This window comes from uncultured Croceicoccus sp. (assembly GCF_947496385.1).
In the GTDB taxonomy this organism is placed as follows: Bacteria; Pseudomonadota; Alphaproteobacteria; order Sphingomonadales; family Sphingomonadaceae; genus Croceicoccus.
On sequence record NZ_CANMCP010000004.1, the window covers coordinates 110,798 to 222,478 of the forward strand.

General features: G+C 65.4%; 111 protein-coding genes (2 of these 111 only partly in view). 56 read left to right on the plus strand and 55 right to left on the minus strand.

Annotated features, from left to right (window positions below; translation table 11 throughout):
- The 16 genes from fliG to Q0897_RS08260 all read left to right on the plus strand — a co-directional run.
- Window positions 1-587: the 3' portion of a flagellar motor switch protein FliG gene (fliG, locus tag Q0897_RS08185; RefSeq protein ID WP_299308790.1), read on the plus strand. 421 nt of this gene lie to the left of the window's left edge; 587 of the gene's 1,008 nt are visible here — the last part of the coding sequence; its start codon lies off the left edge, out of view; its stop codon occupies window positions 585-587.
- Entirely contained in the window at window positions 580-1,185 is a 606-nt protein-coding gene (locus Q0897_RS08190; protein ID WP_299308791.1) for a FliH/SctL family protein, read from the plus strand. Before fliG ends, Q0897_RS08190 begins: the two co-directional genes overlap by 8 nt.
- Window positions 1,186-1,189: 4 nt before the next feature.
- Entirely contained in the window at window positions 1,190-2,539 is a 1,350-nt protein-coding gene (locus Q0897_RS08195; protein WP_299308792.1) for a FliI/YscN family ATPase, read from the plus strand.
- The gene (locus Q0897_RS08200) at window positions 2,526-2,972 is read left to right on the plus strand and encodes a hypothetical protein (RefSeq protein WP_202087088.1); all 447 of its coding nucleotides are present in this window, start codon (window positions 2,526-2,528) and stop codon (window positions 2,970-2,972) included. Before Q0897_RS08195 ends, Q0897_RS08200 begins: the two co-directional genes overlap by 14 nt.
- A gap of 4 nt (window positions 2,973-2,976) precedes the next feature.
- Window positions 2,977-4,584 carry a hypothetical protein gene (locus Q0897_RS08205; protein WP_299308796.1) on the plus strand — a complete coding sequence of 536 codons (1,608 nt, stop codon included), beginning with the start codon at window positions 2,977-2,979 and terminating at the stop codon, window positions 4,582-4,584.
- Between the two features lie 89 nt (window positions 4,585-4,673).
- Window positions 4,674-5,237, plus strand: a complete 564-nt coding sequence (locus Q0897_RS08210; protein ID WP_299308798.1) for a flagellar basal body-associated FliL family protein — start codon at window positions 4,674-4,676, stop codon at window positions 5,235-5,237.
- Complete coding sequence (locus tag Q0897_RS08215) at window positions 5,234-6,133, plus strand: flagellar motor switch protein FliM (RefSeq protein WP_299308800.1); 900 nt, start codon at window positions 5,234-5,236, stop codon at window positions 6,131-6,133. The genes Q0897_RS08210 and Q0897_RS08215 overlap by 4 nt, the downstream gene beginning before the upstream one ends.
- A gap of 15 nt (window positions 6,134-6,148) precedes the next feature.
- Window positions 6,149-6,493, plus strand: coding sequence for a flagellar motor switch protein FliN (fliN, locus tag Q0897_RS08220; RefSeq protein ID WP_202087080.1), 345 nt, complete (start codon window positions 6,149-6,151; stop codon window positions 6,491-6,493).
- Entirely contained in the window at window positions 6,493-6,864 is a 372-nt protein-coding gene (locus Q0897_RS08225) for a flagellar biosynthetic protein FliO (RefSeq protein ID WP_299308801.1), read from the plus strand. Before fliN ends, Q0897_RS08225 begins: the two co-directional genes overlap by 1 nt.
- A 38-nt stretch (window positions 6,865-6,902) precedes the next feature.
- Window positions 6,903-7,634, plus strand: coding sequence for a flagellar type III secretion system pore protein FliP (fliP, locus tag Q0897_RS08230; protein ID WP_366519919.1), 732 nt, complete (start codon window positions 6,903-6,905; stop codon window positions 7,632-7,634).
- Between the two features lie 11 nt (window positions 7,635-7,645).
- Window positions 7,646-7,921: a flagellar biosynthetic protein FliQ gene (locus Q0897_RS08235; protein WP_202087076.1), complete on the plus strand. Its 276-nt coding sequence runs from the start codon at window positions 7,646-7,648 to the stop codon at window positions 7,919-7,921.
- A gap of 7 nt (window positions 7,922-7,928) precedes the next feature.
- Window positions 7,929-8,714 (plus strand): flagellar biosynthetic protein FliR, encoded by a 786-nt coding sequence (fliR, locus tag Q0897_RS08240; protein ID WP_202087074.1) that lies wholly within the window; start codon window positions 7,929-7,931, stop codon window positions 8,712-8,714.
- Window positions 8,711-9,877: an EscU/YscU/HrcU family type III secretion system export apparatus switch protein gene (locus tag Q0897_RS08245; protein ID WP_299308802.1), complete on the plus strand. Its 1,167-nt coding sequence runs from the start codon at window positions 8,711-8,713 to the stop codon at window positions 9,875-9,877. Before fliR ends, Q0897_RS08245 begins: the two co-directional genes overlap by 4 nt.
- A gap of 41 nt (window positions 9,878-9,918) precedes the next feature.
- The gene (gene fliD, locus Q0897_RS08250) at window positions 9,919-11,349 is read left to right on the plus strand and encodes a flagellar filament capping protein FliD (RefSeq protein ID WP_299308803.1); all 1,431 of its coding nucleotides are present in this window, start codon (window positions 9,919-9,921) and stop codon (window positions 11,347-11,349) included.
- A 4-nt stretch (window positions 11,350-11,353) separates the two neighbouring features.
- A complete protein-coding gene (locus tag Q0897_RS08255; protein WP_299308805.1) occupies window positions 11,354-11,740 on the plus strand; it encodes a flagellar protein FliS in 387 nt (128 codons plus the stop codon).
- A 71-nt stretch (window positions 11,741-11,811) separates the two neighbouring features.
- Window positions 11,812-12,075, plus strand: coding sequence for a DksA/TraR family C4-type zinc finger protein (locus Q0897_RS08260; protein ID WP_299308807.1), 264 nt, complete (start codon window positions 11,812-11,814; stop codon window positions 12,073-12,075).
- Between the two features lie 72 nt (window positions 12,076-12,147).
- Here Q0897_RS08260 and Q0897_RS08265 read toward each other — a convergent pair whose 3' ends face one another.
- The 4 genes from Q0897_RS08265 to Q0897_RS08280 all read right to left on the minus strand — a co-directional run bounded on the left by Q0897_RS08265 (window position 12,148) and on the right by Q0897_RS08280 (window position 17,251).
- Window positions 12,148-12,930 carry an SDR family NAD(P)-dependent oxidoreductase gene (locus Q0897_RS08265; protein WP_299308808.1) on the minus strand — a complete coding sequence of 261 codons (783 nt, stop codon included), beginning with the start codon at window positions 12,928-12,930 and terminating at the stop codon, window positions 12,148-12,150.
- A gap of 85 nt (window positions 12,931-13,015) precedes the next feature.
- Window positions 13,016-13,531 (minus strand): YaiI/YqxD family protein, encoded by a 516-nt coding sequence (locus Q0897_RS08270; protein WP_299308810.1) that lies wholly within the window; start codon window positions 13,529-13,531, stop codon window positions 13,016-13,018.
- Window positions 13,531-15,372 (minus strand): DEAD/DEAH box helicase, encoded by a 1,842-nt coding sequence (locus Q0897_RS08275; RefSeq protein WP_299308811.1) that lies wholly within the window; start codon window positions 15,370-15,372, stop codon window positions 13,531-13,533. Before Q0897_RS08275 ends, Q0897_RS08270 begins: the two co-directional genes overlap by 1 nt.
- A gap of 178 nt (window positions 15,373-15,550) precedes the next feature.
- Complete coding sequence (locus tag Q0897_RS08280; protein WP_299308813.1) at window positions 15,551-17,251, minus strand: hypothetical protein; 1,701 nt, start codon at window positions 17,249-17,251, stop codon at window positions 15,551-15,553.
- Window positions 17,252-17,424: 173 nt separating this feature from the next.
- Between Q0897_RS08280 and Q0897_RS08285 the strand changes: the two genes are divergently transcribed.
- Window positions 17,425-20,631 (plus strand): helicase-related protein, encoded by a 3,207-nt coding sequence (locus Q0897_RS08285; RefSeq protein WP_366519914.1) that lies wholly within the window; start codon window positions 17,425-17,427, stop codon window positions 20,629-20,631.
- A 7-nt stretch (window positions 20,632-20,638) separates the two neighbouring features.
- On the opposite strand, the gene Q0897_RS08290 is transcribed toward Q0897_RS08285, so the two are convergent.
- From Q0897_RS08290 to Q0897_RS08310, 5 genes are all read right to left on the minus strand, one after another.
- Window positions 20,639-20,839 (minus strand): hypothetical protein, encoded by a 201-nt coding sequence (locus Q0897_RS08290; RefSeq protein WP_299308814.1) that lies wholly within the window; start codon window positions 20,837-20,839, stop codon window positions 20,639-20,641.
- A 125-nt stretch (window positions 20,840-20,964) separates the two neighbouring features.
- Window positions 20,965-21,291, minus strand: coding sequence for a hypothetical protein (locus tag Q0897_RS08295; protein ID WP_299308815.1), 327 nt, complete (start codon window positions 21,289-21,291; stop codon window positions 20,965-20,967).
- 209 nt (window positions 21,292-21,500) lie between these two features.
- A complete protein-coding gene (locus tag Q0897_RS08300; protein ID WP_299309097.1) occupies window positions 21,501-22,694 on the minus strand; it encodes an NAD(P)/FAD-dependent oxidoreductase in 1,194 nt (397 codons plus the stop codon).
- A gap of 5 nt (window positions 22,695-22,699) precedes the next feature.
- The gene (locus Q0897_RS08305) at window positions 22,700-23,896 is read right to left on the minus strand and encodes an acetyl-CoA C-acyltransferase (RefSeq protein ID WP_299308816.1); all 1,197 of its coding nucleotides are present in this window, start codon (window positions 23,894-23,896) and stop codon (window positions 22,700-22,702) included.
- A gap of 91 nt (window positions 23,897-23,987) precedes the next feature.
- The gene (locus tag Q0897_RS08310) at window positions 23,988-24,440 is read right to left on the minus strand and encodes an Lrp/AsnC family transcriptional regulator (protein ID WP_299308817.1); all 453 of its coding nucleotides are present in this window, start codon (window positions 24,438-24,440) and stop codon (window positions 23,988-23,990) included.
- Window positions 24,441-24,648: 208 nt separating this feature from the next.
- On the opposite strand from Q0897_RS08310, the gene Q0897_RS08315 reads away from it, so the two are divergent.
- The 11 genes from Q0897_RS08315 (at window position 24,649) to Q0897_RS08365 (ending at window position 36,001) form a co-directional block, all read left to right on the plus strand.
- Window positions 24,649-25,926: a thiamine pyrophosphate-dependent enzyme gene (locus Q0897_RS08315; protein ID WP_299308818.1), complete on the plus strand. Its 1,278-nt coding sequence runs from the start codon at window positions 24,649-24,651 to the stop codon at window positions 25,924-25,926.
- A gap of 17 nt (window positions 25,927-25,943) precedes the next feature.
- Entirely contained in the window at window positions 25,944-26,957 is a 1,014-nt protein-coding gene (locus Q0897_RS08320; RefSeq protein ID WP_299309098.1) for an alpha-ketoacid dehydrogenase subunit beta, read from the plus strand.
- Window positions 26,957-28,315 (plus strand): dihydrolipoamide acetyltransferase family protein, encoded by a 1,359-nt coding sequence (locus Q0897_RS08325; protein ID WP_299308819.1) that lies wholly within the window; start codon window positions 26,957-26,959, stop codon window positions 28,313-28,315. The genes Q0897_RS08320 and Q0897_RS08325 overlap by 1 nt, the downstream gene beginning before the upstream one ends.
- 89 nt (window positions 28,316-28,404) lie before the next feature.
- The gene (gpmA, locus tag Q0897_RS08330) at window positions 28,405-29,091 is read left to right on the plus strand and encodes a 2,3-diphosphoglycerate-dependent phosphoglycerate mutase (RefSeq protein WP_299308820.1); all 687 of its coding nucleotides are present in this window, start codon (window positions 28,405-28,407) and stop codon (window positions 29,089-29,091) included.
- A 10-nt stretch (window positions 29,092-29,101) separates the two neighbouring features.
- Window positions 29,102-29,590, plus strand: a complete 489-nt coding sequence (gene purE / locus Q0897_RS08335) for a 5-(carboxyamino)imidazole ribonucleotide mutase (protein ID WP_202087049.1) — start codon at window positions 29,102-29,104, stop codon at window positions 29,588-29,590.
- Entirely contained in the window at window positions 29,580-30,665 is a 1,086-nt protein-coding gene (locus tag Q0897_RS08340) for a 5-(carboxyamino)imidazole ribonucleotide synthase (RefSeq protein WP_299308823.1), read from the plus strand. The genes purE and Q0897_RS08340 overlap by 11 nt, the downstream gene beginning before the upstream one ends.
- Window positions 30,662-31,159, plus strand: coding sequence for a dihydrofolate reductase (locus Q0897_RS08345; protein WP_299308824.1), 498 nt, complete (start codon window positions 30,662-30,664; stop codon window positions 31,157-31,159). The genes Q0897_RS08340 and Q0897_RS08345 overlap by 4 nt, the downstream gene beginning before the upstream one ends.
- Window positions 31,160-31,190: 31 nt before the next feature.
- Entirely contained in the window at window positions 31,191-32,117 is a 927-nt protein-coding gene (locus tag Q0897_RS08350; RefSeq protein ID WP_299308825.1) for a bifunctional riboflavin kinase/FAD synthetase, read from the plus strand.
- 61 nt (window positions 32,118-32,178) lie between these two features.
- Window positions 32,179-35,010, plus strand: a complete 2,832-nt coding sequence (gene ileS, locus Q0897_RS08355) for an isoleucine--tRNA ligase (protein ID WP_299308827.1) — start codon at window positions 32,179-32,181, stop codon at window positions 35,008-35,010.
- A complete protein-coding gene (gene lspA, locus Q0897_RS08360) occupies window positions 35,007-35,531 on the plus strand; it encodes a signal peptidase II (protein ID WP_299308828.1) in 525 nt (174 codons plus the stop codon). The genes ileS and lspA overlap by 4 nt, the downstream gene beginning before the upstream one ends.
- A gap of 56 nt (window positions 35,532-35,587) precedes the next feature.
- Window positions 35,588-36,001 (plus strand): DUF3035 domain-containing protein, encoded by a 414-nt coding sequence (locus Q0897_RS08365; protein ID WP_202087042.1) that lies wholly within the window; start codon window positions 35,588-35,590, stop codon window positions 35,999-36,001.
- Window positions 36,002-36,043: 42 nt separating this feature from the next.
- On the opposite strand, the gene Q0897_RS08370 is transcribed toward Q0897_RS08365, so the two are convergent.
- The gene (locus Q0897_RS08370; RefSeq protein WP_299308829.1) at window positions 36,044-37,384 is read right to left on the minus strand and encodes a hemolysin family protein; all 1,341 of its coding nucleotides are present in this window, start codon (window positions 37,382-37,384) and stop codon (window positions 36,044-36,046) included.
- A 205-nt stretch (window positions 37,385-37,589) separates the two neighbouring features.
- Here Q0897_RS08370 and Q0897_RS08375 point away from each other — a divergent pair, with 205 nt between their 5' ends.
- Window positions 37,590-38,267, plus strand: a complete 678-nt coding sequence (locus Q0897_RS08375; protein ID WP_299308830.1) for an OmpA family protein — start codon at window positions 37,590-37,592, stop codon at window positions 38,265-38,267.
- A 15-nt stretch (window positions 38,268-38,282) separates the two neighbouring features.
- On the opposite strand, the gene Q0897_RS08380 is transcribed toward Q0897_RS08375, so the two are convergent.
- The gene (locus tag Q0897_RS08380) at window positions 38,283-39,077 is read right to left on the minus strand and encodes a 3'(2'),5'-bisphosphate nucleotidase CysQ (RefSeq protein ID WP_299308831.1); all 795 of its coding nucleotides are present in this window, start codon (window positions 39,075-39,077) and stop codon (window positions 38,283-38,285) included.
- Window positions 39,078-39,337: 260 nt separating this feature from the next.
- Here Q0897_RS08380 and sucC point away from each other — a divergent pair, with 260 nt between their 5' ends.
- The 4 genes from sucC (at window position 39,338) to Q0897_RS08400 (ending at window position 42,546) form a co-directional block, all read left to right on the plus strand.
- Window positions 39,338-40,537, plus strand: a complete 1,200-nt coding sequence (gene sucC / locus Q0897_RS08385; RefSeq protein WP_299308832.1) for an ADP-forming succinate--CoA ligase subunit beta — start codon at window positions 39,338-39,340, stop codon at window positions 40,535-40,537.
- Window positions 40,538-40,608: 71 nt separating this feature from the next.
- A complete protein-coding gene (locus tag Q0897_RS08390) occupies window positions 40,609-41,358 on the plus strand; it encodes an electron transfer flavoprotein subunit beta/FixA family protein (RefSeq protein WP_299308833.1) in 750 nt (249 codons plus the stop codon).
- Window positions 41,355-42,284, plus strand: a complete 930-nt coding sequence (locus Q0897_RS08395; RefSeq protein WP_299308835.1) for an electron transfer flavoprotein subunit alpha/FixB family protein — start codon at window positions 41,355-41,357, stop codon at window positions 42,282-42,284. Before Q0897_RS08390 ends, Q0897_RS08395 begins: the two co-directional genes overlap by 4 nt.
- Before the next feature lie 73 nt (window positions 42,285-42,357).
- Window positions 42,358-42,546: a DUF1289 domain-containing protein gene (locus Q0897_RS08400; protein ID WP_299308837.1), complete on the plus strand. Its 189-nt coding sequence runs from the start codon at window positions 42,358-42,360 to the stop codon at window positions 42,544-42,546.
- A 22-nt stretch (window positions 42,547-42,568) separates the two neighbouring features.
- Here the strand turns inward: Q0897_RS08400 and Q0897_RS08405 are convergent, their stop codons facing one another.
- The 6 genes from Q0897_RS08405 to Q0897_RS08430 all read right to left on the minus strand — a co-directional run bounded on the left by Q0897_RS08405 (window position 42,569) and on the right by Q0897_RS08430 (window position 50,269).
- Window positions 42,569-43,318, minus strand: a complete 750-nt coding sequence (locus tag Q0897_RS08405) for a sigma factor (RefSeq protein WP_299308838.1) — start codon at window positions 43,316-43,318, stop codon at window positions 42,569-42,571.
- A 107-nt stretch (window positions 43,319-43,425) separates the two neighbouring features.
- Window positions 43,426-44,667 (minus strand): DUF445 domain-containing protein, encoded by a 1,242-nt coding sequence (locus tag Q0897_RS08410; RefSeq protein WP_299308839.1) that lies wholly within the window; start codon window positions 44,665-44,667, stop codon window positions 43,426-43,428.
- 36 nt (window positions 44,668-44,703) lie between these two features.
- On the minus strand, window positions 44,704-48,126 hold the full coding sequence (locus Q0897_RS08415; protein ID WP_299308840.1) for an efflux RND transporter permease subunit: 3,423 nt from the start codon (window positions 48,124-48,126) through the stop codon (window positions 44,704-44,706).
- Between the two features lie 13 nt (window positions 48,127-48,139).
- Complete coding sequence (locus Q0897_RS08420) at window positions 48,140-49,396, minus strand: efflux RND transporter periplasmic adaptor subunit (protein ID WP_299308841.1); 1,257 nt, start codon at window positions 49,394-49,396, stop codon at window positions 48,140-48,142.
- A gap of 247 nt (window positions 49,397-49,643) precedes the next feature.
- Window positions 49,644-49,907 (minus strand): GlsB/YeaQ/YmgE family stress response membrane protein, encoded by a 264-nt coding sequence (locus tag Q0897_RS08425; protein ID WP_239805259.1) that lies wholly within the window; start codon window positions 49,905-49,907, stop codon window positions 49,644-49,646.
- Window positions 49,908-49,969: 62 nt separating this feature from the next.
- Window positions 49,970-50,269 (minus strand): DUF1153 domain-containing protein, encoded by a 300-nt coding sequence (locus Q0897_RS08430; protein ID WP_202087029.1) that lies wholly within the window; start codon window positions 50,267-50,269, stop codon window positions 49,970-49,972.
- A gap of 209 nt (window positions 50,270-50,478) precedes the next feature.
- Between Q0897_RS08430 and mnmA the strand changes: the two genes are divergently transcribed.
- On the plus strand, window positions 50,479-51,672 hold the full coding sequence (gene mnmA, locus Q0897_RS08435) for a tRNA 2-thiouridine(34) synthase MnmA (RefSeq protein WP_299308846.1): 1,194 nt from the start codon (window positions 50,479-50,481) through the stop codon (window positions 51,670-51,672).
- A gap of 110 nt (window positions 51,673-51,782) precedes the next feature.
- Window positions 51,783-52,568, plus strand: coding sequence for a hypothetical protein (locus Q0897_RS08440; protein WP_299308848.1), 786 nt, complete (start codon window positions 51,783-51,785; stop codon window positions 52,566-52,568).
- Here the strand turns inward: Q0897_RS08440 and Q0897_RS08445 are convergent.
- A complete protein-coding gene (locus tag Q0897_RS08445; protein ID WP_299308850.1) occupies window positions 52,556-52,957 on the minus strand; it encodes a hypothetical protein in 402 nt (133 codons plus the stop codon). The two genes, Q0897_RS08440 and Q0897_RS08445, sit on opposite strands and share 13 nt — an antisense overlap.
- A 59-nt stretch (window positions 52,958-53,016) precedes the next feature.
- Here Q0897_RS08445 and Q0897_RS08450 point away from each other — a divergent pair, with 59 nt between their 5' ends.
- Window positions 53,017-54,117, plus strand: a complete 1,101-nt coding sequence (locus Q0897_RS08450; RefSeq protein WP_299308852.1) for a serine hydrolase — start codon at window positions 53,017-53,019, stop codon at window positions 54,115-54,117.
- Here the strand turns inward: Q0897_RS08450 and Q0897_RS08455 are convergent.
- Genes Q0897_RS08455 through pdxH form a run of 3 tightly spaced genes read right to left on the minus strand, consistent with a single transcriptional unit; the run spans window position 54,111 to window position 56,553 of the window.
- Window positions 54,111-54,911, minus strand: a complete 801-nt coding sequence (locus Q0897_RS08455) for a PhzF family phenazine biosynthesis protein (RefSeq protein ID WP_299308854.1) — start codon at window positions 54,909-54,911, stop codon at window positions 54,111-54,113. The genes Q0897_RS08450 and Q0897_RS08455 overlap by 7 nt on opposite strands.
- 6 nt (window positions 54,912-54,917) lie before the next feature.
- Window positions 54,918-55,913 (minus strand): cation diffusion facilitator family transporter, encoded by a 996-nt coding sequence (locus Q0897_RS08460; protein ID WP_299308856.1) that lies wholly within the window; start codon window positions 55,911-55,913, stop codon window positions 54,918-54,920.
- 10 nt (window positions 55,914-55,923) lie between these two features.
- Entirely contained in the window at window positions 55,924-56,553 is a 630-nt protein-coding gene (pdxH, locus tag Q0897_RS08465) for a pyridoxamine 5'-phosphate oxidase (RefSeq protein WP_299308857.1), read from the minus strand.
- Between the two features lie 172 nt (window positions 56,554-56,725).
- Between pdxH and Q0897_RS08470 the strand changes: the two genes are divergently transcribed.
- The 4 genes from Q0897_RS08470 to Q0897_RS08485 are packed head-to-tail and all read left to right on the plus strand — an operon-like array spanning window position 56,726 to window position 60,493.
- A complete protein-coding gene (locus tag Q0897_RS08470; RefSeq protein WP_299308858.1) occupies window positions 56,726-57,685 on the plus strand; it encodes a DnaJ C-terminal domain-containing protein in 960 nt (319 codons plus the stop codon).
- Entirely contained in the window at window positions 57,682-58,719 is a 1,038-nt protein-coding gene (locus Q0897_RS08475) for a YihY/virulence factor BrkB family protein (protein ID WP_299308859.1), read from the plus strand. Before Q0897_RS08470 ends, Q0897_RS08475 begins: the two co-directional genes overlap by 4 nt.
- A 41-nt stretch (window positions 58,720-58,760) precedes the next feature.
- A complete protein-coding gene (gene fabI, locus Q0897_RS08480) occupies window positions 58,761-59,552 on the plus strand; it encodes an enoyl-ACP reductase FabI (protein ID WP_299309099.1) in 792 nt (263 codons plus the stop codon).
- Window positions 59,552-60,493 carry a M48 family metallopeptidase gene (locus Q0897_RS08485; protein ID WP_299308860.1) on the plus strand — a complete coding sequence of 314 codons (942 nt, stop codon included), beginning with the start codon at window positions 59,552-59,554 and terminating at the stop codon, window positions 60,491-60,493. Before fabI ends, Q0897_RS08485 begins: the two co-directional genes overlap by 1 nt.
- Window positions 60,494-60,501: 8 nt before the next feature.
- On the opposite strand, the gene Q0897_RS08490 is transcribed toward Q0897_RS08485, so the two are convergent.
- The 17 genes from Q0897_RS08490 to Q0897_RS08570 form a co-directional block, all read right to left on the minus strand.
- On the minus strand, window positions 60,502-61,077 hold the full coding sequence (locus tag Q0897_RS08490) for a hypothetical protein (protein ID WP_299308861.1): 576 nt from the start codon (window positions 61,075-61,077) through the stop codon (window positions 60,502-60,504).
- A gap of 83 nt (window positions 61,078-61,160) precedes the next feature.
- Complete coding sequence (locus Q0897_RS16095) at window positions 61,161-61,934, minus strand: cell wall hydrolase (protein WP_366519915.1); 774 nt, start codon at window positions 61,932-61,934, stop codon at window positions 61,161-61,163.
- Between the two features lie 489 nt (window positions 61,935-62,423).
- Complete coding sequence (locus tag Q0897_RS08500; RefSeq protein WP_299308862.1) at window positions 62,424-64,148, minus strand: hypothetical protein; 1,725 nt, start codon at window positions 64,146-64,148, stop codon at window positions 62,424-62,426.
- Between the two features lie 51 nt (window positions 64,149-64,199).
- The gene (locus tag Q0897_RS08505) at window positions 64,200-65,843 is read right to left on the minus strand and encodes a cadherin repeat domain-containing protein (RefSeq protein ID WP_299308863.1); all 1,644 of its coding nucleotides are present in this window, start codon (window positions 65,841-65,843) and stop codon (window positions 64,200-64,202) included.
- Window positions 65,844-66,051: 208 nt separating this feature from the next.
- Complete coding sequence (locus Q0897_RS08510; protein ID WP_299308864.1) at window positions 66,052-66,297, minus strand: hypothetical protein; 246 nt, start codon at window positions 66,295-66,297, stop codon at window positions 66,052-66,054.
- A gap of 97 nt (window positions 66,298-66,394) precedes the next feature.
- Window positions 66,395-67,534 carry an HlyD family efflux transporter periplasmic adaptor subunit gene (locus Q0897_RS08515; protein ID WP_299308865.1) on the minus strand — a complete coding sequence of 380 codons (1,140 nt, stop codon included), beginning with the start codon at window positions 67,532-67,534 and terminating at the stop codon, window positions 66,395-66,397.
- Window positions 67,535-67,552: 18 nt separating this feature from the next.
- The gene (locus tag Q0897_RS08520; RefSeq protein WP_299308867.1) at window positions 67,553-69,889 is read right to left on the minus strand and encodes an ATP-binding cassette domain-containing protein; all 2,337 of its coding nucleotides are present in this window, start codon (window positions 69,887-69,889) and stop codon (window positions 67,553-67,555) included.
- On the minus strand, window positions 69,879-71,183 hold the full coding sequence (locus tag Q0897_RS08525) for a TolC family protein (RefSeq protein ID WP_299309100.1): 1,305 nt from the start codon (window positions 71,181-71,183) through the stop codon (window positions 69,879-69,881). The genes Q0897_RS08520 and Q0897_RS08525 overlap by 11 nt, the downstream gene beginning before the upstream one ends.
- Window positions 71,184-71,639: 456 nt before the next feature.
- On the minus strand, window positions 71,640-72,218 hold the full coding sequence (locus tag Q0897_RS08530; RefSeq protein WP_299308869.1) for a hypothetical protein: 579 nt from the start codon (window positions 72,216-72,218) through the stop codon (window positions 71,640-71,642).
- A gap of 91 nt (window positions 72,219-72,309) precedes the next feature.
- A complete protein-coding gene (locus tag Q0897_RS08535; RefSeq protein ID WP_299308870.1) occupies window positions 72,310-72,843 on the minus strand; it encodes a demethoxyubiquinone hydroxylase family protein in 534 nt (177 codons plus the stop codon).
- Complete coding sequence (locus Q0897_RS08540; RefSeq protein WP_299308872.1) at window positions 72,840-73,340, minus strand: disulfide bond formation protein B; 501 nt, start codon at window positions 73,338-73,340, stop codon at window positions 72,840-72,842. The genes Q0897_RS08535 and Q0897_RS08540 overlap by 4 nt, the downstream gene beginning before the upstream one ends.
- 8 nt (window positions 73,341-73,348) lie before the next feature.
- Entirely contained in the window at window positions 73,349-74,701 is a 1,353-nt protein-coding gene (locus Q0897_RS08545; RefSeq protein ID WP_299308874.1) for a S41 family peptidase, read from the minus strand.
- Between the two features lie 76 nt (window positions 74,702-74,777).
- The gene (locus tag Q0897_RS08550; RefSeq protein WP_299308875.1) at window positions 74,778-75,272 is read right to left on the minus strand and encodes a peptidoglycan DD-metalloendopeptidase family protein; all 495 of its coding nucleotides are present in this window, start codon (window positions 75,270-75,272) and stop codon (window positions 74,778-74,780) included.
- 4 nt (window positions 75,273-75,276) lie between these two features.
- On the minus strand, window positions 75,277-75,699 hold the full coding sequence (locus Q0897_RS08555) for a 23S rRNA (pseudouridine(1915)-N(3))-methyltransferase RlmH (RefSeq protein ID WP_299308877.1): 423 nt from the start codon (window positions 75,697-75,699) through the stop codon (window positions 75,277-75,279).
- A 45-nt stretch (window positions 75,700-75,744) separates the two neighbouring features.
- Entirely contained in the window at window positions 75,745-76,161 is a 417-nt protein-coding gene (rsfS, locus tag Q0897_RS08560; RefSeq protein WP_299308878.1) for a ribosome silencing factor, read from the minus strand.
- A gap of 130 nt (window positions 76,162-76,291) precedes the next feature.
- Complete coding sequence (locus tag Q0897_RS08565; RefSeq protein ID WP_299308879.1) at window positions 76,292-76,960, minus strand: nicotinate-nucleotide adenylyltransferase; 669 nt, start codon at window positions 76,958-76,960, stop codon at window positions 76,292-76,294.
- 29 nt (window positions 76,961-76,989) lie between these two features.
- Window positions 76,990-78,279 (minus strand): glutamate-5-semialdehyde dehydrogenase, encoded by a 1,290-nt coding sequence (locus Q0897_RS08570; protein WP_299308881.1) that lies wholly within the window; start codon window positions 78,277-78,279, stop codon window positions 76,990-76,992.
- 73 nt (window positions 78,280-78,352) lie between these two features.
- Here Q0897_RS08570 and Q0897_RS08575 point away from each other — a divergent pair, with 73 nt between their 5' ends.
- Window positions 78,353-78,571, plus strand: a complete 219-nt coding sequence (locus Q0897_RS08575; protein ID WP_299308882.1) for a hypothetical protein — start codon at window positions 78,353-78,355, stop codon at window positions 78,569-78,571.
- A gap of 14 nt (window positions 78,572-78,585) precedes the next feature.
- Here the strand turns inward: Q0897_RS08575 and Q0897_RS08580 are convergent, their stop codons facing one another.
- From Q0897_RS08580 to Q0897_RS08590, 3 genes are all read right to left on the minus strand, one after another.
- Window positions 78,586-80,271 carry an AMP-binding protein gene (locus Q0897_RS08580; RefSeq protein ID WP_299308884.1) on the minus strand — a complete coding sequence of 562 codons (1,686 nt, stop codon included), beginning with the start codon at window positions 80,269-80,271 and terminating at the stop codon, window positions 78,586-78,588.
- A 174-nt stretch (window positions 80,272-80,445) separates the two neighbouring features.
- A complete protein-coding gene (locus tag Q0897_RS08585) occupies window positions 80,446-81,126 on the minus strand; it encodes a DUF1013 domain-containing protein (protein ID WP_299309101.1) in 681 nt (226 codons plus the stop codon).
- Between the two features lie 200 nt (window positions 81,127-81,326).
- Entirely contained in the window at window positions 81,327-82,325 is a 999-nt protein-coding gene (locus Q0897_RS08590) for an NAD(P)H-quinone oxidoreductase (RefSeq protein WP_299308886.1), read from the minus strand.
- A gap of 190 nt (window positions 82,326-82,515) precedes the next feature.
- Between Q0897_RS08590 and Q0897_RS08595 the strand changes: the two genes are divergently transcribed.
- Together Q0897_RS08595 and clpA are read left to right on the plus strand one after the other, a co-directional pair.
- Window positions 82,516-82,716: a DUF1192 domain-containing protein gene (locus tag Q0897_RS08595; protein WP_299308887.1), complete on the plus strand. Its 201-nt coding sequence runs from the start codon at window positions 82,516-82,518 to the stop codon at window positions 82,714-82,716.
- 193 nt (window positions 82,717-82,909) lie between these two features.
- Entirely contained in the window at window positions 82,910-85,294 is a 2,385-nt protein-coding gene (clpA, locus tag Q0897_RS08600) for an ATP-dependent Clp protease ATP-binding subunit ClpA (RefSeq protein ID WP_299308889.1), read from the plus strand.
- Window positions 85,295-85,324: 30 nt separating this feature from the next.
- Here the strand turns inward: clpA and coaE are convergent, their stop codons facing one another.
- The 4 genes from coaE to Q0897_RS08620 are packed head-to-tail and all read right to left on the minus strand — an operon-like array spanning window position 85,325 to window position 88,237.
- Window positions 85,325-85,915, minus strand: a complete 591-nt coding sequence (coaE, locus tag Q0897_RS08605) for a dephospho-CoA kinase (protein ID WP_299308890.1) — start codon at window positions 85,913-85,915, stop codon at window positions 85,325-85,327.
- Entirely contained in the window at window positions 85,912-86,766 is an 855-nt protein-coding gene (aroE, locus tag Q0897_RS08610) for a shikimate dehydrogenase (protein ID WP_299308892.1), read from the minus strand. The genes coaE and aroE overlap by 4 nt, the downstream gene beginning before the upstream one ends.
- Window positions 86,763-87,386, minus strand: a complete 624-nt coding sequence (locus Q0897_RS08615) for a nucleoside triphosphate pyrophosphatase (RefSeq protein ID WP_299308893.1) — start codon at window positions 87,384-87,386, stop codon at window positions 86,763-86,765. Before Q0897_RS08615 ends, aroE begins: the two co-directional genes overlap by 4 nt.
- Window positions 87,383-88,237, minus strand: a complete 855-nt coding sequence (locus Q0897_RS08620; protein ID WP_202086989.1) for a pyruvate, water dikinase regulatory protein — start codon at window positions 88,235-88,237, stop codon at window positions 87,383-87,385. Before Q0897_RS08620 ends, Q0897_RS08615 begins: the two co-directional genes overlap by 4 nt.
- A 366-nt stretch (window positions 88,238-88,603) precedes the next feature.
- Between Q0897_RS08620 and hemE the strand changes: the two genes are divergently transcribed.
- The 3 genes from hemE to rho all read left to right on the plus strand — a co-directional run bounded on the left by hemE (window position 88,604) and on the right by rho (window position 91,629).
- Window positions 88,604-89,629, plus strand: coding sequence for a uroporphyrinogen decarboxylase (gene hemE / locus Q0897_RS08625; RefSeq protein ID WP_299308894.1), 1,026 nt, complete (start codon window positions 88,604-88,606; stop codon window positions 89,627-89,629).
- Window positions 89,630-89,690: 61 nt separating this feature from the next.
- A complete protein-coding gene (locus Q0897_RS08630) occupies window positions 89,691-90,143 on the plus strand; it encodes a CopD family protein (RefSeq protein WP_299309102.1) in 453 nt (150 codons plus the stop codon).
- Window positions 90,144-90,372: 229 nt separating this feature from the next.
- A complete protein-coding gene (gene rho, locus Q0897_RS08635) occupies window positions 90,373-91,629 on the plus strand; it encodes a transcription termination factor Rho (RefSeq protein WP_299308895.1) in 1,257 nt (418 codons plus the stop codon).
- 58 nt (window positions 91,630-91,687) lie between these two features.
- On the opposite strand, the gene Q0897_RS08640 is transcribed toward rho, so the two are convergent.
- Both Q0897_RS08640 and Q0897_RS08645 read right to left on the minus strand, forming a co-directional pair.
- Window positions 91,688-93,307, minus strand: coding sequence for an FMN-binding glutamate synthase family protein (locus Q0897_RS08640; RefSeq protein WP_299308896.1), 1,620 nt, complete (start codon window positions 93,305-93,307; stop codon window positions 91,688-91,690).
- Window positions 93,308-93,318: 11 nt separating this feature from the next.
- Window positions 93,319-94,017 (minus strand): dienelactone hydrolase family protein, encoded by a 699-nt coding sequence (locus Q0897_RS08645; protein ID WP_299308897.1) that lies wholly within the window; start codon window positions 94,015-94,017, stop codon window positions 93,319-93,321.
- Between the two features lie 103 nt (window positions 94,018-94,120).
- Here Q0897_RS08645 and Q0897_RS08650 point away from each other — a divergent pair, with 103 nt between their 5' ends.
- From Q0897_RS08650 to Q0897_RS08675, 6 genes are read left to right on the plus strand one after another with little or no spacing between them, the layout of a single operon-like run.
- Window positions 94,121-94,378 carry a DUF6489 family protein gene (locus tag Q0897_RS08650; RefSeq protein WP_299308899.1) on the plus strand — a complete coding sequence of 86 codons (258 nt, stop codon included), beginning with the start codon at window positions 94,121-94,123 and terminating at the stop codon, window positions 94,376-94,378.
- 25 nt (window positions 94,379-94,403) lie between these two features.
- Window positions 94,404-95,684, plus strand: a complete 1,281-nt coding sequence (gene mnmE / locus Q0897_RS08655; RefSeq protein WP_299308900.1) for a tRNA uridine-5-carboxymethylaminomethyl(34) synthesis GTPase MnmE — start codon at window positions 94,404-94,406, stop codon at window positions 95,682-95,684.
- Window positions 95,685-95,739: 55 nt separating this feature from the next.
- Window positions 95,740-97,584, plus strand: a complete 1,845-nt coding sequence (gene mnmG, locus Q0897_RS08660; protein ID WP_299308901.1) for a tRNA uridine-5-carboxymethylaminomethyl(34) synthesis enzyme MnmG — start codon at window positions 95,740-95,742, stop codon at window positions 97,582-97,584.
- Window positions 97,581-98,240: a 16S rRNA (guanine(527)-N(7))-methyltransferase RsmG gene (rsmG, locus tag Q0897_RS08665; protein WP_299308902.1), complete on the plus strand. Its 660-nt coding sequence runs from the start codon at window positions 97,581-97,583 to the stop codon at window positions 98,238-98,240. Before mnmG ends, rsmG begins: the two co-directional genes overlap by 4 nt.
- Window positions 98,237-99,013 (plus strand): ParA family protein, encoded by a 777-nt coding sequence (locus Q0897_RS08670; RefSeq protein ID WP_299308903.1) that lies wholly within the window; start codon window positions 98,237-98,239, stop codon window positions 99,011-99,013. Before rsmG ends, Q0897_RS08670 begins: the two co-directional genes overlap by 4 nt.
- On the plus strand, window positions 99,010-99,942 hold the full coding sequence (locus Q0897_RS08675) for a ParB/RepB/Spo0J family partition protein (protein WP_299308904.1): 933 nt from the start codon (window positions 99,010-99,012) through the stop codon (window positions 99,940-99,942). Before Q0897_RS08670 ends, Q0897_RS08675 begins: the two co-directional genes overlap by 4 nt.
- On the opposite strand, the gene Q0897_RS08680 is transcribed toward Q0897_RS08675, so the two are convergent.
- The gene (locus Q0897_RS08680; RefSeq protein WP_299308906.1) at window positions 99,943-100,425 is read right to left on the minus strand and encodes a GAF domain-containing protein; all 483 of its coding nucleotides are present in this window, start codon (window positions 100,423-100,425) and stop codon (window positions 99,943-99,945) included. It abuts the gene before it with no gap.
- 83 nt (window positions 100,426-100,508) lie between these two features.
- Between Q0897_RS08680 and Q0897_RS08685 the strand changes: the two genes are divergently transcribed.
- Window positions 100,509-101,891, plus strand: coding sequence for a sorbosone dehydrogenase family protein (locus Q0897_RS08685; RefSeq protein ID WP_299308908.1), 1,383 nt, complete (start codon window positions 100,509-100,511; stop codon window positions 101,889-101,891).
- A 4-nt stretch (window positions 101,892-101,895) separates the two neighbouring features.
- On the opposite strand, the gene Q0897_RS08690 is transcribed toward Q0897_RS08685, so the two are convergent.
- Window positions 101,896-102,735 carry a DUF815 domain-containing protein gene (locus Q0897_RS08690; RefSeq protein WP_299308910.1) on the minus strand — a complete coding sequence of 280 codons (840 nt, stop codon included), beginning with the start codon at window positions 102,733-102,735 and terminating at the stop codon, window positions 101,896-101,898.
- Window positions 102,736-102,785: 50 nt separating this feature from the next.
- On the opposite strand from Q0897_RS08690, the gene Q0897_RS08695 reads away from it, so the two are divergent.
- The gene (locus tag Q0897_RS08695; RefSeq protein WP_299308911.1) at window positions 102,786-103,739 is read left to right on the plus strand and encodes an L-threonylcarbamoyladenylate synthase; all 954 of its coding nucleotides are present in this window, start codon (window positions 102,786-102,788) and stop codon (window positions 103,737-103,739) included.
- Between the two features lie 22 nt (window positions 103,740-103,761).
- On the opposite strand, the gene Q0897_RS08700 is transcribed toward Q0897_RS08695, so the two are convergent.
- The 6 genes from Q0897_RS08700 to Q0897_RS08725 all read right to left on the minus strand — a co-directional run bounded on the left by Q0897_RS08700 (window position 103,762) and on the right by Q0897_RS08725 (window position 109,228).
- On the minus strand, window positions 103,762-104,034 hold the full coding sequence (locus Q0897_RS08700; RefSeq protein WP_299309103.1) for a hypothetical protein: 273 nt from the start codon (window positions 104,032-104,034) through the stop codon (window positions 103,762-103,764).
- 128 nt (window positions 104,035-104,162) lie between these two features.
- Window positions 104,163-104,879, minus strand: coding sequence for a head GIN domain-containing protein (locus Q0897_RS08705; RefSeq protein WP_299308913.1), 717 nt, complete (start codon window positions 104,877-104,879; stop codon window positions 104,163-104,165).
- Between the two features lie 218 nt (window positions 104,880-105,097).
- Complete coding sequence (locus Q0897_RS08710; protein WP_202086966.1) at window positions 105,098-105,628, minus strand: CarD family transcriptional regulator; 531 nt, start codon at window positions 105,626-105,628, stop codon at window positions 105,098-105,100.
- Between the two features lie 279 nt (window positions 105,629-105,907).
- Window positions 105,908-106,246 carry a ferredoxin FdxA gene (gene fdxA, locus Q0897_RS08715; protein ID WP_239805311.1) on the minus strand — a complete coding sequence of 113 codons (339 nt, stop codon included), beginning with the start codon at window positions 106,244-106,246 and terminating at the stop codon, window positions 105,908-105,910.
- Window positions 106,247-106,320: 74 nt separating this feature from the next.
- Window positions 106,321-106,629 (minus strand): S4 domain-containing protein, encoded by a 309-nt coding sequence (locus Q0897_RS08720; RefSeq protein ID WP_299308917.1) that lies wholly within the window; start codon window positions 106,627-106,629, stop codon window positions 106,321-106,323.
- A gap of 13 nt (window positions 106,630-106,642) precedes the next feature.
- Window positions 106,643-109,228, minus strand: coding sequence for a helicase-related protein (locus tag Q0897_RS08725; protein WP_299308918.1), 2,586 nt, complete (start codon window positions 109,226-109,228; stop codon window positions 106,643-106,645).
- 230 nt (window positions 109,229-109,458) lie between these two features.
- Between Q0897_RS08725 and Q0897_RS08730 the strand changes: the two genes are divergently transcribed.
- On the plus strand, window positions 109,459-110,976 hold the full coding sequence (locus Q0897_RS08730; protein WP_299308919.1) for a M23 family metallopeptidase: 1,518 nt from the start codon (window positions 109,459-109,461) through the stop codon (window positions 110,974-110,976).
- 73 nt (window positions 110,977-111,049) lie between these two features.
- A protein-coding gene (hemB, locus tag Q0897_RS08735; protein WP_299308921.1) for a porphobilinogen synthase crosses the window boundary here: on the plus strand, window positions 111,050-111,681 show its 5' portion. It continues 412 nt past the right edge of the window; 632 of the gene's 1,044 nt are visible here — the first part of the coding sequence; its start codon is at window positions 111,050-111,052; its stop codon lies beyond the right edge, outside the window.

Genomic DNA, 111,681 nt, shown 5'->3' on the forward strand with positions numbered 1-111,681 from the left:
TCGATCCCGAACCGGCGGCGCATCTCCTCGCCGCCCTGCCCAAACGGCACCAGTCCGGCGTGGTCGAACGCGTCGCCCGCATCGGTCCGGTATCCTCGCATGCGGTCGCCATGCTCGACGAATTGCTGAACCGGCGGCTTGCCGAACGCTTCGGCAATCGCACGCTCGCGATTGGCGGCGTGCGCGAGGCGGCCGAATTGATGAACCGCGCCGCCGGGGTGGAGAAACACGTGATGCCAGCGATTGCGGAGCGCGACCGCAAGCTCGCCTCCGAGATCGAGGCGGAAATGTTCCGTTTCGATCAGCTCACCGCGCTCGAGCCGATGGCGATGGGCCGCCTGCTGCGCGAGATCGAGAACGAAGTGCTCATCGACGCGCTCAAGGGGTTGGACGAAGACGCGCGCGAACCGTTCTATGCCGCGATGTCGGCGCGCGCCGCCGACGGCGTGAAGGACGAGATCAAGACGCGCGGCCGCCTGCGCCGCGCCGATGTCGAGAAGGCGCAGGAATCCATTGTCGAGATCGCCCGACGCCTGTCGGAAAGCGGCGAAATCATGTTCGGCGCGGATGGTGGCGATTATGTTTAAGGAAAACGCCCTCAACATTTCCGACGCCGCCTGGATCGATCATACGCGGGCCACCGGCATGTTCGCGCCCGACAGCCGTTTTACCGACACGCCCCCCGAACCGCAGAACGAAAACGACGATACGGAGCAGGAACCCGCCGGCCCCGATCCGATCGAGCGCGCCTATGGCGACGGGCTGCAGAAAGGCCGGGACGAGGCCGAGGCCGAATTCGCCGAGCGCGAGGCCATCCGCACGCGCCTTGCCGGCGCGCTCACCCGGCTCGACGCCGACGAGCGTGGCCGCTTTGCCGAACGGCTGCGCGAAACGGTGACTCTGTTGTGCGAGGCCGTGCTGGGCGAGGCGGCGGGCGATCCCGGCTTGCTGAAGACACGGTGCGACCGCGCGATTGCCGCGCTCGCGGACGGTGAACCGCCCGTGCTGCGCATGCATCCCGCCGATATCGAAATGCTGGACGAGGAATATCGCCTCAGCCGCAGCATTATCGTCGACCCGGCGATGAAGCGCGGCGACCTGCGCGCGGAACAGGGCGGCGGCGGCGTGGTATGCGGGCCGTCCGACTGGATGGTGGCGGTCCGTGCCGCCGTCTATGGAACCTGATCCGATGCGCGCGGCGACGCTCGATGGCGATGTGCTGTGCTGGGACGAGGTGCTGGGCGACATCGCGCCGCGCCCGGTGCCGCCCAAACGGTTTGGCACGGTGGTATCGTGCGACGGGCCGCTCGTCGAAATGGCCGGATTGCCGGTGCCGGTCGGGACCATGTGCCGGATTGCGACGCCGGGCGGCGGGGAAACCTTTGCCGAAACGGTCGGATTTCGCGACGGGCGCGGCCTGCTGATGCTGCTCGGCGATTCGCTGTGCCTGGAACCGGGCGCGCTTGTCCGGGCGGAGGGGCAGCCGGGCTCGGTCCCTGTGGGCGAGGCGTTTCTTGGCCGCGCGGTCGACGGGACCGGCGCGCCGATCGACGGCGGACCGCCGGTGCGATCGCTCGAACGCTGGCCGCTGGCGGGAAGACGGGAAAGCGCGCTCGCGCGGAGCAGCGTCGCCGAAACCTTCGATTGCGGGGTTCGCGCGATCAATGCGCTGACCACGCTGGGCATTGGACAGCGCATGGGCATCGTCGCCGGGTCCGGCGTCGGCAAATCCGTGCTCATCGACATGATCGCGCGCCATGCGGACACCGACATCGCGGTCGTCGCCCTGATTGGCGAGCGCGCGCGCGAGGTGTCCGATTTCGTGAGCCGACACATGACGGGTGCCGCCGCCGCGCGCACCGTCGTCGTCGCCGTGCCCGCCGACCATGCCGCGAACCTGCGGCTGCGCGGTGCGGAAATGGCCATGTCCATCGCCGAATATTTTCGCGAAACGGGACGGCGCGTCACGCTCATCATGGACAGCCTGACCCGCGTCGCCCATGCGGGCCGCGAAATCGGCCTGCTGCTCGGCGAACCGGGCGCGGCGCGGGGCTATCCGCCGTCCGCATTGTCGCGCATCACGCGCATTGTCGAACGCGCGGGCAATTCGCGCATGTCGGGCGGGGCGATCACCGGGCTTTTCACCGTGCTGGCCGATGGCGACAATCACGACGATCCCGTCGTCGATACCGCCCGCGCGATCCTCGACGGGCATATCGTGCTTTCCCGCGATCTGGCGCAGCGGGGCCAATATCCCGCCATCGACGTGCCCGCCTCGCTCAGCCGGGTGATGCACGACATCGTCCCCCATGAACAGATCGTCGCCGCGCGGCAGGTCCGCTCCTGGATCGCGGATTACGAGGCGAACCGCGAACTCGTTCTCATGGGTGCTTACCGCGAAGGGGCCGATGCCGCGGTCGATCGCGCCATGGCGATGAACCCGGCGATCCGCGCCTTCGTTTCGCAGGCCGCCGAAGAAGACTGCACGATGGGCGACAGCCTGTCGGCCATGCTCGCGCTGGTCGATGAAGCAGGCTGAGGCGCGGGCAGGACGGCTGCGGCTTCTGGCCCGGTTGCGCGGGGCACAGCGGCTCACCGCGCTGCGCGACGCGGCGGAGGCGGAGGCCGGCTTTGCCCGCCATCACGGCCTGTCCCGGCGCACCGAATCGCTGTGCGCGGAATATTCGGCGCGGCGCGATTGCAGCGACGGCGACGAATTGCGCCGGATGCGCGGCTTTGCGAGCGAGATCGCCGCGCTTTCCGTCCGCGCCGCCACCGATGCGCAACGCGCCGCCGCGCAGGCGGAGCAGAAAGGTGCCGCCCTCGCCCAGGCGACCCGCCGGCGCGACATGGCCGACGACAGCGCAAAGGCCGCCATGCGCGACGTGCTTCGACAGCGGCAGGAAAACGGGACCGATCTGGCACGATCCTTGAAAGGTGCGGAGAAGAAGCGCCGCAAGCGGGATGGTTGAACGCATGATGATGAACACGATAGCGAGTGCCCTGGCCTTGAATGCGGGCACGGCAAGATCCGGGGCGATCGCGCCGACCCTTCCGGGTGAGAATGCGCCGGTTGCTGGCGGGGTCGGGGGCGATTTTGCCGCCATGATGCGCGCGGCGGGCGCCGATCCCGCAATCGCGCCCGGCGATATGCCGACCATGCCCGGCGTCGGCGCGATGCCCGATGGTGCGGGTGCTGCATTCCTCGACGCGCCGATCGCCCATGCGCCGCCGGGCAATGTTGCATTTGTCGCGCCCCTCATTGCAGGCGAGGAGCCGCACATGACCGCGCTGGACACGGCGGCAACGGACCGCATGAGCCCGGTCGCGCACCCGCAAACCGGCAAGATCCTGCCGCCCGGCAAACCCGGCTTGCCGGACTTGGCCGCAACGGACCCGATCGGCCTGACCGATACCATCGAAGAAGGCACGCGCCCCGCGGTCATCGCGAACCCGAAGACGGCGGCCAAGGCCGTGGAGAACCCTGCCGCATCAATGCAGCCCACCCCCCTGCCCTCTTCGCTCAGGAACGCGACCGCAGCCAGGGTCGGGGCCGAAATGCCCGCCACTTTGCCGGCAAACACCGCCGCGAGACCCATCATTGCGACCTCGGTGTTCAGCGTGTCAGGCAATGGCGCGAGCAAGGGCATTGGCACCGGCGCGATGGCGATCACGCCCGCGCTTCCGCCTGCCGTTTCCGCCCTTCTGAGCGAAGCGCAGATCGGCCGCGTGGGCGAAACGCAGCCCGCACCGGTCGTGCCCGTCCCGGCCGCCCTTGCGAATATCGCGCCGCCCCCTTCAACCGAGCTGCAAGCGCAAACGTTGACCCGGTCGCCAGCGCAGGCAACGGATCTTCTCGCTCCTCAAAACCCGGAAGCGGATATGAAAGCACCTGCCCGAACGGACACGGCGGCGCCCCAGGTCGAGGGGAAGGGACGCAGCGAAATCCCGCTCGTCCAGACCGGCGCCCCGGCGGGCACAGCGGCGCTGCCTGCGACCATGCCGCCATCCGGCGCGTCGCATTCGCCCGCGCCGATGATCGCGGCAGGCAGCGACGCGGCACGAATCGCCGCACATGACTTTGGCGCAGTCGTCGACAGGCTCGCCACCGCGCGCGAAACGGCACAGCCGGCCGCGGCGCGCATCGCCGTGACCCACGCCGAGTTCGGCCAGGTCGGCGTACGTTTCGACGGAGCGCATGCGGGCTCCGCCGGCAATGCGACGACGGCGGCGATGCTGAACGTGACGCTGACCAACGCGGACCCGGATTTTGCGCCGGCGGTCATGGCCGCATTGTCCGAACGCGCGGGGGAACGCCTGGGCGAGCGTGTCGCGGACCGGGGCACGGAACGATTCGCCGAGCAGGGGCAATCGGGCACGCGCCAGGACGGATCGACGCAGGATCAGCCGGCCCGACACGGCGACGCGCGCAATCTTGATCGCGGACATGGCCGGCAGAACGACCGGACCGACCGGGACAGCGTGTTCGACCGCGAATTTGCAAACCTTGCGGGCAGCGGCGAACGGAGCCGAAGCCCCGTCCCGACCCCGCGATCGGTGCGTTCGCGCGGGCTTTATATCTGAGTGAACCCCCAACTGGCGTTAACCAAATTTATAGTCGCCGCGCCGCATAATCGCGGATGTTCACAGTCGCACAGGGGAATCGACACGACATGGCCGAGGACAAGGACACCAAGACGAAAAAGGGCGGCGGCAAGCTGAAACTGATCCTCGCCGCCGTCGTGCTGATCGGTGCGGGCGCGGGTGGTGCCTTTGCCGCGGCGCAGATGGGCTATCTCGCTCCGGCGGGCCATTCCGCGCCGCAGGGGCCGCAACTCGTCCGCAAGGGTGAGGCCGATCCCTACATGCCCGAAGGCGAAAGCGAAGGCGACGCGGTCGAGGGCGAAGGCGGCAGCGAGTTCCGCACCAATTATTACAGCTTCGAACAGCCCTTCACCACCAATCTGCGCCAATCGCCCGCGCTGGTGCAGGTGAGCCTTGCGGCCAGCACGCGGCGCGACGGGCGCGTGCTGCTATGGCTGGCCAAGCACGAGTTGGCGGTGCGGTCCGCGCTGCTCGCTGAACTCGCCGATACGCCGGAAGAGGACGCCTATTCGCAGGAGGGCAAGGCGCGCCTGCAGAAGCGGATGACCGATGCGATCAACGAGGTTCTGGTCCGCACCGAAGGTTTCGGCGGCGTCGATGCCGTCTACTTCCGCGAATATATCGTCCAATGAAGGGCAACTTCACCTTCGTCGCCGAACGGGCGGTGGCGAACCATTCCCCCATTCTGATTTCCAAGAGCCCGGGCCGCGACGAATTTTCAACGCATCTGACACGCGCGGCGCGCGACATTGCGCGGGGTTTGCGGGGCCCGCTTGCCGGTCTGCTTGGTGACGAGATTCCGCGCGTCGAATGCGGATATGTCGAATACCTCACAGGGCGCGAGCTGATCGATCGCGTCGGCCCGCTCGCGGCCAATTGCCTGTTTCAACAGGCCGAAGGCGGACCGCGCATCATGACCAGCGTGGGGGCGCGGGCGGCGCTGTCGCTGACCGACCGGACGTTTGGCGGCAACGGCGACGTGGACGACGAATTGCCGGACCAGTTTCCGATGTCTTCGGAGCTTACGTTAAAGCGGCTCGAAAAGGCGATCGGCGGGGCAATGCGCGGAATTCTGCCGATGGCGGACGGGCCGGACGCAATCTGTCACCGCGCCGAGGATCTCGCCGCGATGTCGCCATTTGCCGAAGGTGACCCGTCACAGATGAGCTGTGGGGTCATCACGCTCCGGGTGGAGGAGCAGGGCCGCGACAGCTGGTCGATCCTGCTGGCCATCATGGAGGAGGATCTGAGCACGCTGTTCGCCGGGCATCCGCGGCTGCCCGCGCCGCGCCGCCGGGCGCGCAGTGCGACCGACGCGCCGTTTGCCGATCTTCCCCTCCCGATCGCGGCGCATCTTGCCGAGCTGACCGTGCCGCTCGCGCGCCTGTCCGCGCTGAAACCCGGCGACGTTCTCCCGCTGAGCGCGAGACGCGAAGTACCGATTTCCATCCGGGGCGTGACCATCGCCCTCGGCGCGGTGGGATCACAGGATGGTCGCGTCGCCATCCGTATCACCCGCAAGCTTTGATAAAGGACAAAACCCATGATCAACAATTCCAGGCGCGGGATGGATTTGCTGCGCAATGTCGGCGTGTGCCTGTCCGTGGAACTGGGCCGCACGGACATGCGGCTGAAGGATGTCCTCGAACTGGGTGAGGACAGCATCGTTCCGCTCGACCGGCTGACGGATGAACTGCTCGAAATCCATGTCAACGGGCGTTGTATCGCGCGGGGCGAAGTCGTGACCGAAGGCAATCGCTTTGCCGTCCGCATCGTCGAACTGGCCGAGGGCGAGGACGATGCTCACGATGCGATGGCCGACATGCTCAATGCCGGAAAGACCGATCGCCGGGCCGGCACTCCGGCGGGTGAGACGGATTTCGGCTGATGGGACTCTACCTCCTCAAGCTATTGATTCTCCTTCCCCTTCTGGGCGGGTTGATCTGGGGCAGTCTCTGGCTGACGAAGCGGATGCAGCAGCGGCTCAACGCGCAGAACGCCGCGGCGGGGCGACCCGAACGCGCCGCGCGGCTCGTGGAAACCACGATGGTTTCGCCCGGCATACGGCTTGCGGTGGTGGAATTTCGCGGGCGGGAAATCCTCATCGGCAGCACGCGCCACGGGCTCACCCGGCTGGCCGAGGTGGACGCCGCCCCGCGCGCGGATTTCGCCCGCGCGGTCGAGGAAGCATGCGTCGTGGACGCCGAAGCAAGAGATGAACGCGCAGACGGTCATGCCAACAAGGACGACCGCAGGTGACCGCGTTTAAGCCCTGGCTTGCGCTTTTTTGTGCAGGCCTGCTGCTCGCGTCGCCCGACCTTGCGCTCGCGCAGGATGGGACCGGGATCGGCGGCGCGATCGACCGCGCATTGGGCGCGGGCAGCGCGGCGGGAGAGGACGCCCCGCTCAGCCTGTCGCTGCAATTGCTACTCATCATGGGGCTGCTCACCATCCTGCCCGCTTTGGTGCTGATGATGACAAGCTTTACCCGGATCATCATCGTGCTTTCGATCCTGCGGCAGGCGATGGGCTTGCAGCAATCGCCGCCCAATCAGGTGCTGATCGGGCTGTCGCTGTTCCTCTCACTCTTCGTGATGGCGCCCACCTTGTCGGCGGTGAACGCCAGCGCTGTCGAACCCTATGCCGCGGGGCGCATCGACGCGGAGGTCGCCATTGCCGAAGCAGGCGACGAATTCCACGCCTTCATGATCCGTCAGACGCGGACCACCGACCTTTCCATGTTCGCCAATATCGCGGAGGCAGGCCAGTTCGCCAGCCCGCAGGACGTGCCCTTCTCGATCCTGCTCCCCGCCTTCGTCACGAGCGAGTTGAAAACCGCATTTCAGATCGGCTTCATGCTGTTCCTGCCGTTTCTCGTCATCGACCTCGTCGTGGCCAGCGTGCTGATGAGCCTTGGCATGATGATGCTGTCGCCCACGATCGTGTCGCTGCCGTTCAAGCTGCTGCTGTTCGTGCTGATCGACGGGTGGGCCTTGCTGATGGGGTCGCTGGCGATGAGCTTTAGCTGAGGGAGGCCGCGATGGACGAATCCTCCGCCCTTCTCGCCCTTACGGACAGGATGCTGTGGACGACCGCGCTGGTGGCCGCGCCGATCCTGCTCGCGGCGCTGGCCGTGGGTCTTATCGTCGGGGTGATCCAGGCCGCCACATCGGTCAACGAACAGACGCTGACCTTCGTGCCGAAACTGGCAATGATCGCGCTCGTGCTCGTGCTCATGGGGGCGGGCATGATGGGGCTGATCGGCGATTTCGCGAAGGATATCTTTGCGCAGATCGCCAATATCTCGCTGTTGTGACGGTGCGATGAGCCTCCCCGATTTCGGCTTCGGCAATATTGAGCAGGAGCTGTGGCGCCTGATCTTCACCATGGTGCGGATCGGGGCGGCGCTCATCGCGGCGCCCATCTTCGGCGCGGCGACCGTGCCGGTTCAGGTGCGCATCGTCTTTGCGGGCGCGATCGCGGTCTTCGTGCTGAACTGGACGCCGGCGGGCGCGGTCATGCCGTCCGACCTCCTCGCCATCGAAACGATGATCGCCTTATTGACAGAGGCGGTCGTCGGTTTTGCGTTCGGCTTCGTGCTGCACCTCTCCTTTGCAGCACCGGTGCTCGCGGCCGAGCAGATCGCGGGCGGCATGGGCATGGCTATCGCCACCGCCGTCGATCCGAACACCGGCGGCCAGTCGGGCGCACTGGGGCAATATTTCACCGTGGTGCTGACGCTCATTTTCCTGTCGGTGGGCGGCCACCTGTTGTGGCTGCGGCTGTTGATCGAAAGCTATCAGACCTTTCCCCCCGGCGCCGAATGGTTCGGGGCCGATCGCGCAATGATGATCGTGGGTTTCGCCGCGCAGATGTTCGCCACCGCGGTCGCCATCGCGCTTCCGGTGACGCTCGTGCTCCTGCTGGTACAGATGGCGACCGGCGTGCTGTCGCGCTCGGCGCCCTCGCTCAACCTCTTTTCGCTCGGCCTGCCCGCAGGGGTGCTGGCGGGGATTGCGGCGCTGATCGCGGCGATGCCGATGCTGACCGATCTGTTCGTCGCGCTGGCGCTCGATTCGGTCACCCATGTCGCGGAGATTTTCGGATGAGCGACAACAGCGGCGAAAAGTCGCAACAACCCACCGAAAAGCGCCGCAAGGACGCCACGAAAAAAGGCGACGTGCTGCGCAGCAAGGAGCTCGCAACGGCGGCGGCGGTGATGGCAGGCGCCTTGTGGCTGCGTTTCGGGGGTGGCTGGATGATGGGCCGGCTGGAGGATTCGGCCCAGGCGAGCCTTTCGTTCGAGCGAGCCGACATCGACGATTTCGATTCCGGCCGGCTCATGCTCGACCTGCTCGTCGCGATGTTGCCGCCGGTGCTGCTGCTCGGCACGGCGGTCATGATCGTCACCGTGATCAGCCAGCTGACCATTGGCGACGGGCGCTTCATGGCGGCCAATCTGCAACCCAAGCCGTCGCGGCTCAATCCCGCCTCCGGGTTCAAGCGCATGTTCGGCCCCAACGGGCTGATCGAGCTGGGCAAGAGCGTGCTGAAGCTCATCCTGCTCGGCGGGATGGCGGCATGGTGGGCGCGTGATGCGCTGCCAGACGTGCTGGCGCTGGGCCGGGGCGATCTGACCGGGCAGCTGACCGCCGCGTGGGAGGCAATTACCTCCCTGCTGATGCTGCTTGCCGTGGGGCTGGCGATGATCGCGATGATCGACTTCCCGATTCAGTGGGTCCGGCGCATGGGCCGGCTCAAGATGACGATGCAGCAGGTCCGCGACGAGTATAAGGAGACCGAGGGAAGCCCCGAGAAAAAGGCCGCCATCCGCAACAAGCAACGCCAATTGTCGCGCGGCGGGGTGGCCTCGGCAATGGCCGAGGCAGATTTCGTCCTCACCAACCCGGTGCAGTTCGCCGTCGCGCTGAAATACGATCCGGCACTGGCGGGCGCGCCGATCGTGCTGGCGCGCGGGCGGGCGGAAAAGGCGGCGGCCATGCGTGAGCTGGCGGCGGAGAACCGGGTTCCCGTGCTCGAATATCCGGCTCTGGCACGCTCGGTCTATTTCACCACGCGCGAGAATCAGGTGATCCGCGAGGAACTCTATGCCGCGGTCGCCAGCGTGCTGGCCTTCGTCTTTGCATTGAAACGCGGCGACCGGCCGGCACGACCGGATGTCACCGTTCCAGTCGAGGTGCAGTTCGACGCCGACGGGCGCGCCGCGGCCAAACCTGCGAAGCCTGCCCGCAAAACCGATACGGCCACGTGAGCCCCCCTTAAACACGGCATGACCGGGACGTTCTTGGCACCATGGATAACTCAACCACCTCAATCGTAAGCGCGCTGGGCGCAGGCAGCGGCGTCGACATGGCCAAGCTGGCGAGCGACCTTGCCGCCGCGCGCTTCGCCTCCAAGATTGCGCAGCTCGAAAACCGGGCCGAGACGCTGGACCTACGGATTTCCTCGGCTGCGACGCTCAAATCCTCGCTCAATGAACTTGCCTCGGCGCTGGGCGACCGTATCCGCACCGGCGACCTCGCGCCCAAGCCGACGAGCAGCAATCCTGCGGTGGCGACCGCCAAGGTCGCCTCCGGCGGCACCGCAAGCGGGAGCTATTCGCTTGAAGTCACGCAGCTTGCCAAGGCGCAGACGCTCGCACTCGCGCCCTATGGCGCCGCAACCGATCCGGTCGGCGAGGGCACGCTGACCATCCGTTTCGGCAGCACCGCGGGCGGCACCTTTGCCGAGGATACGGCACAGACCGCGATGTCCATCAATGTCGCGGCGGGCGATTCGCTCAATGACGTGGCCAATGCCATCAACCTGGCGGGCGGCAGTGTCACCGCCTATGTAATCGAGGGCGAGGCCGGCGCGCAGCTCGTGATGAAGGGCGCCGAGGGGCAGAACAACGGATTTGTCGTCGAGGGCACCGGGGCCAGCGCAGGCGGCGGCGCGCCCGGCTCGATCGACTATCTCAGCTGGTCGCCCGCCACCGATAGCGGGCAGCTCAAGCAAGCCTCCGCCGATGCGCTCTACAGCTTTGACGGCATTCAGATGCGTTCGCCCTCCAATACGGCGACCAACCTGCCCGGCGGGCTGTCGCTCACGCTGACGGGCGTGAATACGGGCAATCCGGCGACGATCACCTTTGCCGACAGAGCCACGCAGATCGAGAGCATGATGGTGGATTTCACCGCCGCGCTGAACGATATTGCCGGGCAGCTTGCGCAGACCGCCGCGCCGCTGGGTGGCGAGCTGGGCAATGATCCCGGTGCGCGCGCGCTCAAACGCGATCTTTCCGCCTTTGCCGGTCTCGTGGTGATGCCCAATGCGGCACCCGGCGAACCGTCCCGCCTCGCCGATCTTGGGCTGACACGCGACCGCGACGGCACGTTCCGCCTCGATGTAGCCCGGCTGAAAACCACGCTGACCGACGCGCCGGAGGCTGCGGCCGCCATGTTCACCACCGGGCTTTATGGGGTGTTTTCCACGCTCGACAATCTGGCCCGTCGCACCGGTTCCGCCACGGATCCCGGCCGCATCGGCGGTTCGATCAAGCGGTACACGCGGCAGCGCGAGGCCATTACCGAAAGCCTGAAGAAGATCGGCGAACAGCAGGACCGCTTGCGCGAGCAGATGACGAAAACCTTCGCCGCATCCGATTCGCGCGTGGCGCAATCGCAATCGACGCTGTCCTTCCTGAAGAGCCAGATCGCCGTGTGGAACGCGGCGCGGGATTGATGCGGTGCTGGTCTGCCGCGACCCTGCCGAAGCTTATCGCCGCGCGGCATTCGACCTTCGCGTTTCGGGCTCGGACGTTCACGCGCTGACGGCGCTGTGTTTCGAGGAGGCCATCGCGGCGGTCAATCGGGCCTGCTACGCGCATGTGCACGGGCATACGTTGCTGCGCGGGCGCGCGATGGCGCGGGCGCGATCCGCCCTCACCGCGTTGAAGGCGGGCGTCGACATCACTCATCCCATGGGCGAGCCGCTGCTCACCATCTATGACGCCGCCGATGCGGCGATCGTTCATTCGATGTCGCATTTCGATCGCGACGCGATGATCCGCGTGTCCGATGATCTTCAGGAGATTGCCGGCGCGCTGGCGCAGGCCGCGCGCAACATGGCGTGATCCCGCGCACTGGAAAAATCGCAGGCCGCCCCCATATCGAAACCATCACCCAGCAATGATGGAGGCCCGCCATGGCCGGAGGATGGACCCGCGACGGCGCGGTACAGGATCAGATCGACGACACGGTGGCCGACGCGGTTTCGGCCGCCCGTTCACGCATGCCGCGCGGCGAGAGCCTCGAATATTGCGCGGTGTGCGGGGAGGATATTCCCGAAAAACGGCGGCAGGCGCTCCCCGGCGTGCGCAATTGCATCGCGTGTCAGGCCACAGCGGACAAGCGCACAGCCCATGCCGGGATCAATCGGCGCGGCTCGAAGGACAGCCAGCTGCGCTGAACCCATTTCGCGACCATGCCGCGGATGCGGGGCGGCCCGCCGCGATGCGACACGCCGCCCCCCGCCGAAAGATCAGCGCGGCGCCATGCGGATCCCGCCGTCGAGCCGGATGCTGGTCCCGTTGACATAGGCATTCTCGATCAGCGTCATTGCGATGTCGGCATATTCCGACGGCTTGCCCAGGCGTTTGGGGAACGGCACCGACGCGGCGAGCGCGTCCTGCACCTTTTCGGGCATGCCTTCCATCATTGGCGTCTGAAAAATGCCGGGCAGGATCGTGTTGATGCGAATCCCCTCCCCCATGAGATCGCGCGCGACCGGGAGCGTCATGCCCAGCACGCCGGCCTTCGACGCGGTATAGGCGGCCTGGCCGATCTGCCCGTCCTCCGCCGCGACCGATGCGGTGGTGACGATCGCGCCGCGCTCGCCATCCTCGCCCGCGGGCAGCCCCATCATGCCCTGCGCGGCGAGGGCGATGCACCGGAACGTCCCGACCAGATTGATGTCGATCACCTTTTCGAAGGCCCCGAAATCGAAGGTCTTGATGCTGTCGTCCTCGCGGCTGCGCGATGCGGTCTTCTGCGCGACGACAATCCCGGCACAGCATACCAGGATCGTTTCCTGGCCCAGCTGTTCACGCGATTGGGCAAAGGCCGCCTCGATGCTGGCCTTGTCCGTGACGTCGGTTTCGCAGAACAGCCCGCCGATCTCGCCCGCAATCTGCGCGCCGCGTTCGGCATCCCGGTCGAAGAGCGCGACCTTCGCGCCCTTCGCGGCGAGGGCGCGGGCCGTCGCGGCGCCGAGGCCGGAAGCCCCGCCGGTGACGACGGCAACGGTATCCTTGGTAATCTTCATCGGGCATCTCCTGTCATTCGTGCGTCTAACGATCTTGCGGCTGGCCATGCCGAAAGGGCGCCGAGGTGACAAGCTGTACCATCCGTCAGGACGGCGTTGATCGCACCTGCCGCCCCAGCCGCACGATTTCGCGGTCCAGCACCTGAAGGAATTGCGAGCGGTCCGATTTGCATAACGGCGGCGGTCCGCCGATCTGTTCGCCGCCCTGACCGATACCGGCGCGCAGGTTCGCCATGATCGCGCGCGTGGCGATGGCGCTTCCGATCGAGGCGGTGGTGAACGGCTTGCCATTGGGCGCGATGACGGTGCCGCCCGCCTTCAACCCGCGGTCGGCCAGCAGGATGTCGGTCGTCACGATCAGCGCATCGCTATCGACCCGCGCCGCGATCCAGTCGTCCGCCGCATCGAAGCCATCGTCCACCACCACCTGCCGCACGAGCGGATGCGCGGGCACCCGAAAATGGCTGTTGCTGACGATGGCGACGGGGACCGCGTGGCGAAAGGCGACCTTGTAGATCTCCTCCTTCACCGGGCAGGCATCGGCATCGACCAGTATCCTGAGGCCGGTGCCGATGTCGCCGATGGTCGCCATGGGGGGCATTACTGCTCCTTGGGTGCGCCCTTGCGGTGGGGTTTACCCTTCGGCTTGCCCTTGAAACCGCCGGGTTTGCCGGGACCGCCGTCACGGTCGCCGAACGACTTGCGGCCACCCTTCGCGAACCGGCCCTTGCCGCCATTCCCGCCATAGGGCGGGCGCGGCTTGCCCCGGCGTTCGCCGTCATCGCCGCCGCCGCGCGGGTCGAAACCGCCGCGACGGTTTTCACGCGCCTGTTCGCGCGGGGCTTCGTCCGAACGGGTGATGGTCACGTCGCCGCCGTCGTCGGTGCCCGCGGTGCGCGCGACCGATGCCTCGAACTTGCCGGCGATCGCGGTCGGCACCTGCACGAAGGTTTCGTTGCCGGCGATGCGAATCGCGCCGACCTCGTTCTTGGTAATATGCCCGCGCCGGCACAAAAGCGGCAGGATCCAGCGCGCATCCGCGTTCTGACGCCGCCCGATGTCCAGCCGGAACCACACGACATCCTCGAATCCGGGGCGGTGGCGTTCCTTCTGCGCGGCCTTGCGTGCCTCGGGCGTGTTGGGGATCAATTCCTCGGGCTGCGGCATGGCGGCGCGATGGGCGCGGACCAGCGCGGCGGCAATATCCTCGGGCGATTTTTCGGCGATGAGGCGCTGCGCCAATGCGCGATCCTCGTCGTCGAATTCGACCGGTTCCATCAATGCGGAGAGCAGGCGTTCGCGGTCCTGCTTGCGAATGTCGTCGGGGGTCGGGGCGTCGATCCACTCCGCCTCGATCCGGGCGCCGCGCAACATGGATTCGACGCGGCGGCGGCGGGGATAGGGCACGACGATGACCGCGGTGCCCTTCTTGCCCGCGCGGCCGGTCCGGCCCGAGCGGTGCTGAAGCGTTTCGGCATCGCGCGGAATCTCGACATGCACGACGAGCGTCAGCGTCGGCAGATCGATCCCGCGCGCGGCGACATCGGTGGCGACGCACACGCGCGCACGGCGATCGCGCAGCGCCTGCAACGCATGGTTGCGTTCGTTCTGCGAATGCTCGCCCGACAGGGCAACGGCGGTAAATCCGCGCTCCTGCAGCGTGGCGTGCAGGCGGCGCACATTGTCGCGCGTCGCGCAGAACAGGATCGCCGTTTCCGCCTCGTGAAAGCGCAGCAGGTTGACCACGGCGGCATCGACATCGGCGGGCGACACGGTCATCGCCTGATACGCGATATCGCCATGGCCGCGATCGTCGCCGACGGTGGAAATGCGCAGGGCATCGTCCTGATACCGGCGGGCGAGCGCCACGATCGGTTTCGGCATGGTCGCGGAAAACAGCAGCGTGCGGCGACCTTCGGGCGTCGCGTCGAGGATCTCTTCCAGATCCTCCCGGAAGCCCATGTCGAGCATTTCGTCCGCCTCGTCGAGGACGACCGCCTTCAGTTCCGACAGGTCGAGCGCGCCGCGTTCGAGATGGTCGCGCAGCCGGCCCGGCGTGCCGACGACGATCTGCGCCCCGCGGCTAAGGTTACGGCGCTCCTTCGATGCGTCCATGCCGCCGACGCAGGTGGCAATGCGCGAGCCTGCCTTGCCATAGAGCCACATGAGCTCCCGGCTGACCTGCAGGGCGAGTTCGCGCGTCGGCGCGATGACGAGCGCGGCGGGCGCGGTGCCGAACACGGTCATGTCGTCGGCGATCAGCAGGTCGGCCATGGCCATGCCAAAGGCGACGGTCTTGCCCGAACCGGTCTGCGCCGACACGATGAGGTCGCGGCCTATCGCTTCGGGTTCCAGCACGGCGGCCTGCACGGCGGTGGGTTGTTCATAGCCGCGTTCGGCAAGGGCTTCGCCGAGAACCGGCGGGAGTTGGGAAAAAATCATGAGTCTCGCAATTCGGGCCGGGCCGCAATGCGGGTTCGGCCGGGGATGATGGTCGGCCTGAAAGCGGTTCGGCGCCTGTGGCGCGGACCGTCCGGGCGCGATGGCCCGTCTGCCGATGGGCGGGCCATACACGATTCCACGCGCTTTGGCTTGCGTTAATTGCGCATGCGTCGGCGCGCTACAGGCCGAACGCCTTCAACGCGGTGTCGAACGCCCCTTCGAGGCCGCCGCGCGCGCCGGTTCCGCGCCGTCCGGCCATGGGTGCCTCTTCCACGATGAGGATGCCTGTCCCGCGCTCGACCCTGTCCTTCAACAATTGTTCGCGGCCGAGGAAATAGGGCCAGAACGTCTCCGTCCGGGTCACGGAATAGGCGAGGTCGGCGCTGAACCCGACAAGCTGGTCCTGTCCGAAGATGCGCCCGTGTTCGGCCCGTTCGATGCGGACCCCGCGCCCGCCCTTGATCGCCAGCCGGGCCGGCCCGTGAAACACCAGATAGCGCAATTGCAGCGTGAGCCACGCATTGAGCGAGAACAAGCGCCAATGGCTCGTCACCCGCGTGGGCCGGTCCCGCGGATGCGCCACCGCGGCCAGCGCGCGCGGTTGCAGCACGCAGGAGCCGCCCTCGGGCAGGTCCAGCACGGCAATCTCGGCAAACGGATCGCGCGTGGCGGAAATGGTCGTCACCTCCCCGTCGCCGGTGATGCGCGTCAGGAACGTCATCCCCGCCGCGATGCTGGACAAGGGATGGCGCGCATCGAGCAGCCATTGCGTGCGCTTTGCCCCGATGCCGGAGCTTGTCTGCAAGTAATCCTGCCGCACCAGCAATTGCTCCCCGTCGCGCAGGCGAACCGCAACCGACGCGCGACTTTCCGGCGCGGTCGGGATCGTCGCCCCCGCCCCGCCCGGCACGCGAAGCCGGATCGCGGCCCGCCGCTGCGCCAGCGGGGCAAGCACGAACCAGAACAAGAGCCGGATCGCATAGGGCATCAGCACCACGGCCAGAAACGCCCAGCCCGCCGCGCGCAGGATGTCGAACACGTGCCAGCGTTCCGCCTGCCGCATGGTCCGCGCGCGCAGGGAGTTTTGCGCCGCGCTGCGTTCGGCGGCGAGCGCCGCGTCGAGATCGGCGCTCACATCGTCCAGCGTCCCGGCGGACCATTGGCGCGCCGCGTCATAGCGCGCATCCGCCGTGCGCCACGCATCGTAAAGGGCACGCTTGCGCTGCGCCGTGCGGGCGGTTTCGCACCGTGCATCGCGCCGCACGATCAGCGTGCTGCGTTCGGAGCGCAGCAGTTCGCGCACCGCCCCTTCGATCCACGGCTCGCTTTCGAACGCGGCCAGTTCGCGGCGGGCCTCATTGCACCGGCGCTGCGCCGCGGCGGCGGCGGCGCGGGTCGGGATGGGCCCTGCGGCCCGCACCCGCGCGGCGGCGGCGGCGCGCAGATCGCCGGCGCGCGCCGCGTCCTGCGCCGATTGCAGCGCGGCGATTTCCTGCCGGAGCACGGCGATGCGCAATTCCGCGCGCTTACGGGTCACGATGGCAGACGGGTTCACCCGGTCGAGCAGCGCCGGCTCGCCCAGCGCGGCCTCCGCCTCGGCAAGCGCGGCGCGCCGCGTGGCGATCTTTTGCGCCAGCCTTTGCGCCCCGTAATCGCCGAACCGGGCTGCGTCGCGGTTCAGCCGTGCCTGCGCCTCGGTCCGCATCGCATCCACCTCCGCGATGCTGCTTTCGAGCGCGGTGGCATTCGCCTCCGCCTCGCCCCCGCCGTTCCATTCGCGGATCAGCGTGGGCAGCACGAAGCTTGCAAACCCGATGGCGATCACCAGCCCCAGGTAAAGCAGCGCCCGCCGCCCGATCCAGCCGAGCAGCGGCCTCACCGCAACGGTCCCCCTGTATCGTCCCGCCGTGCTGATGTCGCAAATTCGTCCATTCCCGCCGCCATGCCAGCAAACCCGGCCCGCGCCAATCGCGAAGCATGCGCGGCCGGACGGGAACGCACGCCCCATGCGCCCGTTCTTGGCGGCATTGCCATGGTGAAAGAATTGCCTTCATGCCCGATGCTGGGCCCGACACGAAAACCGCCGCCGCGCGCCTGACCGCCGACGTGCCCGCCCCCGACCCCGCCCGCGATTTCGGCCTTTGCGAAACCGCCGCCATGCTCGCCGAACGCTTGGTGGAGGGCGATGTCTTCATGGCCGCGCGCGACGAACCGCGCGCCCGCGCCATTGCCGCGTGCCTCGATGCGCTGATGCCCGATGCGCTGGTCGCCTTCGTCCCGTCCAGCGATGCATTGCCCGGCGACGATGCCCCTGCCTCCCCCGCCAATGTGGGACAGCGGGTGTCGGCCCTGCGCGCGGTGCATGCCGCGCTTGGCCGCAAGGATCGCCCGGCCATCGCGCTGGTGACCACGGGCGAGGCGCTCGCCCGCGCCTATCCCGCGCCCGGTGCCTATGGCGCGATGCCGCCCGCGGTGGAGGTGGGCGAAACGCTCGATCTCGACGCGCTGGCGCAGCGATTGCAGGCGATCGGCTATTTCCACGACGAACGCGTCGACGAGCCGGGCGAGGTCGCGCTGCGCGGGCAGGTACTCGACGTGTTTCCCGCCGACGCGGCGCATCCCCTGCGGATCGAGGCGAAGGACGGCACGGTTGCGGCGATCCATGTCTATGACGCCGGCGACCAACGCACGATCGAGGATTGCGACACATGCGAAATCGGCCGCGCCGCCGAACCGGAGGGCGATGGCGATCTGGTGCCGCTGCTTGCCCACCTGCCCGATGCGCCCGTCATCCTGGCCGAGGGGGCGGACGAAAGGCGGCGGCGGTTCCTCGCACTGGCCGAGGATGCGGCGAGCCGGCGTTCGGCCCGCGCGCTGCGGATCGTGACGGGGGAAGAGGAGTGGGCCGCCGCGCTCGACCGGCGCGCGACGCAGGCCATCGCCCGCCACGGCGAACCGCCGCCGCGTTTCGTCGAGGCGAAGCGCACGCAGGCCGCCTTTGACAAGTTTGTAAGCGAACGGCGCAAGGCGGGGGACCGTATCGTCCTTCTGGGCAGCGCGCGCGACCTGCGCTTCCTCCGCCGCCGCGCGGCCAGGGCGCTCGGCAAGATTGGCGAGGCGCAGGGCTGGACCGCCGTACTCGATGCGGAGCCGGGCGCGGTTCTCGCGCTCCCCGCGCCGGCCGACCGCGGCTTCATGCGCGACGGCATCGCCGCGGTCGCCGCCGCCGACCTCCTCGGCAGCCGGGCCGACCGGGGGCAGGATGCCGCCACCCCGTCCCATCGCGAGGTTTTCGATTTCGGGGAGATTCGCGTCGGCGATGTCGTGGTGCACGAGGACCATGGCCTCGCGCAGGTCGCCGGATTGCGCGCCATGGAGGGGATCGAGGGTGCGTCTGGCGATGCCATTGCGCTGACCTATGCCGATGACAATACGCGGCTCGTCCCGGTGGACGAGGCCGATCTCGTCTGGCGTTACGGGGCGGAGGCGGATGCCGTCACGCTGGACCGGCTCGACGGGTCGAGCTGGCTCAAACGCCGCGCCGAAATCGACCGCGCCATCGCCGACAGCGCCCGCACACTCATCGACATGGCCAAGGCGCGCGAAAATGCGAATGCGCCGGTGCTCGACCCCGATCCCGACGCATACGAACGCTTTTCCGCCGGTTTCCCCTTTACCGAAACGCCGGATCAGGCCCGCGCGATCGAAGCCGTGCGCGACGATCTCGCCAGCGGGAAGCCGATGGACCGGCTCGTCGTCGGCGATGTGGGCTATGGCAAGACCGAGGTTGCCCTGCGCGCCGCGGCCATCGCCGCCCTGTCGGGAAAACAGGTCGCCATCGCCGCGCCGACGACGGTGCTCGCGCGGCAGCATCTGGAGGAATTTCGCGCCCGTTTCGCCGGCACCGGAATCGAGGTCGCCGGATTGTCCCGCCTGTCCACCGCCGCGGAGAAAAAAGCGGTCAAACAAGGGGTGCAGGACGGCCGCATTTCCATCGTCGTCGGCACCGGCGCGGTCGCAGGCAAAGGCGTCACCTATGCCGATCTCGCGCTTGTCATCATCGACGAGGAGCAGCGTTTCGGCACGAAGGATAAAAACGCCCTGCGCGCATTGAGCGCGGGCCACGCGCTTTCGCTGTCGGCGACGCCCATTCCTCGCACGCTGCAGACCGCGCTCGTCGGGCTACAGCAATTGTCGGTCATCGCGACGCCGCCCGCCCGGCGGCAGCCGATCCGCACCGCCGTCGGCGCCTTCGACGGCGAACGGGTGCGCAGCGCATTGCTCCGCGAAAAGGCGCGCGGCGGGCAAAGCTTCGTCGTGGTGCCCCGGATCGAGGACATGGAACCGCTCTCGGCAAAGCTGGAACGGCTGGTCCCCGAATTGTCCGTCGTCACCGCGCATGGCAGGATGAAGGCCAGCGCCATCGACGAGGCCATGGTCGGCTTTGCCCGCGGCGAGGGCGACGTGCTGCTCGCCACCAATATCATCGAGGCCGGGCTGGACGTGCCGCGCGCCAACACGATGATCATCTGGCGCGCCGACCGTTTCGGCCTGTCGCAATTGCACCAGCTTCGCGGCCGGGTCGGGCGGGCCAGCCGGCGGGGCAATGTCATGCTGTTGACCGATCCCGATGCCGAGATCGCGCCCGCGACATTGAAACGGCTCCGCACGCTGGAAGCGTTCGACAGGCTGGGCGCCGGGTTCGCCATTTCGGCCCGCGATCTCGACATGCGCGGGGCGGGCGACCTTCTGGGCGAGGCGCAGGCCGGGCACATGAAGCTGATCGGGATCGACCTCTATCAATTCCTGCTCGAATCGGCCTTGCGCACCGCGCGCGGCGAGGTCGTCGAACGCTGGGCGCCGGAACTCAATCTCGGCGTGGAGGGGCGCCTGCCCGCGGAATGGATCCCGGACGAGGAGATCCGCGTGACGCTCTATGCCCGGCTGGCGCGGATCGCCGACACGATCGGGCTGGATGCGTTTGTCGCGGAGCTGGAGGACCGGTTCGGCGCGCTGCCCGACGCGGCGGCGACGTTGATCGCGGTGGCGCGTATCCGGGTGGAGGCCCGCGCCGCCGCCATTGCGCGCATCGACGCCGGTCCTGCTGCCATCGCACTCACCCCGCGGGAGGGATTCGATGGCGATGCGAAGGCGGCGGGGCTGAAGCAAAAGGACGACCGCCTCATCCTTGCCGAGCGGATCGAGGACGAGATGGAACGGCTCGACCGCATCGCCGAGCTGGTCGGGGAGTTGACCTAGCCGGAGGTCAGAAGCCCAGCTTGCCCACGGCGCCACCGATCATGATGCCGGTGGCGAAAAGCATGACACCCACGGCAAACGCGATGAGAACAAGCTCGCCGTTGATGCGCGCTTTCAGGAACATCTCGACCGGATCGCGTTCCGAAGAGGCCGGTGACGATGTCTTGCGCCTGCCTTCGGGCTCGTTTGTGCTTCTTTCATCAGTCATGGGCCGCATCCTACCGGACGCTAGGACACATTGCAAAGGCACGCCGGGGATCGACCATCACCACATGGCCGGCACGGCCTTGCCAAAGGGGGCGGGCGTATGGCTCGGCCGCAAGAGCACCCCCCTCATGGCACAGCGGCGCAATTTTTAAGGCGGATGATCTTCGAAATCTTGTCTCCGACTTCATCCAGTGTCGCGTGAAGGCGGTTGATCTGCGAAACGGACGACGCCAGTTCCGGCCCGTACCGCGAAACCAGATATTCCCGCCTCGTCATAAGGTCGCACAAATGCGCGGCAGTCTTGGCCCGCAGCACCAGCCCGCATTGCGTGGCCAGCTCCTTTTTCATGGCGAGGTCATGCTGCGTGCCTCGTACATCCGCCGGGCTGTGCCCGCCACTCAGCAGGAGCGCGTTCAGATAGAGTTCGATCGCCTGAATCGCGAGCAGCCGCATGGGCGCAAAGGAAATGGGCTTCCCCTTCTTTCCCTCTGGCCGAAGGCTGGAGGCCGCCTTGCGATATTCGTCGGCGAGGGCCTGGATATCCGCAACGGAGGCCAGATCACCCGGGTAAAGAGCTTTGTTTACCATGACGGGACATTGGCAGGGCAAAAGCTAACAACCCGTTACTGCAAAAGGTGCTGGCGCGAGGATCGAAATTCGTTCTACACCGCCTGCGCCGCGGCCATGCCGCTGGCCCAGGCCCATTGGAAATTATACCCGCCGAGCCAGCCTGTGACGTCCACCGCCTCGCCGATCGCATAGAGGCCCGGAACGCGGCGCGATTCCATGGTTTTTGACGATAGTTCGCCGCAGGCGATGCCGCCCACCGTCACCTCCGCCTTCGCAAAACCCTCGGTCCCGTTGGGGGCAAAGCGCCAGTCGCGCAGCCGCGCCTCCGCACCGGCAAGCGCCTTGTCCGGCATGTTGCCCAGCTCGCGCGGCGCGTCGATCCGGTCGGCCAGCGTGTCGGCCAGCCGCGCGGGCAGATGTTCGCGCAGCATCGTGCGCAGCGTCGCACGCGGATGCCCCCGCTTGGCCGCAAGGAGCCACTCCGCCTCCGCATCGGGCAGGAAATCGACGCCGACCGTATCGCCGTGCCGCCAGTACGACGACACCTGCAGGATCGCCGGCCCGGACAGGCCGCGATGGGTAAAGAGCGCCGCCTCGCGAAAGCGCGCCTTGCCCGCAACCGCCGACACCTCGGTCGAAACGCCCGACAATTCCCGGAACAGCACCTGTTCCCCGCCGAGCGTGAGCGGCACCAGCGCCGGGCGCGGCTCCACGATCTTTATCCCGAATTGCCGCGCAAGGTCATAGGCGAAACCGCTCGCGCCGAGCTTCGGAATCGATGGCCCGCCCGTCGCGATCACCAGCGACGATGCGCGGAATGCGCCGCCCCCGGTCGCCACCGTGAAGCGCGCATCGGCATGCGACACGCCCGATACCGGCTCGCCGCAATGCACGTCGACCACGCCGCCGGCCGCGCCCGCCTTCGCACATTCGGCGAGGAGAAGATCCACGATCTGCTGTGCCGAACCATCGCAGAACAGCTGGCCCAGCGTCTTTTCATGCCAGGCGATCCCGTGGCTTTCGACCAGCGCGAGAAAATCGGCGGCGGTATAGCGCGACAGCGCGCTTTTCGCGAAATGCGGGTTGGACGAAATATAACGGTCGGGCGCGGTATGGATGTTGGTGAAATTGCACCGCCCACCGCCGGAGATAAGGATTTTCTTCCCCACCCGGTCGCCATGCTCGATCACCGCGACGCGCCGGCCGCGCTGCCCGGCGAAGGCGGCGCACATCAGCCCCGCCGCCCCGCCGCCCAGCACTATCGCATCGTAGTCCTGCGGCTCGATTGCGTTCACAACATCTCGAACGCCATGGCGGTTGCCTCGCCGCCGCCGATGCAGATGCTGGCGACGCCGCGCTTCAGCCCGCGGTTCTGCAACGCGCCGAGCAGGGTCGCGATAATGCGCGTGCCCGATGCGCCGATCGGATGGCCCAGCGCGCAGGCGCCGCCGTTCACGTTCAGCTTCTCCCGCGCAATGCCCAGCTCCTTCTCCGCGATCAGCGCGACCACGGCAAAGGCCTCGTTCACCTCGAACAGATCGACATCGTCCACGCTCCAGCCGATTGTCTCCATCAGCTTGCGCGTGGCGTGAACAGGCGCAGTCGTGAACGATTCCGGTTCGTGCGCATGGCTGGCATGGCCGACGACGCGCGCGACCTGCGTCATGCCCATCGCCTCGGCCGTGCTGGCCCGCGTCATCACGAGCGCCGCCGCACCGTCGGAAATGGAGGAGGCATTGGCCGCCGTCACCGTGCCGCCGTCGCGGAACGCGGCCTTGAGCTTGGAAATGCGGGAAATGTCCGCCTTGAACGGTTGCTCGTCGGTTTCGACGACGGTTTCGCCCTTGCGCGTCTTCACCGTGACGGGGGTGATTTCTCGGTCGAACGAACCATCCTCGCACGCCTTTTTCGCGCGGGTGAGCGAGGAAATCGCGTATTCGTCCTGCGCCTCGCGCGTGAACTGGTATTTTTCGGCGGCATCTTCGGCAAAGGTGCCCATCAGCCGGCCGGTGTCATACGCATCCTCCAGCCCGTCGAGGAACATGGAATCCTTCACCACGTCATGGCCGACGCGCGCGCCCCCGCGATGCTTGGGCAGGATATAGGGCGCGCCCGTCATGCTCTCCATCCCGCCGGCGACGATGACCTGCCCGGTCCCGGCCAGCAGCGCATCATGCGCCATGATCGCGGTCTGCATCCCCGAGCCGCACATCTTGTTGACCGTGCTCGCGGGGACATGGGTGCCGAGACCCGCATGGATCGCCGCCTGCCGCGCGGGCGCCTGTCCCAGCCCGGCGGGCAGGACGCAGCCCATGATGACCTGATCGACGTTTTCGCCCGAGATCCCGGCGCGTTCGACGGCGGCACGCACCGCCGCGGCGCCGAGGTCGGTTGCCTTCATCCCGCCGAGGCTGCCCTGCAATCCGCCCATCGGCGTGCGGGCATAGCTGGCGATGACGACGGGGTCGTTCCGGTCTTGGTCGGTCATGGTGTCAAACCTTGTATCTGGTGTCCGCTCGCAAGGGTGCGAGACGTTTTGGTGTTCGCTCACACGAGTGCGAGACGACGGGGTTGGCGCCTCAAATAGGAAGCCGGCTGGTCAGTTTAACCCGCCGCATCGCAAAGCTGGAATTTACCGACGAAACCCCCGGCAGATGAACCAGCGTCTTCTTGAGATATCGTTCATATTCCTCGATCGAGCCGGTAATCACGCGCAGAACGTAATCGCTTTCCCCGCCGACCAGAAAGCATTCGACGATATTGGGCAGGCTCTGCACGGCACTTTCGAACGCGTCGAGCGTTTCTGAATCATGCCGCGACAACCGTATATTGGCAAACACATCGACGCCCAGCCCGAGCTTGCGCTCGTTGAGGAGGAGGCTGCGTCCGCGAATGACGCCGTCCTCTTCCATGCGCTTCAACCGCCGCCAGCACGGCGTGTGCGACAGCCCGACGTGTTCGGACAGGGCATTGATGGACAGGTCGGGGTCGGCCTGCAGCGTTCGCAATATTTTCCAGTCAGTCTCATCCATAATGGCGCGCGCCTTGCATCATGTTGCGCTGCAGCGCAATGCGATTGATGTTTGGCGTCCCTTATTGGGATAGAATTCCTCTGCGATGCGATTATGGGGCAAAGAAAGGAAAGATATACCGCAGATTGCCGTGTAATTTTTTCGCAAAGCACGCGCCCCGCGGCCCGCACCGGGCGGGCGCGCGCACATAGCCGCAAGGATGCCGATTTTGCCCGATTCGAACCTGTCCAGATCCAACCTTCCCCCGCTCAGCCTCTATATCCCGGAACCGCCCGCGCGCCCCGGCGAGGAGGTCAGTTTCGAGCATGTCGACAGGGGCGAGCCGGGCGCGGTGCGCCGTCCCGACAGCGCCGAGACGGAAAAGGAGATGCGCGATCTTCCCTACAAGCTGATCCGCGTATTGGATGACGATGGCAATGCGGTGGGACCGTGGAACCCGATGCTGGGCGCCGACACCTTGATCAAGGGGTTGCGCGCGATGATGCTGACCCGCGTGTTCGACGATCGGCTGTTCCGCGCGCACCGGCAGGGCAAGACCAGCTTTTACATGAAGAGCACGGGCGAGGAGGCGATTTCCGCCGCCCAATCGCTGGCGCTGGACAAGGGGGACATGTTTTTCCCGACCTATCGTGCGCTCGCCTGGCTGCATGCGCGCAACTATCCGCTGACCACCTTGTGCAACCAGATCTTCTCCAATGCGGAGGATCCGCTCGCGGGTAAGCAATTGCCCATTTTGATGTCGGCGCGCGATTACGATTTCTACTCGATTTCGGGCAATCTGGGCGTGCGTTTCGCCCATGCGGTGGGTTGGGGCATGGCGTCGGCGTACAAGGGCGGGCGCAATATCTCATTGGGCTATGTCGGCGACGGCACCACGGCGGAGGGCGATTTCCACGAGGCGATGACCTTTGCCGGCGTGTTCAAGGCGCCGACGATCCTGTGCATCACCAACAACCAATGGGCGATTTCCAGCTTCGCCGGGTTTGCGCAGGCGGAACAGACGCCGTTCGCGGCCAAGGCGCTGGCCTATGGCATGCCGGGGCTGAAGGTGGACGGCAATGATTTCCTCGCCGTGTGGGGCGCGACGCAATGGGCCGCCGAACGCGCGCGGACCAACAATGGCCCGACGCTGATCGAATTCTACACCTACCGGGCGGAGGGGCATTCCACCTCCGACGATCCGACGAAATACCGGCCCAAGGACGAAGCGTCGAAATGGCCGCTGGGCGATCCGGTCGAACGGTTGAAGGACCACCTCATCGGCCTGGGCGAATGGGACGAGGACCGCCATGCGGCCCTCGTCGAGGAATTGAAGGAAAAGGTCCGCGTCGCGGTCAAGGAAGCCGAAAAGATCGGCACGCTGGGACAGTCGAAGCCGCCCATCGACGAAATGTTCGAGGATGTGTTCGAGGAAATGGACTGGCGCCTCAAGGAACAGAAGCGCGAATTGCTGCACCGGCGCGGCCTCGATGGAAAGAAAGGCTGACCATGGCTAGCAAACGCATGAACATGATCCAGGCGCTCAATTCCGCGCTGGATGTCACGATGAGCCGCGACGAGGACGTCCTCGTCTTTGGTGAGGATGTCGGCTATTTCGGCGGCGTGTTCCGCGTCACCGAGAAATTGCAGGAAAAGCACGGGCTGCAACGCTGCTTCGACGCGCCACTGACCGAGGGCGGCATCATCGGCGCGGCGATCGGCATGGGCGCCTATGGCCTGCGCCCGGTGCCGGAAATCCAGTTCGCCGATTACATCCTGCCCGCCTATGACCAGCTGGTGAGCGAGGCGGCGCGGCTGCGCTACCGCTCCAACGGCGAATTCTGGGCGCCGATCACCGTGCGCACCCCCTATGGCGGCGGCATTTTCGGCGGGCAGACGCACAGCCAGTCGCCCGAGGCGATCTTTGCCCATGTGACGGGCCTGAAAGTCGTGATCCCGTCGAACCCCTATGATGCGAAGGGGTTGCTCATCTCCTCCATCGAATGCGACGATCCGGTCGTGTTCCTGGAGCCGAAGCGCCTGTATAACGGTCCGTTCTACGGCCGCCCGGACGAGGAATTGAAGACCTGGGCCAATTCCGACCACGTCGGCGCCGACGTGCCGGAGGGGCATTACGACGTGCCATTGGGCCGGGCGTCGATCGTGCGCGAAGGGACCGAGGCGACCGTGCTGGCCTATGGCACCATGGTCCATGTGGCGGAGGCGGGCATCGCCGATTCGGGCGTGGATGCGGAGCTGATCGACCTGCGCTCCATCGTCCCGCTCGACATCGATGCGATCACGGCATCGGTGCGGAAAACCGGCCGCTGCATCATCCTGCACGAAGCGTCGCGTTATGCCGGGTTCGGGGGCGAATTGTCCGCGCTGGTGCAGGAACGCTGCTTTGACTATCTGCGCGCGCCGATCGCGCGGGTGTGCGGATACGACATGCCCTATCCCCATGCCTTCGAATGGGATTATTTCCCCGGACCGGTGCGCCTGTCCGAAGCCTTGAAATCCGCCGTGGAGTATCGCTGATGGGTCGTTACAAGTTCCGCCTGCCCGACATTGGCGAAGGCGTGGCCGAGGCCGAGATCGTCGAATGGCACGTGAAGCCCGGTGACGAGATCGCCGAGGACGACCCGCTGTGCGACGTGATGACCGACAAGGCGACGGTCGACATGACAACGCCGGTCGGCGGCAGGATCATCGCCATCAATGGCGAGGTCGGCGAGATGAAGGCGGTCGGCAGCGTGCTGGTCGAGATGGAGATCGAGGGCGCCGGCAATGCCGGCGACGACGCCCCGGCCGAGGCCGCATCGGAACCGGCGGACGGTGGCAGCGATTGCAAGGACAGCGATCGCGAGGACAGCGGCGAGGAGGACGGCGACCACGTGCCCCAGGCGGGCGACCCGGCTCCCGAACCTTCGCCCAAAGCCCCGGCCGACGCGCCGAAGCCCAACCCGGCCCCCGCCCCGGCACCAACGCCCGCGCCCCGTGCCAAGGTAACGCCCGCTCCGACGAGTTCCAGCGGAAAGCCGAACTTCGCCCTTGCCGCCCCGGCCACGCGCCGCCGCGCGGCAAAGCTCGGGCTCGACCTGGCCAAGGTGCCGGGCACGGGCCGCAACGGGCGCGTCACCCCAGAGGATATCGAGGCCTATCTCGGCAGCGGGGGCGACAGCCGCTATACCGTGCGCGACGCGGTCGAGGAAAAGAAGATCATCGGCCTGCGCCGCAAGATCGCCGACCGCATGGCGGAGGCGAAGCGCAACATCCCGCACATCACCTATGTCGAGGAATTCGACCTTACCGAGCTGGAAAAGCTGCGCGCCGCGATGAACGAGGACCGCGACGAGGGGCAGCCCAAGCTGACCATCCTGCCGTTCTTTGTCCGCGCGCTCGTCCGCGTGCTGCCCGATTTTCCGCAGGTGAACGCGCATTTCGACGATGCGAACGGCATGTTGCAGCAATTCGGCGCGGTGCATGTCGGCATCGCGACGGCGACCCCCAACGGGTTGATGGTGCCGGTCGTGCGCAATGCCGAAACGCTGACCGTGTGGGAAAGCGCGGACGAAATCGCGCGCCTTTCCACCGCCGCGCGCGACGGCACCGCCGGGCGGGAGGAGCTGTCGGGTTCCACCATCACCATCACCTCGCTCGGCCCGCTGGGCGGCATTACCACCACGCCGATCATCAACCGGCCCGAGGTCGCGATCATCGGCCCGAACAAGCTGGTCGACCGGCCCGTGGTCGACGGCAGCTTCATGTCGGTGCGCAAGATCATGAATGTGTCCTGCGGCTTCGATCACCGCATCATCGACGGATATGAGGCCGCCCTGTTCGTGCAGAAGATGAAGCGCCTGCTCGAACATCCCGCGCTGATCTTCATGGATTGAGCGCGATAAGCGCCGGGCGCACTTTTCAAACCGCGCCCGGCTCGCTAGGGCCACGGGTGCAACGAATTTTTTCAGGAGCACCGGTAGCCTTGTCCAGCCTGATCCTCGTCCGTCACGGCCAGTCGCAGTGGAACCTCGAGAACCGTTTCACCGGATGGTGGGACGTGGACCTCACCGACAAGGGCGAGGCGGAGGCCAAGGCCGCGGGCGAGCTGATGATGGCGAAGGACATGCGTCCGACCGTCGCCTTCACCTCGTTTCAGACGCGCGCGATCCGCACGCTTCACATCGCGCTGCAGGCGGCGGGGCGGCTGTGGATCCCGGAAACGAAGGACTGGCGCCTCAACGAACGCCATTATGGCGGGCTGACCGGGCTGGATAAAAAGGAAACGGCGGAGAAGCACGGCGAGGAACAGGTGCATCTCTGGCGCCGCAGTTTCGACACCCCGCCCCCGCCGATGGCGCGCGGCGGGCTGTTCGACCTGTCCGCCGACGATCGCTATGCCAACATCCCCGTGCCCGACGCCGAAAGCCTTAAGGACACGATCGAGCGCGTCGTCCCCTATTACCGCGAGGCGATCGTGCCGGTGATGGAGGCGGGCGAAACCGTCATCATCTCCGCCCACGGCAACAGCCTGCGCGCGCTGGTCAAGGAATTGTCGGGCATTCCCGACGACGAGATCACCGGCCTCGAAATTCCGACCGGAAAGCCGCTTGTCTACCCGGTGGAAAACGGGCGGGTGTCGGGCGAACGCTACTTTCTCTCCGACGGCTGAGGCAGGGGCAATGGCGGCACCGGTGGCAATCGTGATGGGCAGCCAGTCCGACTGGCCGACGATGAAACATGCCGCGGACGTGCTGCACGATCTCGCGGTGGATACCGACGTGCGCATCGTGTCGGCACATCGCACGCCCGAACGCATGTTCGATTTCGCGAAGGGCGCCGCCGATGCAGGGATCAAGGTCATCATCGCGGGCGCGGGCGGGGCGGCGCATCTTCCGGGCATGATCGCATCGATGACGCATCTCCCCGTGCTGGGCGTGCCGGTGCAGTCGCGCGCGCTGTCGGGGCAGGATTCGCTTCTCTCCATCGTGCAGATGCCCGGCGGCGTCCCCGTCGGCACGCTCGCCATCGGCGAAGCCGGCGCGAAGAACGCAGGGCTTCTCGCCGCCTCGATCCTGTCGCTTGGCGATGCGTATCTTGGCGATCGGCTCAAAGCCTGGCGCCAGATGCAGAGCGATGCCGTCGCGGAGCGTCCGACCGATGCCGGATAAGCGCGTGGCCATCGCGCCGGGCGCGACGATCGGCATGCTGGGCGGTGGGCAGCTTGGTCGGATGATGGGCGTCGCGGCGGCGCAGCTTGGCTATCGCTGTCACGTCTTCGCGCCGGACGATCCGTGCGTGGCGGCCGAAACCTGCGCCGCGTTCACGCCTGCCCCGTTCGAGGATGAGGACGCGCTCGCTCGCTTCATGAACGCGTGCGACGTCGTGACCTATGAATTCGAGAACGTGCCGGTCGGTCCGCTGGCCGCGGTGGAGGGTGCACCCTTGCGCGCGCCGATCCGTGCGCTCGAAATCGCGCAGGACCGCTTGGCGGAGAAGCGTTTCGTGGCCGATCTGGGCGGAACGCCCGCCCCCTTCATGGCCGTGGACGACGAGGCGGATTTCACCCGCGCGATCGAACGGATCGGCACGCCCGGCATCGTGAAGACCCGCCGCGACGGCTATGACGGCAAGGGGCAGTGGCGCATCATGTCGCCCCGCGATGCGGAGGATGCGGACCTGCCCGCCGATACGCCGCTCATCTACGAAGGTTTCGTCGATTTCCTCGCCGAATTCTCCGTCATCCTCGTGCGCGGGATGGATGGGGAGATCCGGTACTGGGACAGCGCCGAGAACGAGCATAGCAGCGGCGTCCTCGCGCGCTCCACCGTGCCGGCCCGCCCGGACATCGCCGCGCAGGTGCCGGCGGCGCGCGAATTGTCGGCAAAGGTGGCGGAGGCGCTGGGCTATATCGGCGTGCTCACGCTCGAATTCTTCGCGACGGCGCAGGGGCCGGTGTTCAACGAAATGGCGCCGCGCGTGCACAATTCCGGCCACTGGACCATCGAAGGCGCGCGCACGAGCCAGTTCGAAAATCACATCCGCGCGATCTGCGGCCTGCCGCTGGGCGATACGGCGACGATCGTGCCGGGCGTGGTGATGGACAACCTCATCGGCGAACAGGCCAATGGCTGGGCCGGGGTGCTGGCCGACCCTGCGAATCACCTGCATCTTTATGGCAAGGATGTGCGGGAGGGACGCAAGATGGGCCATGTGACGCGGCTGATCCTGGATGCGGCGGCGTGACCGGGCCGGAGCTTTTTCTCGTGGCTGCGCGGGCCGACAACGGGGTGATCGGCATCGACAATCGCCTGCCGTGGCATATCCCGGCGGATCTCGCCCGGTTCAAGCGGCTGACCATGGGATCGCCGATGATCATGGGGCGCACGACTTTCGATTCGCTGCCCGGCATATTGCCCGGCCGGCGGCATATCGTGCTCACCCGTCAGGACGGCTGGCAGGCGGAGGACGACGATGTGGAGGTGGTCCACGATCTCGACGCCGCGATCCACCGCGCCAATGCCGCGCGCATCGCGGTAATCGGCGGAGCAGACGTGTTCGCGCAGGTCATGCCCCGCGCGCGCCGGATCGAACTCACCGAAGTGCATGCCGATTTTGCCGGCAATACGCACATGGCCGCGCCCGATCCCGCCGTATGGGAGGAAACCGCGCGGGAGGATCACGCGGCCGAGGGAAAACGCCCGGCCTACAGCTTCGTCACGCTGAAACGCCGGGGTTGAGCGGCTCGCCCCGTTCCTGCACAGACGCGCGATGATCCGCCTCGACGCCCGTGAACCGATGCCCGACGCGCTTGCCGGCGCGACGATGGCGCTCGGCAATTTCGATGGGGTGCATTCGGGCCACCAGGCCGTGATCGGCACCGCCATCGCCGACGCGCGCGCAAATGGTCGCCCGGCGATCGTCGCCACCTTCGATCCGCACCCGGTCCGCTATTTTAAGCCCGACACGCCGCCCTTCCGCCTGACCACGCTGGATCAGCGGGAAGAGCTTTTCGCCGCGCTCGGCGCCGATGCGATGGTGGTGTTCGCGTTCGACCGGGCGCTGGCCACCACCACGGCCGAGGATTTCGTGGCCAACCTCCTCGCCAGCCGCCTCGCCGCCCGATGCGTCGTGACGGGAAGCGATTTCACCTTCGGCAGGGGGAGGCGCGGCGATGTCGCGGCGCTGCGCACGTTGGGCGCCACAGTGGGCATGGACGCGATCACGGTCGAACCCGTTACGAATGGCGAACAGATCGTATCGTCGAGCCGTATCCGCGAGGCTTTGACTGCCGGCGATCCCCGGCTCGCCGCCCGGCTGCTCACCCGTCCGTTCGCCGTGCGCGGCACGGTGCGGCACGGGGACAAGGTCGGGCGCACCATCGGCTATCCCACCGCCAATCTCGACCTCGGACAATATTTGCGTCCGCGATACGGCATTTACGCGGTGACCGGGCGGCTACCCGACGGGCGCGTTTTGCAGGGGGCGGCCAATGTCGGCATCCGCCCCAGCTTCGACCCGCCGAAGGAACTGCTCGAGCCTTTTTTCTTCGATTTCGCCGAAGACCTCTATGGTAAGGAGATCGAGGTCGCCTTTCACCATTTTCTCCGGCCGGAGGCGAAGTTCGACGATCTCGACGCGTTGGTCGCGCAAATGGCAAAGGATTGCGACCGGGCGCGCGCCTTGTTGAACGGGTGAAGCGGGGCGCGACGTCGAACCGGCTTTATCCGCGCGCCATTTCGGTTTAACGCGCCGGACGATGACCGAAAAGCGCGACTATAAAGACACGGTGTTCCTGCCGAAGACCGATTTCCCCATGAAGGCCGGCCTTCCACAAAAGGAGCCGGGCATTCTGGCCGGGTGGCAGGATGCGAATCTCTACGACACGTTGCGCGATGCGCGGCGCGGGCGGGAAAAATTCATCCTGCACGACGGCCCGCCCTATGCGAATGGGGACATGCATATCGGCCATGCGCTGAACCATGTGTTGAAGGACATGGTCGTGCGCACGCAGACACTGCTGGGCAAGGACGCGCCCTATGTGCCGGGCTGGGACTGTCACGGGCTCCCGATCGAGTGGAAGGTCGAAGAGCAGTATCGCAAGAAGAAGAAGAACAAGGACGACGTTCCGCGCAAGGAATTCCGCGCCGAATGCCGCGCCTATGCGCAACACTGGGTCGATGTGCAGCGCGATCAGCTGAAACGGCTGGGCACGATGGCGGATTGGGACAAGCCCTATCTCACCATGGATTACGAGGCCGAGGCGACGATCGTCACCGAGCTGCTGAAATTCGCCGAATCGGGGCAATTGTACCGCGGCGCGAAGCCGGTGATGTGGTCGCCGGTTGAAAAGACCGCGCTCGCCGAGGCGGAGGTGGAGTATGAGGACATCACCTCGACGCAGATCGACGTGGCGTTCGAGATCGTGGAATCGCCGGTTGCGGAGCTCGTCGGTGCGCATGCGGTGATCTGGACGACGACGCCCTGGACGATTCCGGTGAACCAGGCTTTGGCGTTCGATCCCGACAGCGAATATGTGGCATTTCCTCACGAGGGTAAGCGCTACGTTTTCGGACGACGTCTCTACAGTCACATGGCGAAGGCGCTTGGCATCGAAGAAAGCGTTATTGTCGATTGGCTTGATAAGACGGTCGGTGAAGCCAAGCCGGACGAATGGCTGACATCGGAAACGCTCGCCGGCACCAAGGTTCGCCACCCCATGTACCATCTCGGCGGGTTCTATGCCGAGCCGCGTCCGATGCTGCCCGGCGATTTCGTCACAATGGATTCCGGCACCGGCCTCGTCCACATGTCGCCCGACCATGGCGAGGACGATTTCGAGCTGTGCAAGGCCTATGGCATCAATCCGAAATTCGTGGTCGAGGCCGATGGCCGCTATCGCGAGGACTGGCTCTGGCTGCCGCGCACGGACGAACGCAGCGCATCGGTCATCAATCCGAAGTTCAACGCCCCCGACGGCCCGATCTGTTCGGATTTGCGCGATGCCGGTGCCCTTCTTTCGGTCGGAAGCTACGAACATTCCTACCCGCATAGCTGGCGCTCGAAAGCGAAGATCATCTATCGTTGCACGCCGCAATGGTTCGTGCCGATGGACAGGGAGCGCGCCGACGGCACCACGCTGCGCGCGACCGCTCTGACCGCATTGGACGACACCCGGTTCGTTCCGGCCAAGGGTCGTAACCGTATCGGTTCGATGGTGGCCAACCGGCCTGACTGGGTGCTGTCGCGTCAACGCGCATGGGGCGTGCCGATCACGCTGTTCGTGAATCGCGAAACCGGCGAATATCTCGTCGATCCGGCCGTCAACGCACGTATCGTGGCGGCCATTCGCGAAAACGGCGTCGATGGCTGGGACGAGGAAAACGCAGCCGCCCTGCTCGGTCCCGATTACGATCTCGACGATTACGAGCGGGTTGCCGATATTCTCGACGTGTGGTTCGACAGCGGGTGCACCCATTCCTTCGTCCTGGAATCGGGCAAATGGCCGGATCTCACCTGGCCCGCCGATCTCTATCTGGAGGGGAGCGACCAGCATCGTGGCTGGTTCCAGTCGTCCCTGCTCGAAAGCTGCGGCACGCGGGGCCGTGCGCCCTATGACGCGGTGCTGACCCATGGCTTTACCATGGATGGCAAGGGCGAAAAAATGTCCAAGTCGAAGGGCAACACGATCAGCCCGCTCGACCTGATGCGCGATTACGGCGCCGACATCATCCGCCTGTGGGCGCTTTCGGTCGATTATACCGAGGATCACCGCATCGGTCCCGAAATCCTGAAGGGTGTCGGGGATCAGTATCGCCGCCTGCGCAACACGTTCCGCTACCTGCTCGGCGCGTTGTCCGATTATGCGGAGGAAGAGGCGCTGCCCGTGTCCGAATTGCCGGAGCTGGAACGATACGTTCTCGCGCTGTTGGCGAAGCTGGATGCGAAAATGCGCCGGGCGGTCGATGATTTCGAGTTCAACGATTACAACCGGGCGCTCGTCGATTTCTGTAACGAGGATCTCTCCGCGTTCTTCTTCGATATTCGCAAGGACAGCCTGTATTGCGACGCGCCGACCGATACGCGCCGCCGCGCCTATCGCACCGTGCTGGACATGCTGTTCCACGCGCTGGTGCGCTATGCCGCGCCGGTGCTGGTCTTCACGGCGGAGGAGGTGTGGCAGACCCGCTTCCCCGACGAGGACAGCGTGCATCTGCTCGAATGGCCCGGAATCGATCCGGCATGGGACGATGCCGCGCTGTGCGAACGCTGGGCCGCGTTGCGTGAATTGCGCGAGGACGTGAACGAGGCGATCGAACCGCTCCGCCGGGAAAAGACCATCCGATCCAGCCTCGCCGCAGAGGTCCGCGTGCCCGCCGATGCGGTGCCCGCCGGATTTGACGATGGCGATCTTGCCGAATTGTTCATCACCGCGACAGTGGAACGCGGGCAGGACGACGCTGTGCAGATCACGCCCACCGACATGGCCAAGTGCGGCCGTTGCTGGCGCCATCTTCCCGATATGGCGGAAGACGGCGACCTTTGCGCGCGCTGTGACGACGTGGTCGGCGATACGGAGGATGCCGCGTGACGCAGGCGCCTGTGCAGTCTGTCTGGCGCCACCGGACCACCGGCCTTGCCATCGCAGCCGGGATCGCGCTCGTCGATCAGCTGGTGAAGCTCTGGCTGCTTGGCCCGATGCGGCTGCGCGAACGCGGGGTGATCGACATCGTGTCGTTCTTCGACCTGCGCTATGCCGAAAATCGCGGCATATCCTATGGTTTCCTGACCGCCGACAGCCTGGAGAGCCGGATCCTGCTGTTCGGGATGACCGGGTTGATCGCGCTGGGCGTGCTGATCTGGATGCTGCGGGAAAAGCGGTTCGGCGATATTGTCGCGCTGGCGCTCGTGCTCGGCGGGGCGGTCGGTAATATCATCGACCGACTGCGCTTTACCTTCGTGGTCGATTATGCCGATCTGCACTTCGGCACGTTTCGCCCCTTTGCCATTTTCAACCTTGCCGATGCGGCGATTACAGGCGGCGTGGTTTTGCTGCTCGCCCGCTCGCTGCTAATACGGGACAAGCCGGAGGACAGCGCGGCGGCCGCATGATGGCCTGCCGCGTCGCTTATTCACAACTGGCCGCCACGGCCCGGAGACGATACCCAATGCGCAAATTTTCCGCTCTCGCCGTTCTGGCCGCGCTGCCCATGCTGGGCGGTTGCGGTGCCGGACTGAACCTGTTCGACCGCGATGCCCCGGACGAGATGATCGTCGCGCGACAGGCGCCGCTGGCTCTCCCGCCAGATTTCACGCTCACCCCGCCCGAACCCGGCGCCCCCCGCCCGCAGGACCCGTCGAGCAGTCAGCAGGCGTTGGAAGCGATGTTCGGCGGCCCGGCGAGCCGGAGCGGCGTGGAAAGCACGGCGATCTCGCGCGCCGGCGCGTCCGATGCGGGCATCCGCTCCTCGGTCGGGGATACGGCCACGAACACGGTCGACAAGGGCGTCGTCACCCGCGACATCATCGCCGCGCCGCAGGGCGACGGCGGCGAGGCGCAGGCGGTCATTCCCGAAGGCTGATCGATGGCATGATGTCCGGCGGGCGGTTCCGCCGGACCTTGCTCACACCTCGCCCGGATCGCCGTCCGACATCGCGTCGGGCGGCGCGGGCACTTCGCAGCTGACCAGCAGCTTGTCGATGCGGCGCCCGTCCATGCCGACGATTTCGAAGCGCCAGCCCTGATCCGTGAAATGCTCACCCTCTGTCGGCAGGCGCTTCATCACCCAGAGCGTGAATCCCGCCAGCGTGGCGAATTCGCGATCCTCCGGCACCTCGATGCCGAGAAATTCGGGCAGGCGGTCCACCGGCAATGCGCCGGACAGCAGCAGCGACCCGTCCTCGCGCTCCACCACCATCGGATCGTCGCCCTCGTCCGCGTGGCTCACGAAATGCCCCACCAGCGCGGACAGCAGGTCGGCCGGCGTCACGATCCCCTCGAACTGCCCATATTCGTCGTGCACCAGCGCCATGGCGACGTCGCCGCGCTGCATGATGCGCAGCGCGTCGAGCGCATCGACCTGGTCCGGGATCACCTCCGCCTTGCGCATGATGCGGGAGATATTGGGACGGCGTCCTTTCATCAGCACGGCCATCGCCTCGCGCACCTTGATGACGCCGATGATGTTTTCAACCGACCCCTGCCCCACCGGGAGCAGCGAATGCGGCGATCTGTTGATGACGGCGCGCAGATCGTCGATGCTCGCCCGCCGGTCGACCCAGTCGATCTCGGTCCGCGGCGTCATCAGCTCGCGCACCGGACGGTCCGACAGGCGCAGCACCTCCGACATGATGGTGCGCTCGGCCTCCTCGATCGCGCCGGACCGCGTCGCCTCCGATATGATGAGGTGAAGCTCGTCTGCGGTGACACCCGATTCGCCGCTTCCCCGCAGGCCGAGCAGGCGCAGCAGCACATCCGTCGAGCGGTCGAGCAACCACACCAGCGGCAGCGCGATCCGCGCCAGCAACGCCATCAGCGGCGCGGTCAGCATCGCGATCCGCTCCCGCCCGCGCAGCGCGATCTGTTTCGGCACCAGCTCGCCCACGATCAGGCTGAGATAGGTGGTGAGCGCGATGACGAGGATGAAACCCGCCTCGTCCGCGATATTCGCCGGAATGCCGAGCAGGGCCAGCCGCTCCCCGACCGGATCGCCGAGACTCGCCCCGGAATAGGCACCCGCGACAATCCCGATCAGCGTGATGCCGATCTGCACCGTGGACAGGAACTTGCCCGAATCGCTGGCCAGCGAAAGCGCGACGCGCGCCGACTTGCTGCCCTCCTGCGCCATCCGACCGAGCCGGGCCGGGCGTGCCGACACGATTGCGAGTTCCGACATGGAGAACACACCGTTGAGCAGGATCAGCCCGACGATGATGAGAAGATCAGTCCAGGGGAAGGGGGACAAGCCGGGCGCCTTTGGCCAGAACGGGGGTGGAATTCGGAATTCGGGTGATAGCGCCCTTTCCCCCCGCGCGGCAAGCGCCGCGATGGCGGTCGCGATACGGAACCGGGCGCATGTTCCGCGCGTTATAATTGCCAATAGTCGCCCGAACCAATTTTTCGAAGATGTTGTCACTCAACCGCCCGGGCGCGTCAAAGAGGATATTTACATGGCCAAACGCTATTTCACCACCGCCGTTGCCGCTGTGTCGCTGATCGGTCTTGCCGGCTGCGTTACCGATCCCAACACCGGGGAGCAGAAGGTTTCCCGCACCGTTCTGGGCACTGCGGGCGGCGCGGCGGCGGGCTATTTGCTCGGTGGGATCATCGGCGGAAAGACCGCGCGCATCATCGGCGCGGGCGTGGGCGGCGTGGCCGGCGGCGCGGTGGGCTACACCATGGATCAGCAGATCAAGGAATTGCGCGAACAGACCGCCGGCACCGGTGTCGACGTGCGCGAGGACGGCGATTCGATCCTCGTGAACCTGCCGAACGGCGTGACCTTTCCCGTCGACAGCTACACGATTCAGCCGCAGTTCCGCAGTACGCTGGATTCGATCGCGCAATCGCTGCGCACCTATCCCAACAGCCTGATCGACGTGTACGGCTATACCGATTCGACCGGCTCCGACAGCTATAACCTGCAATTGTCGAAGCAGCGCGCCGAGGCCGTCGCGAACTACCTCATACAGCAGGGCGTACCTGCGGCCCGCATCGCGTCGCAGGGATTTGGTGAGACGAATTTCGTCGCATCGAACGACACCGAGGCTGGCCGCGCGCAGAACCGCCGCGTCGAGCTGAAGATCATTCCCATCAGCCAGGAAGAAGTCGACGCCGCGCGCAACTGATCGCGGGCATTTCCGTTACGAAGGGCGGGCCCCGGCAGACAGCCGGTCGGCCCGCTCCTTTATATGGGCGAGTGCGGGGGCATGGATACCGGGCGCAGTGACCAGCGCGCCGAACGCCCGCGGGTCGCGCTTGTTATAGGCAAAGGGCTGGCCAAAGGCGTCGGTGACGATGGCGCCCGCCTCTCTTGCAATAAGACCGGCGGCGCCGATGTCCCATTCATAGCCCCAGCGCAGCGTCGCGACGAGATCCGCCTCCCCCGCCGCGACCATCGCGATACGCAGCGCGATGCTGTTGGGCTTGTCGACCATGGTGAAGATCCGGTCGATCTTGGGCAGCGCATCGACGGGAACCCGCGCACCGACAAGCGATTCGCGCCGCCGCACGCGCAGGGCCGCCCCGTTGCGCGTCGCCCCCTTCCCCGCCTCCGCAGACCATGATTCGCCGCGTGCCGGGGCCTGCAATCGGGCGAGGAGCGAGCGGCCCGCGCTGACCAAGGCGACGGAAATGGCCCATCCGCTTCGCCCGCGCAGGAAATCGCGCGTGCCGTCGATCGGATCGACCAGCCAGATCAGACCATCGGCGATGCGATCGGGCGCATCGGCCGTTTCCTCCGAAAGCCAGCCCGCCGCGGGAAGCAGGCGCGCCAGTTCCTCCCGCAAGAAAGCGTTTACGGCGATATCGGCCGCGCAAACCGGTGTATTATCGTCCTTTTTCCAGCGTTCCGGCGCATGGCCGGCCCCCGGCCACATGGCCATGGCGATACCGCCTGCCTCCTCCATGATCCGGTCGAGGCGCGTCTGGTCGATCATAGGCGTTCTGCATTCGCTTTTGTCATCATTCGCCCCTTATCGTCCGGCGTTGAACATGGCGCCGCCAGCCTTCCACTCTTTGCAATCGCATCGCATTTGCGCATTGCGCCCTCACCAAAGCGGCAGCAGCCCTTTTCAAGCGTGCAATGCTATGCTTTACGCAAATGCAAAATGCGAGCCATGGCTGCAAAATGCGGGACATGGATGCAAAAAGCGGGCAACCGCGCCATCAGACTCACTCTAGACGATAGGGACCGTCCATGAATATCCATGAATACCAGGCTAAGGAACTGCTCGCGGACTTCGGCGTCGGCATCCCCGCCGGCCATGCCGCGCTTACCGTCGAGGAAGCGGTCGAGGCGGCCAAGAAGCTGCCCGGACCGCTCTATGTCGTGAAGGCGCAGATCCACGCCGGCGGCCGCGGCAAGGGCAAGTTCAAGGAACTCGATGCCGATGCGAAGGGCGGCGTCCGCCTCGCCAAGAGCATCGACGACGTGCGCGCCGATGCCGAAGACATGCTCGGCAACACGCTCGTCACCGTGCAGACCGGCGACGAGGGCAAGCAGGTCAACCGCCTCTACGTCACCGATGGCGTCGACATTGCCGAGGAATATTACCTCGCCCTGCTCGTCGACCGCGCCAGCGGCCAGGTCGCCATGGTCGTGTCGACCGAAGGAGGCATGGATATCGAGGACGTCGCGCATTCGACGCCGGAAAAGATCACGACGATCACCATCGACCCGGCGCAGGGTTTCATGCCGCACCACGGGCGCGCGGTGGCCTTCGCGCTGAAGCTGGACGGCGACCTCAACAAGCAGGCGCAGAAGCTGTCGAAGCAGCTTTACGAAGCGTTCATGGCGCTCGACGGCGAGATGCTGGAAATCAACCCGCTGGTGGAAACGAAGGACGGCAAGCTGCTGGTCCTCGACACCAAGATGAGCTTTGACGGCAACGCGCTCTATCGCCACCCCGAGGTGGAGGAACTGCGCGACGAGACCGAGGAAGACCCCGCCGAGGTCGAGGCGAGCAAGCACGATCTCGCCTATATCAAGCTCGACGGCAATATCGGCTGCATGGTGAACGGCGCCGGCCTCGCCATGGCGACGATGGACATCATCAAGCTAAACGGTGCGTTCCCGGCCAATTTCCTCGACGTCGGCGGCGGCGCCACGACCGAAAAGGTGACCGCGGCGTTCAAGATCATCCTGTCGGATCCGGCGGTCGAGGGCATTCTGGTCAATATCTTCGGCGGGATCATGAAGTGCGACATCATCGCCGACGGCATCGTCGCGGCGGCGAAGGAAGTGAACCTGTCGGTGCCGCTGGTCGTTCGCCTCGAAGGGACGAATGTCGAGAAGGGCAAGGAAATCCTTGAAAATTCGGGGCTTCCCATCGTGTCGGGCGACAATCTGGGCGACGCAGCGGAAAAGATCGTCGCGCAGGTCAAAAAGGCCGCGTGAACCATTTGCGGGGCGGTGTGTTATGACCATACCGCCCCTTTGAATTTCTATGAAACTTGGGAGACAAGCGCATGAAGGCTCTCGTACCCGTAAAGCGGGTGATCGATTATAACGTGAAACCGCGGGTGAAATCCGACGGTTCCGGCGTCGATCTCGCGAATGTGAAGATGAGCATGAACCCCTTCGACGAAATTGCCGTCGAAGAAGCAATCCGTTTGAAGGAAGGCGGCAAGATCGAAGAGATCGTCGCCGTATCCATCGGCCCGGCAAAGGCGCAGGAAACGCTCCGCACCGCGCTCGCCATGGGTGCCGACCGCGCGATCCTGGTCGAAACCGACGACGATGTCGAACCGCTGGCCGTGGCGAAGATCCTCAAGGCAATCGCCGCCGAGGAAGAGCCAGGCCTCATCCTGCTCGGCAAGCAAGCGATCGACGACGATTCCAACCAGACCGGGCAGATGCTCGCCGCGATGATGGAACGGCCGCAGGGCACCTTTGCCAGCAAGGTCGAGATCGACGGCGATGCCGTGACCGTCACGCGCGAAGTGGACGGTGGCCTCGAAACGGTGAAGCTCACGCTTCCCGCCATCGTCACCACCGACCTGCGCCTGAACGAGCCGCGCTACGCTTCGCTGCCCAATATCATGAAGGCGAAGAAGAAGCCGCTCGATACCAAGACGCCCGGCGATTACGGGGTCGACACCGCGCCGCGCCTCGCCGTGACCAACGTATCCGAACCGCCGGTGCGCCAGGCAGGTGAAAAGGTCGAGGACGTCGACGCGCTGGTTGCCAAGCTGAAGTCCATGGGAGTTGCGAAATGAACACGCTCGTCCTTGCCGATCATGACAATTCCGAACTGGGCGATGCGACGCTCGCCACCGTCACCGCCGCGGCGAAGCTGGGCGATGTGACCGTTCTGGTCGCGGGCGCCGGTTGCGGCGCGGTCGCCGATGCCGCCGCGCAGGTCGCCGGCGTGTCGAAGGTGCTCAAAGCCGATAATGCCGCATATGAGCATCAGCTGGCCGAAAACGTCGCGCCGCTGATCGCTGGTTTGATGGAAGGGTTCGACGCGTTTCTTGCCCCCGCCACCACCACGGGCAAGAACATCGCCCCGCGGGTCGCCGCGATGCTCGACGTGATGCAGATTTCCGACATTCTTTCGGTCGAGGGGGACAAGAGCTTCACCCGTCCGATCTATGCCGGCAATGCCATCGCCACCGTCGAATCGAGCGATCCGAAGCTGGTCATCACCGTGCGCGGCACCGCCTTTGAAAAGGCGGAAGCGACCGGCGGATCCGCCAGCGTCGAGGATGCGAGCGGTCCCGGTGACGCCGGCCTGTCGAGCTTTGTCGGGCAGCAGCTCGCCGAGAGCGACCGGCCCGAACTGACCAGTGCGAACATCATCGTGTCGGGCGGACGCGCGTTGAAGGATGGCGAAACCTTCGAGAAGATCATCATGCCGCTCGCCGACAAGCTGGGCGCTGGCGTCGGTGCCAGCCGCGCGGCCGTCGATGCGGGCTATGTCCCCAACGATTACCAAGTCGGCCAGACGGGCAAGATCGTCGCGCCCGAGGTGTATTTCGCGATCGGTATCTCCGGGGCGATTCAGCATCTTGCGGGCATGAAGGATTCCAAGGTCATCGTCGCCATCAACAAGGATGAGGATGCCCCGATCTTTCAGGTTGCCGACATCGGTCTCGTCGCCGATCTGTTCGATGCGGTGCCGGAACTGACCGGGAAGCTCTGAACCCTGTTCCAAGATAAGCGGGAAACCCCCGGCCGCGACATGCACGCCGGGGGTTTTTCATGAAGGCCCCTCGATGACGATCCCCTCGCCCTGCCGGAAGGTCTGTACGTTCGACGACGCGGGCGAATGGTGCACGGCTTGCGGACGCACGCTGGACGAAATCGCACGATGGGCGATCCTTGCACCGGGGGAGCGAAAGGCGATCATGGCGCAATTGCCAGCACGGCTCGATCGAGTGTCGGGAGAACGGCCGGGGCCTTGACGCGGACGCGTCGCCGCAAGGCTCAGATAGCAGGCGCCTTCGCGCTCAGATGGCGCAGGACCCGCCGGCTGATCTGGCGCTGCTGCTCCGCTGTAAACTCGTCATCGTTCTCGGCAAACTTGTCATCTTTCCCATCGGCAAAGACATAGCGCGCGACAATCTCGCGTTCCTTGCGCAGAACGCCCTTAATACCGTCGATGGCAGCGGCACGAACAGAACCCGGCCGTCCCCCGCGGGAGCCATCCGCCGTGGCAAGATCCCGGCACAGCCGGTCCATGATGCCGCGTTCGTATTCCGACAAAAGCCGGTCGAGCGCCCCTTGGGCCAGGCGGCGGGCGGCACCCTGCTCCACCCGCGTCAGCGCGGACACGTCGACGAGTTCGGCATATTCCCCCTCGCCATGATCGAGTGGCACGACACTGTATCGCATCGGCGCCTTCGTTTCGCGCAGCTCCGGGCGAACGCGATTGCGCAATACCTTCAACTCGCCCCGCAGCGGCCATGTCACGAAGGTCGTGAAGCGCGCGATGGTGGGATCATAGTCATCGATCGCCCGGTGAACCGCGATCGCGCAGGCCTGCTCCGCATCGTCGGCCCATGCGTTGAGGCCGTAGGCGCGCGTCAGATGGCGAATGCGCGGACCGAGCAGCGCCATGATCCGGTCGAAATGCCGGTTTTCCTGAGATTTGCAGCGGCGGTCGCGACGATCTTGCTGGCGAAGGGCGCGGGCGCAGCCTACCTCATGCTCGAGCGCGTCGGTGATGGCGGACATGACACTCTCCGTCTGCGGGCGGGTTGGTCGTATCGCCCAACGGAAAGCGTATCGATCGTGCGCTAATATCGGGAAACGCGCACCTAGAGGTTTTTACCTAGGCCCCATCAGGGCAGCCAGATTTCCAGCGTATGGATCGCCACCCCGACAAGCCCGCCGACTAGCGTGCCATTGATGCGGATGAACTGCAGATCGCGCCCGACCGCCCGTTCGACGCGGTCGGTGATCGTGGCCCCGTCCCACCCCTTGACCGTCTCGGAAACCAGCCGGACCAGCTGATCTCCGTAACGGCTCGTCACGCCGACCGCGCTGCGCCGGGCAAAGCGGTTGATCTGCAATTGCAGGCGTGCATCGGATTGCAACGCCCGGCCCAGGTCGGTCAGCGTCCCGCTCAGATAGCCCGACACCGCTTGCGGGTCGCGGGCCAGCGCGATGAGCTTGTGCCGCATCCGTTCCCACACCCCCTGCCACCAGGCGCCGACGGCCGGGTTATTCAGCAATTCGGTCTTGAACCCCTCGACCCTGGCCCGCATCGCCGGGTCGTGGACGAGGTCGTGGGCGAGGCTGTCGAGCCCCTCCTGCGCCTTCGCGCGGAGCGGGTGGTCCCGATCGACCAGCATCTCGGCCAGCATGCGGTAAAGCCCGTCGAGCACCGAATTGGCGAGTTTCGCATCGAGCCCGGTCCAGCGCAGCAGCGAATTGGCCCGGTCGCTGATCATCTGCCGGACGAGCGCCTCATTATCCTCCAGCGTCAACCCGGCCCAGCGGATCACCCCGTCCATCAACGGAAGATGGCGCCCGTCGGCGATCGCGCCTGCGAGGATCTCGCCCAGCACCGGCGCGATCTCGATCCCTTCGAGCTGGCGTTTGAGCCCGTCCTTCACCTGCGCGCCGAGGCGATCGGGGTCGAGCGATTCCAGCACCTCGGCAAAGAGCGCGGCCGCCCCCGCACCGACATTCGATTGGGCCAGCCGTTCCGGGTCCGCGAGGAAATCGCCCGCCGCCCGCGCGAGGTTCATCGGGCGCATGCGCCGCGCCACGACCTGCGGAATAAGGAAATTATGGCGTAGGAAGCTCGCCATATTGTCGGCAATGCGGTTCTTGTTCGTGGGGATGATCGCCGTATGCGGAATCTTCAGGCCCAGCGGATGGCGAAACAGCGCGGTCACCGCGAACCAGTCGGCCAGCGCACCGACCATCGCCGCCTCACTGAAGGCTGTGACGAACCCGATGGCGGGAATGTCGTCGTACCGGCGCGAGACGAAAAACACGACCGCCATGAGCACGAGCAGCCCGGTCGCGAACATGCGCATGGTCCGTCCCCGGTCCTGCACGTCGTCCGCAAGCATGGTCGAATTGAGCCGGGGTGCGGGCAAGACGGGCCGTTATGGTGCGGGCTGGACGGCGGGACGCGGCGTTTCGGCGGGGGCGGGCTCCCCCTCCCCCGGACGATAGGTGAGCAGCCAGCGGCGCAGGCGCGGGCCGATACGCTTTTCGAACCCGTCGGCAAGGCTGAAACCCGCCGGCACGATGACGAGCGTCAGGAGCGTCGACATGATCAGCCCCCCGATCACGACAATCCCCATCGGCTGCCGCCACGCGCCATCGCCCGAAAGCGAAATGGCCGTCGGCACCATGCCCGCCGCCATGGCCACGGTGGTCATGACGATCGGCTGCGCACGCTTGTGCCCCGCATCGATGATGGCCTCCCGTTTGGGAACACCGGCTTCCATCTCCTCCAGCGCGAAATCGATCAGCAGGATGGAATTCTTCGCCACGATGCCGAGCAGCATCAGCAGCCCGATATACACCGGCAGCGAGATCGGCATCGGCAGGCCGGTCATCGCCCCCACCAGCAGCAACGCCAGCAGCCCGCCCAGCGGCGCGAGCAGAAGAGAGGTCATGTTCACCAGAGGCGACACGACGCGCTTGTAAAGCAGGACCAGCACCGCGAACACCAGCAGGATCCCCGTGATCACCGCGGTGATCATGTTCTGGTTCAATTCCTCCTGCCATTGGGCGTCGCCGACGGGGCGGTTGGATATGCCGGTGGGCAGGTTCTGCATGATCGGCAGCTGGTCGATCTTCTCCCGCACGGGACCGGACACCGCGCCGGCGGCAAGGTCGGCACCGATGAGCACGCGGCGGGCCTGGTTGAAACGCTGAATCTGCGTGGGGCCTGCGCCGAAGCTGATCTCGGCGACGCGGTTGAGCGGGACGGACCCGCCCGTCGCGGTGGGCACCGGCAGATTGGCGATCGTGTCGATGTCGCGCCGTTCCGAACGGTCCAAGATCACGCGGATCGGCACCTGCCTGTCCGACAGCGAGAATTTCGCCGCGTTCTGGTCAATCTCGCCCAGTGTGGCGATACGGATCGCCTGGCTCAATGAGGCGGTCGTCACGCCCAGTTGCGCGGCAAGGTCGAGCCGCGGCGTTATGATGAGTTCCGGACGTTGGAGGTCCGCCTCGATCCTCGGGGCGACGACCTCGGGTATAGTACGCATCTGCTCGATCAGCGTCTGCGCCGCCTGATCGAGCTGTTCAGGGTTGGACCCGGTGAGCATGATCGACAGCGCGCGGCCCGAAAATCCGCCGCCCTGCGAGGCGAAGCTGACGCGGGCGTCGGCCACTTCCTGAAGCGCCGGGGTGAGCGCGCGCTCCAGTTCGAAACTCTTGGAATCGCGTTCGCTGGCCGGGACAAGCGTGATGAACAGCCGCGCGGAACCTTCGTTCACGCGTTCCATGACGCTGGCAACCTCGGGCTGCTCCTCTAGGAGGGCGGTGACCCGGTCGGCGACGATCTCGGTCTGCTCGATCGTGGTGCCGGGCGGCATAGAAATATCGACACGGCTGTCGTCCGCATCGGTCTGCGGCTGGAACTCCTGCGGCATGTTCATGAACAATGCGACCGTCGCGACAAGCGCGAACAGGCCGATGTAGAATGCCCAGAGCCGATGGTCCCGCGCCCGTGCCTGCGCCCGGTGGCCGAAATTGCGCGCGCGACCCATCATCGTGCCCGACCCGAAGAACGCCCCGATGAGTGAAAAGAGAAGCACGATGGCCAGCATCGCGCCAAACGCGGTGCCGCCTGCGATCGCGGATTGGAGCAGCGACCCGAAAAGCTCGGCAAACCCGCCCGATGCCAACATCAGCACGAGCGCGATCGCGAACACCGTAAGCCCGAACATGAGCCCGGGCACCAGAAAGGCGATCGGCGAGGGATGGCGCTGCTTGAACGCCTCCGCCTTGTCCGAATCCATCATGAAGCGCAGCACGCGCATGTAGATGTCCATGCCGCGGCCCTCGCCATGTTCGGCATGGCCGTGCGCCTTCAGGAAATAGGCCGCCGCCATCGGCGTGATCATGCGCGCGACGGCGAGGCTCATCAGCACCGCGGCCACCACCGTCCCGCCGAAATTCTTGAAGAACTGCCCCGTGAGCCCCGGCATCAGCGCCACGGGCAGGAACACCGCGACGATGCACATCGTCGTCGCCACCACGGCCAGCCCGATTTCGTCGGCGGCGTCGATGGAGGCCTGGAACGCGGTTTTGCCCATGCGCATGTGGCGCACGATATTCTCGATCTCGACAATGGCGTCATCGACGAGCACGCCCGCCACCAAGCTCAGCGCCAGAAGGGACAGCGTGTTGAGCGTGAAGCCCATCATGTCCATGAACCAGAACGTCGGGATCGCCGACAGCGGAATGGCCACCGCACTGATCAGCGTGGCGCGCCAGTCGCGCAGGAAGAAGAACACGACGACAACGGCGAGGATCGCCCCCTCGACCAGCGCCTCCATCGAGCTGTCATATTGCGATTTCGTATATTCCACGCTCGTGAACAGCTGGGTGAAATGAATGCCGGGATTTTCCTGCTCGATCGCGGCGAGTTCCTCCAGCGCGGCATCGTAGACGCTCACGTCCGAGGCGCCCTTGGCCCGCTCCATCCCGAAGGTCACGACCTGCCGGCCGTTGATCTTGGCGATCGAGGATTGTTCGGAATATCCGTCGTAGACATCGGCGATGTCGCGCAGGCGGATCGCGCGCCCGCCGGGGAGGTTGATCCGCGTTTCGCGCAGGTTGTACGCGCTTTCCGCATTGCCGAGCACGCGCACCGATTGCCGCGATCCGGCGATCTCGGTCTGGCCGCCGCCCGCGTCGGTGTTGATCTGACGCAGCGCCGCATTCACCTGCGCCGCGGTGACGCCATAGGCCTGCATCCGCGACGGATCCACGACCACGCGAATCTCGCGGTCGACACCGCCCGCGCGGCTGACCGAGGCCATGCCTTCGATCGACAGGAGGCGACGCGAAATCGTGTCGTCGATGAACCAGCTGAGCTGTTCCATCGTCATGTCGTCGGCGCTCACCGCGTAATAGGCGATCGGCCCGTTGCCGCCCGCGTTCACCTTGCTCACCCGCGGTTCCAGGATGCCGTCGGGCAAATCGCCGCGCACCTGATCGATGGCGTTCGACACCTCGTTGACGGCATCGTTCGGATCGACGCCGATCTCGAACTGCACGAAGGTGGAGCTGCTGCCCTCGCTCGCCGTCGACTGAATCTGGTCGACACCGTTGATCGAACGGACAGCGGCCTCGACGATCTGCGTGATCTGCGTGGTGATTTCCGTCGGGGCCGCACCGGGCTGCACGACGGTCACGGTGACGCCGGGAAAATCGATGTCCGGGTTGTTGTTCACGTCCATCCGGTTGAACGCGATGATGCCGGCGAACAGCAATGCGGCAAAGATGACGATCGGCACGATCGGGTTGCGGATCGACCATTCGGAAATGCGATTGACGTTCATGCGGCGGATCCCGTCATCGTGCGGCCTCGCGCTTGACCAGGCGGGGTTCGATTTCGTCGCCGTCGTTGAGGAAGCCGCCCGCGCGCAGGACGACGCGCTCGTTTCCCGAGAGCCCTTCGGTCACCGCGATGCCGCGCGGGGTGACGATCCCGGTCCGCACGGCCTTGCGCCGGACGCGATTGTTGTCGCCCAGAACGAAGACATAGCTGCCGTCCTGATCCGACAGAAGCGCCGATTCGGGAAGCACGGGCGCGCTCGACGTGCCGGCCTGGATGACCGCGCTTGCAAAGCCACCCGGCCGCAGGGCGCGGTCGTAGGGGAGCGCGATGCGCGCGGTGCCCTGCCGCGTGGCTTCGTCAATGGTCGGGGCAAGTTGCCAGACCTGACCGGCAAACGCCTGCTCGGTGCCGACGGGGGTGACCCGCGCCGGAACGCCGACGGAAAGCCGCGCCAGATCGCTTTCGCTGATCTGTGCGGCCATTTCCATTTCGCCGCCGCTGGCAATGGTGAACAATTCCGTCCCGCCGCCCACGACCTGCCCCGGCTCCACACTGCGCGTGAGGATCAACCCGGACGCAGGCGCCACGATATTGAGCCGCGCATTACGGGCGTTGAGCTCGCCGAGCTGCGCCTCCGCCACGCGGACGCGGGCGGCGGCGGCATCGCGCGTCGCGGTGAGCTGATCGATGTCGGCCTTGCTGATGAAGCCGCGCTCGACGAGTTGCGACGCGCGGTCGAGATTCGCCTGCGCGAGGCGCGCATCGGACCGCGCCACCTCGACCTGCGCGCGCTGCGCCTCGACCTGGCGGCTTTGCACCGAACGGTCGATCACGGCGAGGATCTGCCCCTGCCGGACCCAGTCGCCCTGATCGACGCGCACGCTGCGCACCTCGCCGCCCTCGCCGACGGAGCCGACGGGAACCGGGCGCCGCGCCGATAGCGTGCCGCTCGTGGTGATTGCGCCTTCGACATTGCTGCGTCCGGGCATCACCACCGACACGGCGGGCACCTCCGCCCCTGCGGCGATCTCTTCGTCGCCGACCGCCGGCGCCTCGTCCCGCGACAGGAAGAACGCCAGCGCGATCAGCGCCACCACCACCACCACGGCGGTGATGATGATCCGGCGCCGCCGGGTCGAATGGAGGCGTTCGTCCGCTTCGTACTCCGTCACGACGGAGCCGTCCGCATCGACGGATTGCGTGTCGGTGTCGCGCGCGAGTTCCCCCCCTGGCGCGGAACCGATCGAATGTTCGTATTGCATATGGCTCACTGCCCGAATCCGCCCCAGCCCCGGACGGGATTTGAAGAATAAGCTGTGTTACACAACTATATCACCCGAAACAAGCCGCACATGCGAAATCCGCGTGTCGCAGGATTCGGTGCCGCGGACCGGTGCGGGGCAATGGTGCCTATACGCAAATGGGCCCGCCATATGGCGAGCCCATTGCAAACCGGACCGGGACAGGCGCGCCGCAGGGCGCTCTATCGGGTCCGGTACCGGACTTTTCTTTATCGCCTTAGCGAACGCGGCCGCGCTGCACCATGTTCACGATGGCGAGCAGGACAACCGCACCGATGAACGAGAACAACAGCCCGACGAGATCGAAGCTGGTCAACGTCGAACCGGCACCGAACAGCCCGCCGATGAGCCGGCCGAGAAACGAACCGACGATGCCCACCACGATATTCCAGAAAATGCCCATCGAGGCATCCCGGCGCATCACGATGCTGGCGAGCCAACCGATGATACCGCCAACGATCAATGCAATAATAAAACCCATGTCATGCCTCCTTCGATATTGGGAGGGAAACGTGGGCCTGCGCGATATGTTCCGTTCGGGGATCAGTAATTCATCTGCCGCTTGTACTTGTCGCGATATTTCTGAATCCGCGTGACGCGAAGTCCTTTCATGCCGGAGCGTTCGACCGCGCGTTGCCACGACGCGATCTCCTCGAGGCTGAGCGCGTAACGGTCACATGCCTCGTCAATTGTGAGCAGGCCGCCGCTGACCGCGGCGACGACCTCGGCCTTGCGGCGGATGACCCAGCGGCGCGTCGTGGGCGGCGGCAGATCGTCCAGCGTCATCGGTTCGCCTTGCGGCCCGATCACCATGGCCGGGGTAATTTTCTGATTCTCGATCATCGGTTCCTCGTTACGCCTGCGGGTTCTGCCATCCCGCACGGAAGCTCTTGGGGGCGCGCCGCCATCGCCACGTGAACGACGGGCCGGTCCCGCTATCCGTTTATGGGGAGAAGCCTTATCATCGGGTAAACGCGCCGCCCGGTGCGTGGGGGCGGGCGCCTTTTGCGCGCATCTTTCGCGGCGGCGGGGAAACGTGTATCGCGTGCGCCATGTCAGATCCCGTTTCCGCCCCTACCACACAGGCCGCTCCCGCGCTTCCCGCCGGTCTCGATGCCGGCGCGCTCTTTCAACTCGGCGTCGCGCCCGGCGACAAACGTATCGTCGTCGCCATGTCGGGCGGCGTGGACAGCTCCGTCGTGGCCGCCCTCGCCGCCGCGAGCGGGGCTGAGGTCATTGGCGTCACCCTGCAACTCTACGACCATGGCAAGGCGGTAAAGCGCAAGGGCGCATGCTGCGCGGGGGACGACATTCGCGATGCGCGCGCGGTGGCCGACAGGCTCGGCATCGCGCATTACGTGTTCGATCATGAAAGCGCCTTTCGCGAAGAGGTGGTCGACCGCTTTGCCGACGAATATCTGGCCGGCCGCACGCCCGTTCCCTGCATCCGGTGCAATATCGGGCCCAAATTCACCGATCTGTTCGCGATGGCTCGCGATCTGGGCGCCGATTGCCTGGCAACGGGGCATTATGTCCGGCGGGCGATGGGCGCGCACGGCCCGGAACTCCACCGCGCCGCCGACCCGGCTCGGGATCAGAGCTATTTCCTCTACGCCACCACCGAGGCGCAGCTCGATTTCATTCGCTTTCCCCTGGGCGGATTGCCCAAGTCGCAGGTGCGCGAAATCGCCACCGCGCTCGGCCTCGGCGTCGCGGGGAAGCCGGACAGCCAGGACATCTGCTTCGTGCCCGACGGCAATTATGCCGCGCTGGTACGCAAATTGCGCCCGGAGGCCGAGGACAAGGGCGACATCGTCCATGCGCTCAGCGGTGAAGTGCTGGGCCGGCACAAGGGCATCATCCACTATACGGTCGGGCAGCGGCGCGGCCTCGAAATCGGGGGGCAGGACGAACCGCTCTATGTCGTGCGGATCGACGCCGATGCGGGGCGCGTGCTTGTGGGGCCAAAGCGGTTGCTCGCCGTGGATAGCGCGGTAATCGGTGAGACGAACCGGATCGGCCCTGTGCCGGATGCACCCATTACCGCAAAGGTTCGTTCGCTTGCGAAGCCGGTACCGGTCACGCTCGACGGGCCATTGGGCGACGGGGCGCGAACGCGCATTTTGTTTGACGCGCCTGAATATGGCGTGGCGCCGGGGCAGGCGGCGGTGCTCTATTGCGGGGACCGGGTGATCGGCGGCGGCTGGATCGAGGAGACGGGGGCGAGCGAGACCCTGCCCGGATGACACGCGCGGGCGTGCTGGTCGCGGCATGGACCGCGCTGGCGCTCGCGGCGCTCATCGATGTGTTTATTGGCGATTAGCCGGAATATGTCGGACCGCCCCTTGGATTGCACGTGGCGGAATTGCCGCCTGCCGAGGTTGCGCGACTGCCCGTGGGGGTCACGATGGACGATCCGCCGTTCGGGGCCGGAACCTTGCTGTCCGCGCCGCAGGCGGACCGGGTGCGGATCTTTGCGCCTGTGCGTCTGACGCCGGTGCCGGGCGATCTGTCCGCTCTCGTCAAGCTCTGGATCGTGAATACGCCGCCGCGTCACGTGGTCGCCGTCGACATGGACACCGATGAGAGTTTCGTGGACCTTTATGGTCGCCACCGCATCGTGCTCGCCCGTGGATGCTTCCGCCTCGATGACGCGGATGGGCCGCTGCTCGCGTTCTCGCGACAGGCGGGCCTGTTGCGCGACGATGCCAACCGGCTCGCGATCGGGGCCGGGCCGGAGCCGCAGAACATCCTGCGCGTCGGGGCGGAGGGGCTTGTCTATTTCGAGAGCATCGTCCGCGATGCGGCGGTCGAACGGCGCTGGCATGCGGAGTGCGGCGCGGGTGCCATTGCGGCGGTGTCGGAGGTTCGCAACATTCCCATCTGCCGCAATTCGCGGCAAGAGGATGCAAGGTTGCAAGCCGCCTACGACGCCGCACTGACCGCAGAGCAGCGGCGGGCCCGCACCATGCGGGACGAGGCCATCGACCACTGCGTGGCGCGGGGTGGCACGCTGAACCGGTGCCAGGCCACGGTTCCGCCGCCGCCCGCTCCATCGCCGCCGCCGCCGCCGCTTGCCGGAAACGAGGGATGGCCCGAACTGCCGTCGAACCGGCAGGAAGAATGCCGCTACCCCTCGTAAGGGTCGAGCACGCAACCGTACCCCTCGCGCCATGTCGCCGTGCTCGACGCGAGCAGGGGCACGCGCGCGGTCACGCTGCGTTCGTCGGCGTCCTCGCTCAACATCACGAGGTCCATGCCCGGTTCGAAATCCTTCCTGCAATCGGACAGGTCACGCCCGCCGATCTGGCGACAGGAGCAGGCCGTGCGCGCACCGAACGCCGTCCCCGCCTCCGCCTGCGCCGCAAGGCCGGGTTGGTAGCGATACCATGCCACGCCCGCGGCGATCAGGATGACGAGTACGATCATCGCGACGGTGCGCGGCGGTTGCCGGATGGGGTGGCGAGCCGGGGACTGCGGCGCGCCTTCGCGTTTGGGCGTGTTACTGGTGGGCATGTCGGTGTCGGCCATTGCCTTTGCCTGCGCTTCGCGGTTGAACGGGCGGCACGATGATGCGCCGCCTCCCTTCTATGCTCGCTCTGCTCTGCGTGCCAGCGCTCGCCGCCTGTTCGCCACAGGAAACCGGCCCGCAGCCGCCAAGTGCCGAATCGCGCGCCGCGATTCCGCGTGGTGCCGATGTGCCGCGCGAAAAGCTCGCCTATGCCATCGACGATGTGTTTGCCGAGGCCGCGGGCGAAACGCGCGCGCTGCTGATCCTGCACGATGGCAAGGTCGTCGCCGAACGTTACGGCGAAGGATATGATGCCGACACCGCCATGATCGGCTGGTCGATGAGCAAGACCGTCACCGGCGTTCTCATCGGCATGCTGATCGCGGACGGGGCGCTTTCGCTGGATCAACCGGCGCCGATCCCCGCGTGGCAGCGGCCCGGCGATCCGCGCGGCGACATCACGATCCGCCATCTGTTGCAGATGCGCTCGGGCCTGCGCCATGCCGAAACCGCGAACCCGGCACAGGATGCCGACACGGTCCGCATGCTCGCCGTGGATGGGCGCGACGACATGGCCGCCTATGCCGAGACGCAGCCGCTCGACCAGACGCCGGGCGAGCAGTTCAACTATGCCACGCCGACCAGCGTCATCCTTGCCGATATTGCGGCGCGGGCGCTCACCCGCTCCACCGACCCCGACCGGCGGCGCGATGCGATGCACCGCTATCTTCAGATGCGGCTTTTCGATCCCGTCGGCATGGATGCGACGATCGCGGAATATGACCGCGCCGGCACGATGATCGGGGGCAGCATGATCCACGCCCCGGCGCGCGACTGGGCGAAGTTCGGGGAGATGCTGCGCCATGGCGGCATGGCGAACGGGGCGCAGATCGTGCCGCGCGGCTGGGTGCGCTTCATGACGACGTCATCGCCCGGCGATCCGGCCTATGGCGGGCATGTCTGGCTCAACCATCCCCGGCCGGAGGGGCGCAATGCGGTGCTGTTTCCCGCCGATGCGCCGGACACGCTGTTCGCCGCGCTCGGCCATCGGGGGCAGTTCACGATCGTGTCGCCGGAACAGGGGCTGATCATCGTGCGGCTCGGCAATTCGGACCGGGCCCAGATGGACGCGCTCCATGCCGCATTGCGCGAAATCGTGACGCTGTTCCCGGATCAGTAGGCGAATTCGCCTGTCACCACCGTCACGCACGGCCCGCCCAGCCACGCCGTGTCACCATTGAGCCGGCAGGTCAGCCGCCCGCCCCGGCGCGAGGCTTGAAACGCGGTGAACTCCGCCTGCCCCAGCCGTTTTGCCCAGAACGGGGTGAGCGCGGCATGCGCGCTTCCGGTGACGCTGTCCTCCGCGACGCCGGCGCCGGGCACGAAGACGCGGCTGACCACGTCGGTCGCGGCGCCGGGCGCGGTGCAGATGAACTGCGTATCGCCCAGCGCGGCGAGCGCGGCCATGTCGGGACGCAGGGCGCGCACGGCCTCCTCGCTGTCGTAGAGAAAGATGTCGTAGCCATCGGGATGGCGGTGGATCGCCTCCGGCATCGCGCCCAACCCGGCGACGGCGGCAGGCCATTCGCCCGGCTGCGTCGGGATCGCGGGCAGCGCGAGTGTGTAACCCTCGCCCCCCTCACCCTGTCGCCGCACGCGGAGTATGCCCGCCCGCCGCGTGGCAAAGCGCAGTTCCGCGCCGCCATCGCGGGTCAGCAGCGCATGCCCCGCCGCCAGCGTCGCATGGCCGCACAGGCGAATCTCCGTCTCCGGCGTAAACCAGCGCAGGTGATAATCCGCCTCCTCCCCGTCATACGGCACGACGAAGGCGGTTTCGGCGAAATTGTTCTCCTCGCCAATACGCTGCATCGTGGCATCGTCGGGAAAGGCGTCGAACTGCATGACGGCGGCCTGGTTCCCCTCGAACGCGCGGGCGGCGAAGGCATCGACGTGCCAGTAGGCTATGCGGGGCATGGCGGCTTATCCCTGTGTCTGGGTTTCGGGGAAGTCGGCGTCGACCCCGGCGGTGAGGAGGTCGACCGGGCGCGGCGAGCCGGGTTCGGCATGGCCGTCGGGGTCGGGATGGATCAGGAATTCTGTCCCCGGAAATTCGCGGGCCAGCGCGGCCTCGATCTCGTCCATCACCTGATGCGCGGCGGCGACGGTCATCTGCCCGTCGACGTTCATGTGGAATTGCGCGAAATCATGGGTGCCGCTCGTCCGGGTGCGCAGATCGTGGACACCGCGCAGCGCCGGGTGATCCCGCATCAAGTCGAGCAGCCTTTCGCGCCGTTCCACCGGCCATTCCCGGTCCATCAAATTATCGACCGCGTCCCGGCTCGCGCCCCATGCATTCCACCCCAGCCAGACCGCGATGCCGAGCGCGAAGATCGGGTCGGCCCCGGTAATGCCGGCATACTGATCGAGCATCAGCGCCGCGATCACCGCGAGGTTGAGCAACAGGTCCGAACGGTAATGCACATGGTCGGTCTGTATCGCGAGGCTGCCCGTGCGGCGGATGACATGGCGTTGCCACAACAGCAGGCCCAGCGTCGCGACCATCGCAATGGCGGACACGGCAATGCCGCTCTCCGCCGCCTCCGGCCACGCGCCGCCCAGCCATTGTTCCACCGCGCGGGCCGCGATGCCGACCGCGGAAATAGAGATCAGCACGACCTGCACCAGCGCGGCGAGCGCCTCCGCCTTGCCATGGCCGAAGCGGTGGTCGTGATCGGCGGGCTGCGCCGCGACCCACACCCCGACAAGGGTGGCAAGGCTGGCCACGAGGTCGAGCGCGGTATCGGCAAGGCTGCCCAGCATCGCCGCCGACCCGGTCTGCCACACCGCCCATAGCTTGAGCACGAGCAGTAGCCCGGCCACCGCCATGCTGCCGAAGGCGGCGCTCCGAGTGAGCGAGGCGCGCGTCGCCGGGTCGGGCGCGGCGCGGGCGGGTGTGGCGGAGGGGGCGGTGTCCATGATACGTCGTCTAGGGGTAGAACATCGCGCTCGTCCAGCCGCCATCGGCGGCGCGAAACACGCGGCGTTCGTGCAGGCGATGGGGCCGGTCGCTCCAGAATTCGATGGCATCCGGGGTGAGCCGGAACCCGGACCAGAATTCGGGACGCGGCACGTCCTTCCCTTCGTAGCGGTCGCGCGCCTGTTCGAAACGGTCGACGAAATCCTGCCGGTCCGGCAGCGGCGAGGATTGGTCCGAGGCATGCGCGCCGAGCTGCGAATCGCGCGAACGGCTCGCGAAATAGGCATCGGCCTCGTCATCGGATACCTGCGCGACGCGGCCGGTAATGCGGATCTGCCGGCGCAGGCTTTTCCAGTGGAACAGCATCGCGGCCTGCGGATTGGCGAGCAGTTCGCCCGCCTTGCGGCTGGTCAGGTTGGTGTAGAACACGAAACCGCCCGGCCCGCCATCCGCCGTGCCGTCCTCGTGCCCCTTGAGCAGGACCATGCGCACGGACGGCGCGCCATCGGGCGTCGCCGTGGCCAGCGCCACCGCATTGCCGTCATTGGGTTCGGATGCGCGCGCCTCGGCCATCCATCGCGCGAACAATCCGTGCGGATCGTGGGCCTGGATGGTGGTCTCGTTCGAAATCTCGGTCATCTGCACGTCCTTTGCCGCGATGCGTGGCGCCTCGTAAATCAAGTGCGCCGGATGCGCAAAGCGTTCCCGTGCCCGAATGCGCCTTCCCGACACGCGCACGGGGCACTGGGTATTGCCGCGTATCGCGCATTGAAACATTGCCTATCGCCCTCCCGCACCCTAGCTATCGGGCATGGCTGATCCCTATTCCACCCTCGGCGTTGCGCGCGGCGCCACCGAAAAAGATATCAAGTCCGCCTATCGCAAGCTGGCGAAGGAATTGCACCCCGATCGCAACTCCGACAACCCGAAGGCGGCGGAACGGTTTTCGGACGTGACGAAGGCGTATGACCTCCTGTCCGACAAGGACAAGCGCGCCCGTTTCGACCGCGGCGAGATCGACATGAACGGCGATCCCACATCGCCCTTCGGCTATGGCCGGGGCGGATCGGGCGGCGGCGGCTTTCGCGGGGGCGATCCGCGCGGCGGCATGGGCGGCGGCGGCATGCACACCGAAGACGTCGACCTGTCCGACCTGTTCGAGGGGATTTTCGGCGGCGGTCGCTCGTCCGGGATGGGTGGCGGCATGGGCGGGGCCGGAATGGGCGGCGGACGCCGACGCGGCCCCGCAACGAAGGGGGCGAACGTGCAATATCGCCTCGCCGTGACGCTTCCCGATCTCGCCAATCTCGAAACGCAGCGGATCACCCTGGCCGATGGGAAGACCATCGACCTGAAACTGCCCGCCGGCGCCGAGGACGGCACGCAGATGCGCCTGTCCGGCAAGGGCGAGGCTGGCCCCGGCGGCCATGGCGATGCGATCGTGACCATCGTGGAAAAGCCGCACCCGATTTTTCGCCGCGACGACGATGCGGTGCGGATCGACCTTCCCGTCACACTGGACGAGGCAGTGAACGGTGCCAAGGTCAAGGTGCCCACGGTCGAGGGGCCGGTGATGCTGACCATTGCGCCGGGCAGTTCGTCGGGCCGGGTGCTGCGCCTCAAGGGCCGCGGCTTTACCCGCAAGGCCGGCGGGCGCGGTGATCAGCTGGTGACGCTCGTCATCGATCTTCCCGAAAACGATCCCGATCTGAAAGCCCGGCTCGACGGGTGGCAGGATTCCCGTTCGGTCAGGGCAAAGCTCGGCGTGTGAGGCCGCCCCCGCCCCGCGAAGAGGGCGAATCCGCCTCCGTCCACCCGGCCGAATTCACGCCCGAGGGGCGCCGCCGCCATGCGGCCCATCTGCGCGCCGAATTGCGCAAGGGCATCCGCCTTGCAAAACAGGAAGTCGGACCCGGCTCGCGCTTCTTCGCCATTGCGAAGCGCGTGTGGACCGGCGCCTATAATGACGGGTTCATCCACGCGGGCAATCTCGCCTATATGGCGATCCTGTCGCTGTTTCCGTTCTTCATAACGGGAGCGGCGATCTTCTCGCTGTTCGGCGATGCCAGCGACCGGACCGCGGCGATCAATGCCTTTCTCCTCGCCGTGCCTGCGGTGGTCGCCGACGTGATCGAACCCGTCGCCCGCGACGTGGTCAGCGCGCGCAATGGGTGGCTGTTATGGGCAGGCGCATTGTTCGGCTTCTGGACCGTGGGCAGCCTGATCGGGACCATTCGCGATATTCTGCACCGCGCCTATGGCACGCAGCCGACGATCGGTTTCCTTCGCCAGCGGCTCTTTTTCGCAGGGGTCGTGGTCGGCGCAGTCATGCTGTTGATGATGAGCCTTGCCGCGCAATTCTTCATTTCCGCCGCGCAGGAGGTGATCGGCGCCTGGTTTCCGGAGGCGAGCGGCATGATCGGCACGCTGGCGCTGTCGCGCTTCATTCCCGGTTTCGGGCTGTTGCTGTCACTGTGGCTGCTGTTCCTGTCGCTCACGCCGAAGAAATACCGGGGGCGCGACTATCCCAAATGGCCGGGCGCGGTGCTGGTGACCGCATGGTGGATCACGGTCAGCACCACCCTGCCCCCGGCGCTGCGGCTGATGTTCGCGTATAATCTCACCTATGGCAGCCTTGCCGGGGTGATGATCGCCCTTTTCTTTTTCTGGCTGGTGGGTCTAGGGCTGGTGGTGGGTGCGGAATTGAATGCCGCGCTTGCCGAAACGCCCGAAGAGCGTGAGGTCAGGCGCGAAACCGAGATTCCGAAATCACGAGCCAAGACAGACGCGGACACACATAAATGACAACTGAAACCGGACAGAACAACCCGGCAACCGGCAATCTGATGCAGGGCAAGCGCGGTCTCATCATGGGGCTGGCGAACGATAAGTCGCTGGCCTGGGGCATAGCCCGCGCCCTGCGCGCGCAGGGGGCGGAGCTCGCCTTTTCGTACCAAGGCGAGGCGCTGGCCAAGCGAGTGAAACCACTCGCCGAAAGCCTGGGCAGCGATTTCCTCATCGAATGCGACGTGTCCGACATGGAGCAGCTCGATACCGCTTTCGCAAAGCTGGAGCAGCGGTGGGACAGCCTCGATTTCATCGTCCATGCCATCGGTTTTTCGGACAAGACCGAATTGCGCGGGCAATATGTCGATACCAGCCTCGACAATTTCCTGAAAACGATGAACATTTCGGCCTACAGCCTCGTCGCCGTGACGAAGCGAGCGATGCCGCTCATGCGCGAGGGCGGCTCGATCGTCACGCTGACCTATTACGGCGCGGAAAAGGTGATTCCGCATTATAACGTGATGGGCGTCGCCAAGGCCGCGCTGGAAACGAGCGTGCAATATCTTGCCAACGATCTGGGGCCGAAGAACATTCGCGTGAACGCGATTTCCGCCGGTCCGATCAAAACGCTGGCAGCGAGCGGGATCGGCGATTTCCGCTATATCCTCAAATGGAACGAACTCAATTCGCCGATGCGCCGCAACGTCACGATCGAGGATGTCGGTGGCGCGGGTCTGTACCTGCTCTCCGATTTGTCGAGCGGGGTCACGGGCGAGGTGCATCATGTCGATGCCGGCTATCACCTCATCGGCATGAAGCAGGAAGATGCGCCGGATATCGCGCTGAGCTGATGGCGGGCATGCCCCTGCCCTTCCCCCGCGCGATGCGCCGGGGCGCGGCGGTCCTGGCGGCGCTGGGGCTGCTCTGCGGGGCGCAGGCGCACGCCGATGACAAGCAGAACGCCCTGCGGCAGATCGCGCGGCTCGACCGGACGATCGCCGCGGTGGGGCACCGGCTCGCGCGTGGCAATGTCGGGCGCTGTGCCGACCGCGCGTTTCTTCCGGGCTTCAGCGTGCACGATCTGTCGCAATATTCGGCCGCGTTTCGCGATGCAGCGGTCGCTGAGTTTGCGCTTGGGCATGGGCCGCGCATCCTCGCCGTGGTGCCGGGCGGGGCTGCGGATCGGGCGGGATTGCGCGAGGGCGACCTGCTGCGCGCGCTGGACGGTGTTCGCGTGAAGGCATCGACCATTGATGACGATGGTGCCAGCAAGGCCGGGATCGAAGCGCTCGAGGAAACCGTGATCGCCGCGTTCGTCGATGGCCAGGCGTCGCTCGAGATCATGCGTGACGGCCGCGCCATGACGGTCGACATAGTCGGCGAGCCGGGCTGTGCCACGCGTTTCCACCTCGAACCGTCTGCGAAGTTGAACGCGCGCGCAGACGGGACCTATGTCGTCGTGACCACCGCCATTTCCGGCGTGGTCAGGGACGAGGGGGAGCTTGCCGCCGTGCTCGCCCACGAACTGGCGCACAACACGTTGCGTCACCGGGCGTATCTCGACCGGGTAGGGCGCAAATCCGCGAATGTCCGCGCGACCGAAATCGCCGCCGATCGTGAGAGTATCCACCTGCTCAAAAATGCAGGCTATGATCCGGCGAGCGCAGTGCGTTTCTGGGAAAATTTCGGGCCGCGCCGACGCAGCCTGTTTGCCGGACGCGACCATCCAGGCTGGCGCACGCGCGTGCGGCTGATGCGCGCCGAATTCGGGCAATTGCCTGCCGGAAGATAGCGACGGCTTTAACGATTCTTCAAAAACGCACGGAACTGCGGCGAGCGGGCCGCGCTCTCCCAGAATTCCACGACAGCCGGTTGAAACGCGTCGATCGCGCGTCGGCATACCGTTGGTCCGCCGAGCGCACCCACATCGAACTTGAACCTGTTTTCATGACGGTACTGCGCCCCGTCCGCCGCGGTAAGCACCACTGCAATATCCCACGCCCCGCCAAATACCGGATCGCGGGTGAAGGACAGCGTCTCGATCGCGCCGTCGATCACGGGGGCGTCCTGCTCCGCGTAAAGACCGCCGACGGTCAATTCCTCGACCAGGGCATTGCGGATATAGCCCGATGGGCCGGTCCAATCGGGATCGTCCGCCACCTTGAGCGAGCAGGCCGAGAACAGGCCCGTATCCGTCGCATCGGCGAGACTCTCCGGCGCGTTTCCGAACGAACCGACCGATACGCGTGTGGCGCCGACCTGTTGAAGATAGAACAGGGTATCGCGTGAGGGAGTATAATTAGCGACGCCCGGGGTCTGGCACCCGCCCAGCCCGATCGCGACGAGGGCGATCCCGAATTTCCAAAAGGCCATCATGCTTTCCATCTCGATGCGCGGGGACGAACCTCGCTCTTATGCGGGTGTGGGCCGCGACGCCAGTGGGAGTTGCGGCCCCCCGATCAATCGAGAACGATCTGCGGCCGTGATCGCGTCGAGGAGGGTCCGGCCGGTCCCTTTCCCGACGACGGCGAGCCTTTCGGCGCAGTCGCGGACGCACCGGCGGCGGACCGGACGGATGCCGCAATTCGCCGATCAATCGCGTTGGGCTCCGGATCGCCGGTTTCTTTATAGTCCAGGATCGCGAAGCGGTCGATCTCGTCGGCCTTATCCTCCGGCGCGGTCGGCACAGCGGCAAGCGCGGGGTTGGCCGCGAGGCGCTGCGGCAGGTCCGCCACCGAATCCGGGGCCGGCGCTGGTTCCAGGCGGGCGGCTTCCTCCCCGGCGTAGCGTTCGGCGAATGCGGCAGCGCGGCCCGCCCGGCCGGGCGAGCGGTAGAAGATATGCGTGCCGACCACTGCGGTCTTCAACAGGCTCTGGCTCCAGTATGGAACGACGTAGTCCGCGTGATAATGCGTCGAGAGACCCACCGGGGCATAGACCGAACCCGCAAGGGCGTCCTCCGCGATCTCGCGCGCCTGGGCGAGGCGGCGGGGTACTGGCGCGCGTGCGAGCGAGCCGTCGCAGGTAAAGGTGAACTGACACCCTGTACGCCGTTCGGCACCCTGAAACACGACGCCGCACACGCTATTGGGATAGGCCTTGTGACGGACCCGGTTGAGAACGACCTGCGCCACGCCGCGTCGGCCATCCGCGCCTTCCATTCCGGCCTCGTAATAGATCGCCGTTGCCAGGCAATCGACCGCGCGGGCGCGCTGCGACGCTGCTGCGAACATCGGCTTGAACGCACGGGAGGGCGTGACAGCGTCTTTTGCGAAGGGCTGCTGCGCGTTAATCGCGCGGGCATCCTCGGCCAAGAGCGGGCGTATCTTGTCGGAGGTCAGATCGTTTAGGTGGATTGGACGCTTATCCGGTGCGTCGTCAGGCGGCTCGGAGACGCTTATCAGATTTTCCCGGACGTACTCATGAACCGCCAGGCCGATTAGGCCCGCAATCGAACAGACAAGGATCAGCACAGCAATGCTATAAGGCGGCCGAAGCAATCGGACCGCTGATCGCCGGAGCCATCGATGCTCGAAAGTTAGACGCGATTGCACTTGGAACACATCTCAGGACGCGAGGAACGAGTCAAACGCCGTAGCTGAGAAACTCGATACGCCCGATGAACCGTTGCATCGCATTCCGCTTATAAAACAGAAAACCCCCGGCCCAAACGGACCGGGGGTCAACTGTTTGCAAGATGCCGAAGCAGCTTACATCATGGCTTAGGCCACCGGCATTTCTTCGATAGTGATGTAACCGGTCGCGTCATAGCTGACCGTCGATGCATCAACACCTTCAAGCGTAAGCGTAAAGCCCTGGAAGCCATTGCTCGAATTGCCCGCGAATGCTTCGTCCTCGAAATACAGAATGGTGTCGTCACCGCTCTGCTGCACGAAGACTTCAAGCACGTTCACGTCACCCTGGTTGCTCGCATCAAGGTCGGTCGTCGCGCTGATGTTCGACAACGTGAAGCCCGAACCAACGAAGAGGATGTCATCACCCGCAGCGTCGAAGAGGTTGATGCTTGCCGCACCATCAAGGTTATCGCCGCTAAGGATATAGACGTCGCTCCGCGCGGTGGCAGTAAGATCCGCGGTATCCTCGATCGCGACGGGGAGTTCGTAGCCCAATTCGACGATGGCGTCCTGAGCGTCCGTCACGTCTCCGGCAAGGTCGTCATACTGAGTCACCAGTGCCTGAGCCTCGGTGACGGCCTCTTTCAAATCCGCACGATCTTCGATTTCCTGATTGGCAGCTTCGACGGCATCTTCTGCATCGAACAGTGCTTCGGTCAGCGACGCATTATCGAAGAAAGCTTGCGTAAGCGCGCCAGTTTCGGCGTTGTAATATGTTTCGACCGGCTGAGCCAGATCTTGGCCGTCGAGTGCTTCGACCGAAACGATATCGCCCTGGAAGGTGTTTTCGGCACTCTCCATGTCCACGACCGACTGAAATACCGCACGGGCGTCGGCAAGAAGCGCGGTGAATGCCGCGGTATTCGGCGCCGTTCCAACCACTTCCAGGCCGGTCCCAGCGGTGTTGACGCGAATGGCTGCGGTGCCATCCGAATACGCTACAACCGTTTCGCCGCCCTCGAAGTTCGCCATGTCGTCGATCGTGATCGGCACGCCGGCGCTATTCATCGCAAGTGCCACATCATTCGTGGTGAGTGCATTGTAAGATGCAACTTCGCCAACCAGAGCAGCGTAGTCCTGACCCGCTTCGGTACGTGCGGCGATATAGGCCTGCTGCGACGCTTCGAGATCATCGATTGCAGCGGCAAGACCATCGACGTCTGCGATTGCGGCTTCCGCAGCGGTCACCGCGTCCTGAGCGTCGGTCAGGTTCGCACGCAACTGCGCATCGGAACCCGCAGCATTGTCGGGGTCGAGGTTGCCATCGGAATCACGACCCTCGATGTCATACTGCAGCTGGGTCCGTGCTTCCTTAAGGTTGACGTCCAACGCAGTTTCGTCGGTGAGGGTGTCGGGATCGTTGTCAACGTCGGCATCGTCGGATGCAAGGAACGTGTCGAGTGCGTCCTGTGCTTCCTGCAGGTTGTTGAGCGCCGTGGTCAGCGAATCTTCGGTTTCCGAACCCGCTTCGAGCGTGACTGCGGTCGAAGTGACAGTCTGGTCACCGAACATGACCGCGCCGTTCATAACCATGAGCGAACGGGTGTCATCATTGCCGAATTCGACATCGAGGCCGGCGGTGCCGACGGGGATGCTGACCGTTGCACCGGTCGCGACATTGGTGATGATTACGCGCGAACCGCTCAGGGCCGCGGTATACTCTTCGGCTTCGCCGGCGAGTTCAATGGTGTCGCCGCCATTGGCGAACGAAGCGTCAAGGGTCACGTTGCCGCTTACGATGGTGATGGTTTCATCGTTGCTGGTGCCAATGACGTCAACGTCATTGCCGCCCACGGTGACGTTGTCACCCATACCTTCAAGAATTACGCGTGCCATTTTATATCTCTCTTATGTCTATGAAAATTAAGCGATCGTGTCCGATGCGACAGCAACGTCGGCATAGGAGAAGAAGTCGAAACCGACGGCAGTTTCGGCAGTCGCCTGATCGAAAATCAGTCCAGCATCGTCGGCCAGAACGTCATCGAGAATGATCTCGCTGACCGTGCCGTTGTTGTTGAAGATAATCTGAAGATCGTTCGCGTCGTCGGGTCCGGTCGAGAAGCTGACCATGTCCGTATTCGAGAATTCGATCATGTCGCCTTCTTCGAAATTACGGATGATGGTGTAGCTCGCGATATCGGCATCGTCGGTCAGGAGGTAATCCATATCCCCGGAGTCGATGATGTTCGGCGTATTCGGGTTGTTGTCCGTGTCCGCCGTATCCAGATTCACCGTCGTGATGGCATCGTCGAGGTCATTCACGTTGATCGTGATGTCCTGGCTCGTCGCATTGCCTTCGGCGTCGGTTGCCGTCACGGTGATGGTGTAGCTGTCCTGCATCTCGAAATCGGGCGAGGCCACGAAGCGAACTTCGCCATCGTCGGCATCGATCGTGAAGGCGTCGGAATCGTCGCCGTCTTCGATGCTGTAGGTGATGGCGTCGCCTTCAGCGTCGGTCGCGTCGGCATCATAGACCACGGTCGCGACGTCGGAGTTCTCGTCGATGTCCACGGTCACATCATCGCCATTGGCGAACGTCGGCGCCGCATTTTCGGCCACATCGGTAATCGCGATGTTCACGTCCTGCGAAACCGAATTGCCTTCCGAATCCGTTGCGATGACGGTCAGCGTGTAGCTGTCCTGCATCTCGAAATCGGGCGAGGCCACGAAGCGAACTTCGCCGGTGTCGGGATCAATGGTGAAGGCGTCGAAATCGGCGCTGTCGGCGTCGATGCTATAGGTGATGTCATCGCCTTCGGCATCGGTTGCGGTCGCGGTGTAGACCACTTCGCCAGCGTCGGTGTTCTCGGCGAAATCGACATCAGTGCCCGACGTGAAGACAGGAGCGGCGTTGTCGGGCTCGGGATCGGGAAGGTCGATGTCATCGTCGTTGTCGTCGAGGACGGCATAGAGGCCGAGACCGGCAGCAGCGACCGCAGCAACGGCCAAGATCGGCGCGCCATTCGAATCGCCGCCGAGGGCGGAAGCCTCTTCGCCTTCATCGCCCGGTGCAGCGCGTGCGTCGTCAGCCGCGGCGATAGCTTCGAAAACAGCTGCTTCCGAGCCCATTGCGAGATCGACGGGTGCGTCCTGCGCATCGGCGTCGTCTTCGTCTTCCTTCTCGTCCTCGTCGAACACGGCATGGGCCTTCGCCTGAGCCTGGGCGGCATCAGCCATCTCGACGGGAGCTTCTTCCGACTCAACCTGCGGAACGGCGTCTTCCGAAACGGCTGCGGCGAGCGCGGCGAGTTCGGCTTCGGTCAACGGCTTCGCGGTTTCGGCAGTGTTCGCTGCGGTTTCCGGATTGGCTGCTTCGTTCGCGGGTGTTGCGGTCGAACCGGCCTGCTGGCCCTGCTCAACAGCAGTCGGTGCTTCGCTTCGTGTCATAATTCCGCTTTCCCTGAAATTTTGTTCAAGTTGATGTAACACCGGGGGCCATCTTTGTTCTGTCCCCTGACGCGCTGTGCATAACAGTTTCAATCGCCCCGCCAAACTGTTTTTTGCCAAAATGGGACAAGGGCGACACTGTTATATAGTCCCTGTTATCTGGTCCTTTTTCGGATTAACCGGGGCTGACACGCCGCTCGGTCTGTTCAAGACGACCCATGGGTAACAATCGGGTCGTTAATTCCAACGTTTCAATGACCTAAGGGGTTCCCCTTGGTCGCGGGCATTCGGCCGCGTTTCCGGAGGGCCATGGCCAACCCGCGTGTGATCAGGGGGCGAGCCACGGACGGAAACGAGGCTCCACGTGGCGCATTTGCAACTCTATGTGCTGAACCGTGCAGCCATCCTCGGTCAGCAGGTCGCGGACCGCGGCATCCAGCTCCCGCCAGCCGACTCCTTCGGCACGCAAACGTGCGAGCAATGCGAAGGCGCGATCCTCGTCCATCGCGTGCGATACGAACAACCGGTCGAGATTGTCGAAACATGCGGCAAGGTCGCCGCGCCACGCGGTCATCGCCGTCTCTCCGGTGGGGAAAAAACCTGATCCGTTGTGGAGGTAATGCCCCCGGCCGGCGCATCGTCGCGATGGGCCAGGCCGGGGATGGCGTCGATCATCGTTCTTCCAGTGCCTCGTCCGCCGTCTTGAGGATCGGCTTGGTGAGATAATGGAATACGGTCGTCTCGCCCGTCTTGATCTCCGCGGTCGCGGTCATGCCCGGTTGAATGGCGATGACTTCGTCGGGACGGCGCGGCCGCATCCGCGACGTGTCGACCTCCAGATTGGCGGCGTAGTAGCTGACCGGACCGTCGGGCGTTTCTTCGGTCAGCGTGTCGGCGCTGACATAGGTCACCTCGCCCTCCGCCGAACCGTAGATCGATGCATCATAGGCATCGAACTTCACTGCTGCTTGCTGTCCGGTGCGGATGAAGGCGATGTCGCTGGGCGGAATGCGCGCCTCCACGATGAGCGCGCCGCCGGTCGGCACGATCTGCAACACCTCGTCGCCGGGTTTCAGCACGGCGCCGATCGTGGTGTACTTGACGTTCACGACCACGCCGTCGGTCGGTGCGTAGAGCTCGGTCTGCTGCAACGCCTGCTGCCGCTGCGCGAAGGATTGCTCGGCGGTGGCAAGTTCGCCTTCGATCCGGGCGTATTCGGTCTGCAATTCCTGAAGATAGGCGTTGCGCCGATTGGTGATCTGCCCCTCGAGATCGGCGACGGTGCGCTGCATGCGCAGCACCTCGGACCGGCTGACGTCGCCGCTATCGACGAGCGGCATGTTCATGGCCAGCTCCTCGCGGACGAGTTTCAACATGGTCTCAAGATTGCTCAGCTCCTCGCGCAGGGCGCGGCGACGCTGATAGTAAAGCGCGCGCTGGTTCGCGATGAACTCGCCATCGCGCACGTCGGAGGGAAAGCGCAGCGGACGGTCAAACAGCTCGGCCTCGATCCGCGCCATCTGCGTGCGCAGATCCTCGACCGTGGCGACCGATTCCTCGACCGCGGCGGACTGCGTCACCTTGTCGAGCACAACCAGGAGCTGCCCCTTCTTCACGCGGTCGCCTTCGCGCACGAGCATCTGGCTGATGACCCCGCCTTCCGAACTCTGCACGATCTGCGTCCGGGCGGACGGGACGACCGTGCCCGGCGCGCGGGTAATCTGATCGAGCTCGGCCCAGAGCGACCAGGCAAGGAAACCCATGACGGCCGCGGCCGCCAGGGCGATGATGATATTCGATTGCTTGACCATGTCGATCCTCGGGAAAACTCAGGCGCCGGAGGGCGGCGTGTCGCCTGCGCCGGGTTTTGCGGATGGGCGCGGTTTGGGTGATGCGGATGCGTCGTCGCCGTCCTGTGCCGTGTTTCCGGCATTCTGCCCGGCATGGACGTGGCCCGACGCCGCGCGGTCCGGGGCCGGGGTATCTGGCGCCGGGGTATCGGCAGCGCCGCCGCCACTGCCCGATGCGCCGGACGAACGCCGCACGACCGTCGTCTCGCCGGTCTTGGTGGCGGTGACGCGCTGACGCTTTTGCTGCGTGACCTGTTTCTTGTCGGGCGTATTGCCGCGCAGCTTTTCCAGCACTTCCTTCGGCGGCCCGTCGAGCCGGAGCTGCCCGCTTGTGACCACGATCACGCGGTCGACAAGCGAGAGCAATTGCAGCCGGTGCGTCACCAGCACGAGCGTGCTGTCGCTGTCGAGCCCGGATTTTAGCGCGCCCAGCACCCGCGATTCCGTCGCCTGGTCGAGATTGGAGGTCGGCTCGTCAAGCAGCATCACCCGCGGCTTGCCCAGCATCAAGCGGGTCAGGCCGGACAGCGTGCGCTGCCCCCCCGAAAGCCCGCGCCCGCCTTCGGAAATCGGCAGATCCAGCCCCATCGGGTGCCCCGCGATCATCGGCGCGAGGCCGAGATCGCCCGCCACGCGCATCAGCTCATCATCGCCCGGATTGGCCATGCCGAGCAGGATATTGTCGCGCAGCGTCCCGTTCAGCATGCGCGTATCCTGCGGCAAATATCCGACATGCTGACGCAGGATATCCTCCGCCACGTGATGCATGTCGAGCCCGCCGATCGTCACCGAACCCTGCGCCGGCGCATACAGCCCGGCGAGCACGCGCAGCAGCGTCGACTTGCCCGAACCGATGCCGCCGATGATCGCCACGCGTTCGCCGGGCTTTATCTCCAGATGCGGAATATGCAGCCCCGAACGCGCCCCGGCATAGGCGAATTGCACGTTCTCCAGCCGGATCGGCCCGTCCAGCTTTTCCGGGCGCAGCGGCTCCATATCCGTCGGCCGGTCGAGCGGAAGCGCGAGAATTGCGTCCAGCATCGAGAGCGAGGACCGCGCATAGCCCCACTGAATGAGGAAATTGGGAAGCTGACTGACGAGCGGGCCGTTGATCCGCCCGGCAATGATCGCACAGGCGATCAGCGCGCCCATCGTCATCTTCCCGTTGCTGACCTGAATGGCGCCCAGCGCGATGATCGCGACATAGGCGATCTGCTGCAGGCTGCTGAAGATCGAGCCGGCGATTGCCTGCCAGCGTTTCACCGGGTCTTCGTGCAGCTGCAGCTCATCCATGAGCGTATTCCAGCGCGACAGCATGTGCCACCCGCCACGATTGGCCTTCACCGTCTCGACCGCGTCAAGCGATTCGACCAGCAGGCCGTTCTTGCGATTGCCGCTGACCTGCGCCTTGGCCGTGTCCTTGCGGATCAGCCGGGCAATGGTGAACGCCATGATGAGCGCAACCGGAAAGCTGATGATCGGCACGATGGCGACGATGCCGGCAAGGCTGGCGATGACGAAGATGAAGAACAGCGCAAAGGGCAGATCCGCGATCAGGAAGATCGAGGCCGAGCTGAGCAGCGAGCGCACCTGCTCCAGCCCGCGCAGCTGAGCCGCCATCGTGCCGATCCCGCCCGGCCGCGCATCGAGCCGGACGGCCTGCGCCCGAGCAAAGAAGAATTCCGACACCTCGGCGTCGATCTTCGCGGCCTCGCGCTCGATCATGAGCGAGCGCGTCGTGCGCAGCGCAAAATCGATGAGCAGCGCGAACAGCACGCCCGCGGTAAGCACCCAGAGCGTGGAAAAACCACTGCGCGGGATGACGCGGTCATAGACCTGCATCGAGTAGAGCGAGGTCGCCAGCGTGACGAGATTGATGACGATCGTCGCGACAACGGCGGAAAGAAACACCTTCTTGCGCAGCAAAAGCGAGCGCCAGAACACGGAAAGCGCGCTCGGCACGTCCTCCCGCTCGACCGAGCGGGGTAGGGCGAGTTCGAAGAATTTAACCCCGCTGCGATATTCCCAGCGCTCGTTCTTCTCGCCCGAATAGACGCGCAGCGTCTCGGTGCTTTCCCACTGATCCGCGATGCCCCACCCGCGCGACGGCGAGTGGATGAGCAGCGGAAACTGGTTCGGACGCGGGCGCCCGGTGACCTCGGTCGGCTCCTTCCACCCGGCGGCGTCGGCCAGCGCATAGATGGCGGAGGCGTCGTCGGGCTCATCGTTCTGCGTGTTCGCGTCCCAGTCGGGCGGCAATTCCACCCCACGTTGCCGCGCGAAGACTTCGACGAGTTGCTTGAGTTTACTCTTCACGTTCAGCTTCCATGAGATCGGCAGCGTCCATGCGGGCGCCAGTTTCCATGAGGTCGGGGCGCCATTCGCATGTGCGCAAGAGAAGGCGCGCCGCAGATGCCATCGCGGTCGTCTGCGCATCGACCAACGTGATCTGCGCCGCCATGCTTTCGCGCACGGCATTCATCACGTCGAGCCAGGTCCGCCGGCCGGTGATGAACTGCCGCACGAAGGATTCGGTGACATTATCGGTGGCGATCGCAGCGGCGTCGCTGCTCTCGATCGTTTCGGCAGACGTTGCGTTTTCCACCACGTCGAGGAGGATCGATTCGCGCAATTCGCGTTCGGCCACGGTGATCTGCAACAGGCTGGCCTGCTCGCGGAGCGCGGCGCCGCGCGCCGCGGCAAACGGCGCAAGCCCGCCCGAGGACTGCGCCGTGACGACCACGCCGAAACGCGTTCCGTAAATCTCGTCATCGGACAATTGCACGCCGACATTCGGCATGATCTGCGCCTTGGCAAGCTTGCGGTCGGCCTCGGCCACCTGCGCCTCGGCGGCAAAGCGCCGGCGGGTGGGGTCGCAGGTCAGCGCCTGCAGCACGGCCGAATCGGTCGGCGGGTGGTGCAGGGCGCGCGAATATTCGGGAATCGGACCCAGCTCGAAATCAGCATTTCCGGTGAGCTGCGCGAGCCGTTGCAGGCTCGTATACCGCTGCGCGATGGTCTGGCTGAGCTGCTGACGGACCTGCGCCGTGCGCGACTTGGCAAGGTCGAGATCGGAGCGCGGGCTGACTTCCTGCTCGACTCGGCGCGTCATCGATTCGACGAGGCGCTGATGCTCGGCCAGGCTGACGTTGAGGATCTTTTCACGCCGGGTGGCGCGCACCGCCTCGTAATAGGCGTTGATCGTCTGCATCGCGAGCTGCTGCGCCGTTTCGGCAAGCTGCGCATCGGCGACGGAAGACACCGCCTCGGCCCGCTGGATATTGCCGGTGATGCGCCCGCCGGTCCAGATCGGCTGCTCGATCTGTATCTGCGGGGCGAAATCGCTGCGCGCGTTGTCGCCGATCCGCCCGCCGACCGAAACGCTGGGAAAGCGCATCCATTGCGCCGCGTCCACATCCGCCTCGCTCGCCCGGATCCGCGCCTGCGCCGCGTCCATCGCGGGGTAGGTCGATACTGTGCGCGCCGCGGCCATGCCGAGCCGGTCCGGAACCGCGGGGGGCACCGGAATCGCCGTGTTCGCGGCGCGTATGTCCGCCGGGACCGGCGGCCCATAGCTATCCTGCGCGGCGGAATGCGCGACGCCAGCCATGAGCACGAGGCTCAGACCGGCGGCAAAACGCGACGCATGTTTCCTGACCGAGCATGAAAGATTACCCGGTTCGGCCTTTGAAACCAAAAGAGACACCTTCCCGAAGAAGCCCCGACCTGCCCGCCGTCAATCGCGACTGGCGAGCGGTCCCTAACACAGCGGCGCGAATATGCCGAACTTGGTTAACCTGTGCTTGCCGCCGGTGGAAATCGGGGCCAGGCCGCGAAAGGCAGACCGTTCGCACCCGTTTCCATCGGGAAACGCTCCGGTCGGCCCGTGCGCGACCACCGCATCGCGCCGGTCGAGCCTTTTTTCGAATCGCAAGCTAACGGTTCGGCCCACGCGGTCCGGCCACCCCGGGCCGCAATGGAATGGCCGCTCTCCTATATGCAATTGCCCATATCGCAAGGAGAATTTCGTCGCAGCCCTGCGACAATACCGTTCGAAAATGCGGGATCAGGGGTTGGGGAGCGCCGCGCCCATTTCGCCGGACGTTTCGCCCTCGGCCTCGCTTTCGGCGCGCAGGCGGGCTTCATATTGCTGCTCGAGCTGTTCGACGCGTTCCTGTTCCGCCGCCGCATCCTCGTCGATTTCGGCGAGCCTGCGGGCCCGTTCCTCGGCGATCAGCTGCCCGAAACGCACGTCGGAGCTGTTTTCCTTCTCGGCATAGGCTTCATTGATCCGCTCCGCTTCACAACCGGTGTAGCCGCCCGGCCCGACGGTGGAACAGCTTTGCGCACCGGTCGCGCCCACGTCGCGATTCGCCATGACGCGCTCGTTCCAGCTTTCGTTCTGCCGGCTGTCCGACTGTCGCAGCGGGGCGGGGATGCGGTAGGGATCCTCCTGCCGGACGCAGACGGTGATTTCCTGCTCCGTCGATTCGGGGCAGGGTTGATCGCCATAGACGATGACCTGGTTGACCGTCGGTTCGGCCGCATCCTGCGCCGCGGCGGGCATCGCGAACGCGCCCAACGTCATCGCGGTGACGAGCGCGGCGCCTTTTGCCCAGCGGGTGCGAAACTCAGGTCCGGTCATAATGCGTGCGCCTCCATGCGCGTCTTCATTCGTCTTCATACAGCCGCGACAGGCGTGAACCGGCGGTGAAGCCCGCCTCTCCGCATGGCCGTCATATGCGTTTCGACACCGCGATCGCCGCCTTGCAGCCGAGCCGGATTGCACCCGATAAAAGCGCATAGGCGGGCGCGCGTTCGGCGCCGCTTTCGATCGCGGTCTGGTGATGCTCGCGCTCTTCGTCGCGGAACTTGTGAATGATTTGCGAAAGCTCCGCATCATCGTCGCCCAGCGCGTCGAGCTGATCCGAATAATGCTTGTCGATCTCGGTCTCGACCGCGGCGGTGCAGGCCATCGCCGCCTCCGGCCCGATGAGAGCCGTCGCCGCGCCGAGCGCAAACCCCGCCACGTCCCAGAACGGCTGCAGAATCGTGGGCCGCACGCCCCGCTCGATCAGAAGCGCGTCGAAACGGGCGCGATGTTCCGCTTCCTGCGCGGCCATGGCGGCGATTTCATTGCTGCCCGGCACGCGGTCGCCCATCACGGCAAGCTGACCGGCATAGATGCGGGTGGCGCCGAATTCGCCAGCGTGGTCGACGCGCACCATGGCGTCGATGTCGTTCTGCCTGTCTTTCACCGCCTGTGTCATGCCCCATCAACGCGCAAACCGGCGCGCGGTGCCGAAAAGATCAGCGCGGCGATCGCCGCACCCGTCGAAATGAGGAAATTCCACCCCGCGAGCGATATGCCGAACAGGTCCCAGGGCGCCACGTCGCACCGGGTGATCGGCGCGTTCATGATTGCGTCGAGCGCGTTGCCGCCGCCGGTATCGGCATTCATCGCGCAGCTCGTCATACCTTCCCACCAGCCATATTCGACGCCCGCGTGAAACCCGCCGAGCAGCCCGGCGACAAGCAGCAGCACCGCGGCGATCCGCACCAGCCATGGCCGCATGTCGCCGCCCACGACGAAGGACAGCACCGCCGGCACCAGCGCCGCGAAATGCGCATAACGCTGCCACCAGCACATTTCGCACGGGAACAGGCCGAAGCCATATTGCGAGACATACGCCCCTGTCAGCAGCGCCGCAGGTACGATCGCGACGGTGGCCTGCGCCTTTCGCAGGGGACCGGGGCGGGGCGGCATGGCGATGCTCAATTGCTGCGGCGCTTGACCGGGACGTTGGCGAGCCGCGTATTGCGCAACGTCTGGATCGCGTAATGCAGCTGGAAATCCTCGATGCCGCGCTCTTCGAGCTGCTCCGCCGTCAATTGAAAGCGGGGATCCTCCATGAGATCGGCCTCCACCTCCTTGTCGTCCAGTTCCAGCTCGTTGATGAGATGGCCGCGCAGGTCGGATTCGCGCACCGTCCGCGCCGCGCGGGCGCGGGCATCGGGGTCGGAGATCTGCGGCACGCGAATATCGGGCGCGATCCCGCCCTCCTGTACCGACCGGCCCGACGGCGTGTAATACCGCGCCGTCGTCAGCTTGAGCGCGCTGTCGTTCGACAGCGGCACGAGCGTCTGCACGCTGCCCTTGCCGAAGCTGCGCTCGCCCATGATCAGCGCGCGATGGTGATCCTGCAACGCGCCGGCGACGATTTCGGAGGCCGAGGCCGAACCTGCATCGATGAGCACGACGACCGGAATATTCTTCGCGATATCGCCCGATCGCGCGGAATAGCTTTCATTGTCGCGCGCGAAACGGCCACGCTGCGACACGATCTGCCCTTTTTCGAGGAACAGGTCGGACAGGCTGATCGCCTCGTCCAGCAGCCCGCCGGGGTTGGAGCGCAGGTCGAGCACGATGCCTTCCGGCGCGCCGCCCATCTCCGCGCGGATCGATTCCATCGCGCGTTCCACCTCGCGGCCGACATTGGCGCTGAAGGTGGAGACGGTGATGATGCCGATCTTTCCTTCGACCGCATGTTCGACCGGGCGCAATTCGATGATGTCGCGGGTAATCTCCACCTCGAACGGCTCGTCGCGGCCGGGGCGGAACACGGTCAGCTCGATACCCGTGCCGGGCAGGCCGCGCATCTGCTCCACCGCCTCGTCCAGCGTCCCGCCATAGACCAGCTTGCCATCGAGATGGGTGATGTAATCGCCGGCCTTCAGTCCCGCCTCGTCCGCCGGGCTTCCGCGGGTGGGGGCGATGATCTTGACGACCCCATCCTCCATCGTGACCGAAAGGCCGAGCCCGCCATAGCTGCCCTCGGTCTGCGTGCGCAGGTTTTCGAAATCGGTCGCGTCGAGATAGGTCGAATGGGGATCGAGGCTGGCCAGCATGCCGTCGATCGCGCCGCGGATCAGCGTCTCGCTATCGACCTCGTCGACATAGGTGGACTGGATCCGTTGGTACACCGCCATCAATTCGCCGAATTGCGGTGCGCTGCGTCCATCGACGGCGGCAAGCCCCGCCGTCGCCACGGGCAGAAGCGCGAGCCCCGCCACCAGCGCCCCTGCGCGCAGGCGGGATTTGAAACGATGCGAAAGGGGGCGGGTCAACGTGGAAATGGCGAAATCCTTTGTCTTCGATCGCGCGTTCTATAGCCGATTGCGACTGAACGCCAGATGGCCGTTTTCACAGCCCCGCGCCTTCTGAAACGCGCAGCGGATCGATCGGCCCCCCATCGCGGCGCATCTGAAAGAAAATGCGCGCCGGGTCGCCGCCAGCCCGGCCCAGCAATGCGCCCCGACCCACCGGCTGTCCCGGCACCACCGACAATTCGCCAAGCCCTGCGATCACGCTGGTAAGCCGGGCCGGGTGGCGGATGATGACGACCATGCCATGGCCGCGAAACGGCCCGGCGAACGCGATTTCGCCGGCCCGCGGTGCGATTACCGGGGCGAAGGCACGGGCCGCGATGGCGACGCCGGGATTGCGCAAACCGGCCGCATCCCGCGCATGATAGGCGGACAGGATCGTACCCTCCACCGGAAGCCGACGGTTCGCGGCGGTGTCCCTGTCGCGCGGCGAGGGGCCATGTCCGGACGGTTCGCCGGCCGATGCGCCGGGCCCGGCGGCGGGCGCGAGCGGCATGGCGAGCGACACGAGCAGGATGAAGACGCCCCGCACGCATTCATCCCGAGCGGTGGTAGGGGTGGCCGGCCACGATGCTGGTCGCGCGCCACAATTGTTCGGCGAGCATGGCCCGCACCATGAGATGCGGCCAGGTCATCGGGCCGAAGCCGAGCAGGAGGTCTGCATCCCGGCGCGCCGCATCGCCGTGGCCATCGGCGGCCCCGATGAGAAAGCGCGCCTCGCGCACGCCGGTATCACGCCATTTGGACAGCAGCGCGGCGAAATCTTCGGACGACATCTGCTGCCCCCGCTCATCGAGCAGGATTTCGCGCGCCGGGGTCTGTGCCGCGGGAATGGAACCGCCGCTATCGGGCAATTCGGTCAGACGGACCGGCCAGGCGATCCGCTTCATGTAGCGGTCGACGAGCTCGGCTTCGGGGGAGCGGGCGATCTTTCCGCGGGCGATGATGTGCAAACGCATCGCGCGACCCTATCGCCCCGTCTCCCGCCGGTCCAGCCGGTCGGCTCAGGCGTTGCCGCCGTCGCCGAAGCCCCACATCCGTTCCAGATTGTAGAAGGTGCGGACCTCGGGCCGGAAGAGATGGACGATCACGTCGCCCGCATCGACCAGCACCCAGTCCGCCGCGGGCAGGCCTTCGATCCGCACGGGGCCAAAGCCGCCCTGCTTCACGCGCTCGGACAGTTTTTGCGCCATGGCGGCGACCTGCCGGCTCGAACGGCCCGATGCGATGACCATGTGGTCCGCGATCGAGCTTTTGCCCTCCAGCGGGATGGTCACGGTTTCCTGCGCCTGATCGTCGTCGAGCGATTGCAGGACGAGTTCGTGAAGCGAGCCCGGCTCTGCGTCGGCGGGGCTGGCGTAACCGGCAGTGCCGGTGGGGGTGTTGCCGGACGGTTCCGGCGTAATGTGCGCCTCGTTCATTATGGGGTGTTTAGGCCTCCCGATGTGGTCAAAAATATGGGGTCGCGGAAAAAAAGGTGCATCGATTCGCCGATGGACCGGTCGTGGCCGCGCCTTGTGCGTGTGAATGTGGCCCCTCTTGGGCCTCGGCTCAACCCTTTGGTTGCGATATGATGCGGCGGGTCACCCCGTCGCGCGGTCGCAGGGATGCGTGATCCGTTGCCCAGCCCGGCGATTTCGCGCGAATGGCGGTGGCGGAACGTGGGTCCGGATCGAATCGCAGGAACGCCCAGGCAGGCTGCTGTAGCGAAGCTTGCGAACGCCCTTTGTCCCGCAGACGCGCCGGCGACACGCGATAGCGGCGGAGCCATGCCATCGCCGGGCTGCGCAACGCGGCCGCATCATAACCGGGCCGTGCGATGACCGCGATCGGCAACAGCCGCGCAATGGCGCGCCAATCGCGCCAGCGGTGAAACTGCGCCAGATTGTCCGCCCCCATCAGCCACACGAATCGCCGTCCGGGATAGCGCCGGATCAGTGCACGCAGCGTATCGACGGTGTAACGGGTCTGCATCTGCGCCTCGATCGCGGTGGCACGGATGCGGGTGCCGCGCGCCATATCGCGCGCCGACGCCAGCCGGGCGGGGAGGGGGGCCATGCCCGCCTTTGCCTTCAACGGATTGCCGGGCGACACCATCCACCACACCTCGTCGAGGTGCAGGGCATCCATCGCGAACAGGCTGATTCGCCGGTGGCCGCCATGGGCGGGATTGAAACTCCCGCCCAGAAGCCCGGTGTGCACGGGATGCATGGCGGCCATTCAACCCGCCATGCGCGTGAAATGGCGCATCAGGGGCGCGTCTGCCCCGTGCCGCGCACCTGCCATTTGTAGGTGGTCAACCCTTCGAGTGCGACGGGACCGCGCGCGTGGAGGCGGCCGGTGGCAATGCCGATTTCCGCGCCAAGGCCGAATTCGCCGCCATCGGCGAACTGGCTGCTGGCATTGGCCATGACGATGGCGCTGTCCACTTCGTTGAGGAAGCGTTCGGCGGTGTCGTCATCGCTGGTGATGATGGCATCGGTATGGCCCGACGAATGCGCCGAGATATGCGCCAGTGCCTCGTCCAGACCGTCGACGATCTTCACCGCGAGGATGGCATCGAGATATTCGGTGTCCCAATCCTCGTCATCGGCGGCGTCGATCCGGCTGTCGAGCGAGCGCGCCCGGCTGTCACCGCGCAGGGCGCATCCCGAATCGAGAATTTTGGCCAGCAGTGCCCCGCTCTTCGGATAGTTCGCGTCGAGGAGCAGCGTTTCCAGCGCACCGCATACGCCGGTCCGGCGCATCTTGGCATTGACGGCGACCGCCTCTGCCATGTCGGGCGTGGCGGCGGCGTGGACATAGGTGTGGTTGATCCCGTCGAGGTGGGCGAGCACGGGAACCCGCGCCTCTTCCTGCACCCGCGCGACCAGCGACTTGCCGCCGCGCGGCACGATCATATCAACCTCGCCCGCTGCCTTGAGCAGCGCGCCGACCGCGGCGCGATCCTGCGTCGGGATCAGCTGGATCGCACCCTCGGGCACGCCCTTCGACAGTAGGCCGCGCGACATGGCGGCGTCGATGGCGCGGTTGGAATGCACCGCCTCGCTCCCGCCGCGCAGCAGCGCCGCGTTCCCGGCCCGCACGCAGAGTGCAGCCGCGTCGGCGGTCACGTTCGGGCGGCTTTCGTAAATGATGCCGATCACGCCGATGGGCACGCGCACGCGCGACATCTTCAGGCCGTTGGGCATTTCGGAACGGTCGATCACGTCGCCGACGGGATCGGGCAGGGCGGCGACATTTTCCACCGCGCTGGCAATCCCCTCGAGCCGTTCCTCGTCCAGCTTCAGCCGGTCAAGCATGGCGGCGGGCAGGTCGCGTTCCTTGCCGGCGGCGATGTCCTTGGCATTGGCAGCGAGGATCGCATCCTTGTCCTCTCGCAGCGCAGCGGCGGCGGCGCGCAAGGCATCGGCCTTGTCGCCATCGGCCATGCCGGCGAGCACGCGCTGTGCGGCGCGGGCATCCTTGGCAAGGCGGGAGATCAGGTGTTCGGGCGTTTCCGCCTTCGTTTCGGGTTCAAGCGTCTGTGTCATGTTCATGGCCCATACATAGCATGTTGCACTGCAAAAGTCAGGGGTAAGCCCGGAATTTACGGCAAGATGTGCCCGATGCATGGTCAATGCAACCGTCGTGGCGCTGTTTGCCCTTTCGGCACGGCGGGGCGGGGCAGGGTTCCACCGCCGACCTCACGCCTCGCGCACTCTGGCGCAAAACGGCGCTCTGCTGCGCAATGGCATGCAGCATGCCGTGGGCAAGTCGAACGGTCGACCCGGCACCAGCCGGCCGCGTCCTGTTGCGCGTCCAACCGCCCCCACCGCCTATTTCACGTGAAACAACCCGCGGGATCAGGCGGGAACAGCCTCCTGTGCGCGCAAGGCCTTGCGGTCGAGCTTACCGATCATGGTCTTGGGCAGTTCCTCCCGCACGACCACGGCCACGACCCGCTCATGCTTGCCGAGACGGGCGTTCAGCCGATCCTTCAGCACATCGCCATCCTCGGCAAAACCATCGTTAAGCGTGATGAAGGCCTTGGGACTTTCCCCGCGATAGGCATCGGGCACCCCGATGACCAAGGCTTCCTTCACCGCTTCGAATTCGAGCAGGACGTCCTCGATCTGGCTCGGGAACACCTTGAAGCCGCCGACGCTGATCATGTCCTTGATCCGGTCGACGATATTGAGGAAACCATCCGCATCGACGGTCGCAACATCCCCGGTGCGGAAATAGCCATCGGCGAAATCGTCGCGCGAATCCTTGTTCCAGTAGCCCTTCATGATCTGCGGCCCCTTGATGGCGAGCTCGCCCGGCTCGCCCGGCGGGGCCGTTTGCGAAGGGTCTTCTTTGTTCAGCAGGCGAATGCGCGTGCCCGGCAGCAATTGCCCGATCGTTCCGGGCTTTTCGCCGTCCTCGTAAGGATTGGTCGACACCACGCCCGAACTTTCCGTAAGCCCGTATCCTTCGATCAGCTTCGCCCCGGTCGCCTGCTGAAACTTTTCCTTCAACGGGAGAGGCAAGGGCGCCCCCCCGGCAATGCACACCCGCAATGACGAGAAATCGGTATAGGCAGCCTCGCGCCGGTCGATCAGCGCCTGATACATGGTCGGAACGCCGGGAAGGGAGGTCGCCTTGACCCGCGCGATCGTTTTCAGCGTATCGCGCGCATCGAAACGCGGCAGCATCGCGATCATCCCGCCTACCAGCACGGTGCGATTGAGCACGCAGGTGTTGGCGAACACGTGAAACAGCGGGAGCACACCGACGATCACGTCCCGCTTGCCGCGATGAATGTCGACCCGCGCGACCTGGCGCGCATTGGCGGTGAGGTTCTGATGCGTCAGCATGGCGCCTTTCGGCACGCCGGTGGTCCCGCCCGTGTATTGAATCAGCGCGACATCTTCCATCGGATCGAGCGTGACCGGTTCGGGGTCGGTATGGCCCGCGATGAAGGCCCACAGGTCGACGATGCGGTCGCCCTCGGGAAGGTCCGACACCTGTTTTCGCCCGAACGCCCGCAGAAGCGCGCCCTTGCCCATCGGCAGCATATGCTTCAACCGCCCGACGACGAGCCGTTGGAGCCGCGATCTGTCGAGCACCTTGCACGCGGTGGGAAAAAGCGCGCTGCTATCAAGCGTGAACAGCGTGTCGATGCCCGAATCGTCAACCTGCGCGGCCAGTTCATCGACGGTATAGAGCGGCGAGAAATTCACCGCCGACGCGCCCGCAATCATGATGCCATAATAGGCCGTGATATACATCGGCACGTTCGGCAGGAACAGCCCGACGCGGTCGCCCTTGCCAATGCCCCGTGCCTGCAGCGCGGCGGCGATGCGCGATGCCTCGCGGTGCATCTCGCGATAGGTGAAGCGGCGTCCGTAGAAATCGACCAGCGCATTGTCGCCGGCGCGGTCCCGTGACGCCGCGAACATGGCCGGCATGGTCAGCGGTTCGAACTGCTGATCCCAGCTCCCCGGGTGGCGGTAATTCTCGACCAATGCGGTTTCGCCCGCATCCTGCGGGGGCCAATCGGACACGTGCTCACTCTCCTACTTACATCTTTGTAAGCTATTTTGCACAGTCCGCCCGTTCCTGCAAGCCGATCCGGTACCGGTTCCGCGCGGGCCAAGCGCATGAAAAAGCCCGGCTCCCGCAAACGGGGGCCGGGCTTTTTCATGCGCTTGCCGGATTGTCGCGGCGGATGGCGCGGATCAATCCTGCGCGTTGCCCTCGGCCTTGCGTGCGTCGAGCCAAGCCTGCGCCTCAGCTTCCTGCGCGGCTTCGACCGCGTCCTGCGCCGCCTGCACCCGCTCGGCCTTGAGCTCGTCGATGAGCGCCTGACGGTCGTCGGTGAGGCGGGTGTCGGTCTTGGGCTCCGCCTCGTCGGTGCCGGCCTTCTTCGCGGCCTTGGCAACCGCCGCGTCGAGCTCGCGCTGCGAACACAGGCCGAGCGTGACCGGATCCTTGGGATTGATGTTCTGAATGTTCCAGTGCGAGCGATCACGAATCGCGGCAATCGTGTTGCGCGTCGTGCCGATCATCTTCGAAATCTGCGCGTCGGAAATTTCCGGGTGGTTGCGCAGGATCCACGCGATGCCGTCCGGCTTGTCCTGGCGCTTCGACACCGGGGTGTAACGCGGACCCTTGGTGCGCTGCATCTGCACCGGCGCCTTGTGCATCTTCATGCGGTAGGACGAATCGTCCTGCGCCTTCTCGATCTCGGCATGGGTGAGTTCGCCGGCGCGGACGGGATCGCGCCCGGTGTATTTCTGTCCGGCCATGTCGTCGGCCATCGCCTGCACCTCGAGGATGTGGAGGCCGCAGAAGTCGGCGATCTGGTCGAAGGTCAGGGCGGTGTTGTCCACCAGCCAGCTCGCGGTTGCATGCGGCATCAGCGGAGTTGCTTGGTTCTGGCTCACGGGAAAACCCTCTGGCTTGGCCCCGGCGGGCCGGGAACGGCCTGCGCGCGGGGGTTGAATACGATAAGGGCCGCCCCTTCCCGGAGCGGCCGCTTGCCCGTGCCGATTACGCCATAGAGCGCACAAGGGCAAGCATTAGTGGCAGACCGGGGGCAGGGCCCCAGCCCGCGCACTCACCCCTCGACGTCGAGCACGACCTTCCCGATATGGTCGCCGCTGTCCATGTAGGCATGGGCATCGGCCACGTCAGCAAGCGCGAAACGGCGGTCCATGACCGGGCGCAGCTGTCCGTTTTCGACGAAGGGCCAGACCACCCGGCGGATTTCCTGCGCCAGCGCGGCCTTGAAATCGGCGCTTCGCGGGCGGAGCGTGGAGCCGGTGAGGTGGAGGCGCTTGCGCATGACATTGCCCATGTTGATGGTCGCCTTCGCCCCGCCGAGCACCGCGATCGTCACGTGCCGCCCATCGGGGGCGAGGCATTCGATATTGCGCGCAACATAATCGCCCGACATCATGTCGAGCACGACGTTCACGCCCTTGTCCCCGGTGATGCAGGCGGTTTCGGCGACGAAATCCTGCGTCTTGTAATTGATGGCATGATCCGCCCCGATGCGCAGCGCGGCCTCGCATTTTTCATCGCTTCCGCAAGTCACGATCGTGCGCACCCGGAATAGTCTCGCGAGCATTGCGGCCATCGTGCCGATGCCGCTCGTCCCGCCATGCAGCAGCATCGTGTCGCCATCCGCGGCCGATCCGCGGTCGAACACGTTGTGCCACACGGTGAACAGCGTTTCGGGCATGGCCGCGGCCTCCGCCATGGACAGCCCGTCCGGCACCGGCAGGCAATGGCGCCCATCCGCCACGCAATATTCCGCATACCCACCACCCGATACCAGCGCGCAGACCCGGTCCCCTTCCGCCAGCATATCCACCCCGTCGCCCAGCACCGCGACCGTGCCCGATATTTCGAGACCGGGAATGTCCGGCGCACCCGGGGGCGGGGGGTATTTGCCCTCGCGCTGGATGATGTCGGGACGGTTCACCCCGGCATGGGCGACGCGGATGAGCACCTGCCCCGGACCCGGTTTCGGGCGGGCCACGGTCTGCGTCCGTGCGACTTCGGGACCGCCGGGTTTTTCGAAAAGCACCGCGGTCATCTCGTCCTGCGTCATCGCAATTCCTTCCATCACTGGGAACGGGTTATCCTGAACGGGCCATCGCCGGGCTGGGCGCACGGCTCGCGTGCCGGCCCATGCAAGGATGGCCATGCAAGGATGGCATGTGGATTTCGCGCCACAATCGAACCGTTAACGCGCTACCGTGTTGACAGCAAGCCGATCACGGCCAACATTGTGCACTGCAATGGACGGCGACGATCTTCCACGCACGAAGGGCGATCTGGCGAGCATGCTCGCAGCCGAATCGCTCGATTCCCTGTCACAGGATGAATTGCGCGATCGTATCGGGCGCCTCGAACTGGAAATCGCGCGCACCCGTTCCCACATGGAGAATGCGGACCGGCACCGTCGGGCGGCAGAGCTTTTGTTCAGGCCGCCTGCGTGATGGTTCGCGCCGCCTCGCCCATGCGAATGGTGGCGTGCGTTTCGCCTGTGCGGATCCCCGGACAGACCCGCCCGGACAGACCCGGGATGAATCGCGCGAAAGCCCGTGCGGACCACGGCATTCGCGTTCCGTTCATACCCGGTATCGTATCATCGGTCCCGCAATCAGATTTCGGCAAGGATTGAAGTAAGATATGCCCTCATTTGCCCAGAGCCTCGAAAAGACGCTGCACACCGCGCTCGCCAATGCGGCAGAGCGCAGTCACGAATATGCGACTCTGGAACATCTCCTGCTCGCACTCATCGGCGATGACGATGCCGCGCAGGTCATGGAAGCCTGCGGCGTCGACACCTCCGAACTGGGCGGCGTGGTGAAACAATATCTCGATCAGGAGTATCAGTCGCTCAAGACCGCGGAAAAGGCCGACCCGTCCCCCACCGCCGGGTTTCAGCGGGTGATTCAACGCGCGATCCTGCACGTGCAATCGTCGGGCAAGGATACCGTGACCGGCGCCAACGTGCTGGTCGCGCTGTTTTCCGAACGCGATTCCTATGCCGTCTATTTCCTGCAGCAGCAGGATATGAGCCGCCTCGACGCGGTCAGCTTCATCAGCCACGGCATCGGCAAGACCGGCCGCGCCGAAGCCGGCCCGGCCAAGGGTGCGGACGACGAACCCCGTGCCGAGGAAAAGGCCGAGGGCAAGGGCAAGAAGGAAACGGCACTCGACCAGTTCACGGTCAATCTCAACGACAAGGCGCGCGGCGGGAAGGTCGATCCGCTGATCGGCCGCAATTCCGAGGTCGATCGCACGGTGCAGATCCTGTGCCGCCGGTCGAAGAACAACCCGCTCTATGTCGGCGATCCCGGTGTGGGCAAGACCGCGATCGCGGAGGGCCTGGCGCGCAAGATCGTCGAGGGGCAGGTCCCCGAGGTGTTGCAGGATGCCGTCATCTATTCGCTCGACATGGGCTCCTTGCTGGCGGGCACCCGCTATCGCGGCGATTTCGAGGAGCGGTTGAAGCAGGTCGTCTCCGAGCTTGAGAAAATGCCCGAGGCGGTGCTCTTCATCGACGAAATCCATACCGTGATCGGCGCCGGCGCGACCAGCGGCGGTGCGATGGATGCATCCAACCTGTTGAAGCCGGCGCTGTCGTCGGGTGCGATCCGGTGCATCGGGTCGACGACCTACAAGGAATTCCGCAACCATTTCGAAAAGGACCGCGCCCTGTTGCGCCGGTTCCAGAAGATCGACGTCAACGAACCGTCGGTCGAGGATACGGTGAAGATCCTGCGCGGCCTGCGCACCGCGTTCGAGGATCACCACAAGGTGAAATACACCCCCGACGCGATCAAGACCGCGGTGGAACTGTCCGCGCGTTACATCAACGACCGCAAATTGCCGGACAAGGCGATCGACGTGATCGACGAGGTCGGCGCGATGCAGATGCTCGTGCCGCCCAGCCGCCGGAAGAAGACCATCACCGCCAAGGAGATCGAGAAAGTCATCTCCACCATGGCGCGCATCCCGGCCAAATCGGTGTCGAAGGACGACAAGAAGGCGCTCGAAAACCTGAGCCGCGACCTGAAACATGTCGTGTTCGGGCAGGACCGCGCGATCGAGGTGCTGTCCACCGCGATGAAGCTGAGCCGCGCGGGGCTGCGCGATCCGGACAAGCCGATCGGCTCGTTCCTGTTTTCCGGCCCGACCGGCGTCGGCAAGACCGAGGTCGCGCGGCAGCTGGCCGACATCATGGGCATTCCGCTGCAACGTTTCGACATGTCGGAATATATGGAGCGGCACTCGGTTTCGCGGCTGATCGGCGCGCCTCCGGGCTATGTTGGCTTTGATCAGGGCGGCCTGCTCACCGATGCCATCGATCAGCAGCCGCATTGCGTGCTCCTGCTCGACGAGATCGAGAAGGCGCATCCCGACCTCTTCAACATATTGTTGCAGGTCATGGATAACGGGCGGCTGACCGACCACCACGGCAAGACAGTCGATTTCCGCAATGTCGTGCTCATCATGACGACCAATGCGGGCGCGGCCGACATGCAGCGCAGCGGCATCGGTTTCGGTGACGTATCGAAGGACGATGCGAGCGAGGAGGCGGTGAAGAAGATGTTCACCCCCGAATTCCGCAACCGTCTCGATGCGATCGTGCCCTTCGCCTATCTCGGCAAGACGATCGTCAGCCGCGTGGTGGACAAGTTCATCCTGCAGCTCGAACTGCAGCTCGCCGATCAGAACGTGCATATCCAGTTCGACAGCGATGCCCGCGAATGGCTGGGTGAACGCGGTTACGACCGGCTTTATGGTGCGCGTCCGATGGGCCGGCTGATCCAGGAAAAGGTGAAGCAGCCGCTGGCCGAGGAGTTGTTGTTCGGGAAGCTGGCACAGGGCGGCGAGGTCCATGTCGGCACGAAGGATGGCGAGGATGGCAAGCCGGTGCTGAATTTCGAGCTGACGCCCGCCCCTCCCAAGGCGGTGAAGAAGCGCAAGAAACCGAAAAAGGACACGCCGGGCGAGGAAGGCTCCGAAACGGGCACGACCTCCGGCGAACCCAGCGCCGAGGATTGAGTGAAAAGGGCGGCCCGCGGGTCGCCCTTTTTAGGGACGGATGCGCGCGATCAGCGCGGCGACCGCAGCGCGCGTTTCCTCCAGAGTCGTGCCCGTGTCGATGATATGATCGGCGCGCGCGCGTTTTTCCGCGTCCGGAACCTGCAATCCGACGATATGATCGAGTTTTTCCGCCGTCATGCCGGGGCGCGCCATGACGCGGGCACGCTGCACATCGGGCGGAGCAGACACCACGGCCACCGCGTCGAGCCCGGCAGTGCCCGTCTTTTCATAGAGCAAGGGGATGTCGAACACGATCAGCGTCGCATCCGCATTATCGCCCATGAACGTGTCTCGTTCCTCGCGCACGGCGGGGTGAATGATCGCTTCCAGCCGGGACAAAGCGTCCGCATCGCCGAACACCATGTCGCCGAGTGCGGCGCGCCGCACCCCTTCCGGCCCGGTGCTCCCCGGAAATTCCGCCTCGATCGCGGGGAGCAGGCGTCCGCCCGGCCCCTGTAACCGGTGCACCACCGCGTCGGCATCGAAGACCGGCACGCCAGCCGCGCGAAACATGCCCGCGACGGTCGACTTGCCCATGCCGATCCCGCCGGTCAGGCCGAGGATGAAAGGTTTGCTCATGCCGTCAACCGCCGCCGCAATTCCTCGTCTTCGCCGCGCGGCGGATGCGCGCCGAAAAACCGGCGAAAGGCATGGTCCGCCTGCCCGATCAGCATGGAAAGGCCGTCCACCGTGCGATACCCGCGCTCCGACGCCTCGTCGAGAAAGGGCGTGCGCGCGGGCGCGGTGACGATGTCATAACAAATGCTGCGCGGTGGGACATGGCTGAAATCGAAGGGGAGGGGCGGCTGGCCGGTCATGCCCAGCGGGCTCGCGTTGATGACGAGGTCGAGACATCCCTCGCGGTCGTCGAACGCGAAATTGGTCGGTTCCGCGAAATGGGACAGCGGCACGGCGTGATGCTCGCCCCCGGGATCGAGCGTGTCCAACATCGCCCGCGCCTTGTTCGGATCACGGCCCGCCAGAACCAGCACCGCCCCGGCGTCGGCCAGCGCGGCGACGATCGCCCGCGCCGCACCGCCCGTGCCCAGGATGCGCGCCATGCGGAACAGATGCGTCTGCGCCAGCTCGCGGCGCAACGGCTCGAGAAAGCCCGGCGCGTCGGTGTTGTATCCGACCAGCGCGCCATCCTCGCGCACGACCGTATTCACCGCACCGATCCGCGCGGCCATCGCATCGACCCGGTCGAGCAGCGGAATGATCGCCTGCTTGTGCGGCATGGTCACGTTGCACCCGCGCCAATCGGCATTGCCGCGTCGTTCGTCGAGATAGCCGCGCAGATCGCCCGCGGTCACGTGGCATCGGCGATACGCAGCCTCGATACCGAGCCGTTCGAGCCAGAAGCCGTGGATCGCCGGCGATTTCGATTGGGCGATGGGATCGCCGATCACCTCGGCAAAGGGCATGCTCATGATTGCATCGCTCCGAACCGGCGCAGCGCCGAAAGCACCGGGAACAAGGGCATGCCCAGGATGCAGAAATAATCGCCCTCGACCGATTCGAACAATTGCACGCCGCGCCCCTCGATCATGAAGACCCCGACGCAGGCACCGACGGCCGGCCACTCGCTGTCGAGATAGGCGGCGATGAAATCGTCGGACAAGTCACGCACGTGGAGGCGGGCAAGTGCGGCATGGCGCCATTTTACCGCCCCATGCTGCACCAATGCTGCACCGCTATGCAGCTCCATCGTCCGGCCCGAGAACCAGCGCAAATGCTCTGCCGCCTGTTCGCGGCTCTCCGGCTTGTCGAACAATCGCCCGCCGCACTGAACCAGCGAATCGCTGCCGAGCACGAGCGCGTCGCCGGCGTCCCCCGCAATGGCCAGTGCCTTTGCATCGGCAAGCGCCTGCGTGATTGTTTCGGGCTTTTCTCCTGCCATCGCGGTCTTGATCGCGGCCTCGTCGACATCGGCGGGGCGCGCGGTATAGGCCACGCCCGCCCCGTCGAGCATGGCTCGACGCGAGGCGGAGCGGGACGCGAGCACGAGGCCCGGCGGCAATGGCGCCCTTCTCATATCGGTGATGCTCATATCGGTTTCGTCCCGCCGATATTGTCCGGGTCGGCGGCGAGCCTCGCCTTGCGTTCATTATAAAGCTTGATCACGGCGGCGGCGGTTTCCTCGATCGAGCGGCGCGTGACGTCGATCACGGCCCAGCCATTGTCGGCGAACATGCGGCGAGCATATTTCACCTCCTTTTCCACGCGATCCTTGTCCACGTAATCGGTTTCCGGCGTCTGGTTCAGCGAGAGGAGCCGGTTGCGCCGCACCTGAACCAGCCGGTCGGTCGAGGTGGTGAGCCCCACGACCATCGGATGGCGCAGGCCGAAAAGCGCGTTCGGCGGCGGCGATTCCACCACGATCGGGATATTGGCGGTGCGAAAGCCGCGATTGGCGAGATAGATCGACGTCGGCGTCTTCGACGTGCGCGACACGCCGGCGAGCAGGATGTCGGCCTCCTCCCATTCTTCCCAGAGCAGGCCATCGTCATGCGCGATGGTGAACTGGATCGCCTCGACCCGCTCGAAATAGGCATCGTCGAGCACGTGCTGCCGCCCGGGCCGGTGCACCTTTTCCTTGTCGAGCAGGCGCGCCAGCGGATCGGTCACGGAATCGAGCGCGCTGACCGTTTTCAGCCCCGCCTCGGCACAGCGTTTCTCAAGACTGTCGCGCAGGGCCTCGTTCACCACCGTGAACAGGACCAGTCCCGGCTTCGTCACGATCTCGTTCATGATCCGGTCGAGATGCTGCTGCGAGCGGACCATCGGCCAGAAATGCCGGTCCACGATCGCATTCTCGAACTGCGCGAGCGCGGCCTTGGCGATCATCTCCAGCGTTTCGCCTGTGGAATCCGACAGCAGATGGAGATGAAGGGGGGTCAAGCGAACGTCCTCTTTCGTCTGTTTTGGCGCACAGGGCACACCAGCCGGAGACCCTGTGGAAAGCTTCGCCGATAAACCACGGGAGAGCCTTGTGGACAAGTCCGGGCTGCCGAGCTGTCCCCGCTATGCCGGATTCGGTGCGGCGGGTTGTGGACAGGGCAGCGAAACGTGCACAGCCTGTGCATAAGGCGGACAACTATGCTTTGACTCATGCCGGGTCGGGAGTCGCAGTTGCAATTGCCCGTGGCCATCGGGTGATATTTCGGGCAGGCGCCATGTTTCCCCGATATCCACAGGGCCAACAACTCTCATCAACCCTTATCTAGAATCTTATTATTCTGTATTCTGCGCGGAGCTTTTCAAAAAATGGCCGGACTTCTCCTCGACACGCTGAATGGTGCGAACCTTGCCGAACGCCCGCTCTGGCTCATGCGGCAGGCCGGGCGCTACCTCCCCGAATACCGGTCATTGCGCGCGGAAAAGGGCGGATTTCTGGCGCTGGTTTACGATAGCGAGGCCGCCGCGGAGATCACGATGCAGCCGATCGACCGGTTCGGGTTCGACGGGGCGATCCTGTTTTCCGACATCCTCATCGTGCCCTACGCCATGGGGCAGGACCTGCAATTCCTCGCAGGGGAGGGGCCGCATCTCACGCCCCGGCTCGCCGATCATGCGCTGGGGGCGCTCCAGGCCGTGCCTGAGCGTCTCGATCCGATCTACCGGACTGTGGCCCTGGTGCGGGAGCGATTGGGCGCGGAGCGGACGATGCTGGGCTTTGCCGGCGCGCCGTGGACCGTCGCAACCTACATGGTGAACGGCGAAGGCAGCCGGGATCAGCATGCCACCCGCGCCATGGCCTATCGCGATCCGCTCGCATTCGGCGCGATCATCGACGCGATCGCCGATGTGACGGTCGAATATCTGGTCAAACAGGCACAGGCCGGCGCCGAGGCGGTGCAATTGTTCGACAGCTGGTCGGGCACGCTCGCCCCCGACGAATTCGAACGCTGGGTCATCGCGCCGACGGTGCGCATTGTGGAGGCGTTCAAGGCGCAATGCCCCGACACGCCCTTCATCGGCTTTCCCAAGGGCGCGGGCGAAAAGCTGGCCGCCTATGCGCGCGAAACCGGGATCGATGCGGTCGGCGTCGACGAAACGGTCGATCCGCAATGGGCGGCACGGGAATTGCCGGCCGGCATGCCGGTGCAGGGCAATATCGATCCGCTGCTGCTGCTCGCCGGCGGCGAGGCGATGACCCGCCGCGCGCAATTCATCCTCGATTGCTTTGCCGATCGCCCGCACGTGTTCAACCTCGGTCACGGGATCGGCAAGGACACGCCGATCCCCCATGTCGAGCAATTGTTGCAGGCCGTCCGGGGCTGGCGGCGATAAGCGGGAGCGTTTAAGGCGGGGCTTTCAGCAGGGGCCGTGATGCCCTACTTATGTGGCTATGATGGAAGGTATCGCCGTGCTCTATCCCTGGCTCAAGGTTGGCCACCTGGTCTTCGTCATCTTCTGGATGGCGGGCCTGTTCATGCTGCCGCGCTTCTACGTCTATCACCAGGAAGCGGCCGAGGGATCGGAGGAGGCCGCCCGCTGGGTCGAGCGCGAGGCGAAGCTGCGCACGATCATCCTCAACCCCGCGATCGTCGCGGTATGGGGTTTCGGCCTCGCACTCGCCTTCGTGACCGATGCGTGGAGCGCGCCCTGGTTCCACTTGAAGCTGCTGCTAGTGCTGCTGCTCTCGGGCTATCACGGCTGGATGATCGGCTATGGCAAGAAGCTGGCGCGCGGCGAAAAACGCCTTTCGGGCAAGGCGCTGCGCCTCGTCAACGAAGTGCCGGGCATTGCCGTCATCCTTATCGTGACGACAGTGATCGTGGTCCGCCTGTACCTGCCCGACTGAACCGCCGGGATCCGGGGTTTGCGCGAATCCGGATTGACGATTTGCGCGCGGGCGCGTAATTCGCAAAGCCAAGACGGCGTCCTGCCGCTCCTCGTCCTCCCGGACGGCACGGTCTGCGCCCATCGCGGCGGTACGATCCAATTTCCTATCGTCGATCCGGCCTGCGGGCATCCGCAACGCGATCGTCCATTCCCATGACACCCGGCCTCCGCGCCACGGAACAAAGCCCATGCATCTTAAAGAACTCAAACAGAAAAAACCCGCCGAACTGGTCGAAATGGCCGAGGAAATGGGCGTCGAGGGCGCGTCCACGCTCCGCCGCCAGGACCTCATGTTCGCGATCCTCAAAGAGGTCGCCGACGATGGCGAGGAGATCCTCGGCATCGGCACGATCGAGGTTCTGTCCGACGGATTCGGTTTCCTGCGCAGCCCGGAGGCGAACTATCTCGCCGGGCCGGACGATATTTACGTGTCGCCCAACCAGGTGCGGAAATTCGGCCTGCGCACCGGCGACACGGTTGAGGGCGAGATCCGCGCACCCAAGGACGGTGAACGCTATTTCGCGCTGACCAAGCTTCTGAAGATCAATTTCGACGATCCGGATGTCGTGCGTCACCGCGTCAATTTCGACAATCTGACGCCGCTCTATCCCGAAGAGAAGCTGACGCTCGACATTGCCGACCCCACGGTGAAGGACAAATCCTCGCGCGTGATCGACATCATCTCGCCGCAGGGCAAGGGGCAGCGCGCGTTGATCGTCGCGCCGCCGCGGACCGGCAAGACCGTGTTGTTGCAGAACATCGCCAAGGCGATCACCGACAATCACCCTGAGGTGTTCCTGCTCGTCCTGCTGGTCGACGAACGGCCTGAGGAAGTGACCGACATGCAGCGCAGCGTCAATGGCGAGGTCATCTCCTCCACCTTTGACGAGCCGGCCACGCGCCACGTGCAGGTCGCCGAAATGGTGATCGAGAAGGCAAAGCGCCTGGTCGAGCACAAGAAGGATGTCGTCATCCTGCTCGATTCCATCACGCGTCTCGGGCGGGCCTACAACACCGTCGTGCCGTCCTCGGGCAAGGTGCTCACTGGCGGTGTCGACGCCAATGCGCTGCAGCGGCCGAAGCGGTTCTTCGGTGCGGCCCGCAATATCGAGGAGGGCGGTTCGCTCTCCATCATCGCCACCGCGCTGATCGACACGGGCAGCCGCATGGACGAGGTGATTTTCGAGGAGTTCAAGGGCACCGGCAATTCGGAAATCGTCCTCGACCGCAAGGTGTCGGACAAGCGCATCTTCCCCGCGCTCGACGTCGGCAAGTCCGGCACGCGCAAGGAAGAGCTGCTCGTCGACAAGGACAAGCTGTCGAAAATGTGGGTGCTGCGCCGCATTCTTATGCAGATGGGCACGATCGACGCGATGGAATTCCTGCTCGACAAGATGAAGGATTCCAAGACGAACGAGGATTTCTTCACCACGATGAATCAGTGAGATCGCACAGGGGACCGTCGTTGGCGACGGTCCCCTGTTTCGCGCATCGAAGCGGAGTTTACGCCGTACGGACCCGGAAACTGTCCGCCTGCGCCGCTTTCCAGTGGCGCAGATATTGCGTATCGCCCGGCTCGTTCAGCAATTCGCCCGGTTTGAGGAAATTGTAGAACCGGTCCATCGAATCCGAACGCACCGTGTTGAACCGCTCGCCGATATGATGCGGCGCGATCTGCCACGGGTTTTCCAGTCCCATCGCCACGACAATCTCACGCAGGCCGTGGAGCGTGTGGCTTTGAAAGCGGGCGACCCGCTCCCCCTTGTCCATTACGACGAGCCCGCGTTGGCGCGTGGCATCCTGCGTCGCGACGCCGGTGGGGCAGGTGTCGTCGTGGCACCGCATCGATTGGACGCAGCCCAGCGCGAACATGAAGGCGCGCCCGGCATTGCACCAATCGGCGCCCAGTCCGAAATTCATCGCCATCTGCGCGCCCGAATGCACCTTGCCCGCCGCGGCGATCTTCACATGCTGTTTGAGGTCGGTCCCGACGAGCGCATTGCGCACCATGATCAGACCCTCGCGCAGCGGCATGCCGACGCGGTTCGACAATTCGATCGGCGCGGCGCCGGTGCCACCCTCGGCACCGTCGACGGTGATGAAATCGAGATAGATCCCGGTTTCGAGCATGGCCTTCGCGATGGCGAAAACCTCGTGCGGTTGTCCGACGCACAGCTTGATTCCGACCGGCTTGCCACCCGATTTTTCGCGCAGACCGGCCGCCCATTCGAGCATTTCGATCGGCGTTGAAAAGGTCGAATGCCCGGGCGGAGACAGGCAATCCTTGCCGACTTTCACATTGCGTGCCTCGGCAATTTCCTGGGTTACCTTGCTGCCGGGAAGCATACCGCCATGACCCGGCTTTGCGCCCTGGCTCAGCTTGATCTCTATCATCTTGACCTGCGGATCCTGCGCGACATCGGCGAAACGCGCGGGATCAAAACCGCCATCATTGGTACGACATCCGAAATAGCCGCTCCCGATTTCCCAGACCAGATCGCCATTGTGCGACCGGTGATAGCGCGAAAGCCCGCCTTCTCCCGTATCGTGGTAGAAATTGCCCATGGCCGCACCCTTGTTCAGCGCCATGATCGCATTGGCGGACAGCGAGCCGAAGCTCATCGCCGAAATATTAAGCAGCGAGGCATGATACGGGCGCGAACATTGCGCATTGCCGACCGGAACGCGCCATTCGGAGGGCGCGTCGGCATTGGGGACGATCGAATGGCTAAGCCACTCATATTCATCGGAATAGACGTCGAGCTCGGTGCCGAAGGGATGCGCGTCGAGCTGCCCCTTCGACCGGGCATAGACGAGCGCGCGCTCGTCATGGTTGAACGGCCGTCCCTCCAGATCGCTTTCGACGATATAGCTACGCAGATAGGGTCGCAAATCCTCCATGATCCAGCGGAACCGCGCGATGAGCGGGTAATTGCGGCGCAGCGTATGGCGCTTTTGAAGGAAATCGAACACCGCAATGGCCAGCAACGGCAGCAGAACGAGCAACGCCCAACGCGTCGGCTCCCATATCAGCGCGAGGCCGGACAGCACCAGCAGAACCGCCGGAGCAAGGAAACGGCGGACCAGGTTTGCCGAGCTGCGGGCGTTCGATTTATTTTCCATGCTGCGCGGGTTCAGGCCAGATGCTGCGCAAAAAATTCGTCGGTGCGGCGATTGGCAAGCGCGGCTGCATCCTCGTCCCGGCGCGATCCGTCCGCGGTTGCGAATCCGTGGCCGAGCCCTTCGTAATCGTGTAGCGTGACCTTCGGATGATCGTCGAGTCCGGCGTGCATCCGGGCCTGCGCATCGGGACCGACGAAATCATCCGCGGTCGGGATATGCAGCATGAGCGGTTTTGCAATCGCCTCTTTCTCATCCAGCATTTCGTCGATGGCGACCCCGTAATAGCCGACCGTCGCGTCGACGTCGGTGCGCGCCGCGGTCATGTAGGCGATCTTCCCGCCGAGGCAGAAACCGACGGCGCCGACCTTGGTGATATCGCGCTCCTTGCGGAGCCAGCGGATCGTGGCTTCGATATCCTCGACATTGCGGTCGGGGTTGTTCTTGCCCATCATGTCGAACGCTTTCTGCCGTTCGTCTTCGTCGTCCCAGCTCGTCTCGACGCCCGGCTCCACGCGCCAGAACAGATCGGGTGCAATGGCGAGATAGCCTTTCGCCGCCCAATCGTCGCATTTCTTGCGAATGCCGTCGTTGACGCCGAAGATTTCCTGAATGACGATCATCGCCGCCTTCGGATTTCCCGCCGGCTTTGCGACATAGGCGCCGAATTCCTGATTTCCGTCGAGCGTCTTGATCCGGGTGTCGAGTGTCATCGCGTATCTCCTTCGTGGCGTTTACGATTAAGTAGGGGGCCGCGATGGACTTTGCAAAGCCGCTGTGACAGCGTGAGAAACGTCATTACAGGAGGAGAGCATTATGAAAGGCAATTTCGAGTTCGAGTGCTCGCCGGAGGAAGCGCGCCGGTTTCTCGGCCTGCCCGATGTTTCGCGTGCGAACGATCTTTATGTCGACAGCCTCGTCAACGCGATGAAGGGCACCGGCAATATCGAGCAGCTTCAGGAGATGATGAAGCAATTCGCACCCATGGGCGAGCTGGGGCTGAAGATGTTCCGCCAGATGATGGAAAACAGCGCGAATGCCGCATTCGGCAAGAGCAGTCCGCGCAAAGACTGACCTTAGTTCCAACGTCGAGCGCGAGATGACCGAAGCGACGATTTTCGCGCTGTCGAGCGGGCGACCGCCGGCGGCCATTGCGGTGTTGCGCATAAGCGGGCCACGGGCGACGGACGCGCTCATCGGCATGGCAGGCGGGATGGTGCCGCCACGCAAAGCAAGTTTGCGCCAGCTGCGCGACCGGGACGGCGCTGTCCTCGACAAGGCGATCGTCCTCTTCTTTCCCGGCCCGGCGAGTGCGACGGGGGAGGACAGCGTCGAATTTCACCTTCATGGTGGGCGTGCGGTCATCGCCGCTGTTGAGCGGGAGCTGGGCACTCTGCCGGGATTTCGCCCCGCAGCGGCAGGCGAATTCACGCGGCGCAGCTTTGCGAACGGGCGCCTGGATCTGAGCGAAGCGGAGGGGTTGGCCGACCTGCTGGAGGCCGAAACCGAACTGCAGCGGCGCAACGCGCAGAGCCTTGCCGATGGTGTCCTTTCGCGGCTGGTCGCCGAATGGCGCGAAACCGTCCTGATGCTCGGCGCGGAAGTCGAGGCGGTCCTCGATTTCTCCGACGAAGAGGATGGGGAGGAGCTATCGCCAACGTTTCACGTGAAACGCGATGCCTTGCAAGCGGACCTCGAACAATGGGCCAATGCGCCGCGACTCGAAGCATTGCGGGAAGGGTTTCGCGTGGTCATCGCGGGACCGCCCAATATCGGAAAAAGCAGTCTTTTCAATGCGATCCTGCGCGAAGACGCGGCGATTGCGACACCCATCGCGGGCACGACCCGTGACGTGCTGTTTCGTCCGGTTGCCATTGAGGGCATCCCGTTTCAATTCGTGGATACGGCGGGCATCCGGGATGATACGAGGGATCAGGTCGAGAAGATTGGCATCGAGCGGGCGAAATTGGCCCTCGCGACCGCGGATGTCGTTCTCTGGCTCGGACCGGAGGGGGAGGGGCCAACGGACGCTTGGGAGATTGAAACCAAAGCCGACGTCGCAGATCGCCTTGTAAAGGAAAAGCCTGCCGTGGTCGTATCTGCCAGTACCGGGGCGGGCGTCGATGACCTCGTCCGGCAGCTCGTAACGGTCGCGCGTGACCGCATGCCCGCGCCTGGATCGGTGGCTATCTCGAATTTCCAAAGGTCGCAGATTTGCGATGCTCTCGATGCATTACGTGACATCCCCGCGTCGGACGACATGCTCGTTCTGGCCGAACGTCTGCGTTTGGCAAGGCTGGCGTTCGATCGGCTGACGGGCACGAGCGATGTGGAAGCGATGCTCGACCGGCTTTTCTCGCGCTTTTGTATCGGGAAATAGCGTTTCACGTGGAACCCGGTTTCCGCGGAGCCGATCTTCGGGTATAGGCCTCGGCATGCGCACATTCGACGTCATAGTCATTGGGGGCGGCCATGCCGGCTGCGAAGCGGCCGCCGCCGCGGCCCGCACCGGTGCGAGCGTTGCCTTGATCAGTTTTGACAAGCAACGCACGGGTGCGATGTCCTGCAATCCGGCCATCGGCGGATTGGGCAAAGGGCATCTGGTGCGGGAAATTGACGCGCTCGATGGGTTGATGGGCCGCGCTGCCGATGCGGCGGCGATTCATTATCGCATGCTCAATCGCTCCAAGGGGAGCGCGGTGCAGGGCCCGCGAATTCAGGCCGACCGCGTTCTTTTCCGACGCGCGATACAGGATATGATCCGCGCCTTCCCCAATCTGGAGGAGATCGAGGCGGAGGCCGCCGGGTTAATCTTCGAAGGGTCACGTGTTTCGGGTGTCGTCACCGCGGCGGGCGACAGGATTGGTTCGCGCTCCGTCGTCCTGTGTACGGGCACGTTTCTTGGCGGAAGGTTGTTTCGCGGTGAGGAGCGGTTTGAGGGCGGGCGTATCGGCGAATCCGCCGCGTCGATCCTTGCACAGCAATTGCGAGACGCTGCGCTTCCGATGGCGCGCCTCAAGACCGGCACTCCGCCTCGGCTCGATGGGCGTACGATCGACTGGTCCGCGCTTGAGCGGCAGCCGTCGGACGAAGATCAATGGACGATGTCGCCCTTGTCGAACGGGCGATGCAATCCGCAATTGTCCTGTGCGATCACCCGGACGAATGAGGCAACGCACGATCTCATTCGGCGTAATCTCGACCGGTCGCCCTTGTTCGGGGGTTCGATTTCGGGGGTGGGGCCACGCTATTGCCCATCGATCGAGGACAAGATTCATCGCTTTGCCGATCGCACCGGGCATCAGATTTTCCTGGAGCCGGAGGCGCTGAACGGCCATCTCGTCTATCCCAACGGGATCAGCACGTCGCTGCCCGTCGATGTCCAGCACGCCATGGTTCGCACCATTGCCGGGCTTGAACAGGTTGAGATCGTGGAGCCGGGCTACGCGGTTGAATATGATCACATCGATCCGCGTGCGCTCAAACGCTCGATGGAATTTAAAGACATCGAAGGGTTGTTCTGCGCAGGGCAGATCAACGGCACCACCGGTTATGAAGAGGCGGGTGCGCAGGGTCTTGTCGCCGGAATTTCGGCCGCGGCTTTGGCGACCGGATCGAGCACGATTCCGCTCGACCGCGCGAACAGCTATATCGGTGTGATGATCGACGATCTGACGCTTCATGGCGTGACCGAACCGTATCGCATGTTGACGTCGCGAGCCGAATATCGCCTCCGCCTCAGGGCCAATAATGCAGCGACGCGGCTGACCGAACTGGCGATCGAGGTCGGGGCCGTGGGCGCCGAACGCAGCGTCTGGTTCGCCGCCCGGAAGGACGCCGTTCGCCGCGTCGAGGACGAATTGCAGGTGGTTTTTACCGGGAAGCAATTGCGCGATGCCGGCGTGGACATTCGGGGCCATGACACGATGCCGCTTTCGGATTGGCTTCGGCATGATCTTGTCGCAAGGAATATTGCCGCGCTGGTCGACACCCATGTCGCGGATGACGACGTGTGGGAAGGCCTGATCGAGGATTGTCGCTATCGTCCCTATCTGCAACGCCAGGACGCCGAATTGCGGGACCTGCGGCAGAGCGAAGCGCTCGCGATCCCGCGCAACTTCGATTTCGCGCAGGTCCCGGGTCTTTCTGCCGAAATGGTCGAACGCTTGACGCAGGCGCGGCCCGAAACGCTGGCTTCTGCGGAGCGGGTGAGGGGGGTGACACCTGCGGCCCTATCGGCAGTATTGGTAGCCCTGCGCAAGTTTGAGATGGTGTCGTGACCGATCCGGTCGATGCCAACGACCGCGACGAGAGTCTGGCCCGCATCCGCCAGATACCACGCGTGGATGTGGCCACGGTTCGCTTGCTTGATGAATATGTGGTGGCTTTGATCGCGGAAACCGCTCATCAGAATCTTATTGCGCGCTCCACGATCGGGAATATTTGGTCGCGGCATATCCTTGATTCGGCGCAGCTCATCGGCTTCGTTCCACGTGAAACACGCTTAGGGTCTTGGGTCGACGTTGGAACAGGTGCGGGATTGCCTGGCATGGTCTGTGCCATTTTGCTGCCGGATTGCGAATTCACATTGATCGAGCCGCGCACAAAGCGGGTCGATTTTCTCCGGAGAGTAGTGAACGCGCTATCCCTGAACAATGTCCGTGTCGAGCCGTCGACGATACAGAATGTTGTCCAGGACAAGGTCGATGTTATTTCGGCGCGAGCGGTTGCCGCAACGGAAAAGCTCGTGGCCATGGCCAGCCACCTCGCCCGTCCCGACACGTTCTGGCTGCTTCCAAAAGGGCGGGGCGCTTTTTCGGAGCTGGACGGGATAGCCGCGCCGCATGGTTTTCACGTGGAACATTCGGTGACCGATCCGGAATCCGGTGTTATAGTGGGCACCATGCGAAACTTATCGGGAAAATCGGGTTCATGATTACGGTATCGGTCGCGAACCAGAAGGGCGGCGTCGGAAAGACGACGACTGCGATCAACCTGGCGACGTCCTTTGCGGCGATCGGGTGGCGCACGATGCTCATCGATCTCGATCCGCAGGGTAACGCGTCGACCGGCGTGGGAATCGAGACGAACAATCGCGAACGTTCGAGTTACGACCTGCTGATCGATTGCAAATCGCTCGACGCGTGCAAGATGGCGACGCAGATTACCGGCCTCGACATCGTGCCCGCGACGGTCGATCTGTCCGGCGCCGAGATTGAGATGGTCGGATATGACAATCGCACGCGGCGCCTTCAAAGCGCGCTCGATGCGGCGAGCGGTTACGATATCTGCTTCATCGATTGTCCGCCTTCGCTCGGGCTGCTGACGCTGAATGCGCTGACCGCGTCGCATGAAATTCTCGTCCCGTTGCAATGCGAGTTCTTTGCGCTGGAGGGGTTGAGCCAGCTCTTGCAAACCATTGAATTGGTTAAGGAACGCTTCAATCCGGCGCTCAATATCATCGGCATTGCGTTGACCATGTTCGACCGCCGCAACCGTTTGACCGAGTCCGTTTCCGATGACGTTCGCGCCGTATTGGGTGATGTGGTCTTTGATACCGTGATCCCGCGCAATGTCCGTCTTTCGGAAGCGCCGAGCTATGGATTGCCGGCGATCGTATACGACCATCACTGCGCCGGATCGCGGGCCTATATGGAACTGGCGCGTGAACTGATCGGCCGGCTCCCCGAACAGAGGAAGGCAGCATGAACGACGCGACGAAGGCACCGAAGAAGCGAGCCGCGCTCGGTCGCGGGCTTGGCGCGCTGCTCGGTGATACACAGACCGAGCGACTTGTTTCACGTGGAACAGCCGCACCCGAAGATGTCGGACGCCAAGACGGCCTGACCGTGTTGCCGGTCGCCTCGATCGAGCCGCATCCCGAGAATCCGCGCGTCAATTTCGATGCCGATGCGCTTGATGATCTTGCCCGATCCATCGCGAGCAGGGGCGTCATTCAACCTGTGATCGTGACGGCGAGCGGCCATGGGCGTTACCGGCTCGTCGCGGGTGAACGACGCTGGCGCGCGGCGCAGAAGGCGCAATTGCATGAAATTCCGGCGATCGTTCGCGATCTCGCCGACCGCGACGTCGCGGCGCTCGCGCTGATCGAGAATATTCAGCGCGAGGATCTGAACCCGGTCGAGGAGGCGCGTGCGTACCACCGTCTTCATACCCGTAACGACATGTCGCAGACCGAAATCGCCCGCATGGTCGACAAGTCGCGCAGCCATGTCGCGAATCTCATGCGCCTGCTCGCCCTGCCGGAGCCGGTTCTGACCATGGTGGAAGCGAACGCATTGTCGATGGGCCATGCGCGCGCGCTCATCAACGTGGACAATGCGGAAGAGATTGCGCAGACCGTCGTCGACGAGAATTTGTCGGTGCGCGATGTCGAAAAGCTTATCCGCCGTCGCAATGCACCGGCGAAGGAGCCGCGCCACCGCGCCGCGCGGCCCAGCACGCGCGAAAACGATGCCGATATTCTGGCCATTCAAAAGCAGCTGGAAGAGTTTCTCGGCCTGCCCATCCGGATCGAGCCCGACGGGTCGGAGCAGGGCGGTGCCGTTACCGTGCGCTACAAGACGCTTGATCAGCTCGATCTCGTCTGTCAGCGGCTTTCGGGCGGTGAAATCTAACTAGATTCGCGCGGCGAGGATCGCGGCAAGCGCTTCGAAACCGTCGCGGTCCTCGTCATCGAAACGCGACGGCAGCGGGCTGTCGAGATCGATGATCGCCTTTACCGCGCCATCGACCACGATGGGCACGACGAGCTCCGAACGGCTGTTCGCGTCGCAGGCGATATGGCCGGGAAAGCTGTGCACGTCCTCCACCAGGACGGAGCGTGCCTCGCCCGCCGCGGTGCCGCATACGCCTTGACCGAGCGGTATGCGGATACAGGCCGGGCGCCCCATGAACGGACCGAGCACCAGCCCATCGCCGATCACGCGGTAGAACCCGGCCCAGTTGAGATCCGGCACGAAGCCCCAGACCAACGCAGCCACATTCGCCATGTTGGCGATCCCGTCAGGCTCATCCGAGGTCAGCGCATCGGCGGCCTCGCACAATTCGCGGTAGAGGAGCGGTTTGTCGGCGGCGTCGGAGGGGGCAAAATCGAACATGACACCGCCTTAACGATCCCGGCGGCGGACGCAATGCGAAGCTGCCCATTGCCGGGGGTCGTGGCACGGACTATTCTTCGCCCATGACATCGAAAACCCGCAAGACGATCATCGTCATTGGCATTGTCGTCCTGGTGGCGGCCATCATCATCTATCTCGTCCTGCGCCCGACCCGCGCCGAATATACCGATGCGCAGCTGACCGGCCCCGACCCCGTCATCGCCGAGGCGGACGAGGAAACCTTCCCCAGCATCGCTCTCGCCGAACCGGCCGGGTGGGCGGCGGATGCGACGCCAACGGCGGCGGAGGGCCTCTCCGTCGCGCGCTTTGCCGAAGGGCTCGATCATCCGCGTTCGGTATTCACCCTTCCCAATGGCGATGTGCTCGTGGCCGAAACGCGCGGCCCGGCGAGCGCGGATGGCGGCGGTATCACCGACTGGATCATGGGGCTGTTCATGGACCGGGTCGGTGCGGGCGGCGTGTCGGCGGACCGTATTACATTGCTGCGCGATAGCGATGGCGACGGGCAGGCGGATCAACGCTCGGTCCTGCTCGACGGCTTGCACTCGCCGTTTGGCATGGCGCTTCGCGACGGGCGGCTGATCGTTGCGAATACGGATGCGCTTCTGTCTTTTCCATTCGAAGTGGGGCAGGGGCGGATCACCGCGGAGCCGGACAAACTCATGGATCTGCCCGGTGGGGGCAATCACTGGGTCCGCAACGTGCTCTATGATGCAGAGGGCGACCGACTTTTCATCACCGTCGGTTCGGCGAGCAACGTGGCCGAAAACGGCATGGCGGAGGAAACCGGCCGCGCCGCCATCCACGAATATGATTTCGCGACGCGCAGCCACCGCCTCTATGCCGTGGGCCTGCGCAATCCCAACGGGCTCGCGATTCAACCGTCGAGCGGCGAGTTGTGGACCACGGTCAACGAACGCGACATGATCGGGCCGGACGTTCCGCCCGATTATCTGACGAACGTGCCCGTGGGCGCGCAATATGGCTGGCCCTGGGTGTATTGGAAAACCTATGTCGACGAACGGGTCGAGGAGCCGATGCCCAATTTCCTCACCGAATATACGCGGCGTCCGGAATATGCGCTGGGTACGCATGCGGCGCCGTTGGGGCTGGTGTTTGCGGACGGGAACGGGCTTGGCGGCGCGTATGACCGGGGCGCGTTCGTGGCGCGGCACGGGTCGTGGAACCGGGTGCCGAAGTCGGGCTATGACGTGGTGTTCGTGCCGTTCGATGCGCGCGGCAATCCAGAAGGGGAAACGCCGCTGCCCGTGCTGACCGGATTTTTGACCGAGGATGGCGAGGACGCGCATGGTCGTCCGACCTGGCTTGCATGGGACAATGCGGGCGGTCTTCTGGTGAGCGACGATACGGCGGGCATCATCTGGCGCGTGACGGGCGCGCGCTCACCGACGCCGGCGAGGGCCGGGTCCGAACCGACACGCTGACGTCTTAACCGAGGTTACGGCCTGCCTGCCCGGCGAGTTCGGTGACAAATTGCCGGGCGACACGGCCCGACCGCGCCCCGCGCCGCTGTGCCCAGGCGAGCGCATCGGCCGCCTCATAATGCAGCGCATGGGCATCGGCATAGGCCGCGACGATGGCGAGGTAATCGTCCTGTGACACCGCGTGAAAGCCCAGCACGAGCCCGAACCTGTCGGCAAGGGCCAGCGCATCGTCCACCGCGTCGCGCGGATTGATCGGGTCGTCCTGCTCGCCCGCGTGGCGCGCAACGATGGCCCGGCGGTTGGCGGTCACGGCGATCCGCACATTGGTGGGCCGCGGTGCCACGCCTCCCTCCAGCAGCGACCGCAATTGTCGCACGTTGCGTTCCTCGCCCGGCGCGAAACCCAGATCGTCGATGAACAGCACGAAACGCCGCCCCGCATCGTTCAACATGGCAAGCAGGCGCGGAAGGCTGTCGAGGCTGTCCATGCCCGCCTGCACCAGCGCGATGTCGCCATGCGCTGCCGCATCGCGCACCGCGGCACGGACCAGCGCGGATTTTCCAGTCCCTCGCGCACCCCAGAGCAGCACGTCATGCGCGGCGGCCCCGGCGGCATGGCGGCGCATGTTGGACAGCACCGCATCGCGTTGCCGGTCGATCCCGCACAGCAGGGCCGTTTCCGGCGCATCGATCCGCGGCACCGCGGTCAGCCCCGATGCGTCCCAGCGAAACGCCGGGGCGGCATGCAGATCGACAGGCGGCGCAGGGGGCGGCGCCATCCGGTCGAGCGCGTCGGCAATCCGCAAAAGCAGTCCCGAAAGTTCCGAACCCGATTCCCCACCCATCGCGCATTGCTCCTGTCCAGCGGCGTGTGCGCAGCCTATAGACTTGCGCAATGAAGGACGCCACACACCCTGATCCCGGCGATGACGCCGCCGCCGTCCCGGACGCGATCATTGCCGAGGCAGCCGCCCGCCTCGACAAGGGCGAAATCGTCGCCCTCCCGACCGAGACGGTATACGGCCTCGCCGCGCGCGCCGACGATGCAGAGGCGGTCGCGCGGATCTATGCCGCGAAGGGCCGGCCCTCGTTCAATCCGCTGATCGTGCATGTGCCCGACGGGGCTGGTGCGCGGCGTCTCGTGAATGTCGGACATCGCGCGACACTTTTGATGGACAGGTTCTGGCCGGGGCCGTTGACGCTGGTCCTGCCGGCGCGCGATCCTTCACCGCTGGCACCGGCGGTGCGGGCCGGGCTTCCCACCATCGCGGTGCGCTGTCCGGCGCATCCCGTCATGCGGGCGGTGCTGGCCCGCTGCGCCGCGCCTTTGGCCGCGCCCTCCGCCAATCGCAGCGGGGGGGTCAGTCCGACCTGTGCCGCGCATGTCCGCGATTCGCTCGGCGAAAACGTGCCGATGATCGTGGATGGCGGGCCGACGCGTGCCGGGCTCGAATCCACGATCGTGGCGATCCGCGATCGGGGGTGGAGCATGCTCCGTCCCGGTCCCGTGACCGGCGCAGCGATCGCCGAACTGCTCGGGCCTGCAACGGGCGAGAGTTCCAAGGGCATCGAAGCGCCGGGCCAGCTCAGCAGCCATTACGCACCGGGAAAGCCGGTCCGGCTCAACGCCTCTCATGCCGAGGAGGGGGAATTCCTCATAGGCTTCGGCGCGGTGCGCGGGGATTTCGACCTGTCGCCGGGCGGAGATCTAGTGGAGGCGGGGAGCCGCCTTTACGACGCGCTCCACCGCGCATCGCACGCGGCGAAGGAGCGGATCGCCGTCGCGCCCATACCCGACGAGGGCATCGGGGCCGCGATCAATGACCGACTGCGCCGCGCCGCATTCTGAAACCGCGACAGCACGCAGGGCGTTAGCGCGGCAGGCGCTCCATTTCCTCGAACAGAACGCGCGCCCGGTCGCAGGCACGCGCATCGCCGTCGTCGCAATCGCGCAGGGCACGGCGGTATTTCCGGTCCAGCGCGCCGAGACGCTCCTCCTGCTTGCGCAGCGCACGGCCGCGTTTCTCGTCGGCTTCGGACTGGCTCGTGGTGGCAAGGTCGATAGCCTTGCCCGCGACCCTGACGGGCGCGGTCGCCACGTCGAAAGCAGCCTTCGCAAGGCAGGCGGACAAAAGCGGTATCATCGCCGCCAGCACTGCCCATCTCGTCACGCGTCGCCGGGAAACCATGGGCCATCCTTTGCAAAACAAGGCCGTTGTCGGCTCAGGCTGTCGCATGACCGATGGCGGAATGCTGAACGCGGTTCAATCGATCACGACCCGGCGCAAAGAACCGCCCCTGATCCCAAGGTATTGATGTCGCACACGGGATTTCCATCGACCTGAACCCGGCCCGACCCCACGATCGTCGCCGTGACGGTCCCATCGGACCGAAACTGACCCGTGCCCGATCCGGTGATGCTGATGCTGGCCATTTCGGCCGTCAGCTTGCCCATGTCCGCCGCGCCCGACCCCGCAATGTCAAGATTGAGCGCGCGTGCGTGCCCCGTCCCGGCGAAGGTCCCGGAGCCGCCGATGCGCACGTCGAGCTTCGCGGTCTTCACCTGGCGCGCGGTCACCGTTCCCGATCCGGCAACGGTGATCCGGGCGCCCCCTTCGGCAAGGGCGGGAACGCGCACTTCGCCGCTTCCCGCCATCGAGACGCTGCTTGGTGCCGGCATGGTCACGGTAACGGTGGCCGGCGTATCGGTCGTGCCCTTGCGCACGATGACGAGCGTGCCATCGGCGATCGAGAAGCGCAAATCATCGCTCGATTCCGGCTCACCATCGACCGAAATGGCGAGTTTTTCCCCCTCCCGCACAGTCACCCTGTCGGGTCCGTGCAGGGTCAGGCTATCGGGCGCGGGCACGTCGAGCTCAAGCTCGCTCAGCGGCATGCCCTGCCGCCCCGAAAAGGTTTTCGTATCGTCCCCGCACGCGGCGGTCGTCGCGATCAGGGCCATGATCAAAGGCGCGGTCGAATTACGCATGGCGATACTCCTCGTTCGGCGTCGGCGCGCCATGACATGGCGCGGTCTGTCATTTCGTGCTGCGACCCATGCGTATCATTCCAGAGAATATGGAGCGCGATTCGACAAGAGGCGATTGCAAACCGACGGGCAACACGTCCCATCGCCCATGGCACCTGCGCGAAAAAAAGGCCGCCGGCATGACCGGCAGCCCTTTTTCACAATCGAGAAGCGCCGGGTCAGGCCGGCTGCTGCTCGTAATATTTGGGCGCGTGCTCGTTCAGCACCTCGAGAATCTTGGCGAGCGCGGTCGGCTCATCCGTGTTTTCCATCGCCGCGAGCTCGCGGGCGAGACGGCTCGACGCCGCTTCGAAAATCTGACGCTCGGAATAGCTTTGTTCCGGCTGATCGTCGGCGCGGAACAGGTCGCGTGTGACCTCGGCGATGGACACCAGGTCGCCCGAATTGATCTTTGCCTCGTATTCCTGGGCGCGGCGCGACCACATGGTCCGCTTGACCTTGGGCTTGCTCTTCAGCACGTCCATCGCCTCGCGCAGCGTCTTGTCCGAGGACAGCTTGCGCATGCCGATGGATTCCACCTTGTTGGTGGGAACGCGCAACGTCATGCGTTCTTTTTCGAAGCGCAGCACGTAGAGCTCGAGCTGCATGCCGGCGATTTCCTGGCTTTGCAGTTCGATGACGCGGCCAACGCCGTGCTTGGGGTAAACGACATAGTCTCCGACGTCGAAGGCATTCGCCTTGGCAGTCATGCATTGTCCTTTCTATGGCGTTCGTATCCCACAAATGCCATAGGGCATCGAGAGGACCGAAAACCCGCCCGACCGGATGACACCGGCCCGATGGCAGGTCAGATCTGCGGGATATCGCCGTTACTGACGGGGCCGCACGATGGGGGTATCGCCCGGCACTGACGCCCCATTACCACAGTGCAAGCGCAAACGCCAGCATTTGCGTGTTGCGCACGACGACGCGCGCCCCCCGCCGTGCGCAGGGGCGCCCGCCGCCGCAAAGCCCGCCGACCGGAGCGATCAGTCGCCTTCGCCGGCGTCCGCGCTGAAATATTTCTCGAACTTGTTTTCTTCGCCCTTGTGCGCGTCGGCGTCGTCGGGCGAATCCTTCTTCACCGTGATATTCGGCCATTCCGCCGAATATTGCGTGTTCAGCTCAAGCCATTTTTCCAGCCCGTTCTCGGTATCGGGAAGAATGGCTTCGGCCGGGCATTCCGGTTCGCAGACGCCGCAATCGATGCATTCGCTGGGATTGATGACGAGCATGTTCTCGCCCTCATAGAAGCAGTCGACGGGGCAAACCTCGACGCAATCCATATATTTGCACTTGATGCAGTCTTCGGTGACGACGTAGGTCATGAGCGTTCCCCTGGCCCCTTTGCTGGCCGCTTAATCGGTGTTTCAGGCCGGGTTATGGTGGCTTTGGGCCGGCGTCAAGCATCGGTGGCTTGTTGCGAGACACTCTCGATTTCATGATAGTGGCGCCGCGCTTCGTCCGCCGGGCCGCGCCGGGCGGGCAGCGCGTCGATCGCGATGACGCGCACCCCGCTCGCCATGGGGAGGACCAGCACGTCGCCGGTCCCCACCCCGGACGAGGCGCGCAGCACCCGCCGGCCGTTCAGCCGCACATGACCCTTCGCGACCAGCGCCTGCGCTTGGCTGCGCGTCTTTGCCATGCGCAACATCCACAGCAACCGGTCGATCCGCAGGGTTTCGCGCGGCGGATCGACAGAGGGCTTCATCGCGCCGCCGCCGTTACGGGAGCAATTGGGCAAGTTCGCCAAACGGATTGCCGGCGCGCGGCACCGTGCGGGCGCCGGGCTTGCTCGGGCCGGCCCGCGGGCGCCGCGCATCGGGACGCCGCCGCGGTTTCCAGTGCCAGCGCGGCGGGGCGGGCGGGCCGAACATCCGGTCGGGGAGGGCCGGCGGAACGTCGGCGACAAATCCGGCCTGCCGCAACAGATGCGCATAGCTTTGCGTCGTGAGGCCCATGGAAAGCGCCTGCGTCGGGTCGAGGGTGAAGCGCGGGGTTCGCGGTGCCGTGCGGTTCGACCGCTGGCGGCGGGGCGGCCCGGCCCAGCGGGCCCGGCGCTCATGCGCGGCGGCAAGAAGCCGCTCCGCCATGTCTACCCGGATATGCTGCGGCCCGGCGCGACGGTATCCGACAGGCGGCGGACCGTCGGCATCGCGCGCGGGCGAGAACGGGTCGGCGACGGCGCGCTTCATCCCGCCGCAAAGCGCACTGAGCACGGTCCAGCGTTGCAAGGGCGCAGGGCGCAGCATCGCCGGCACGAAGAGATCGAGCGCGCCGATCCTCACCCCGAGCTTCCGCATGCGGTGTTTCTGCGCATCGTCGAGTGCGTCGAGCCCCGACAGATCCCGCGCGACCACGCCGCCCGCATCGACCATGGCGATGAGCAGCGCGCGCAGTTCCGGCCCGGCGTCCTTGTCCTCAGCCGCGTCTGCCAGGCGGCGCAGCGGTTTCAGATCGCGCGATATGGCACGGTGCAACCATTCGGTCAGCGCCTCGCCAATGCGCGCGCGGGTCGGCGCCGGAAGCAGGCTCAGATCCGGATCGAGCCGGACCTTCGGACCGAACAGCCTGCGTCCGCCCTCGATCTTTGCGATGGCGGTCCCGCGCCACGCGATCTCCGCATCCTGCCACACGGGCGCCGCGTCATCCGGCGCATCGGCGGCGCAATCCGAGATCAGCGCCTCGGCCCGGCGTTGCAGCAGGCCGGGCAGGTGCCGTTCCGCCGCCGCGAGCAGCAGGCGCCGCGTTTCGAGCCGGGCCTGCGGATCGACCTCGAACCGGAAACCGTCGAGCTTGCCAATCTCCTCGCCATCGACCTGCACCGCGTTTTCATCGTCGATCTTGACCGGCAGGAGCCCCGTATCCGCGCCGAGCTTGCGCAGCAGCACCGTGGTGCGGCGATTGACGAAACGTTCGGTCAGCCGCGCGTGCAGCGCATCGGACAGGCGGGTTTCGACCGCGCGCGCCCGCTCCGCCATGTCCTCGCGGTTGAGCACCCAGTCGGGACGCTGCGCGATATAGGCCCAGCTGCGGATGGCGGCGATGCGGCCCTGAAGCGTGTCGATATCGCCGCTTGTCTGGTCCAGCTCGGCGATCTTTCCGGCGACGAAATCATGCCCCAGCCGTCCGGTCCCCTTCGACAGATCCTGCCACAGGCGCGCAACGAACCGTGCATGATTGTCCGCGCCCAGCGACCGGAAATCGGGAAGCGAGCACACGTCCCAGAACCGCTTGACCATCGCGCGCCCGCGCACCGTGTCGGCAATCGCCGGGTCGGAGGACAGGATCTTGAGCACGGAAAGGTCGATGGCTTCGGGCGCCGCGGCCAGCGCATCGTCATGCGGCGCGGCTTCCAGGTCGCCGATCAACATGCCGAGATTGTCCATCCGGGGCCGTGCGTCGCGCCAGAACAACCGGTCGAGCGGGGCAAAGCGATGCTCCTCGATGGCGAAGATCTCGTCCTCGGTAAATTCCGCCCCTTCGCTTGCCAGCGTGCCGAAGGTGCCGTCCTTCTGATGGCGTCCGGCGCGCCCTGCGATCTGCGCCATTTCGGGAATGGTGAGCCGCCGCCTGCGCACCCCGTCGAATTTGGCAAGCCCGGCAAAGGCGACATGCGCGACATCGAGGTTCAGCCCCATGCCGATGGCGTCGGTCGCAACGAGGTAATCGACCTCGCCCGATTGAAACAATTCGACCTGCGCATTGCGGGTCTGCGGGCTCAATGCGCCCATGACCACCGCCGCGCCGCCGCGAAACCGGCGCAGCATTTCGGCCACGACATAGACCTGCTCGGCCGAAAAGGCGACGATGGCGCTGCGCGGCGGAACCCGGCTCAGCTTCACCGGCCCCGCATGCGACAAGGTGGAAAAGCGTGGGCGGGTGACGATCTCCGCGTGCGGGATGAGCGTGTCGATCACGGGCGCCAGCGCGGACGAGCCGAGGATCATCGTCTCCTCCCGCCCGCGCATGTTGAGCAGGCGGTCCGTGAACACGTGCCCACGCTCGCGATCCGCGCCGAGCTGCGCCTCGTCAATGGCCATGAAGGCCAGATCGGCATCGCGGTCCATCGCCTCCGCCGTGCACAGTTTCCAGCGCGCGCCGGGCGGTTCGATCCGTTCCTCCCCGGTGATGAGCGCGACCTTGTCCGCGCCTTTTATCGCGACGACCCGGTCGTACACCTCCCGCGCGAGCAGGCGCAGGGGAAAGCCAATGGCCCCGCTCGAATGCGCGCAGAGCCGTTCCACCGCGAGATGGGTCTTGCCCGTGTTGGTCGGTCCCAGGACCGCCTTGATGACCCCGTCATGCATGATCGTCCCAATGTGGCACCGCCGCCGCCGCATCGCAAGTGGAGCCGGTCAGCGCCGGTGGAGCAGCGTATGCGTGCGGTTCACCGCATATGTGCCTCGGTCTGCCGACGGCATCGTGCGATCAAGGCGATATTAACTTTTGAACGCCACGAATTTGCGTCAGTTGGAGGCGGATCGAAAAACGAGGGCGGGCGCATGGTTGCAAAAACCCGCGCGAAATCAGGATGGTCATGACGGGGGATATCGAGGGCAAGCGGAACGCAGGACGGCGCGGATTTGGCCGGCGCGGCGTGGGCGCTGCCGCCGCACTGGCGCGTCCCCCGGCCCGGTTGGTGAGCGATCTTGCCAGCGGGATCGGCACGTTGCGCTGGTTCCGGTCGCTGGGCATCATGCTTGCGCTGATGGCCGCGGCGCTGGCGTTCTGGCCCGATTTTTCCACGGTGAGTGCCGCGCCGACCACGAACCTCACCCGGTCCGAACGCGACGAATATCGCAGCCAGATGATCATGCCGCTCGCCCTTGGCGCCGATAGCGGACGGCGGATGGGGCCATCGCGGCTCGTCGTGCCGCTGGCCGCGGCGCCCGAACGCCCGGTGGTGGAATTGACCAGCACGCTGGCCGCCGGCGACAGCGTGATGGCGATGCTGCGCCGCGCCGGGGTCGGCGAAGGCGATGCGGAGCGCGCCGCCGCACTCATCAGCGGGGCGATGCCGGAAAATGCGATTGCGGACGGCACGGCTTTCGATCTGCGGCTGGGACGGCGTCCGTCGCCGGACATGCCGCGCCCGCTCGAGCGGCTCGATTTCCGGGCGCGCTTCGATCTGGAGCTTGGCGTGGCGCGTGATGGCGGGCCGCTCGCGCTCATTCGCAAGCCGATCCGCGTGGATGATACGCCGCTGCGCATTCGCGGCAAGGTGGGCGCGGGACTTTATCGCGCGGCGCGTGCCGCGGGTGCCCCGGCGCGCTCGGTGCAGCAATATCTCGCCGCGCTGGACGAGGCGGTCGATCTCGATCGCGTGGTCGGCGCCGATGACGAATTCGACATGATCGTCGCCTATCGCCGCGCCGCCACGGGCGAGGTCGAGGTTGGCGACCTGCTCTATGCCGGGCTGTCGGGCGGCGGCAAGGCAAAGGCGCAATTGCTGCGCTGGGGCCGGGAAGGTCGCTTTTTCGACGCCAACGGCACCGGCGAATTGCGCAGCGGGATGATCGCGCCGGTCAACGGGGCGATCTCGTCGCGTTTTGGCATGCGGCGCCATCCGATCCTCAAATACAAGCGCATGCACAATGGCGTCGATTTTCGCGGGCGGACCGGTACGCCGATCTATGCCGTGACCGACGGGCGCGTCATCTGGGCCGGGCGCAATGGCGGGCACGGCAATTACGTGCGCATCGATCACGGCGGCGGGCTGGCGAGCGGGTATAGCCACATGAGCCGGATCGCGGTGTCGAACGGCGCGTCGGTCCGGCGGGGGCAGGTCATCGGCTATGTCGGCTCCACCGGCCTGTCGACAGGCCCGCATCTTCATTACGAGCTGTATCGCGGGGGCCGCAATATCGACCCGCTCTCGGTCAAGTTCGTGACCCGTGCCCTGCTGTCCGGCGCCGAGCTGAAGCAGTTCCGCGCCCGCCTTGCCCAATTGCGCGAGGTCGAGCCGGGCGCCGCACTGCGTCCGCTCGTCCCCGATGCGGCGCGGGAGGCGGAACCGGTGCGGGAGATCGACCGCCTGTCGAACGCGCCGGATTGAGGGCGACCGAATTCGCGTATCGGACCAACTCGCCCCTTCCATCGCAGGCGCCCTTGGGGCATCACCCCGCGCCATGACCGACAGCACGACGAACAGCACTGGCACGATCCATCCCGAATTCCGTTCCGATCCGCGCGGGCGCAAACGGCTGCGCCGCACGCGCCGGCATGGGTGGAGCAGGGCGATGCAGCGCGAAACCCGGCTCAGCCCCGCCGATCTCATCTGGCCGCTCTTCGTATGCGACGGGCAGGGGGTGGAGGAACCGGTTGCCGCGCTCCCCGGCGTGTCGCGCGGTTCGGTCGACGTGATTGCGGCACGGGCGAAGGAAGCGGCGGCATTGGGGATTCCCTGCGTCGCGCTCTTCCCCAATACCCCGGCCCATCTGCGCGATGAGACGGGGCGCGAGGCGTTGAACCCCGACAATCTGATGTGCCGTGCCATTCGTGCGATCCGCGACGCGACCGGCACCGATCTCGGCATCCTGACCGATGTCGCGCTCGACCCCTACACCAGCCATGGGCAGGACGGCATTCTCGATGCTTCGGGCTATGTCACCAATGACGTGACGGTGGACCGCCTCGTGGCGCAGGCCCTGGTGCAGGCCGACGCCGGTGCCGACATCGTCGCGCCGTCCGACATGATGGACGGGCGGGTGGGCGCGATCCGCGACGCGCTCGAACATGGCGGGCATCATGATGTGCAGAT

What these genes read in the sequence shown, in the direction of transcription:
- Q0897_RS08570 (WP_299308881.1), bottom strand. Translation starts at nt 78,279, where the DNA reads ATGAACATGACACAGACGCTTGAACCCGAAACGAAGGCGGAAACGCCC.
- Q0897_RS08310 (WP_299308817.1), bottom strand. Translation starts at nt 24,440, where the DNA reads ATGGATGAGACTGACTGGAAAATATTGCGAACGCTGCAGGCCGACCCC.
- Q0897_RS08470 (WP_299308858.1), top strand. Translation starts at nt 56,726, where the DNA reads ATGGCTGATCCCTATTCCACCCTCGGCGTTGCGCGCGGCGCCACCGAA.
- Q0897_RS08710 (WP_202086966.1), bottom strand. Translation starts at nt 105,628, where the DNA reads ATGACTGCCAAGGCGAATGCCTTCGACGTCGGAGACTATGTCGTTTAC.
- Q0897_RS08565 (WP_299308879.1), bottom strand. Translation starts at nt 76,960, where the DNA reads ATGGCCGCCATGCATCCCGTGCACACCGGGCTTCTGGGCGGGAGTTTC.
- Q0897_RS08460 (WP_299308856.1), bottom strand. Translation starts at nt 55,913, where the DNA reads ATGGACACCGCCCCCTCCGCCACACCCGCCCGCGCCGCGCCCGACCCG.
- Q0897_RS08320 (WP_299309098.1), top strand. Translation starts at nt 25,944, where the DNA reads ATGAACATGATCCAGGCGCTCAATTCCGCGCTGGATGTCACGATGAGC.
- Q0897_RS08275 (WP_299308811.1), bottom strand. Translation starts at nt 15,372, where the DNA reads ATGATTTTTTCCCAACTCCCGCCGGTTCTCGGCGAAGCCCTTGCCGAA.
- Q0897_RS08485 (WP_299308860.1), top strand. Translation starts at nt 59,552, where the DNA reads ATGGCGGGCATGCCCCTGCCCTTCCCCCGCGCGATGCGCCGGGGCGCG.
- Q0897_RS08450 (WP_299308852.1), top strand. Translation starts at nt 53,017, where the DNA reads ATGCTCGCTCTGCTCTGCGTGCCAGCGCTCGCCGCCTGTTCGCCACAG.
- Q0897_RS16095 (WP_366519915.1), bottom strand. Translation starts at nt 61,934, where the DNA reads ATGTTCGCAGCAGCGTCGCAGCGCGCCCGCGCGGTCGATTGCCTGGCA.
- Q0897_RS08445 (WP_299308850.1), bottom strand. Translation starts at nt 52,957, where the DNA reads ATGGCCGACACCGACATGCCCACCAGTAACACGCCCAAACGCGAAGGC.
- Q0897_RS08730 (WP_299308919.1), top strand. Translation starts at nt 109,459, where the DNA reads ATGACGGGGGATATCGAGGGCAAGCGGAACGCAGGACGGCGCGGATTT.
- Q0897_RS08700 (WP_299309103.1), bottom strand. Translation starts at nt 104,034, where the DNA reads ATGATACCGCTTTTGTCCGCCTGCCTTGCGAAGGCTGCTTTCGACGTG.
- Q0897_RS08340 (WP_299308823.1), top strand. Translation starts at nt 29,580, where the DNA reads ATGCCGGATAAGCGCGTGGCCATCGCGCCGGGCGCGACGATCGGCATG.
- Q0897_RS08500 (WP_299308862.1), bottom strand. Translation starts at nt 64,148, where the DNA reads ATGGGTGACAACGTCACCGTGGGCGGCAATGACGTTGACGTCATTGGC.
- purE (WP_202087049.1), top strand. Translation starts at nt 29,102, where the DNA reads ATGGCGGCACCGGTGGCAATCGTGATGGGCAGCCAGTCCGACTGGCCG.
- Q0897_RS08590 (WP_299308886.1), bottom strand. Translation starts at nt 82,325, where the DNA reads ATGACGCAGGACGAGATGACCGCGGTGCTTTTCGAAAAACCCGGCGGT.
- Q0897_RS08455 (WP_299308854.1), bottom strand. Translation starts at nt 54,911, where the DNA reads ATGCCCCGCATAGCCTACTGGCACGTCGATGCCTTCGCCGCCCGCGCG.
- Q0897_RS08215 (WP_299308800.1), top strand. Translation starts at nt 5,234, where the DNA reads ATGAAGGGCAACTTCACCTTCGTCGCCGAACGGGCGGTGGCGAACCAT.
- Q0897_RS08270 (WP_299308810.1), bottom strand. Translation starts at nt 13,531, where the DNA reads ATGCCCCCCATGGCGACCATCGGCGACATCGGCACCGGCCTCAGGATA.
- Q0897_RS08525 (WP_299309100.1), bottom strand. Translation starts at nt 71,183, where the DNA reads ATGGCTGGCGTCGCGCATTCCGCCGCGCAGGATAGCTATGGGCCGCCG.
- Q0897_RS08425 (WP_239805259.1), bottom strand. Translation starts at nt 49,907, where the DNA reads ATGGGTTTTATTATTGCATTGATCGTTGGCGGTATCATCGGTTGGCTC.
- Q0897_RS08260 (WP_299308807.1), top strand. Translation starts at nt 11,812, where the DNA reads ATGGCCGGAGGATGGACCCGCGACGGCGCGGTACAGGATCAGATCGAC.
- mnmE (WP_299308900.1), top strand. Translation starts at nt 94,404, where the DNA reads ATGACCGAAGCGACGATTTTCGCGCTGTCGAGCGGGCGACCGCCGGCG.
- clpA (WP_299308889.1), top strand. Translation starts at nt 82,910, where the DNA reads ATGCCCTCATTTGCCCAGAGCCTCGAAAAGACGCTGCACACCGCGCTC.
- Q0897_RS08365 (WP_202087042.1), top strand. Translation starts at nt 35,588, where the DNA reads ATGCGCAAATTTTCCGCTCTCGCCGTTCTGGCCGCGCTGCCCATGCTG.
- Q0897_RS08245 (WP_299308802.1), top strand. Translation starts at nt 8,711, where the DNA reads ATGAGCGACAACAGCGGCGAAAAGTCGCAACAACCCACCGAAAAGCGC.
- Q0897_RS08645 (WP_299308897.1), bottom strand. Translation starts at nt 94,017, where the DNA reads ATGACACTCGACACCCGGATCAAGACGCTCGACGGAAATCAGGAATTC.
- Q0897_RS08265 (WP_299308808.1), bottom strand. Translation starts at nt 12,930, where the DNA reads ATGAAGATTACCAAGGATACCGTTGCCGTCGTCACCGGCGGGGCTTCC.
- Q0897_RS08640 (WP_299308896.1), bottom strand. Translation starts at nt 93,307, where the DNA reads ATGGAAAATAAATCGAACGCCCGCAGCTCGGCAAACCTGGTCCGCCGT.
- fliN (WP_202087080.1), top strand. Translation starts at nt 6,149, where the DNA reads ATGATCAACAATTCCAGGCGCGGGATGGATTTGCTGCGCAATGTCGGC.
- Q0897_RS08630 (WP_299309102.1), top strand. Translation starts at nt 89,691, where the DNA reads ATGGAAGGTATCGCCGTGCTCTATCCCTGGCTCAAGGTTGGCCACCTG.
- Q0897_RS08375 (WP_299308830.1), top strand. Translation starts at nt 37,590, where the DNA reads ATGGCCAAACGCTATTTCACCACCGCCGTTGCCGCTGTGTCGCTGATC.
- Q0897_RS08555 (WP_299308877.1), bottom strand. Translation starts at nt 75,699, where the DNA reads ATGCGTTTGCACATCATCGCCCGCGGAAAGATCGCCCGCTCCCCCGAA.
- Q0897_RS08210 (WP_299308798.1), top strand. Translation starts at nt 4,674, where the DNA reads ATGGCCGAGGACAAGGACACCAAGACGAAAAAGGGCGGCGGCAAGCTG.
- Q0897_RS08650 (WP_299308899.1), top strand. Translation starts at nt 94,121, where the DNA reads ATGAAAGGCAATTTCGAGTTCGAGTGCTCGCCGGAGGAAGCGCGCCGG.
- Q0897_RS08540 (WP_299308872.1), bottom strand. Translation starts at nt 73,340, where the DNA reads ATGCCGCCCCGCCCCGGTCCCCTGCGAAAGGCGCAGGCCACCGTCGCG.
- ileS (WP_299308827.1), top strand. Translation starts at nt 32,179, where the DNA reads ATGACCGAAAAGCGCGACTATAAAGACACGGTGTTCCTGCCGAAGACC.
- Q0897_RS08410 (WP_299308839.1), bottom strand. Translation starts at nt 44,667, where the DNA reads ATGCTTGCGGACGACGTGCAGGACCGGGGACGGACCATGCGCATGTTC.
- Q0897_RS08225 (WP_299308801.1), top strand. Translation starts at nt 6,493, where the DNA reads ATGGGACTCTACCTCCTCAAGCTATTGATTCTCCTTCCCCTTCTGGGC.
- Q0897_RS08705 (WP_299308913.1), bottom strand. Translation starts at nt 104,879, where the DNA reads ATGCGTAATTCGACCGCGCCTTTGATCATGGCCCTGATCGCGACGACC.
- Q0897_RS08205 (WP_299308796.1), top strand. Translation starts at nt 2,977, where the DNA reads ATGATGATGAACACGATAGCGAGTGCCCTGGCCTTGAATGCGGGCACG.
- Q0897_RS08415 (WP_299308840.1), bottom strand. Translation starts at nt 48,126, where the DNA reads ATGAACGTCAATCGCATTTCCGAATGGTCGATCCGCAACCCGATCGTG.
- Q0897_RS08200 (WP_202087088.1), top strand. Translation starts at nt 2,526, where the DNA reads ATGAAGCAGGCTGAGGCGCGGGCAGGACGGCTGCGGCTTCTGGCCCGG.
- Q0897_RS08575 (WP_299308882.1), top strand. Translation starts at nt 78,353, where the DNA reads ATGGTCAATGCAACCGTCGTGGCGCTGTTTGCCCTTTCGGCACGGCGG.
- Q0897_RS08615 (WP_299308893.1), bottom strand. Translation starts at nt 87,386, where the DNA reads ATGAGCATCACCGATATGAGAAGGGCGCCATTGCCGCCGGGCCTCGTG.
- Q0897_RS08510 (WP_299308864.1), bottom strand. Translation starts at nt 66,297, where the DNA reads ATGACCGCGTGGCGCGGCGACCTTGCCGCATGTTTCGACAATCTCGAC.
- Q0897_RS08195 (WP_299308792.1), top strand. Translation starts at nt 1,190, where the DNA reads ATGCGCGCGGCGACGCTCGATGGCGATGTGCTGTGCTGGGACGAGGTG.
- Q0897_RS08350 (WP_299308825.1), top strand. Translation starts at nt 31,191, where the DNA reads ATGATCCGCCTCGACGCCCGTGAACCGATGCCCGACGCGCTTGCCGGC.
- Q0897_RS08290 (WP_299308814.1), bottom strand. Translation starts at nt 20,839, where the DNA reads ATGACTGATGAAAGAAGCACAAACGAGCCCGAAGGCAGGCGCAAGACA.
- Q0897_RS08235 (WP_202087076.1), top strand. Translation starts at nt 7,646, where the DNA reads ATGGACGAATCCTCCGCCCTTCTCGCCCTTACGGACAGGATGCTGTGG.
- Q0897_RS08675 (WP_299308904.1), top strand. Translation starts at nt 99,010, where the DNA reads ATGAACGACGCGACGAAGGCACCGAAGAAGCGAGCCGCGCTCGGTCGC.
- Q0897_RS08490 (WP_299308861.1), bottom strand. Translation starts at nt 61,077, where the DNA reads ATGATGGCCTTTTGGAAATTCGGGATCGCCCTCGTCGCGATCGGGCTG.
- Q0897_RS08400 (WP_299308837.1), top strand. Translation starts at nt 42,358, where the DNA reads ATGACGATCCCCTCGCCCTGCCGGAAGGTCTGTACGTTCGACGACGCG.
- mnmA (WP_299308846.1), top strand. Translation starts at nt 50,479, where the DNA reads ATGTCAGATCCCGTTTCCGCCCCTACCACACAGGCCGCTCCCGCGCTT.
- Q0897_RS08190 (WP_299308791.1), top strand. Translation starts at nt 580, where the DNA reads ATGTTTAAGGAAAACGCCCTCAACATTTCCGACGCCGCCTGGATCGAT.
- Q0897_RS08685 (WP_299308908.1), top strand. Translation starts at nt 100,509, where the DNA reads ATGACATCGAAAACCCGCAAGACGATCATCGTCATTGGCATTGTCGTC.
- fdxA (WP_239805311.1), bottom strand. Translation starts at nt 106,246, where the DNA reads ATGACCTACGTCGTCACCGAAGACTGCATCAAGTGCAAATATATGGAT.
- Q0897_RS08405 (WP_299308838.1), bottom strand. Translation starts at nt 43,318, where the DNA reads ATGTCCGCCATCACCGACGCGCTCGAGCATGAGGTAGGCTGCGCCCGC.
- sucC (WP_299308832.1), top strand. Translation starts at nt 39,338, where the DNA reads ATGAATATCCATGAATACCAGGCTAAGGAACTGCTCGCGGACTTCGGC.
- fliD (WP_299308803.1), top strand. Translation starts at nt 9,919, where the DNA reads ATGGATAACTCAACCACCTCAATCGTAAGCGCGCTGGGCGCAGGCAGC.
- Q0897_RS08395 (WP_299308835.1), top strand. Translation starts at nt 41,355, where the DNA reads ATGAACACGCTCGTCCTTGCCGATCATGACAATTCCGAACTGGGCGAT.
- Q0897_RS08595 (WP_299308887.1), top strand. Translation starts at nt 82,516, where the DNA reads ATGGACGGCGACGATCTTCCACGCACGAAGGGCGATCTGGCGAGCATG.
- Q0897_RS08670 (WP_299308903.1), top strand. Translation starts at nt 98,237, where the DNA reads ATGATTACGGTATCGGTCGCGAACCAGAAGGGCGGCGTCGGAAAGACG.
- Q0897_RS08285 (WP_366519914.1), top strand. Translation starts at nt 17,425, where the DNA reads ATGCCCGATGCTGGGCCCGACACGAAAACCGCCGCCGCGCGCCTGACC.
- pdxH (WP_299308857.1), bottom strand. Translation starts at nt 56,553, where the DNA reads ATGACCGAGATTTCGAACGAGACCACCATCCAGGCCCACGATCCGCAC.
- Q0897_RS08535 (WP_299308870.1), bottom strand. Translation starts at nt 72,843, where the DNA reads ATGACACAGGCGGTGAAAGACAGGCAGAACGACATCGACGCCATGGTG.
- Q0897_RS08530 (WP_299308869.1), bottom strand. Translation starts at nt 72,218, where the DNA reads ATGACCGGACCTGAGTTTCGCACCCGCTGGGCAAAAGGCGCCGCGCTC.
- Q0897_RS08515 (WP_299308865.1), bottom strand. Translation starts at nt 67,534, where the DNA reads ATGGTCAAGCAATCGAATATCATCATCGCCCTGGCGGCCGCGGCCGTC.
- coaE (WP_299308890.1), bottom strand. Translation starts at nt 85,915, where the DNA reads ATGAGCAAACCTTTCATCCTCGGCCTGACCGGCGGGATCGGCATGGGC.
- fliR (WP_202087074.1), top strand. Translation starts at nt 7,929, where the DNA reads ATGAGCCTCCCCGATTTCGGCTTCGGCAATATTGAGCAGGAGCTGTGG.
- Q0897_RS08390 (WP_299308833.1), top strand. Translation starts at nt 40,609, where the DNA reads ATGAAGGCTCTCGTACCCGTAAAGCGGGTGATCGATTATAACGTGAAA.
- Q0897_RS08430 (WP_202087029.1), bottom strand. Translation starts at nt 50,269, where the DNA reads ATGATCGAGAATCAGAAAATTACCCCGGCCATGGTGATCGGGCCGCAA.
- Q0897_RS08380 (WP_299308831.1), bottom strand. Translation starts at nt 39,077, where the DNA reads ATGATCGACCAGACGCGCCTCGACCGGATCATGGAGGAGGCAGGCGGT.
- Q0897_RS08680 (WP_299308906.1), bottom strand. Translation starts at nt 100,425, where the DNA reads ATGTTCGATTTTGCCCCCTCCGACGCCGCCGACAAACCGCTCCTCTAC.
- Q0897_RS08305 (WP_299308816.1), bottom strand. Translation starts at nt 23,896, where the DNA reads ATGACCGACCAAGACCGGAACGACCCCGTCGTCATCGCCAGCTATGCC.
- Q0897_RS08695 (WP_299308911.1), top strand. Translation starts at nt 102,786, where the DNA reads ATGAAGGACGCCACACACCCTGATCCCGGCGATGACGCCGCCGCCGTC.
- rho (WP_299308895.1), top strand. Translation starts at nt 90,373, where the DNA reads ATGCATCTTAAAGAACTCAAACAGAAAAAACCCGCCGAACTGGTCGAA.
- Q0897_RS08295 (WP_299308815.1), bottom strand. Translation starts at nt 21,291, where the DNA reads ATGCGGCTGCTCGCGATTCAGGCGATCGAACTCTATCTGAACGCGCTC.
- fabI (WP_299309099.1), top strand. Translation starts at nt 58,761, where the DNA reads ATGCAGGGCAAGCGCGGTCTCATCATGGGGCTGGCGAACGATAAGTCG.
- Q0897_RS08690 (WP_299308910.1), bottom strand. Translation starts at nt 102,735, where the DNA reads ATGGGTGGGGAATCGGGTTCGGAACTTTCGGGACTGCTTTTGCGGATT.
- aroE (WP_299308892.1), bottom strand. Translation starts at nt 86,766, where the DNA reads ATGAGCATGCCCTTTGCCGAGGTGATCGGCGATCCCATCGCCCAATCG.
- mnmG (WP_299308901.1), top strand. Translation starts at nt 95,740, where the DNA reads ATGCGCACATTCGACGTCATAGTCATTGGGGGCGGCCATGCCGGCTGC.
- rsfS (WP_299308878.1), bottom strand. Translation starts at nt 76,161, where the DNA reads ATGAACGAGGCGCACATTACGCCGGAACCGTCCGGCAACACCCCCACC.
- Q0897_RS08725 (WP_299308918.1), bottom strand. Translation starts at nt 109,228, where the DNA reads ATGCATGACGGGGTCATCAAGGCGGTCCTGGGACCGACCAACACGGGC.
- hemE (WP_299308894.1), top strand. Translation starts at nt 88,604, where the DNA reads ATGGCCGGACTTCTCCTCGACACGCTGAATGGTGCGAACCTTGCCGAA.
- Q0897_RS08720 (WP_299308917.1), bottom strand. Translation starts at nt 106,629, where the DNA reads ATGAAGCCCTCTGTCGATCCGCCGCGCGAAACCCTGCGGATCGACCGG.
- Q0897_RS08325 (WP_299308819.1), top strand. Translation starts at nt 26,957, where the DNA reads ATGGGTCGTTACAAGTTCCGCCTGCCCGACATTGGCGAAGGCGTGGCC.
- Q0897_RS08585 (WP_299309101.1), bottom strand. Translation starts at nt 81,126, where the DNA reads ATGCCGCATGCAACCGCGAGCTGGCTGGTGGACAACACCGCCCTGACC.